The following is a 115343-nucleotide window of genomic DNA, read 5'->3' as shown; positions in this document are numbered from 1 at the left end:
GGTAACGGTTCTGGCGTAGCTCATTATACTTTAAGTAACACCTGGGGATACCTTGGTATCGGCTTAGTAGCGGCTGCGGGGCCAATGGGTCCACCTATTGCCGGTGCCAGCTTAATTCTCGCTTCTGGGAGTTGGAAAACAACTTCTTTGAGTTTAAAAATTTTAGGTGGATTTTTACTGCTGTCTACATTAATTTGGGTGCGTTCTTGGTTTGGCTTTGTGGCTATTCCCCTGTTAGGTTTGATGATATTGGGAATTGCGTTAAAAACACCTCTTTGGGTACAAGGGTTTGCAATTCAATTTTTAGGTGTGCAGGCTTGTGTAAGTACCTATCACCAACTTGATTATTTATTTAGTTATACTGCAGGTCCATTAGGATTATCGGATACAGGACAAATGCAGCGATATTTGTTTTTACCTTATTGGTTTTGGGGGCTATTAATGGCGATCGCATCTCTCATCATTTTAGTCCAAAGTTTGCGCGTTGTCTATTCAACAAATCAGCAATAAATGATACTTTTCTCAAATAGGCTGCGTAAATATTGTGAGGGTGATTTTAGCTGTTTCATCTACCCTGAGAAATAAAATAAAAATCAGTATTTCATAAAACTTCTTACTTTAACTGTTTTCTAGATTTCATCTTTGTCGAGGCTTCAAGAATTTTTCCACTATAGTTGAATTTTTGATACAGTATTAATGCTGAATGTAATATAATCCAATTATTTTCCATGCAAACGCAACAATTATCTGTGAGTCTGATTCGGGCTAAATCTTACGAACAGGAAGCTTTAAAAGAATCCTTGGAAACACTCCTAGATCCTTTAGGGGGTATGGCTGCTTTTGTGAAACCGGGAAACCGCGTTTTACTCAAACCCAACTTACTCACCGGTTCTCGTCCGACAAAAGAATGTACCACCCGTCCCGAATTAGTCCGTGCCGTTGCTGAAATGGTAATTGCCGTTGGTGGCAACCCATTTTTAGGCGATAGTCCCGCTTTTGGTAGTGCTAAAGGTGTGGCTATAGCCAATGGGTTATTACCAATTTTGGAAGAACTGAAGTTACCACTTGTGGAATTTCATGGTAAACGTTATCAAACGGTAAACGATAATTTTAATCACTTGCTTTTATCTAAAGAAGCAATGGAAGCAGATGTGATTATTAATCTTCCTAAAGTGAAATCTCATATGCAATTAACCTTAACTTTAGGAGTAAAAAATCTCTTTGGCTGTGTTCCTGGGAAAATGAAAGCTTGGTGGCACATGGAGGCTGGCAAAGATGCTGAAAAATTTGGAGAAATGTTAGTAGAAACTGCTAGAGCAATTAATCCAACTTTAACAATTTTAGATGGAATTATTGGTCATGAAGGTAATGGACCAAGTGGCGGAGAACCTCGGAATTTACAAATTTTAGCAGCATCAAGTAATGTATTTGCCTTAGATAGAGCAATGTTAGAAGTTCTGCAAGTTGCACCTGCACAAGTTCCCACGGTTGCAGCTTCACAACGATTGGGAATATGTCCAGAATTAAGTGATATTCACTTTCCGAATTTATCCCCCGATTTATTACAAATTACAGATTGGCAATTACCGGACAAGTTAATGCCCATAGATTTTGCCATGCCCCGTGTGATTAAATCTACCTTTAGGCATCTTTACATCCGCTTTATTAAAGAACCTATGAGCGCTTATATAAAACCCCCTATAAGATAGACAGTAAATTCCTTGCCTAAATACATTGATTCTACTAACTAGGTATGATACCATGTCAATGCAGGTTATTTATATGTGAGTATGAATCCACTTAACCAAATACTGAAAAATAATTCTTCTATTTTTTCAGTTGCGGTGACAATGTTTGTATTTATTGCCGCATTAACGCCCGCAAATGCGGGAAAAATTGAGGACACTGCCGAACAAACTACAGTACAAATTAATAATAATATTATCCCGCCCGGAGGTTCAGGTGTAATTATTAATAAGCAAGGAAAAATTTACACGGTTTTAACAGCTAATCATGTTGTCTGTGATGCGATACAGGGACGCAAAACAGTTATTTGTTCCACAGATATTACCTACACAATTCGTACTCACAATGGCAAAGATTATCCCATTAAAGACCGTCAAATATTACAGAAAAATGAGAATGACCCAGATTTAGCCATAGTTACTTTTGAATCCCCGGAAAATTATCCCGTCGCGGCTTTAGGGAATTCCGAAGAGGTAAAAATTGGGGCAGAGATTACAGTAACCGGATTTCCCAGTATTTTTCGTAATAAAGGCAGGAATAGAACATATACTGTCACACCAGGTAAGGTAGTCACTTTCAATCCTGGAGCGGATAACGGTTACAGATTGGTATACAATGCCACTACCTTTATTGGTAATAGTGGGGGACCTGTATTTGATATTTATGGTAGAGTTATCGGTATTCACGGACTGGCAGATGCAGATGGCGGAGATGACAATGATTCTGGTCAGTCAGAAACAAGAGTCAGACGAAAACCAATCACACCCGTGAAAAAGCCAGGAATTGGACAACAGGAAACAAGAGAAGGAGTAAAACCAGCAGTCACACCTGCGAAAAAGCCAGGAATTGGACAACAGGAAACCGGAACATCCACGCAGCAAAAAACAGGATTTAATGCGGCAATTCCTATTAACATCTTTTACTCTCTAACCGGGCGGAAACCGCCTACAGGGGGTGTAAATCCACCTATACTGCCGCCTAAACCAGTATCACCAACTAATAGTGTTCCCGTAAGACCTCCTAAATATATAGCACCAACCCAGCCAGTAAATGTTTGCCCCGGTTATAGCTGTTAAAAAAATTGATGAGGGAATTATCATGTGGAAAAAGTATTTAAGTATTTTTTCGACTGCATTAGTAATCACAGGATTCTTAAATGGATGGCAAGGAAGAGGGATCGCTCAAACTACTATTGAGGAAGATAAACTTAATACAGATAAGGGCATTTATTGGGCTGGCAGTGGGTTTCCATTTAGCCAAGTAGCCAATATCAAAGATACACTTGTTGATGCCACACTAGGGAAAGTTGTCATAGATCGGCACGGTGAAGGGACAAGTGACTTTAGCAGCTTTATTACTGGGACTGGTCCATTTTCTAGTCCTTTTCCCGGTAGATTTGTAGTTGTTTCTTTCTGGGGTAGTAAAATAGAGGGGTGTTTTGTGAAAATGGTTATCCAATCATCACCTAACAACGGTCAAGCGGAATTTGAAGAATTAGTTCCTAAAACTATACAACTAGGACTTAATAATCAGATTCTGGAACTATCTCGCAGCGAAAGCACCAAAGTCAGAGGATTTAAGGGTGATTATACGTATACTGGGACTCAAAACTCTAAACGTTCCAGCACTTGGTATATGACAGATACAAGCTTTGCTATTGATAGCACGGCTGCTAATTTGTTGAAAAATGCACCCCAAAAAGAAATACGTATGCGTTTAACCTTTGCTAATGGTGATACTAAAATTATCCCTATTGGTAAGGGTACAGTTGAAAAGTGGTCAGAAGCCTACGGGTTTAATTCGGCTTGTCTTCCCCCCAACTAAACATCAGGGTCAAGCGCAATGCTATACTCTTTGGCAAAATTATGAGATTTCATGAAAATTAAAAAATTAAATATGTTTGATCCATGCATCCTTGTAGAGACGTTCCATGGAATGTCTCTATATTTTTTTGCAGATATGTATAATGATTTATCTAGCCGTTCTCAGTTGTAAATTTATCAGTGCTAGAGAAAAGAGAAGCAATTTTTTCACAAGTTATTGGGGACTGCTATAATTTCCGAACTATAATGAGGTTTAATTTTAAGAGTTTAATTAATGATCCCCATAAGGTTACTCTAGGATGAGCGATCGCATAGAATGACAAAACAAAACCCTAAAACTCAGAACTGCTGTTGAATACAACGCCCATGAATCAACTGAACAATGGTTTTACAATATTTCTCAGTCTACTAGTGGAGGCGATGCCATTTTTACTGCTGGGTGTGTTCTTATCCAGTCTATTACTATTATTTGTTGATGAAAGTAAATTGGTGGAGAAAATGCCCAAAAATCCCCTATTGGGGGCTTTATTTGGCAGTATGATTGGCTTTTTGTTTCCAGTTTGTGAGTGTGGTAATGTGCCTGTGGCACGACGGTTATTGATGCAGGGAGTACCCACACCAGTAGCAATTGGCTTTTTATTAGCAGCGCCAACAATTAACCCCATTGTAATTTGGTCAACTTGGACGGCATTCCGTGATCAACCGGAAATAGTAGTGTTAAGAGTGGTATTTTCCCTGGCTATTGCGACTATTATTGGTTTTATCTTCAGTTTTCAACCAGATTTAGTTCCTTTTCTCCAGCCAGCGATCGCCCGCTATCTCAAATTTAACCCCCCAGCACCACCAAAAACAAACCGTAGGGGACAAAAATCTCAATTACAACCCCAAACTAATACACCGAGTTTATTGCAATCGGGAACATATATCCTCGGCGGCAGAACAGGAGCATCACAACGCATAGACAATAATTACAGTGAAGTTGCGGCAATTTCTAACCTCAGTAAACCCTTATCAGAGAAACTCCGCTCCCTCTTAGATAATATTGTCCAAGAACTCCGGGAATTAGGGGGAGTCATGGTATTAGGAAGTGCGATCGCTGCCGCTACCCAAGTTTTAGCCCCCCGTGACTTGATTCTTAGTCTTGGGGCTGGACCAATTAGCTCGATTTTAGCCATGCTAGTATTAGCAGCAGTTGTATCAATATGCTCTACAGTTGATGCCTTTTTTGCCCTGTCTTTTGCTTCCACTTTTACTAGCGGGTCATTGTTAGCATTTTTAGTATTTGGACCGATGATTGATATTAAAGGTATTGGTTTGATGCTATCAATTTTTAAGCCCAAAGCTCTGATCTATCTATTTTTCTTAGCTGGACAATTGACGCTCTTATTCACCTTATTTCTGAATCTACACGTGATCTAATTGAGATTCAGTCCCATTTTTATCAGAATTTTCCCCTTTATCTCGGAAATGTGGGGTGTGAGGTATAGGGTTTAAACCCGAGGAAAGTGGGAATATAGTAACTGAAGATTAAGAAAAAGGTAGTCAGTAATTTCTATTCATCTACTCCCTGTCCCCTGCCTCTATCATCTGTGATACCCAAAAATGCTGAATTCCCAAACTAAAGCCCCAAATAAACTCACCCCTTGGTTAGATGTATTAGCCATTACAGCTTGGGGTATTCTCATGTTGAAATATTGGCTAACAGGCAAACTCTACTTATTAATTCACCCGGACTTCTTTTGGTTAGTAGTTGTAGCTGGAATAGCTTTATTAATCATTGGTTTCTTTAAGGGATTGCAACTGTGGAAAAGCCGTCACCGTCCCCAAATAGCTAATGCTGGGCATATTAATTTATTTCCCCCTGGTTGGGGCAGTTTTTTACTACTAACAACGGCAATTTTAGGGTTAATGATTACACCCCGTGTCTTTGCCAGTCAAACAGCCCTAGATCGGGGTGTCACTGAACTAACCGGTGCTAGTCGCGCTCAACCCCAAGCATTTCGGGCTACAGTTCGCCCAGAAGAGCGATCGCTTGTAGACTGGGTACGCACACTGAACGTCTATCCTGAACCGGACGCATACACAGGGCAAAAGGCAAAAGTCCAGGGATTTGTGATTCATCAACCTAACGTCAGTGAAGAATATATCTTTTTAGCCAGATTTGTTCTCAGTTGTTGTGCCGCCGATGCTTATCCCGTGGGATTACCAGTGCAAATATCTGGGACACGGCAACAGTATCCGCCTGATACATGGTTAGAAGTAGAAGGACAAATGACCACACAAACAATCACTGAAAAACGTCAATTAACGATCAAAGCCAACTCTCTTAAAAAAATTCCTCAACCTAAAAATCCTTACAGTTATTAGTCAGGATCAAGCTAAAATCCAAAATCCAAAATTTTAGATGAGTAAATCCTATAAACTTATACAACCATTAGATCGGATTGCGATCGCAGTCATGCTCCTACTGAGTATGCTCATCGGATTGATCATTTGGAAAGGCGATGTAGTCAAACCTAGCGTCCGCAACTTCACCTGGGAAAACCAACAAATCGGCGCAGAGGATCTATCCTTCTCCCTCACCTTTAGTCGGCCAATGGACTTCAAAAGCATTGAAGAGAACTTAAAAATAGATCCACCCCTAGCCGGTAAAACTAGTTGGGCTGGCAGAAGAATGGTCTACACCCTCCTCACCCCAGCCCCCTACGGCACAACTTACCAAGTCAAACTAGAAAAAGGCAAAGATAAATACTCCCAAGCCGAAGGGAAAAACCGCCTCATGCAGCCCTTCACAGGCAGTTTCACCACCCGCAATCGCGCCATCCTTTACATTGGCTCTGCGCCAGAAATCCAAGGGCAATTGGTACTTTATAACTTAACCCAAGAACAAAAAAAAGTCCTTACCCCCAAAGACTTAATTGTTATGGATTTTGAGCCATTCCCCAACGGTGAAAAAATCCTCTTCTCCGCCCGTTCCTCTAAAAATCCCGATTTACTGTCCGCCCAACTTTATACAGTAACCACAGGCATACCTAATCAAATTGGTCAAGAAACAGCAGCCCCAGGTAAAGTTGACCTAATTTTAGACAACAAAGAATATCAAAACCTCAAATTTGACCTCTCCGCAGATGGACAAATCATCGTTATTCAAAGAGGTAAACGAGATAACCCCGGTGACTTTGCCCTCTGGTACTTATCCACCCAAAATGACAATTCCGGCGAAAAACCCACCCCCAAAAGATTACAAGGACAACCAGGTGGAGATTTTCTCATTACACCCGACAGCAAAGCCGTAGCCGTTTCTCAAGGACAGGGAACAGCAATTGTATCCTTAGAAGGTAACAGCAGTAAACCCCTGGATTTTCTACCTCAATTTGGCTTAGTACAAGCCTTCTCTAAAGACGGTTCACAGGCAGCAATGGTCAAATTTAACACCGACTATACAAAAGATTTGTTTTTAGTCACCAACCAAGGCGTGCAAAAACAACTATTAAAAACAACAGGCTCAATTCTTAGCTGTCAGTTTGACCCAGCCTCCCCTAACCTTTACTGCTTAGTTACACAACTGGTTTCTAAAGAACAATACATAGAACAGCCTTACTTGGTATCCATTGACCTGAAAACAGGAGTCCAAAAACCACTGTTACTTTTACCCCCTGCTCAACGCAATGTGCAAACCAATTTAGCCCCCGACGGTTTAGGCTTCTTATTTGACCAAGTAGTTCCCGTGACCAATAACACAGCCCAACTACCCGCCAATACCTTGAAAACAGATGACGGCGAACCCATTGCTAGTAGTAGTCTTTGGTTAATGCCTTTACTACCCATCGCCGATAATACCAACATAGATATCAAACCAGAACAACTGCCTCTAGCGGGCTTTCATCCCCATTGGCTACCTTAGGTAATTGACAATTGCCAACTGATAATTAACAATTGTCAAATATCAACTGTCAATTTTTCTTTGTGTAAATAACTGATAACGGCTACGTATTTGTGAATCATCACAATACGACCGTGACAAATTTATCTCTGATAAAGCTAAAGCCACGCTATCGGCCAACTACAGATTGTTAATGTAAAACCGTAGTTATGGAAAAATTGGAAGACAGCAACCAACAAGACTGGATTGCAGAACCTAATCTTGATCAACAAGCACAGATCAACTTAGAATTTCAGCAATTACTGAAGTTAAATACAGAATTAACTACAGCTAATAATCATCTATATGCCCAAGTGGAGCAGTTAAAAACCGAATTAGCTGAAGCAGAAAAGATTTTGCAGTGGCACAAAACTCGGTCTAGCGTAACCGAATCTATGTTTATCCAACAAAATCAAGAACTTTCTGCTGGTCAAGAACAAATTCATTCCCTGTATCAGCAGTTAGAAACCTCTGTCCAAACAGTTCAACAACAAGAAATTTGTATTGAAAATTATAAAGCTAATTTGCAAATTAGCCAACAGCGATTAGCGCATTTGGAAAGAGAATGTTCTCTACTGCAAGCTAACTACAGTCAAGAGTCCCAGTTGCTATTACACTCGGAAAATACCTGTCGTGAATTGCGGGCTAGACTAATGCGTCAACAACGACAGACTATGCAGTTTAAATCGGCTCTGGAAAAATGTCTAGATACTCCCATTCCTAGCCCTGAGAACCTGGAGGATCATATCCATCATCCCCATGATGTCATCCACAAACAAACCAGATTCTCCAGAAAAGCCCGGTCTTTGTTTCCCAACGCGCAACCTATTCGACCTTGGACAGGGGAAACAGATTCTGTGAATGAGTCTGTCAATAGTTCCTGGGTTAAGTCTACAGTGACAACTTCGGAAAACTATACCCATCATCCAGAACCAGTCATTTCCGATCTTATACAGGTTAATGAAGCAACTATGCCCTCAACAACTGGAGATGATTCTGAACTATTATCTTTAGACCAACAACTGGAAGGGATAATTCATCGGTTTTTTATTACACCATTATCTGAAGAAACAGACCAGGGAACAGAGACAGATGCAAATATTCATCAAGGTGATACATCTGTTTTAGAGGCTTTAGTATCTACTCCAGAAAATCATTCAGAACCAGAAATAATTATTCAACAGGATTTGCAGATGGAAATTGATCCTTATGCTAATACTGAAAGTTCGGGAAAGGAAGATTTTACCATATCACTAGTACAGGAATTACCAGTGGTTTCTCATTTCCGCAGCCATCAGATCCATACTGAGGAAATGGAAGATTATTGGTTAGACAATTCCCCAGCAACAGCATCAAATTTACCCACTAATGATATTTTGCCGGATTTATTGGATGATCATACATCTAATAATAAATCTGACAATAAGTCGCCTTCACCATTGATTTATCCCCGACGACCACCCAAGGGACGCAAATCTTTAGCATCTGTAGAACTACCGAATTTTCAACCCAAGCATAAGTAGCTTTTTTTGGTGATAACCCACCTTTCGCACCCTAAACTGTCACACAAGGAAAATTGGTCGTTGGGAAATTCGGGACTAGCGAAATGCTTGCAGCAGCACTTCGCTATAGCTATTTGAAATTTTCACATTTTTGTATAAAAATCATCCTTTTAAGTATTGAAAAATCCGGCGTTGCTGAATTGAGGTATGAAATTCCCAAATTGAACCTTTAAAACTCTTATACTGCAAACGGTTCATAGTTTAACCAAATATGAAACCCCTCTGGTAAACCTCTCCCCGCAACGGGGAGAGGCTTTGAACCTTGTTCTTTGTATGATAAAAAAGTCCAGCTTCTAGCCGTTTTGAGTATACCTTTGCGTCTTTGCGTCTTTGCGTGAGACTAAAATTCATACCCTTAATCAGCAACGCCAAAAATCCGAAATTACCGATTGTGATACCATTGTGATACCAAGGGTGCGGAAGGTGGGTTCTAAATCAAACCTTTTATCCGAGGATTGTTCAAAAACTCCTGACTATCTTTTATCAACTTATCACCCCAATTATTCTCTTTTAGAAACTCAATCTTTCCATAACGTTTATCTAATTTTAATGCCGTTTCTCCCGATTTCAAACCCGCTTCTTTATCGCCTTTAGCATACAAAGCTACACCTAAAGCTAGATGTGCTTCTGCAACATTGCTATTGATTTTGATCGCATTTCGCCAATAATTAATTGCTGTTTCTACTTCTCCCATTTCATAGTGGACTATGCCTAAGTTCGTGTAAGCTTCGGTAAAGTCAGGTTTGAATTTAATGGCTTGATTCCAATCATCAATCGCTTGTTTGTAGTCTTTGAATTTGTAGTTTGCGAAACCTCGACTGTAGTAGTAATCAGCATTTTTTGGGTCAAGTTTAATAGCTTGAGTGTAATCATTAATCGCTTGTTTGTAGTCCTTCAATTGAAGGTAAGCATCACCCCTACTACCATAGTGTATTCCATTTTTATGGTCAATTTTAATGGCTTGAGTGTAATCATTAATTGCTTGTTTGTAGTCTTTTAATTGAAGGTAAGTAAGACCCCTAGCACCATAGTATACTGCATTTTTAGGATCAAGTTTAATGGCTTGAGTCCAATCATTAATTGCTTGTTTGTAGTCTTTTAATTGAAGGTAAGTAAGACCCCGACGGGCATAGTATGTTGCATTTTTAGGATCAAGTTGAATGGCTTGAGTATAATTAGCTATGGCTTGTTTGTAGTCTTTTAATTGTAAATAAGCAAGACCCCTCATACTATAGTGTATTGCCTCTTTAGGGTCAAGTTGAATGGCTTGGGTGTAATCATTAATCGCCAGTTTGTATTCTTTTAATTTATAGTAAGTACCACCCCTCATACCATAGTATGTTGCATTTTTAGGATCAAGTTTAATGGCTTGAGTCCAATCATTAATTGCTTGTTTGTAGTCTTTTAATTGAAGGTAAGTAAGACCCCTCATACTATAGTGTATTGCCTCTTTAGGGTCAAGTTGAATGGCTTGGGTGTAATCATTAATCGCCAGTTTGTATTCTTTTAATTTATAGTAAGTACCACCCCTCATACCATAGTATGTTGCATTTTTAGGATCAAGTTTAATGGCTTGAGTCCAATCATTAATTGCTTGTTTGTAGTCTTTTAATTGAAGGTAAGTAAGACCCCTCATACTATAGTGTATTGCCTCTTTAGGGTCAAGTTGAATGGCCTGAGTAGAATCATCAATTGCCCGTTGATGCTTATTTAAGAAACTGTAAGCCATACCCCTGAAGTAGTAATAGTCGGCATTTTTAGGGTCAAGTTGAATGGCCTGATTAAAATCATCTATGGCTTGTTGATATTTTTGTAAATTCACATAGGATAAACCACGTGAATTATAAATGAGTTTATAGTCGGGATAAAATTTAATGGCTTGATTATAAGCCTCAATTGCTTCAGGAAACCGCTTTAATTGAGCAAGGGATAAACCTCGCCAATAGTAAAGATCAAATTGATTAGGACTCAGAGCAATGGCTTGATTAAAAGATGTTAAGGCCTCGGAATATTTATCTAATAACCCAAGCACTCTACCCCGCAATTTCCAAGCTTGAGCAAAGTCGGGATTAATTTTAAGAGCTTTATCAAAAGCAGTAATAGCTTCTGTATCTTTTTTTTCACTAAAAAATATCACCCCCTTGAAATACCAAGCTTGATAAAAATTCGGTTTTTTGCTAATCGCTTTATCAACGGCTTTTATTGCTTCTGCATATTTCTGAGAACGCAATAGTTGATTGGCATAATTTAGCCATGATATTTCATTATCGCTGTTTTTAGGAACTTGATCCAATGGTAATAAATATTCACTAATTACATCCTCTTCCGATTTTTTTAGTGTAGCTGGTACAGCAGTTTGGATTTTTAAATCTGAATCTATTCCTCCTTGTTCAACCAAATTTAAAAATGTCCTAATGGGAACACCAGAACTACTACCTAAATTGATTTCACCATCAAAATCGAGTGATATTTCACCTTCCACTCTGCCATGAATACCAATTAATCTTCCTTGGGTATCTAAAACTGCACCGCCACTCATTCCGCCTTTAGTAATATTACTATAAAGTAGATCATAACCATCACTTAAAACAGTTTGTATTTGCACGGGTATCAGAGAACTTTGATTATTGAAACTTAGATAAGTATTTAACTTAATGAATTGCTGTTGCCTCAAAATTCCCGCTGTTAAAATCCGGTGAGGTTTGTTTTTATTTTGTTGTTTATTACCAGGAAAACCAGAAACAAACACTTTTTGATCTTTAGTATTTAAACTATAATTTGCTAAAGTTGCAACTTGATATTTTTGATTACTGGTAAATTGAACAACGGCTAAATCAACTCCAGGCATTCTTTTCGCATTGCTGACATTTATAGCATATCGTTGATTATCTGGTGCGACTATTTCTAACTTATCTTTTAATTTTTTTTCATCACGATTCCAGATAACATGATCCGCAGTCAACACATAATAAATATTACCTTTCTGGGCAATAATTACCCCAGAACCCATATCTGTGGGGTTAGCATTAGGAATTAAAACCGTAATTTCTTGGGCAATTTTATCAATATCATTAATCAAACCTTTTTTCGCTATCAAAGCAGAATCATCAATCTTTTTAGGCGATTTAGCAATAACTTCATTGACTACTTTAGCGACACTATAAATCGGTAAACCCCAACTATATTGACGCATTTGCTGACGTTCGGCTGTACTGGGTTTACTATTGTCAATATAAGTATATATTTTATCAGAAATAGGATAAGCATGAACGGCATTAATACCAATAACTTCACCTTGATAATTTAATATGGGTCCGCCACTCATTCCTGGTTGAACTTTATTGCTGTAACCTATGCGATAACCTCTTTGAAAACTTTTATCTGGTAATAGAGAAATTTGTCCTTCTGTGAAAATTAACTTAGCATTATCATCAACAAATCCAGCCGCGACAATTTTTTGTTCTACTGCTATAGGTGAAGATGTTCCTAAAGTAGCTATGGTATATTCTGCTGTTGATTGAAACTGGAATAAAGCCACATCTTGATTTTTTAAAGATGGTGGTTTTTCTTTAATTACATTAGCTGAATAAATTTTACCATCAGGTGTTTGAATACGATAAGATGCACCTAAACTTACAACATGATCATTAGTTAAAACCGTGTAATTATTACCATTTTTAGCAATTAAAGTTCCTGAACTACTGCCATTTTTGGTTAATATTTTCACGGTGATTGATTTAGCTAAATCTTGTAATTGTTCTGTGGTTAATAATTGTGATGTGGGTTGTTGTGCGGTGACAGGTTGGGGAGAAATCAATAACAATTGTTGGGGAATAGTTAATAAAGCAGTTGTGCAAATGAGGGTGAAAAATAGGCGTTTCATGTTATTTTTTTTCGTTTGGGTGGATAGAGAGATTTTAGAGAGTTTCAGATCCCCGACTTCTTGAAGAAGTCGGGGATCTAGTAGTCTAGTTATTTCATCTTATTTGATGGTGGTGTATTGAGGAATTGGCGAATATCAATGTAATATTTGGATTCTCCACCAGAACTTTGTTGAATAGGTCCTGTAGTAGCAGCACCTAACCAAAGTTGATTTAATTGTTTGAGAACGTTTTGAGAACTGTCTTGAGATCGCAATGTAAACAATACAGTATCACAAGCACCATCAGTTGAACGCACAGAACAAATTACTTTGCTCCCATTTTGAACAGCATTTGTAATGTAATTGAGACTACCATTATTTAAAGCGACTTGGAAATTATCAGAAACTTTTTGACAACGTTCTTGTGGTCCATATCCAGCTAAAATAGATGTCCATGTTACCATTGCTTTTTTGAAGTTTGGTGTCCAAAGAACAGTAGCAGGAACACGCTTTTGATTTTGGGAATTCAAGGTTTCTGCACAGAGGAAGCGAACTTGATTATTTGACTCTTCTTGAGCAAAAACAGGAGCAGATGCTAATGTTGTGGTTAAGAATAGTGTCGCTAATAATGCTAATTTCATGGTTGGTTTTTTGTCTCCTAAGTTGGTTGATTTTTGTGAATTAGTGCAAATTTAAGTCCTAACGAATAGAATTCGTGGCTACACAAGCAAAGTCCACCTTCGTGGACTAATTTAATTTATTAACCTGCGAAGGCAGGTTTTGCCTGTCTAGACGCGGTTTTTAACCGCCCATTTTGCTGTAAATGTGTTGGTTTTACTAAGGATCAGAAATAGCTGTAATAGTATAATTCCCTGTTTCTGATCTACCTGAGATGCCTAATTTAGATGCGCCAGCAATGACAATGTAGGTATCATCTTCTGGTAACTTGCCAGCAATTCTGGCATTCAAATTATTAGGTGTTATATCATCATTTTGAGCGAACACTCTTCCCTGGGAATCGAGAATTTGCAAAATTGGATCAATTTCACTGCTATTCATTTCAATTGATATTTGTTGACCTTTTCTACCCTCAAAGATGTAGCTTTTAAAGTAGCTTTTATCAGACAAACGATTATCATCTTGGCTGAGATTGTCGTTGATTATTTGACCATTCAGAGTTAATGGTTGAGACCGATGTTTGATTTCTACTTTTGGTAATGTACTCACAGGAGAAATCTTACCTTGACTAATTGCAGTTAAAAAGCCTTGGATCTTCTCTACAGAAATGGCCATACTAATGCCACTATTGCCTCCTTGTCTATCAAGTCGAATAGCAGTGTTCACACCAATAACTTGTGCTTGGGAGTTGAGTAATGGTCCACCAGAATTACCCGAATTGATACGGGCATCGTGTTTAATTATTCCTGTTAATGTGTCAATATTACTAAGAACACCTGCGGTAAAATTATTGTGATTTTCATAACCAAAAGGACTACCAATGGCGTACACAGATTGTCCAATCTTGACTGATTTAGCTAAGGATAATGTGGGCAGATTATTCTGATTGCGAATTTTAATTGCTGCTAAATCTAGACCATTTTTAGCAAAGCCAATTACGTCAGCAGGAAGCCGTTTATTATTAGCCAAAACTACGGTAACAGTTGCAGGTGCATCTTGCAAAACGTGAGCATTGGTAATAATTAACCCGTCTGGACTAAAAATAAAGCCACTACCGCTTGATTCACCTGTATTGATGTAAACTACAGCCGGACTGGCTTTTTGATTCACTCGAATTCGCGTTTGTTCTTCCGAGTTTTGGGCTATGACAGAGTTAGAATGGTGATTAGGTTGGGGAAAAGCCAAGCCATTCGGTGATGCTAGAACCTGTATGGATAACATTGCACACCCTGTAATGATTGCTTTCAGATATGGTTTTCTGTTCATTCGTGAACGGGGGGACGGTTTAAGGTAGGTATCGCACTGTATTTACAAGATTATCTAGGATAAATGACAAAATTCAACTGTTGTTACCATTTTTGTAACAGTCTCTCATTGTGGGTATATTTTAGAAAAAATATATTTATTTGTTAGACAGTGATATTAAATATGATTAAAATAGCTGGAAAGGGCGCAGTTCTTCGGAAAGGGCGCAGGCCCTGCGCCCCTACGGGATGATTTTAATTAATATTTTCGCTCTTTTGGTGCAAACATTGTGATTGTGACGGGACGATATTGAATATTAATTCCTGTTGGTGAATAATAAGCCATGGTGTGTTGTAAAAACTTATTATCGTCTCTTTCGGAAAAGTCTTCTCTAAAGTGTGCGCCGCGACTTTCTTGACGGTTGATAGCTGAAGTTAAAATGGTTTGTCCAACTACCATTAAACTTTGTAGTTCTAAGGCTTCAACTAATTCTGTATTCCAGCTTTTTCCTTTGTCATCTAAATATATTTGTGAATATTTTTGTTGTAGTTGGGCGATTTTTTCTAATCCCTGACTCATTACTTCGTCGGTGCGGAAAACGCCACAATTTTCAGTCATATTATCTTGAAAAGCTTGACGGATTTGATTAATTCTGTACTGTCCTGGTTGGTCTATTAAAAGTTGTATTTGTTGTTTGGCTTCGTTGATGTAGCGTGTTTCATCTATGGATGGTAATTGCCGATTTTGGACATAATTAGCGATCGCCGCCCCAGTTCTTTTACCATAAACTACACATTCCAATAAGGAGTTACTACCTAGACGATTTGCTCCGTGAATCGACACGCAAGCAGTTTCCCCAGCGGCAAAAAAGCCTTCGACAAAACTATCATTATTACTTCTAACTTGTCCGTCAGTGTTAACAGGAATACCACCCATACAATAATGATTGGTAGGACGCACAGGCATAGGTTGAGTCACAGCATCTACACCGACCAAACGATGGGCTTCTTCCCAGCAAAAGGGAACGCGACTCATGATTTTTTCCTTACCCAAATGGCGTAAATCCAGATAGACAAAGGGACCACCCGCACTCCCATTAGTATTTACACCACGACCAGCCCGGATTTCATAAGCGATCGCCCGTGAGGTAATATCACGAGGGGCTAACTCCATGCGACTGGGGGCGTAATTAGCCATAAAGCGATCGCCATCGGCATTAATCAAATATGCCCCTTCACCGCGCACAGCCTCGGAAATCAGCACCCCCACAGGATACAAACCCGTAGGATGAAACTGGACAAACTCCATATCTGCCAAAGGTAAACCAGCCAAAGCCGTCATCGCTAAACCATCACCAGTAGAAGCATAATCATTAGAAGTCGTGTTATAAACCCGACCATAGCCCCCTGTCGCAAACATCACAGCCTTCGCTCGTAACACCTCAATATGCCCATCCAACAGGTGAAACATCACCACACCCTTCGCCTGACCATCCTCCAAAATCAGGCGCATTACATACCATTCTTCGTAAATTTGCACACCATAACGGCGCAAATTATTCACTAACTCATGTAAGATTGCATGACCAGTTTTATCAGCCGCATAACAAGTGCGGTTGTGAGAATGTCCACCAAAAGCCCGTTGAGCAATCCGACCATCAGGTAAACGAGAAAACAATACCCCCAGATGTTCCAAATCAATCACCACATCCGGTGCTTCCTGAGTCAAAATTGCCACCGCATCTTGATCCGCCAAATAATCGGAACCCTTGACAGTATCAAAAGCGTGAGCTTCCCAAGAATCCGTACCATCCACATTTTTTAAAGAAGCCGCCATACCACCTTGAGCAGCCACCGAATGAGAGCGAATTGGGTGAGTTTTGGCAACTACCGCTACCTTTAAACTAGGGTCAGTCCGAGCAATTTCCAGAGCAGCCCGACATCCAGCCAAACCACCACCAACAATAATTACATCATGTTCGAGCATCATCAACCACCAATTAAAAAAATTCCCCGTCTACAAGACAGGGTAATAGAAAAATCGTAAATTGATAAAATTCCCTTTAGCTAGTTGCTTGGATGGGATTTTGTTGGGGAATATTATTTGGGACTGATTCTGTCTTTGTTTGTGGCTCTACAGCATTGAGTTCAATATTATTTAATAATGTCGTCACAAAGGCAAAAAGTAAAAAAGGTAGAGATAAGAGAACCACAAGACCAACCGTAGCCAAAGCATATACAGGTCTTTTTGCGCCCATCAGTGCTAAAGCTGATGCCAAGCTAATGGTAATCGTAATTAACCAAACGATAATTTGACCGTAAATATCACCAAAAGTTAAGGTACAGACAAACCGATAGTTTTGAATATTATTTTTGTTCATTTTAAACCGGGTCTCGATTTTATTCTATATCTTCTACCTTAAATCTATGTTTGCCTTAAGAACAATTTCTCAATATATTTCCAAGGTTTGTAATATTACTTTACAAAAAACTCATGTTCAGTCACATCTTCTGGGAAATTATCAATTTATGTATTTTATGTATAACTATTTATACGGGGAACACGGTTAACAAGAAATTCGTCTTTCTAGTATAACAAATTTATCATTACCAACTCAGCAAAATTGATTATGGGATTATTAATACCTATATCATATTCTACATTTTTTGTGACAAAACTTTATTTTATTTCTAAAAAATCACAAACTTTCCGTACCCAATTTTAAAATATTAAAGTCAACAGCAATAGGAATAGATGCAAATATTGATTTGCGAATTGATAGCGAATTACAAGTAGAAGCCAAGGGAATAAAACACCCAATTAATCTTTATGAAGTTGGTGGTATTGGTGGGAAATATCAGTTATTTTTACCCACAGAAGCGGAAAGTATGGTGAGTTTGAGTGAGGAATTATTAATTGAATATATGATTTTGCAAGGTAAGCACCATTCCACGTTAAATCAGAATTGCAGTATATTAAATTTGCGTTTCTTAGTATGTGGTGCTAAGTTGTGTAATATAAAACCTATTCCCTAGGTTTATATCCCCAAATTCTTAAAGAATTTGGGGATTTTATTTACAGTTGTTTCAAAATGATTGGCAATCAACTATGATATAAAAGTACATGAAAATTTAAGAATCTTTATCTAAATGCTAAATGACTCCCCTCCCTTACCGAAGTTCAAAGATTTACTAACCCAAAAAATTCTCTTAGGTAACGAACCTAGTGCTGAGTTAATAGCAATTCTTACCATCTATTTTGTTCAAGGTATACTGACATTATCGCGTTTAGCTGTCAGCTTTTTTCTCAAAGACGAATTACTATTAGGTCCAGTGCAGATGTCAACAATTATGGGAATCTGTACCATACCTTGGATGATTAAGCCATTATATGGGTTTATTTCCGATAGTTTACCATTATTTGGTTATCATAGAAAACCTTACATAGTAATCTCAGGAATTTTGGGCTGTGCAGCTTGGTTATGTTTAGGAACATTCGTTCATACTAGCACAATAGCCACAATTATGATTGTATTTTCTTCTCTCTCTGTTGCTATTAGTGATGTGATAGTTGATTCCATAGTAGTTGAAAGAGCCAGAAACGAATCAGAAGCCAAAATAGGTTCTTTACAATCTCTTTGTTGGGGTAGTTCAGCTATTGGTGCCTTATGTACAGCTTACCTTAGCGGGTTACTTTTAGAATTTTTTACCACCCGTATAGTATTTTTGATAACAGCATTATTTCCTTTAATTATTTCATCTGTAGCTTGGTTAATTACTGAAAAACCTATTAATAAAGATCACAAAAAAGGCAATAACACAAAAGATCAACTATTGAAAATCCGCCAAGCAATTACTCAAAAAACAATTTGGTTGCCCACATTATTTATATTTATTTGGCACGCTACACCAAAAACCGAATCAGCATTCTTCTATTTCACAATTAATGAACTCCACTTTCAACCAGAATTTTTAGGACGAATTCGGTTAGTGACGAGTTTTGCTTCCCTAATTGGAGTTTGGGCTTTTCAACGTTACTTTAAACACATTCCCTTTAGAACTATGATTACTGCGGGTATTTTCCTATCCACAGCTTTAGGAATGACGAATTTATTATTAGTAACTCACACCAACAGAATGTTAGGCATAGATGATCATTGGTTTAGCTTAGGTGATAGTTTGATTATTACTGTGATTGGGCAAATTGTATTCATGCCCATATTAGTATTATCAACAAAGCTTTGCCCTCCCGGTATAGAAGCCACATTTTTTGCTTTAATCATGTCTGTATTTAATGTAGCAGGAACAGTTTCCTACGCATTAGGATCAATAATGATGAAATGGTTAGGAATCACAGAATATCAATTTGACTCCCTGTGGTTATTAATCATTCTCACTAACTGTGCTTCTCTGATACCAATATTTTTTGTTAAATTGCTACCAGATGCTAGAATTGATAATGATGTAATTAGTTAATAGATAAAAATCTCGAAGACAATTAGATTTATCTCTATATTTACATCCCTGATTTTTTGAAAAACTTTACCATAGCCAACAAAAAATGCAAATATTAGAACCTCAAGATCAGCAAAACCTCCAAAAATCCTACACTCTCAAAGATTGGCAAGGAGGATATGAATCTCTTCACCAGGAATTTGATTACTGGATTGATGATATAGAAGGGGAAATACCGCCAGAATTGCAAGGAACATTATTTAGAAATGGACCTGGTTTACTAGATATTAATGGCGAAAAATTACATCATCCCTTTGACGGTGATGGCATGATTAGCCGCATTACATTTACCAATGGCCGCGCCCATTTTCGTAACCGCTTTGTTACCACAGCAGGTTATTTAGCAGAAAAAAAAGCGGGTAAAATTCTTTATCGTGGTGTTTTTGGTACACAAAAACCGGGCGGTTGGTTAGCTAATATCTTTGATTTCAAAATCAAACATATTGCTAATACTAATGTAATTTATTGGGGTAAAAAACTATTAGCACTATGGGAAGCATCCGAACCCTATTTACTTAATCCGCACACTCTAGAAACATTAGGAAATGAATACTTTAACGGTGTTTTATCTACAGGGGAAGCCTTTAGCGCCCACCCGCGAATTGATGCAAATGGTACATTAGTTAATTTCGCTATTACTCCAGGACTATCAACTACAATTAACATATTTGAGTTAAATACCGACGGAGAAATCACCAATAAACAAAATCATAGCGTTGCTGGTTTTTGCTTCATTCATGATTTTGTGATTACAGAAAATTACTGTATTTTCTTCCAAAATCCTGTTAGTTTTAACCCCATACCTTTTGCTTTGGGAATATCTAGCGCCGCCCAATGTATTAAAGTCCAAAAAAATCAACCTACAAAAATCATCATTATTCCTCGCCAAAACCCAACTAAAAAAATCAAAATTTTAGAAACTCAGGCAGGTTTTATTTTCCATCATGTTAATGCTTTTGAAGTGGGTAATGAAATTATCATTGATTCTATTTGCTATGAATCATTGCCAGAAGTTGAACCCAATAGCGATTATCGAGAAACAGATTTTGATGCTAATTCTCCTGGCAAACTTTGGCGATTTAATCTCAATTTACAAACCAATACCGTAGAAAATCATTTAATAGATGATCGATCTTGTGAATTTCCCACAATTCACCCTAATCATGTCGGTAAATCCTATCGTTATCTATACACGGCTGCGGCTCATAAATCAACGGGAAATGCACCCCTACAAGCAATTTTCAAACTTGATTTAGAGTCACAACAAAGACAATTATGGAGTGCTGCACCAGGAGGTTTCATCGGTGAACCAATTTTTATTCCTCGTCCAAATTCCCAAACAGAAGATGATGGGTGGTTAATAGCTTTAGTTTATGATGCAGAACATCATCGTTCAGATGTGGTAATTTTAGATGCTGTAAATTTGGAAAAAGGTGAAATTGCAAGACTACACCTCAAACATCATATTCCCTACGGATTACACGGGAGTTTTACACCTGAAACATTCATTTAATTAATATAGGTTGGGGAAAAGCTTCTGCGTCACCCAACCAAGTCATCGAAATTTCAGGTGTTGCTGATAGCCTGCGTGGCGTATCAGCCATATTGAGGTATAAAATTACCAAATCAAACCTTTGAAACTCTTACTCTTTGCGCCTCTGCGCCTCTGCGTGAGACTAAAATTCATATCCTTAATCAGCAACGCCAAAATTTAGATATTTTTATAGTTTATCTGCCCAAGCGTCTTACAGCATACAAATCAAAATAAAATTGTAACAGAAACTACAAAATTGACATCTTTTTCAAAAAAGAGGGTAAGCTAACCATATCAGTTCGGTTCACAAACATACGGTGATGAGGAGTAGGTATTATGGTGACAACGTCTCTTCCACTTATAGAAAATCATTCTCCAGCGCATATTTGCCCTTATGATCAAGCCTGTAGCTATTTAGAATGGGCTGCTAAAGAATTAAAATTAGATCAAGGTATCGTAGAAATACTCAGTCACCCTCGAAAAGTTGTCACAGTTTCCATTCCCATAAGAATGGATAGTGGGGAAGTGCGGGTTTTTGCTGGACATCGGGTACAACATTCCGATATTTTAGGACCCTATAAAGGTGGTATTCGCTACCATGAAGCAGTGACATTACGAGAAGTATCCGCCTTAGCCATGCTCATGACTTGGAAATGTGCATTGTTAGGCATTCCCTACGGTGGTGGCAAAGGCGGAATTCCCATAGACCCCAAAGAGTTCAGTGTGGGGGAATTAGAACGCATTAGTCGTCGTTATATTAGTGAATTAATTAAAGACATTGGACCATCCGTAGATATACCCGCACCAGACATGGGAACATCAGCGCGGGAAATGGCATGGATGATGGATACTTACTCTGTCAATGTTGGTCATTCTGTCCCCGGAGTAGTTACAGGTAAACCCTTATCTATTGGTGGTTCCCTGGGACGAGAAATGGCGACTGGACGCGGTGTGATGATTATTGTTCGTGAAGCGATCGCCGATCACGGTAAATCCCTGGTAGGAGTCAGGGTAGCAATTCAAGGCTTCGGTAATGTAGGTGGGGCAGCCGCCGAATTACTACACCAACAAGGAGCAAAAATTATCGCTGTTTCCAGTGCTAGTGGGGGTATCTTTGCCGAAAATGGTCTTGATATTTCTGCTGTCAAAGCCTACGCTGCGGCCAACCATCGCAGTGTGGTGGGATTTCCCCAAGGAACACCCATTAGTAATGCAGACTTATTAACTTTACCTTGTGATGTCCTGATTCCTGCCGCTTTGGAAAACCAAATTACCGCAGAAAATGTCCATCAAATCAAAGCCCAATTTGTCGCAGAAGCGGCTAATGGTCCAGTGACTTTGGAAGCTAACCGCGTTCTAGAAGCCCAAGGTGTCACCGTGTTACCGGATATTTTAGCCAATGCTGGGGGTGTGGTGGTCAGTTATTTAGAATGGGTACAAGGTCTTTCCTATCTATTCTGGGACGAAGAACGAGTCAACCGGGAAATGGAACATTTGATGGTTCAGGCTTACCGCAAGGTGATTCATGAGTCGCAAGCACGGGGGGTAAATCTGCGGTTAGCTGCTTATACTTTGGGTGTAGGTAGAGTCGCGCAAGCTTTGAATGATCGGGGCTTGTATCCTTAGTTTTATTTGTGATCTAGTTTAATTGGGGTGTGTTATGGCTTTAGCCTAACGCACCTTTTTTCAATCCTTGTACGTCGTCTACATATATAATTATTTTGTATAAAAACTAATTGTTGATCATGCTACAACGAGTAATTATCAAGGGATTCAAGTCCATTAAGACAATGGATCTTGAGTTGCGTCCTTTAAACATATTGATTGGAGCTAATGGAGCAGGTAAAAGTAATCTCATTTCCTTTTTTAAGATGCTGAATGAGATGATGGCCGGACGACTTCAACAATATATCGGCATATCCGGTTACGCTCAATCCTTATTGCACTTTGGACCTAAGATAACACCGCAAATCGAGGCACAACTAGAGTTCAAGATTGACAATGGGAGTTTGGATATTATCTATACCATATGTCTAAGTCATGCGGCAGGTGATACTTTGATATTTGCTGAAGAAACAGCGACGCGAAACGGCTTACACCTACCTCAACCTTCAACCACTTACTCGTTAGGTGCAGGACATCAGGAAACAAAAATCAACAAAGCAGCACAAGAAGGTACGCCAACAATTGCCAACACTATCAAACATTTGCTCAATGGCTGTTGTGTTTACCACTTTCACGATACGTCATCTACCGCGCGAGTTCGTCAATCCTGTTACATTGATGACAACCGCTCGCTGGTGTCTGATGCTGGAAATTTAGCCGCACTACTTCTGAGATTCCGCAAAGACCATAATACAGCCTATCACCGCATTGTCAAAACTATCCGTTTAATTGCCCCATTTTTCGATGATTTTGTTCTTGAGCCTAGAGCGAATAATGTTATTCTCAACTGGCAGGGAAAAGACTCAGATCAAGTATTTGGTCCACACCAATTTTCGGACGGTACATTACGTGCTATTTGCCTTACTACTTTGCTCTTGCAGCCAGAATATGAGCTTCCACAACTCATTATTGTTGATGAACCGGAACTGGGTCTTCATCCCTACGCGCTCAATGTTGTAGCTGCGATGTTTGGTAAGGCCTCCTATCATACACAAATTCTCATCAGCACCCAATCTACTTCTTTTTTAGATAACTTTAATCCTGAAGATGTAATTACAGTAGATAGAGTAGGTAAGGAATCGCAATTTAAGCGGTTAAATCCTGAAGAATTAGAAACTTGGTTAGAAGAATATAGTTTAGGAGAAATTTGGGAAAAAAATATCATTGGTGGAGGTCCACACTAATGATACGACTCTATTTATTTGCAGAAGGACCAACTGAACAAACATTTGCTGATAACATCTTGAAGCCACACCTTGCTCAATACGGTGTTTTTTTGGACAAGATTATACTGATTGCTCACTCAATAAAAAAGGGTAAAGCTCATCGTGGTGGTAGTGGTTATGGTGACTATCAGCCCATGAGGGACGACATTTTGCGTTTTCTCAAGCAGGAGAAGGGAGCTAATGTATTTTTTACCACCATGATTGATTTGTATGCAATTCATTATAATTTTCCGGGATTAGCTGAAGCTGAAATTATGCGCCAAAATCCCATCAAACGAGTCGAGTTTTTGGAGAAAAGCTTTGCTGATGACATTAATGATCGGCGATTCGTCCCGTACATTCAATTGCATGAATACGAGGCTTATCTTTTTTCTGATCCTACTTGTTTTGAGTCCTTTTATGATAAATGCTCAAACGAAGTTGAAGAACTCAAGCGTATTACCGATAAATATGAAACTCCTGAGTTGATTAATGATAGCAAGGAAACAGCCCCCAGTAAACGTATTATTGCCCAATTTCCTGATTATGAAAGAGCAAAATCTACTTATGGACCACTATTAGCTGAATCAATTGGACTAGAAGTAATTCGGAATAAATGCCCTCATTTTAATTCATGGCTATTACGACTCGAATTATTGGGTAAATAAGGCATTGATACCCCCAACGTTAATGGGGGTACATTTTTGTGTTCACGAAATGCGATCGCCGGACAAATTCTCATAAAATTCATTGAATCGTATAAAAGATAAAAGTAATGAATCAGAAGTATTACTGGCTGAATTTTGGATTTTTGATTACAACCTTTTTTCATCAGAACTTTACCTAAACAAAGACAAAAACTCTCAAAAATATCAGCGTAATCAAGTAATCATTTAAATTCATATTTAGCCAGTTATGAAACTTCCTTAACTACTTGCTGAAGAAGTCGCAAACTTTAATGGCAAAGATACTATATAACGGTATCCTGACTCCACTGAACCTTGAATGGAAATTTGTCCATGATGTAATCCAGCTAAATGACAACTTAACAAAAGTCCTAATTTCTCACGAGAAATATTAGCAGATAACTTTCCAGTTTTTTGGAATAACGCATTACTGAAAATATCTGAACAAAAATCAGGTAAATTTAGGTAATTTTCTGGCTTAACATAATCATTTGTCTGCTCATCTGCCGCAGCCTGTATTGGCGAAGAATTTAGGTAAAAACAAGAATCATAATCAGTAACATGAGCTCTTAAGTAAGAGTGAGATACCCACACAGTTAGATTTAGCGTATCTGCTTTATAAGCAACGTGAATTCTGATCATACTACCCAGAGCGTAAATTTGAATCACGCTGAAAATTAAACTGTACAAAATTTGTCGCACCTTATCCTTATCTAAAGATAAAAGGCGATTGCGTCCTGGTTCTATGGATAAACGAATATTTTGCTCACGACGGACAGCTAATTCCTCTAAGGAATTAATAGCCTGTTGACAGAGCATTTCAATATCTACAGGAACTAAATTTAGCAGGTGATAATTCTTATTAGTTGGGTCTAATTCAGTAATTTCATTAACTAAAGAAAGTAAATACTTGCCACTATGTTGAACAATTGCTAGATATTCTTTCTGCTTGGTTGTCAAAGGACCATAAATTTCTCTTCCTAAGACACCCGCCATACCTAATATAGATGTTAATGGTGTGCGTAACTCTTGAGTTAGCTGGTTTAACAGTTCTAATTTAATTTGTTGAGTGAAATCAAAGTCTGTTTCTACAGTGGGAGGAACAATTTTCAAGTCAATTATTGGCTCTTCTAAAAGTGGAGATGGGCGGTTAGACTGAGTATTCTGTGCTGCTAGATTGTTTTGTAATAATCGGTTGCGCTCAAATTCACTCATGCTCCAACGCGCAATTATTTGTAAAAATTCAATATCACGGGTTGTAAAATTATGAGGCTGACGATCCATAACTGCTAATGTACCTAAGCAGTTACCACTGGCATCAATTAAAGGCACTCCCAAATATGCACTAATACCATAATTCTTGACTAAAATACTATCTTTAAGCCCAGAATTTGTTTCTTGTCTGACATCATTAATAATTACTACTTGCGAAGTTTCTACTACCTGAGAACAAAATGACTCCCGACGTAAAAGTTGGCGTTTAGAAGCTAAATCATTCATTAATCCTAACCGAGATAAGCCCACCGCTGATTTGAACCAATGAAATTTTTGATCAATAAATCCTAAAATAGAAATTTCCACTTCTAAAAAGTGAGCAGCAGTTTGAGCAGCTTCTTCAAATACTGGAATCATTTCTGATTGTTGCAAACCCAGATTCAATAATGCTTGTAGGCGTTGTTGTTCTTTTGTATTTACAGAATTTCCATCATTTCGGGGAGTAAATAATTTATTTTTTGAATTTACCATTGTGATTATTAGCTTGATAACTACTTGATATGTGAATTTGCACAACCCCTAGAGGTTATTTCATCCCTATTTCTAAGCATTCCCAAATTTTTGACTACAATCAATAATGGAGAACAAAAAATTAACTAATAGTTGTTTTGCTCATCAATTCTACTCAACACAATACTTTTAGCCTAAGGAAATGTAGGTTGGGTTTACAAAGTAAACCAAACATTATTAAACGTAATTATTCAAATCTTTGTTGGGTTGTGCTGTCGCTTAACCCAACCTACCATCTAACTAGGGGTCGCTGAAAAATTCTTTTCGTGATAGGGCAGCGTGACGTAAGTCATGGGCTAGGAGTCAGGAGAAAGAATTAGAAGGAGATAAGAATAGTCTCGAATTTGAAACATGATAGGTAAATCAAAAGTTCAATGCTAATTCCTTGCACCTGATTCACTTTTTTAACCCACCAACTCTTAATATATCTAGGTTTTCAGTTTATTCAGCAAGCCCTAACTAATAGAAATCATAATAAAAAAATTACAACCCTTTCACAAGGATTGCATCAATATTTGTGAATGAATTTAATCAGGGTGGGGAAACCCCACCCCTACAGATATTAGCGTTTCACCAATTTCTTAGACATCTTGCGAAGACGAATAGATTCAGGTGTAACTTCCACCAATTCATCTTGAGCAATGTATTCCAAAGCCCGTTCCAAATTCATGTCTACGGGTGTTTGTAACTGAGTCAGTTCTTCACCACCAGATGACCGGTGGTTGGTTAACTGCTTAGTTTTACAAACGTTCAATTCCAAATCTTGGGGGCGATTATGTTCACCAATAATCATGCCTTTGTAAACTTTTGTTCCTTCACTGATGAAGAATACGCCTCTATCTTCACAGTTTTTCATGGCGTAGGATGTAGAAACACCTTCTTCAAAGGAGATGAGAACACCTTTGTTGCGGGCTTCAATGTCACCGCACAGGGGACGATAATCAAGGAAACTGTGGTTCATGATGCCTTCACCGCGAGTCATTCGCATGAATTCACCCCGGAAACCGATTAAACCACGTGCAGCAACGATAAACTCTAGTTGAGTGCGATCGCCTCCACCTGGCTGCATATCTTGCATTTCCGCTTTCCGTTGTCCTAAGCGTTCGATACAGCTACCAACTGCATCGGCGGGAACGTCTAATGCTAGAAGTTCAAAAGGTTCGCAAGGTTGACCGTTAACTGTGCGGTAAATTACTTGAGGTTGGGATACTTGGAACTCAAAACCTTCACGACGCATGGTTTCGATTAAGATACCCAGGTGTAATTCACCCCGACCAGAAACCAGGAATTTATCGGGAGAGTCGGTGTCTTCAACGCGCAAAGCTACGTTGGTTTCTAATTCGCGGTATAGGCGATCGCGGATTTGGCGAGATGTTACCAATTTACCTTCTTGACCAGCAAAAGGCGAATCATTCACCCAGAAGGTCATTTGTAAAGTTGGTTCATCCACCTTAATTAATGGTAGAGCCAGAGGTTCATTAGGATCTGTAATAGTTTCACCAATATAAGCATCAGCAAAACCAGCTACAGCCACAATATAACCTGCAGTAGCCTCTTCCATCTCTATCCGCTTCAGACCTTCAAATCCCATCAACTTGGTAATTTTGCCCTTAACAATGCTGCCATCTTCTACTACCAAAGCAGCTTGTTGTCCAGCGCGGATAGTTCCATTATGGATTTTACCAATGATAATCCGTCCTAAATACTCAGAATAATCTAGGGTAGTCACTTGCAATTGCAGAGGCTTGTTAGGATCTCCCACAGGTGCGGGGACGTGACGGAGAATAGCATTAAATAGGGGCTGCATATCTACCCCTTCCTCTTCCAAAGTTTCTTTAGCGAAACCAGCCATACCGGAAGCGAATAGATATTTAAAGTCGCATTGGTCTTCATCTGCACCTAATTCTAAGAACAGATCCAAAACCTTATCAACAGCAACGTGGGGGTCAGCTTGTCCCCGGTCAATCTTGTTAATAACAACGATAGGACGCAAACCTTTTTCCAAAGCCTTTTTCAACACAAAGCGGGTTTGGGGCATTGGACCTTCGTTGGCATCAACAATCAGAATACAACCGTCCACCATGCCGAGTACCCGTTCCACTTCTCCACCGAAGTCAGCGTGTCCAGGGGTATCAACAATATTAATCAGAGTGTCTTTGTAACGAACCGCTGTATTTTTAGAAAGAATTGTAATGCCTCGTTCCCTCTCCAAATCATTGGAGTCCATAACACAATCCGGAACGTCTTCGCCTTCGCGGAAAATGCCGGACTGTTTGAGGAGAGCGTCAACAAGGGTGGTTTTACCATGGTCAACGTGGGCGATAATGGCGACGTTACGAATTGGGAGCGTCATAGAGGGTTTCGGTAAACTTTAAGGTTTTTAGATTAAGAAGCTAATTTTCGGTTGTTTTAACAGAAGTGTACATGATTTGCCAAATCTGTAACGAACCTTTAATAATTCTAGCGTAATTGTCACAAATATTGTTATTTTGATAATAAATATCAAGAACATGGTTTAGGTTGAAGAGTCTATTAATGGGACTTTTTAGTAAAAATGTACTAAAAAGTCTAGTTTAAACTATAATTTAAGACGTGTGTGGTGTTGTTAAAAATTATTTGGATATACTTGAGAAGGTCATAACTTGCGTTTTCACATCCATATATTCCCTTTAGGCAAAAGCTCAAATTGTGACCTTGCAAAGTATAGCTAGTTTATTGTAGTCAGTTTATTTGGATTTGCGAGTTTGATTATGATTGATTGTCTAACTGTAGCTCGCTACTTTATTATGAAAGCTTATACAGATGGTATAGAAGCAGAAATGACAAACATGAAATCTCAAAAGCTTTTATAGTATGCTCAAAGTTTGCATTTAGTAATGTATGATGAGCCATTATTTGCAGAAGAGATACATGCATGGCGGTATAGTCCTGTATGTCCACCTGCTTATAGCCCACATTCCGCACCCCCCGGTGTCACAATCGGTTTTTTCTGATTTTTATCCCCATTTAATGTTGTATTTTGTACCAAAACCAAGAAATATTGGTAGGCGATAGCGAAGCGCTGCTGCAAGCAGTTCGCTAAAACCAAATCTCCAAACGACCAATTTTCGTTGTGTGACAGTTTAGGGTGCGGAAGGTAGGTTATAGATTTTATAGCGAATTTGAAGCCAAACAATTACCTATACTTAGTCAAAAATCATTATCAGAAATATCTGAAGATAACAAACAACTACTAGAAGCAGTATGGGAATATTTTGGGGGCTATCATGCTTATCGTTTAAGTGATATGACTCATTTAGAATTTCCTTGGAAGAAAGCACGTAAGGGGTTACTTCCTGAAGCTGCTTCAACTACAGTAATTTTACTGGAAGATTTAAAAGTATTAGGATATGAAAAATTAGAACAGATAGAACGTGATCATCCAGGCTATCAAATTGTCATGCGACAAGTTTTAAAGGACGCAATTAGATTAATGTATTTAGTTACAGCAAATTGTCATCAAACCTGGAACAAGAACCCCACCCCCAACCCCCTCCCCGCAAGCGATGAGGGGGCTAAGATGTAGCTTATATGATTGGAAATCGCTGTAATACAAATGATTTTGTAATTAAGCTTGTGTGGATTTATAGTCACGAACAATTTGCAAAACGGCCTGCTGAATCAGATTTAAAGGGCATTCCTAAAGAAATTTTAGATTGTTATTAGCAGTCATCGGATAATTTTTATCTAAGCATGAGATTGTCAATTACGGCAAATATTGTGCCAAAATGAACTTATAGATTTATAAGTTTACAGATTATGGCTTGGTTGTCAGGACAGCAATTAAAAAATGGTAAATATACCATAGAAAAAGAATTAGGTGAAGGTGGTTTTGGTATCACTTATCGCGCTAGAGATAATCATGGAAATTTCGTTGTTATCAAAACTTTAAATGATGTAATCCAAAAACGTGCTGATTTTGCTAAATTTCAACAAGACTTTCTCAATGAAGCCATTAAATTAGCAAAATGTAGTCATCCTCATATTGTCCAAATTTACGAAGTCATTCATGAAAATGATCTTTGGTGTATGGTAATGGAATATATTGATAGGGAAGATTTAGGAACTGTAGTAGAAAATCAAGGTATTTTATCTGAATCTGAAGCATTAGGATATATTCAGCAAATTGGATCAGCATTGACTGTAGTTCATGATAATGGATTATTACATCGAGATATTAAACCACAAAATATCATGTTGCGTTCTGGTAAATCAGAAGCCGTGTTAATTGATTTTGGGATTGCGCGAGAATTTACACCGAATTTAACTAAAACCCATACCAAAATATTGTCTGATGGTTTTGCACCAATTGAACAATATGATGCTAGAGCAAAACGGGGAGAATTTACAGATGTTTATGCTTTAGCTGCAACGTTGTATTCTGTGTTAACTGGAGAATTACCAACTATAGCACCAATGAGAGCTATTGGTACAGAATTGGCAGAAGCAAAAAAGATAAATTCTAGTATTGGCGATCGCGTTAATCATGCAATAATTAAAGGAATGGAAATAAAGCCGGAAAATCGTCCGCAGTCAATAAATGAGTGGTTATCTCTTTTGAATATCCAAAAAACCAGCAATATTACTATTCTTTCAGCCACGCAAATTATTGAAGATAAGATTATTCGCGAGTTTAAAACTCATGTTGATTATAAAAGTCCTAAAGCAGGATTGCTAATTCATCATAAAGAAAGTAGCTCCGATCTTGCATTGCACTACCATATAACTATCTCTGATACCCATGCTTTTAACTTTGGTGGAAATGGATTTGCTGTATTCCGAATTCCGACAGTATCATATAGAGTGGAATCGGTGACATTATTGCCTAAAAAAGAAGTCCTTGATAGATGTTTAATTGCTTATGAATTGTTCAAAAATTGGGATTATGGGTTATTAGGTTGGAACTGTGAACATTTTGCTAGATTAGTCACAACAGGAGAAGCAATTAGTTATCAAGTAAAAGAGTCAATTTTAGCATTTTTAAATAATAATGGTTATCATCCATTAGCAAAAGAAATGATGGACAAAGCTTGTCAAACTGCAAAATATTAATTTAGTTAAAAACACTAACCTCTTCCTTCTCTTCCTCTTCCTTCGTGTCCTTCGCTCCTTCGTGGTTCATTTCCTCTTAAAAAAATGCTATCAGAAAGATTTACCCAAGCACTTACCTACGCCCATGAACTCCACGCCACGCAAAAACGCAAAGCTGGGGATATTCCCTATATTACCCATTTACTAGGAGTAGCCAGCATAGCCTTAGAATATGGTGCTAATGAAGATGAAGCGATCGCTGCCCTACTACATGATGCCATAGAAGACCAAGGTGGAGCAGCCACCAGAGAAGAAATTCGCCGGCGATTTGGGGATCATGTCACCGCCATAGTTGATGGTTGTACAGACGCAGACACCACACCCAAACCCCCTTGGAAAAGCCGGAAAGAAGCCTATATTGCCCATATTGCCACCGCTTCCCCAGAAGTATTGCTAGTTTCCGCTGCTGACAAACTCCATAATGTCCGGTCAATTATCAAAGATTATCGGATGATTGGTGATGCTCTTTGGGAACGGTTTCAAGGTGGCAAAGAAGGCACACTTTGGTATTATCGTTCCCTCGCAGATGCTTTCTGGAAACATCAAATTACGCCCTTAGTTGAAGAATTAGAAAGAGTAGTTTCTGAATTAGAAATTTTAGCTGCATACAAAAAATGAAGAACGAAAACTTTCATCCTTCATTATTCACAGTAAATTGCAGGTTGCAGGAGGTACAAAGTTATCATACTTTTACTCCTTCTTTCTTCTTTCTTCCTCCTGACTCCTGACTCCTTTTTTCTTCCTTTGGGATGATATTTATTTGTTGATTAACGGAATAAACTACTAAGTGAGCTATCCTCATGAATCCGCCAAATTGCTTCTCCCAGTAGATTAGCGACAGAAAGCGTCACCAATTGCGGAAACTGATTAGCCTCTGGGATAGGAATAGTATTAGTGACTATAACCTCCTCAAAGACCCCACTAGACAATCGCTCAATTGCCGGTGGGGAAAATACAGCATGAGTAGCACAGGCATATACCTGACTCGCCCCTTCTTGACGCAGTAACTTAGCCCCCGCCGCAATCGTACCGCCAGTATCAATCATGTCATCCACCAATATGGCAATTTTGCCTCTCACATCACCAATCACATTTAAGACTTCGGCAACATTATGAGCCTGACGGCGTTTGTCAATAATTGCTAGAGGTGCATCATTCAATTTTTTCGCAAATGCCCTAGCCCGTGCGACCCCACCCACGTCAGGGGAAACCACCACAATATCCTGTAATCCTTTACTAATGAGATAATCCAGGATAACTGGTGAACCATATACATGATCAAAGGGAATATCGAAATAGCCCTGAATTTGGGCTGCGTGCAAATCCATTGCTAAAACTCGATTAGCGCCTGCTTCAGTAATCAAATTAGCAACTAATTTCGCAGTAATTGACTCTCTACCGGCTGTTTTTCTGTCAGCACGAGCATAACCATAGTAAGGAATTACTGCTGTAATCTGGCGTGCAGATGCTCGACGACAAGCATCAATCATAATTAGTAATTCCATCAAATGATCATTGACGGGTTGACAACTGGGCTGGATTAAATAGACATCACAACCCCGAATTGATTCTTGGATTTGAACATAAAGTTCTCCGTCCGCAAATCTTTTGCGAATCATTGGTCCCAAGTCCATACCTAGATAACGAGCAACTTCTTGCGAGAGTGCTATATTGGCAGAACCGGAAAAAAGCCGCAGACGATTATTGTCAGTTAGTCCCGTTGCTATTGACTGAATTGGTAAAGTGGCAGAACTTAGCACAGCAGATCCTCGAAGTGCATTCATAGAAATATCATCAGAGATTGAGCAAATTTCGCCGAAATTGAGTGAACAAATAATATTGATCTTCCAGTTAGCTCTGGGGTGTTACAACACCTATGATTAAATAGCACCAAACGTGCAAACAGTTATTTTATGATACTTGTTACCAATTAATAACCCAGTTAACTGAAGATTAAATATTAATTTTAATAAATCCCCAGACCTGGAAAAATTTGCCGTGAACCAAACCGCTTGGTTTACCTATTCTGGATTATACCTGCTACCATATTGGACACATCCTGACTCAAGGCAGAATGTAAGAATAGAATAATGCAAGACTTATTTCTAGTATACACTTCCTTGTAGGCGGGGTGACTGAGGAAAATTACGGAAGCTACAATTGAGACATTTTGTGTCACGTTGTGGATGGATGATGCTTTGACTAAGTTCTAGCTCAGTTGCTATTATATTCAATTAATAGATCATGCAATCACCGATTACAGTTGGTACTATCCTACAAAATCGTTACCACATAATTCACATTATTGGACAGGGGGGATTTGGTAGAACCTATCTAGCAGAAGACCAAAGACGCTTTAATGAACTTTGTGTTCTGAAAGAATTAATTGCCCCAATCACAGAAACGTCTTATGGGCAAAAAGCACAGGAGTTATTTGAACGAGAAGCTGCTATCTTGTATCAAATTGAACATTCACAAATTCCTAGATTTCGAGAAAAGTTTGCCCAAAACGAAAAGTTATTTTTGGTACAGGATTTCGTGGCTGGTAAGACTTACCGCAATTTACTCAAAGAACGTCAGGAACTAGGAAAAACCTTCACTGAAGCAGATGTACTGCATTTACTAAGAACTTTATTACCTGTTCTTAGTTATATTCACGGACAGGGAATTATTCATCGAGATATATCTCCAGAAAATATAATTTTACGGGAAAATGATTTTTTGCCTGTGTTAATTGATTTTGGCGTGGTGAAGGAGTTAGCTACAAAATTACAATCATCAAGTGCTACACCAGTAACAACTGTAGGTAAGTTAGGTTATGCGCCTAGTGAACAAATGCAGACAGGCAGGGTATATCCTAGCAGTGATTTGTATGCGTTGGCTGTGACTGCTATAGTTTTATTGACTGGGAAAGAACCCGCAGATTTATTTGATGAGCAGCAACTAACCTGGAATTGGCAACAATGGGCAACGGTGAAACCAGAATTTGCTCAGGTGTTACAGCGAATGTTGAGTTATCTACCGGCGGAACGCTATCAAAGTGCGGCTGATGTGACTCAAGCACTGCTGAACACAGGCTATGGTAGTCAACCTCTAGCTAATTTATCTTCTTTACAAACTATTGCTATTGGTCATCGTCCTGAACCTATATCAAAAGCATCGGAAAAGCCCCAACCTTCAGGAGATTCTGGGCAAAGTAGCTCTATTTTGGATAATGGTTGGGCGTTGGGGGGTATTGGCTGTATTGTGATTATTTTAGCAGGTTTTGGTTCTTGGAGTTTGGTGAATTCACTCAAAGGTAAGCCGCGTTCATCGGCAGAAACGATGACAACTCCACAATCTTTTCCTTCTCCAGTTATTCCTAGTGGGATCATCACATTAACACCAACTCCAACACCGACTAATAGCGAACCTGTAATTAATCGCCAACGGCTGAAATTAAACAGGTCTAATATGGCGAAAGTTGAGGGAACACTGCGAGAAGATGAATTAGTTCAATATAGTTTGCAAGGTAAGGGTGGGGAAAAGTTAGTTGTATCTGTAAATGAGAACAGTGGGATTGTTCTGACGATTTTAACTGCTGATGGTGAAGTCGTGAATGCTCAAGATCAACAATATACATCTTATGAGGGAATATTAGCGAATGATGGCAAATATATTATTCAATTAGGTTTGTCCGGGGGTGTGGCAGATGTTAATTATAGTTTGGATGTGGCTTTAGAAACCCCAACGCCAACGGAAACACCAACGCCAACGGAAACCCCAACGCCAACGGAAACCCCAACGCCAACGGAAACACCAACGCCAACGGAAACACCAACCCCAACGGAAACACCAACCCCAACGGAAACACCAACCCCAACGGAAACACCAACGCCAACGGAAACACCAACGCCAACGGAAACCCCAACCCCAGGTTTTAATGGGACTAATTAGGGCTAAATTAGGAAAGGAAGCAAATTAAGTTGTCATTTTTAACGGAAAACGTTGTTGAATACTTTATTGATTACGGGAACTGATACGGATGCTGGTAAAACTGTGGTGACGGCAGCTTTAGCGGCTTATTGGCAAAAATATTATCCTCAGCGCACTTTGGGGATTATGAAGCCAATCCAATCGGGGGTGGGTGATAGGGAATTGTACCAAAGTCTGTTTAATTTGGAACAATCGCTGGAGGCAATTACTCCCTTGTATTTTCAAGCGCCTTTAGCGCCTCCGATTGCGGCTGCTAAGGAAAATCGTCAAGTTGATTTGGCGATCGCTTGGCGAACTTTGTTATCTTTACAAAAACAGCGTGATTTTCTGTTGGTGGAATCTTTGGGGGGTTTAGGTTCACCAGTTACCAATGAGTTGACTGTGGCTGATTTGGCGGGTGAATGGCGATTGAAAACGATTTTGGTTGTGCCGGTCAGATTGGGGGCGATCGCTAGTGCTGTGGCTAATGTAGCATTAGCTAGGCAAACTAAAATCAATCTGCGGGGGATTATTCTCAATTGTACCCAACCTCGCACCGAGGAAGAAATTGCTGATTTAACGCCACCAGATTTAATTCGATCATTAACAAATATTCCCGTTTTAGGTTGTGTTCCTTACCTAGAAAATCCTAGAGATTTGGAAAAACTTGCCGAAGTGGCTGCGGCTTTGGATTGGGAAATATATTGTAGGGAATAGGGAACAGGGAAGAAATATAAATCTAATCACTAATTTTTCATTGATAATATGGTTTCTATATTTCCTCAAACTTCGACGGTAAATCTCAAAAATGTCCGGTTAGAAATTCGGGCTTTACAACCGCAATTAGTGGAGTGGAGAAGACAGATTCACCAAAAACCAGAATTAGGTTTTCGGGAAAAAATTACCGCCGAATTTATTGCCCAGAAATTGCAAAATTGGGGAATTGTCCATCAAACTGAAATTGCTCAAACGGGAATTGTCGCTATTATTAAAGGTGAAAAACCTGGCAATGGTAAAGTATTAGCAATTCGGGCGGATATGGATGCTTTACCTATTCAAGAACAGAATCAAGTTCCCTATTGTTCTCAACATGATGGAGTCATGCACGCTTGTGGACATGATGGACATACAGCGATCGCTCTCGGTACAACCTATTACCTCAATCAACATCGGCAAGACTTTAGCGGTACTGTCAAAATTATCTTCCAACCCGCAGAAGAAGGGCCAGGTGGAGCAAAACCGATGATCGCAGCAGGTGTACTTAAAAACCCTGATGTTGATGCCATTATCGGTTTACACTTATGGAATAATCTGCCATTGGGAACTGTAGGAGTCCGTCCTGGGGCATTAATGGCTGCTGTCGAATTGTTCCGTTGCACCATTTTCGGTAAAGGTGGACATGGGGCAATTCCGCATCAAACAGTGGATTCTGTAGTGGTAGCAGCGCAAATAGTCAATGCTTTACAAACAATAGTTTCCCGTAATGTGAACCCCATTGATTCGGCTGTAGTCACAGTGGGAGAACTCCACGCCGGCACAGCAGTTAATGTGATTGCTGATACCGCGAGCATGGGGGGAACAGTGAGATATTTTAATCCTGATTTAGCAGGTTTTTTTAAAGAACGCATTCAACAAATTATTGCGGGAATTTGCCAAAGTCACGGTGCAAATTATGACTTAGATTATATTCATCTTTATCCACCAGTTATCAATGATCTAGAAATTGCTGCCTTGGTGCGTTCAGTAGCAGAAGAAGTCATAGAAACCCCTATTGGTATCGTTCCCGAATGTCAAACAATGGGTGGGGAAGATATGTCATTTTTTCTGCAAGAAGTTCCCGGTTGTTACTTTTTTCTGGGTTCTGCAAATCCAGAGAAAAAATTAGATTACCCCCATCATCATCCCCAATTTGATTTTGATGAAACAGCTTTACCAATGGGTGTAGAAATGTTTGTCCGCTGTCTGGAAAAGTTCTTTGTTGAATAGTTATATTATGAGGTACAAGAACCCCACCCCCAACCCCCTCCAGTATCAAAAGCTTATCCTTTTCTTCCCCCCGCTGCGGGGGGGTTGAGGGGGGTGCGATGAGGGGGCTACAATGCACCTCATATAATTGTAAAACCTATTTAGTAGGGATTTACGGCGTAAACCCCCGCCGGTGAAAAACTAAGCAATTTTGGGTTTTTGTAAATGCCAATTAGTTGATTGTTCATAGGCATAAGCTACTTGGAAAAGTTGCTCTTCTCCTAGCACTTTACCAACCATTTGTAGTCCAATTGGTAGACCTTTACTATCAAAACCGCAAGGTAAACTAATTCCTGGTAAACCGGCTAAATTAGCAGGAATAGTCATTAAATCATTTAAATACATACTCAAAGGATCGGTAGTTTTTTCTCCGGCTCGAAATGCGGTAGTTGGTGCAGTTGGAGAAATTAACACATCTACTGATTGAAAAGCTTTTTCAAAATCTTTTTTAATCAGAGTGCGGACTTTTTGCGCTTTCAAATAGTAAGCATCATAATAACCAGCGGAAAGGGCATAAGTACCAATCATAATCCGACGTTTGACTTCCGCTCCAAATCCTTGAGAACGAGTTCTGGTGTACATTGACAAAAGATTATCTGCATCAGGGGAACGCAAACCATATTTCACGCCATCGTAACGGGCTAGGTTAGCGGATGCTTCCGAGGGGGCGATAATGTAGTAAGTTGGTAAACCGTAGCGGAAACTGGGACAGGAAATAGGATGAATTTCTGCACCTAATTCTTGCAATTGATCAATGGCTTTGGTGACTGCGGCTTCTACTTCTGGATCTAACCCTTCACCTAAGGTTTCTGTAATGATACCAATTCTGAGTTTTTTTCTAACTTTGAGATCCGGTTTTAAAGTAGCTGCATAGTCAGGAACTTTGACTTTGAGACTGGTAGAGTCTTGTGGATCATAGCCGGCGATCGCACTTAACAATATAGCCGCATCTTCGACACTCCGTCCAAATGGTCCAATTTGATCTAGAGAGGAAGCATAAGCCACCAAACCATAACGAGAAACTAACCCATAAGTCGGTTTCATTCCCACAACACCGCAGAAGGAAGCCGGTTGCCGAATTGAACCCCCCGTATCCGAACCCAGGGAAACCACACATTCATCGGCTGCTACGGCTGCTGCTGAACCACCGGAAGAACCACCAGGAACACGGGATAAATCCCAAGGATTAGCGGTAACTTGATAAGCGGAGTTTTCTGTAGAACTCCCCATAGCAAACTCATCTAAGTTGGTTTTACCTACCATGACACCCCCAGCGTCAGCTAGTTTTTGGGTGACAGTTGATTCGTAAGGTGGGACAAAATTTTCCAAAATCCGCGAAGCGCAGGTGGTGACAATACCTTTGGTACACAAATTGTCTTTAATGCCGATGGGAATCCCCGCTAAGATGCCAATTTCTTCTCCAGCAGCGATTTTTGCATCCACAGCTTGAGCTTGTTTTAAGGCTTGTTCTGTCGTGACAGTGAGGAAACTGTGCAATTTTGGTTCTAACTCTTGAATCCGATTTAATGCTTCTTGGGTAATTTCAACGGCAGAACGTTCTTTACTAATTATCTGTTCGTGCAACTCGCGGATGGATGCCATAATTGTTCTCTTTATGATTCAAGTCATTGATTTTAGCATTTACAGGGCTGGGGTTTGGGGAATTTGCGTCTGAAGTTACAGGAGATTTTTTTTCTCACCAGATTTACTCAGTCTATATAATCAATAGAATCTAGAACTGATAACCGTTAACCTCAAGTAAGTCAAAAAAACAAATTTTTATGTTCTACAAAATTCCATTACTGCTTACACCTCAACCAGAAGGAGGGTTCACCGTAACTTCTCCACTATTGCCAGAATTGATAACGGAGGGCGATTCTATGGATGAGGTTTTAGCCAACGTTAGAGATGCTTTTGAAGCGGTTCTGGAAACATATCAAGATTTAGGTAAAGAGCTTCCGCTTAACCTACAATCTGTAGACCAAAACTCACCAGCTTTAATAGAAACAATTATCTCCATCAGATGAACTATAGAGAAGTTGCGAAGAAATTATCTAGACTTGGATGTGAAGAAATCCCCAGACGTAGTGGAGGTTCACATAGAAAGTGGTTTAATCCAATTACTCAGAAAGCAACTGTAATTCCTGACTGGAGTGGCCGCGATCTAAAATTAGGAACGTTACGCGCAGCCATAAAACAACTAGAAATTGAGTGGTCTGACTTTGAAGAGGTATAACAAATTATAGCGAAAAATTCTCTATTCCTATGAATGACAAACTCCAGACAAAAAAAGATAAGCTTCAGTGCGATGCCGTTATTTAGGGCTGCAAGGCAACCGGGTCAAAGAGGGTATTCGGGATACTTTAAATAGCGATGAAAAAAACAATTTCTATTTTTATAATAATGGCATCACTTTAACTTGCGACAGTTTTTCCCATAACGCGCTGCAAAATGGTGATTATCAGATACGAGTTGAGAACTTGCAAATTATTAATGGTGGTCAAACTTGTATGACCATTTTTAAAACTCTTCAGGATGCAAATTTCTGCCAACAAAATACCCAAGCTTATGTTTTAGTTCGGCTTTATCAATTACCAAGTGATAATGAGGATCTAGTCCAAAAAATTACTTATGCTACTAATAGTCAGAACCCAGTTGATCTAAGGGATCTCCGAGCTAATGATAATCTACAGCAGCGGCTGGAAATGGATATCCAACAGTTGGGATTTAATTATCGCCGTAAACGCTTTGATACAGGTGCTAGATCCACTACGGAGATTACTTCGGGTGTAGCGGCTGAGGCGATACTGGCGGTTTGGCGACAAAAGCCTCATCAAGCTAAGTTTTTCACTCGTGAGCATTTTGGTAAACTGTATAATGTAATTTTTACTGAGCAGCTTAATGCCGCACAAGTCATAATCGCTGTACAGTTGTATAGAATTGCCGAAAACCGACGTAAACGCCCGCATCCTAGTGATCCTGCTTGTGTCCGTTATGGTTCATGCTTTATTGCCATGCAAATGGGGAAAGGACTTCTCAAGAAAATGAATCTGCAAATGAAGGAAATTAACCACCGTAATTTTGAGGATGCAAATCATTTGATTAATCAAAATGGGGATAATTATTTCGATGATTCAGTCCGAGATGTTCAAAAGGCACTTCAAGCACTTTACGGAAACCAGGAAATTTCTTTACAACAACTTTCTGCTACTTTCCGACGCGGTGATTTAATAGAGAAACTTCAGCAGGTGGAAATTCATTAAATATATTTCTATGAATGAAAAACTCCAGACCGAAAAAGATAAGCTCCAGGTAAGCACTAATATGGAGATAAATCAAGAAACAGAGAAGGAAGAGGTTCTCTGTCCCCATTGTCTACGCACTGCAACAAATGGTATTAAATGTAAGGGTATCTGTGTGTCTGATAATGATTATTAAGCTGTAAATAAACAAAATTTTGCAAAAATAAGTAATATGGTTAAAATAGTTTCTCGTACTTATGTCGGTCAAGCCAATGTTTATGATATTGGTGTGGAAAATGACCATAATTTTGTGATTAAAAATGGTTTTATCGCTTCCAATTGTTTTAATAAATCCCACTCTACAGCTTACGCTTATGTAACTTATCAAACGTCATATTTAAAGGCAAATTACCCATTGGAATATATGGCGGCATTGTTAACCGCTAACAGTGGCGATACTGACAAGGTGCGGAAGTATCTTGATAATTGCTCTAACATGGGGATTGTGATTGATGCCCCAGATGTTAATCGTTCTGGTTTAGATTTTACGCCGGTGGATGGAAAGATTTTATTTGGATTTTCTGCGGTGCGGAATGTGGGACAAAATGCGATCGCCTCAATTTTAGAAGCGAGGGAAGAATCAGGAGAATTAGTCCCATTCAAATCTTTGGCGGATTTTTGCGATCGCGTGGACTTACGGGCCATGAACCGCCGCACTTTAGAATCACTAATTAACTGCGGTGCTTTTGACAAAATTCAAGCTAATCGCAACCAATTAATTCATGATTTAGAATTAGTTTATGAGTGGGCGCAATCCCGCGCTAGAGACAAAGCTAGTGGACAGGGTAATATATTTGATTTGTTAGGAGGGGGATTAGCAGGAAATAATCATCAACCTCAAAAAAATGCCTATGAATCTGCACCAAAAGCTCCTCCTGTCAATGATTTACCACCTCAAGAAAAATTGAGAATGGAAAAAGAATTATTAGGATTTTATCTCTCCGATCATCCTCTTAAATCTATCAGACAATCATCCTCAGTCCTTGCACCTATTAACTTAGCGCAATTGGGGGAACAAAAAGATGATGCTATCCTTTGTGCGGTAGTAATGTTGAATAATGTCAAAAAGGTTGTCACCAAAAAAGGTGATTCTATGGCAATTCTGCAAGTTGAAGATTTATCTGCTGCTTCGGAAGCGGTGGTTTTTCCTAAAACCTATGAACGCATTAGTTCTCTACTCGAAGTTGATGCCAGATTGATTATTTGGGGTAAGATAGATCGCCGTGATGATCAAGTTCAATTTATTCTTGAAGATGCGGAAACTGTTGAAACTGTAAAAATGATTTTAGTGGAATTGAGTCCACAACAAGCAGGAACAATTGAAGAACAACATCGTTTGAATACAATTCTCAAAGCACAAGCAGGGGATAAGGACAAATCCAGAATACCTGTCATTGGTGTTGTTCAGGCTGGAGATCACCGAGAAATTGTCCGCTTTGGAAGACAGTTTTGGGTACAAGATTCAGGAACAGCAGTCCAAGCTTTACAAAATGGCAAATTTCCGGCTCATATTAAACAACTAACCAGCGGTTAAACCATAATACCCGGAAATGCAACTAAATCTAATTACCTAACTATTTGCAAAATTCGATGATTTATTTGCAGATTTAAGAGTTATTATTTTTAACAAAGATAAAATAAAAACTTTCATAAACCAAATTAATGTGGTGTATTATCCCCAAGTTTGTATTTCTGAACCTAGCTGTCCGATTCATTTAGTTGGCAAAACAGGACAAGCTGTAGAGATTTCTATTCATACTCCCAGTCCATATATCTGTGCCAACTGCGAACAGATATTACCCGATTGGAAACAGCAACAGTTTTTGTGGGTGGTGGTGGTTTTGCAGCAATCACAATATCCGTTAGAAGAAATGACTATAGAAACAGAACAAGAAAAAGAGAAACTGCGGGAAAAATTTATGCGTTTTGGTTGCGATGTGGCATTTAATTTGCGCGATCGCGGATATTTAACAGACCTCATAGATCCCCGTACAGGTTATCCATTACTATCTCATTCTGGCCTAGTTCCCCATGATGATACAGCAGTGGCACAAGCTTTACTCAAGTATCCCGCCATTCAAAATAAATGCCATGTTCTTGTCCATCCTCAATGGGGAACTGCTGTTTATCCCAGTGTCATGCTTTCAGAAGCACCTCCAGAGATAATTGAGTCAGTCACGAAAGCGATCGCACCAATGCACGGATGGATACAGGTGTAAAGAGGCAGAGGGGTAGGGAGCAGGGAGCAGGGAGAAGATATTTCCAACTGACAACTGACAACTGACAACTGACTAAATAAATGTGTAGGCTAGAATTACTAAGCTTTTAGTTAGCAACAAGTCAGAGGAAGGGAGTATGGATAGTAACAATTGGTTGCAACAGCTAATGATGTTGGGTATTGGCACAACCTCTTTAGTTGCAGACAAACTCAAGGAAGTGAGTGATGAACTGGTAAAAGACGGTAAACTCAATCCTGAGCAAGCAAAGGCAGTCATGGATGATCTTGTACATCAGTTACAGTCAGAACAAGGCAACTGGGACGAGCAAATGCAGCGACAAATGCGAAACATGATGCAGGATTTGGGAGTTGCGCGTCAGTCAGAAGTAGACGAATTACGCGGGAGAATAGACCGTTTAGAACGTCAAGTCCGGGATTTAGAAAATAAGCTATGGCGCTAAAAGGTCATTTCTGATTTAAACTAATTTGTGTTCTGTCAGTAATCTTATCACCAGTAATTAAAACAGAGAGGGTTGATTTTGAAAGGAATTTTCCTCAGCGTGGTGTTAATGCTGGTATGTGTTGGCATTTTAGTATTTACCCAAATTAGCGGTCAAAAAGATGCTGCGATTGGTAATTCGCCCCAAACACAACCCACCACCACTGTCACTCAAGAAAAAAATACGCCAACAAAGAGCAATACTATGTCTGAAGCAAATGCTGTTACTACCGCCTCTGGATTAAAATATATTGAACTACAGGAAGGAGACGGTGCAACTCCCCAAACTGGACAAACCGTTGAGGTTCACTACACTGGTACATTAGAAAATGGGACTAAATTTGATAGTTCGCGCGATCGCAATCAAACCTTCAAGTTTAAAATTGGCACAGGACAAGTAATTAAAGGTTGGGACGAAGGAGTAATCTCCATGAAAGTAGGTGGCCGTCGTCAACTAATTATTCCCTCAGAATTAGGTTATGGTGCGCGTGGTGCTGGTGGCGTTATTCCTCCCAACTCTACTTTAATTTTTGACGTAGAACTGATCAGCGCTCAATAGTAATGGGGAATTGGGGTGAGGTTATTGGGAAAATCAGAAATTTTCAGTTATTGCAATTGTCAAAAAATATCACCAAGGAAAATTAATTCTCAAAAGAAAAAAGATGAATACTTCTTATTCGAGCGAATCGTATTCCTTTAACTTTGACTTTCTTGCACCTCACCCCAATCAAGATGCTGATTTACTTCAACAGTTATCTTTTATCCCTGGGTTGAAAGAAATTCTCATGTTACGTCAAGTCCACGCCCTAGAACACGCCACCGTCTGGTTACTAGGGGAAAATAAACATTCCTCTTTATCACCACGAACAACCACCAATATCCAATTAGATGATGAATTATTAGGTGGTTTGTCTACTGAACAGGGATTTTTTCTCTATGGTGATGTGAATATTCATGATTTGCGTCGGGCGGTAACATTAGCTAAACATCGTCTTACCGCTGGAGAATGGGATTTAGCTGTACATCCCCGCTGTGGCACAAATGTATCTGTAGCTATGTTATTAACAGCAGGACTAGCAGCAACAATTCCTTTTGTACTACCATTTCGACCAATTGAACAACTCATCGGTTTTGGTTTAGCCGCAACAGCCGCAGCGGAAATTGCACCAGATTTAGGAATGCTCACCCAGCGTTATCTTACCACCTCTATCCCCTTTAATTTAGCTATTGAAAATATTACCATCGCCCGTGATTTTTGGGGCAAAGAAAGTCATTTTGTCAAAGTATATTGGGAAAATTAGGAATCCGTAGGGGCGCAGGGCCTGCGCCCTGATTTATAAACTTCAAATTAGATATTTAGGATGATGAGAAAACTTTATTTTTTAGTACCAGGAACCAATGGTAAATTTGCTTGTGGTGGTCTTTGGGCAGAATTGAAAACAGTTGCTTTAGCTCAACAGATTTGTGATGCTGAAGTAGTTACCTATCGTCAGCGGGAATCAGATAAATTATTTTTAGATGATTTATTAAAAGAGAATAATTTAGATATAGATAACATAATTTTCGTAATTAGCTGGGGATTCAATGTTGGTAAACTAGCAACTAAATTGCAAAAATATCATGTAATTTATCACGCTCACAGTGCAGGTTATAAAATTAATTTACCAGCTAATATTCCTATAATTACAGTTAGCAGAAATACTTTAGGTTATTGGGGACAAAAAGCTCCAAATTCTCTCATTTATTATTTACCCAATCAAATTAGTGATGACTTTACTAATTTACGTCAAAAGCGAGATATTGATGTTTTAGTGCAAACCCGGAAATCTTCAGAATATTTAATTAAAACCTTAATTCCAGCTTTAGAAAAAAAATGTAAAGTATTGGTTATTGATAGTTATGTGGAAAATTTACCAGCTTTATTTAATCGGACTCAAGTTTATCTTTATGATTCGGCAGAATATTGGAAATTACAAGGAGTTAGTGAAGGATTTGGCTTACAACCAATGGAAGCATTAGCTTGTGGTTGTCAAGTCTTTTCTAGTGTCAATGGGGGATTATCGGATTATTTAGATCCGGAATTTAACTCTTATAAAATCGCTGGTTATGCTTTAGAATATGACGTTGCCAAGATTTTACAGGTTTTAGAATCCCCAGCAGCATTGACTTTATCAGAAACTGTGTTAGCAGAATACAGAACTGAGCATATTATTCACCGTTTAGGAGTAATTTTAGCAGAAATAAATAACTTCTTTGATCATAAACATAACTATGCAACTAAAATTCCCGATTTTACAAAAATCCGGTTAGCACAATTGTTTACACAGAGAATCTTTGCTAAAATCAAGAAGAAATATTTACAGGATAATTAGGGAATCTCATGAATAGACGATTATTGGTGACTGGAGGCGCTGGGTTTATTGGTGCGAATTTCGTCCATCATTGGTGTCAGGCTTATCCAAATGATAGAATCGTGGTATTGGATGCTCTTACCTACGCTGGAAATCGCCATAATTTAGCCTCTGTTGAAGCCAAAGAGAATTTCCGATTTGTGCAAGGAGACATAAGCGATCGCTCTCTAATTGATCAACTACTTTTAGCAGAAAATATAGATACTATAGCCCATTTTGCCGCCGAATCTCACGTTGATCGTTCCATCACCGGACCCGCTGCATTTGTCCAAACTAACGTAGTCGGAACTTTTACTTTATTAGAAGGTTTTCGTCAATATTGGCAAGCAAAAAACCAACCTAGTAATTACCTATTTCTTCACGTTTCTACCGATGAAGTTTATGGTAGTCTCACCTCAGATGAACCCGCATTCTCAGAAACTACAGCCTATAGTCCCAATAGTCCTTATTCAGCCTCAAAAGCTGGAAGTGATCATCTAGTTCGGGCTTATTATCATACTTATAAATTACCGACAATTATTACTAATTGCTCTAATAATTATGGTGCTTTTCAATTTCCTGAAAAGCTAATTCCTTTGATGTGTATTAACATTTTAACCGGTAAAGAATTACCTGTTTATGGTGATGGCAAAAATGTCCGCGATTGGTTATATGTAGTTGATCACTGTCGGGCGTTAGATGTGGTCATCCATCAAGGAAAACCGGGAGAAAATTACAACATTGGTGGCAATAACGAAGTTGAAAATATCAGTCTGGTACAAAATTTATGTGCAATCATGAACGAATTAGCACCAAATTTACCAGTATATCCAGCGGAAAAATTAATTACTTTTGTGAAGGATAGACCTGGACATGATCGAAGATATGCTATTAATGCCAATAAGCTAAAAACAGAATTTGGTTGGACTCCATCTGTAACAATCACTGAAGGTTTACGTTTAACCGTAGAATGGTATCTCAGTCATAGTGATTGGTGGAAACCCTTACTATAATCAATTCGTAACTATCAGTTATTACCCAATCTTTAATCCTTCTGCATAATGAATAGGAAATTTAGATTGCAGTAAAGTTCTGACAGCTACTTCCAAATCATTTTCTTTGAGCAAAGATTCTCCGATGATCACAGTTTGTACACCACATTCAGCCACAAATGATAAATCATCGGGGGTTTCTATCCCTGATTCACTCATGACTAAAATTCCTAGCTTTTGAAGTTGCGATCGCCTAGCTGCCAATAATTCCTGAGTAGTGTTAATATTAATGCTAAAATCACCTAAACTCTGGTTATTAATAGAAACTATCCTCACATCTTCTAAAGCTAAAACTCTATCCAAATCATTTAAGTTATGAACCTGGATAACAGCATTCATACCTAAGTAATGAATCACTCGTAAAAAGCTTTGTAATTGCTTATCTGTAAGAATAGACGCAATTAATGATATGGCATCTGCACCAGCCGAACGGGCTAAATAAATTTGGCAAGGATCAATGATAAAATCTTTGCAAAGTAGAGGTATTCCTACCCGATATCTGATAGCACGTAGATGATCAAAACCACCATGAAAAAACTTTTGATCGGTAAAAACAGATACACAAGATGCTCCTCCTCTTTTATAGGCTTGAGCAATAGTAACCGGGTCAAAATCTGGTCTAATTACACTATGATAAAGTGATGCTTTTTGCACTTCTGCAATTAAACTAGGTTTATAAATACTCAACTGCAAAGCCGTAAAAAAGTCCCGCACAGTAGGAGCAGCACTTAATTGACGTTGCAAGGAAGCCCAGGTCATATCTTGTTGCATTTGTGCAACTTCTAGTTTTTTCTGCCACACAATTTCTGTAATAATTGTTTGCATTTGAGGATTATAAATTGTGGTTGGGTAGCTCATAAATTCTGCATAATAATCATATTTTTTTGATGAATCTTCACCTTACCTTTTTATTTTTCAGAAAAAATTTCCACAAATTCAGATTCAAAAACGCGACTACTTTAATTTTCCATCAAATCTGTCAACTTTTCTCACAGGTAGTTAATTTTGCTGAGAATTACCCAGTAAGCAGTTAGTTTTAAGTAATCTGATATAAGTACGATAGGGTATATAGTCCATAGGATTATAACCAGCAAATTGTAAAACTAGAACACAAGCCCAAGAATATTTACCCGCAATAATTGCTTTGATTATTTGTTCTATTTGTTCAGTCTTGATTTTTTTGTTAACCGACGAATGATAATCGCTAAAATTTTGACTCATAATATGCACTCCTGTTGAAAATCAGAATTATCTAATGGTTTTGAGATTTTTTCATGCCTCTTTTTTAAGACTACCCAAAGTTACCCTTTCAATACATGAATTATTCTTTGATTAACTTGATAATTTTTTCGCTCTTATTTTTTTACCCTTAATTAACTGTTCAGAATATTAGATTTTTAAGTGTAAATTTATCAGCCATAATTATATAGTATTTTTTTGTTTTTTAGATTAATTTTTTTGTGTAATCAAGTTAAAAATCGTTTCGTTCAGTTTAGTAATTGGTAACTGATTGTCAGGAAAATTATCACTCCTTTCATGTTCTTTCTTAACTTGTATCTATTCCAGATTTCCTAATTTTGCTGTTCAGATATTCTTTCTGATAGTTATATATAAGTTTAATCAATCATTTATCTATCCTGGGGAGGATGTTAAATTATTCGCAGCCAATTTAAGGCAAAAAGATATTCCTGGCGACAGATGACTTTGTATCTTCTTTCATAGTTGAATGCAAAAGAGACTAAATTTCGTGAAATCAGGTAAATAACTCACAATTTACCTATTTATCAAATCTCACCATCCCAAAGTTTATACAGATATTAATTGACAATATAGCAATTTTATGTTAGTAGGCTCAATTTTCAGGGTGAATCAAGTGAAAAGTAATAAAAACAACCATTACTTTTTTCATGCAACTAAGTTGAAAGTATTTACTTTTTATTGATAAAATCAGATATATTCAAGCTTAAATATGAATCTGCTAAAGATCAACTACTAATTGAGATAATAGAAAATATCAAGATTTCATTAACTCTTTACTCGAATTTTGTGTTTCCTATTGCTCAGTTTATATCTAGATTTGTCCGTAAATCAGGACAAAGTTTAGTAATGGCTAAAAATACCAAAATCTAGTGATTGGAATAATTATGTACGAAACAGAAAGAATTATCGTCATTGATAATGATATTGTCAACCGCAATTTTGTTTTAGATTGTCTTCACTCTCAAGGATATAATGCTATAGGTGCAGAAAATAGTATTGTTGGACTGCAATTAATCAAGAAACATTTACCTGATTTGGTAATTTGTGATCTAGTAATGCCAGACATGGATGGTTATACCGTATTAAGTAATCTACGGGAAGATTCATTGACAGCAATTACTCCTTTTATTTTTTTGACTGATATTAATACCAAGGCATCTTTGCGAAAATCAATGGAATTGGGAGCAGACGATTATTTAACCAAACCAGCAACGACGGATGAGTTATTGCGAGCCGTTGCGATTAGATTACAAAAACAAGCTCTTTTTAGATACTGGTATACTACTAATTCTCCTCAAGTCACATTAGCCGAATCACCCGATACATCAGTAAATTCTCAGTCAATTTTTCCGGATATTCCCCATCTAAAAAAGGTTTTTGATTATATTGAAGCTAATTATCAAAAAGGAATTACTTCATCTAAAGTCGCTGAAGCTGTGGGTTATTCTTCTGCCTATTTAACTAACCAAGTTGCTAAACAGACAGGAAAGCCAATAAATGTTTGGATTGTGAAACGGAGAATGGTAGCAGCCTTGCCTTTATTGGAAAATACTCATCAGACAATTGAGGAAATTTCTATCAATCTTGGTTATCAAAGTTCTTGTCATTTCTCCCGACAGTTTCGCCAATATCATGGTTTATCTCCTAGAGATTGGCGAAAAAAACATCAGTTAACTGAAAATTCCACAAGTACCAAATTGCAATTAATCAAAAATCACTCACAATTAGTCAAATATGTAGCTGTAGGGAGGAATTAAATCAGAATGTAGGGGCGTAAATCAAAAGTCAGAAAAATTACCCCTTATTCCCTATTAGATAAAACTAACTACTTTTAGGATTGCTTAATTGCTGGATAAAAATTTGGATTGATAAGGCAAATAAACCTAATGCCACTAACCCAAAAATTCCCGCTCCTAAGGCTACTATACCTACAACTAGAGTCCGCACAGCAGAAGCAATATTGATCACGGTTTGGTTATCAGAATGGGTGGGTTTATTGGCAAAAGTAGTGGCGATCGCTATCATTAAAGAATAAGTAGCAAATGCAAATCCTCCCGATATCACAGACCCAGTTATACAGCGTAAAGGAGTTGCTTGGACTTGATTAGAACCATCTACTGATGGCGTTTTTGGCGGTTGATTCATAGTAAAATAATAAATTAGGCAATTTTATTGAGCGATTTTAATTCCATGTTTAATGGTATGGGTGACAAACAATTCCAAATCCTCATCAGGAATCGCCTCACGTATCCGTTCCTTAACTATTTGCCCTTGATTTTGAGATTCAACAATAGCAAACACAGAAGGACCAGAACCCGACATCATTGTCCCTAAAACCCCAGGTTGACTAGCGAATAATTCCCGTAGTTGCCATACTTGAGGATAAGCTGGTAAAACAACTTTCTCCAAATCATTATGTAGTTTTTGGGCAATGTTTTCTGTATTCTTATTCAAGATAGCTTTCACCATATCTTCTGAATGAAAAGCACTAGCACGAGCCGCCAAACCTTCCGAATCTTGAATATAATTAACCCCAAATTGTTGCCGATAGGTTTTATATGCCCAAGGTGTAGAAACTTCCAAACTGCGATATTTAGCCAACACTATATGTAAATTATCCAAACTTTGCAAAGGAGAAAGTTGTTCACCCCTACCCGTAGCAATTGCCGTTCCCCCACCAATACAAAATGGCACATCTGAACCAAGACTAGCCCCTAATTCTTCTAATTCTGATTGAGTTAATCCCAAATTCCAAAGTAAATCCATTCCTACTAACACCGCTGCGGCATTACTAGAACCTCCCGCTAAACCAGCAGCCACAGGAATATGTTTTTTGATAGTAATATCCACACCACCAAAATTACTAAAAGCTTTGGGAAATTCCCTAGCCATTAATGCCGCCGCTTTATAAACTAAATTACTTTGATCTATAGGTACTTGGGGATGATCACAATAAACGCGAATATTTTCAGTGCTAGACGCATGGATATCAATTTGATCGGATAAATCTATACTTTGGAGTATCATTGCTAATTCATGATATCCGTCAGGACGACTGCCGATAATTTCCAAATACAAATTGATTTTAGCAGGTGCAATTAAACTGTAAGAACGCATAACGTTTATTTAGCAGAGAACAGGGAATAGGGAACAGGGAATAGGGAACAGGGAATAGGGAATAGGCAATAGGGGAGAAATTTCATTCTCTATTCTTCAATTTCTTCCTCCTGACTCCTGACTCCTGACTCCTGACTCCCGACTCCTGCTATAATATTTACCAGTGATACCCATTGGGCAACACCGAGGTCTTCAGCACGAACTTGAGGATTTATTCCTAATTGTTCCAGTAATTGAGTCAAGTTGTCTCGTTCAATTACCGATTGTAAATTATTTCTTAACATTTTTCGCTTTGACCCAAATCCCAATTTCACCAGAGTTTCTAACTTTTTGGGGTCATGAGCCGGAATTTCTATCTGTTTAGGACTCAACCGCACCACAGCCGAATCTACCTTGGGTGGAGGCACAAATGCCGCAGCCGGAACTGTACAAATTAACTCACAATCTGCCAAATATTGCACCCGCACCGACAACGCCCCAAAAGTTCTCGAACCGGGTTTAGCATATAATCTTTCCGCTACTTCTTTCTGTATTAACAAAACAATCGTATCATAAGGCTCTGGATTAGGATGAGAAATCGTCCCCAGTAACTTTTCAATAATTGGTCCAGTAATATTATAAGGAATATTAGCAACAACTTTATTCTGCTTCTGAAAATTAGTAAATGTTGTTAATTGCGATGGTAAATCAAGAGTTAAAAAATCTCCCTGTAGCAAGAGAAAATTTTCTTTTTCCCCCAATTGTTTAGCCAGTAACTTACACAAATCTCGGTCAATTTCTACGGCTAATAGAGATTTCACCAGCGGTAATAACCGACGAGTGAGAATTCCTGTACCCGGACCAATTTCTAAAACCTTATCAGTTTCTTGACAATTAGCCGCTTGGACAATTGCGTTCAGAGCCTTATCACTTTTTAACCAATGTTGAGCAAACTGTTTACGGGGTTGAATCATTTTGTTGCCATTAAAAATTAGACTAGATAAATAAGTAACTCTATTTTGCGGATACAAACAGTTAGTACAAAAACTCATCACATAGTAGTTATTTTTCAGAACTACTTGTATATTAAGTCTTCATTTGACCTCCGCCGATTTATTTTTCCTCAGCATTATAAGTATAAAATTGATTTAATGCCCCTACCGTTTCAAACTTGTACCCTGGTATCCAAGAATCCAGTTTGATTTGAGTCCGGTAAATACTAAAGATCATATAGTCTTGTCGGTTAGTAGTAGTAGTAATCAGTTCCTTAATATGTGGCGTAGCGGAATTAAGCAGCTGTTCACAATTAACTTTAATTAACTTTTCCAAAAAACTTGGTGTTTTTTTACATACATCAGTTTCCAAATATGTTGTCAGCTTTTGGACTGCATACCTTTCGTATTCCTCCTGATTAGGGTTAGTTTTCGCCATAATTGCCCCTAGAACAGTAACGCCCACTGCTCCTACGCATATAATCATAGTTAAAGGTTTCATTTCTAGCCTGACCTAGTGTAGTGGTTAATCTTTTAAAGACTACCAAAAAAATTATCTAATTTCTGGCAAAAAAACTTGATCATTTTTATCAGGTCATGCTAAACTTACAGAAGTAAATTGAATGGCGAGCGTAGCCAAGTGGTTAAGGCAGTGGTTTGTGGTACCACCACGCGCGGGTTCGAATCCCGTCGTTCGCCCTATTTTGTTGCTTATTGATACTCCCATCCGCTAATATTGGTGCTAAAAACACCATGAGGGCAAACACAGCGGGGTTGCCCATAGTATTAATGAATCAATTTTCTAGAGTTAATGCATAGTATCTGGAGAAATATTTTCTGAAAAATATTCTCACTCTAGTCAGCTTTTAACTTGTAACCGCCAGTGGATTCTTTGTAGCCGTAACCAACGCATCCAAATTTTCGCAGGTTGGTCAAAAAACGTGAAAATATCGCCAAAACCAAAGTTAGTTTTTTGATGGTGTAACCAGTGCTGTTCTGGCGTAGTAATAAAGAGAAATTTACACAAAACAGTTACGGGTTTAGATGTTTGCCACCCCAGAGCCATCACGTGTCTCCACCATACATGAAACTGACCAAACAATAAACCGCAAATTACGCCAATAGGAGATAAACTCCATAACCAAACTGCTATCAGTAGATAAGGTAATGCACCCAAAATACCATCTAAAAGCACCTGAGGATTAAATGTGAGAATTGCATAGTGACGAAAACTCTTTTTCCAGGAGTGGTGAGTTGTCAAATGAAGGCTACCAAAAACGTGTTCAGGGACGTGATAGAAAAAGGTAGAAAGAAAATCGCCAAGAATCAATAATAGCCAAGCAACAGCGATAGCTTCAAGCATTTGGAATCCTGTATACATCTATAAGGCAATAGATATACTGTGTGTTGTTTATTTGATCTAGAACCTACGCAAGTGTCACCCCAAAAATCTATTGTAGGGTGTATCAGATATCAACAATCAGTTTATTTGCAAGATTCTTGCTATCTGATGCACCTTACAAATGTGTCAGTTGCCTAAGTTCTGTGATCATCACAATCTTCTAACTAAGACATCCCCTATGAGTAAAGATTGAGTTAATATAAGTACAAATTTAGGTTAAATTGCATATTTAGGGTTTGTTGAAAAAATTGCCAAATTTAAACCTGCTGATGGGAATTTAAATATGGCAAAATAGATCGTAATAACACAACCAATGTTCATGTAAAGAACTCAAATAGTAGGAAATACTAAATGCAAATATTGCAAAAAGTACAGGAACTACCGTAGTAAATTCTAACTTGCCTTTTTTTAATATTTCTAAACAAGAGATAACAATAACTACAGGCCATAAAATAGTGGTAATAATGACCATGACAAAAGATAGAAATTTATCCTCTGGAGAAGATGTAGGGTTACGGAGAGAAAAGATTAACCAATTGGTAAGAAAATAGCTAGTCATTAAGACATAGCTAATAACTAAAGTTGACTGGATTTGATTCACTACACCTACTCCTTCAATGATATAATTTATCAAAAAAATATCTATTTCAGATACATTTTAAGTGAATGCTAAAAATAAATTAACAAGCAATCATACTTGATTCAAAGCTGAATTTTGAAGTATGGTAACTACAGCATAATTCAGGAGTCACTGAGTCAGGAGTAAAATCGGCTTACTGTCTGGCTTTGAATTTAGATCCTGTACCTCATTAATCTGTAATATGCTGTATATTTATTAATATTAATTAGCTATTTCCACACTGGTATAGCATAGATATGGAAAAAGTGCCAAATAGAATGCAGCATTTAATACTCTCAAATTTAAAATAATTTGAAGTTGGCATAGTATGTTGGGAGTCAGGAGAAACAAGGAAGAATCATGTAGAACTGCAAAAAGCGCTTAATTTTTGATGGTGTCAACATTGAATATTCCGAAAACCATTGATTTATAAAGTGTTGATGTTTATTAAACAACGACTAATTACTTCTGCTCATGTCCTCAGCACCTTAGTGATTACTATAGACAGCATAAAAGTGAGAAAAATTTATATATTGGGAATTTGAAGATGGTAATTTGCAGAAGTCCGATAACTATAACCGATAGTAGCATCTTTTTGAATGTGTTGTTTAATACTGTCAAAATCTATAAATTCATCAGCTACATCAATAAGATGATTTCTAGACCGCGCTTCACTGTCGCTAGTAGTTGTTTGCAAACCAATTACTTCTACTCTAGCACCTACATTACTAACTGCATGAACAGCATAGGATAGATCTCCATCTCCACTAACTAAGACAGCGGTATCATAATATGGTGCTAAAGTAATCATATCAACCGCAATTTCGACATTCAGATTTGGTTTTTTGTAATTATCTACAACTACACTCATATCTTTAGTAACTACACGATAGCCGTTACGACGCATCCATAAGAGAAATCCCTGTTGTTTTTCATTGCCACTGTCCATTCCTGTGTAAAAGAAGGCACGTAGTAATCGAGAAGTTTTCGTTAAACGACAAAGCAATTTGACGTAATCAATTTCAATTCCCAGTTGTAATGCAGCATGAAATAGATTTAACCCATCAATAAAAATTGCTACCCGACCACGATTGTCATCCTCAGTAAAGCCAGTATTATTCGCTGGATTAGGTTCTTTAGGCTTAATATTGTCTTTGGTTGCGGGACTTTGCCAATGAGGTTTTTCTTTAAGTTCTTTATATTCGTTTGTTTTTTTGCTAAAATTGTCAAACTGCATTGATACCTCTATATATTAAAGTGGGGATGTTGTTGTAGGTAAATTGACAATAGCTAAATTCTAACTAATTTCTTAATCCTGCCTTGGTTGAATTAATACCTATAAGGTAGATTTTAGCTAATTTATTCCAGGTGAATATGATATTTTGCCGTTTACCTGCATATACTTTACACAATATGTACGCCTTTAGGCGAAATTCACTGTTTATATCCAGAACTTGTCTTTGAGTTTTGTTGGTAAAATCTACTCTGTGCGCCCAAAAGCAAGGATTGTTAAATCAAACTTAATTATTATTGGGGAATGGAGAGAGAGGGATTCGAACCCTCGTATACATTTCTGCATAACAGACTTTCCAGGTCTGCGCCTTCAACCACTCGGCCATCTCTCCAGGTGTCTCGCTTTGCCATAGTACAATAGAATTTAAAAAAATGCAACCTTTTTAGAAAAGAGATTTTTAATGGCTAGGGCTAGACTGTGCTATCACCACTTCCTGACCTGAAAGTGCGGAGTTTTCCACCAATCTTCTTATAATTAGGGGTGAAACTCCAAATCCGCAAATCTAAAAATCAAGATGGTTCAAACCCACAAAATTAAAGTTTACAATCGCCAAGCTGGGACATCACATACTCTCGAAGTTCCTGAAGACCGTTATATTTTACACACCGCTGAACAGAACGGGACGGAACTTCCCTTTTCTTGTCGGAATGGCGCTTGTACAACCTGTGCTGTCAGAGTTATATCAGGAGAAATTCACCAACCGGAAGCCATTGGGCTGTCTCCAGATTTACGTCGTCAAGGTTACGCTTTATTATGTGTAAGTTATGCTCGTTCTGATTTGGAAGTGGAAACACAAGATGAAGATGAAGTTTATGAACTTCAATTTGGGCGTTTTTTTGGTAAGGGCAAAGTTAAAGTGGGTTTACCCTTAGATGAGGACTAAGATTTTTTGTGTGTTTAGGTTAATGAATTTGATAGTGAGGATGGCTGCTGTCGTAGTCCATCTTCGCGTTTTTGTGCCGAAAATAATTATATTAGCTAGTTTTTTACTTTTGGTGAGTTGTCAAAGCCAAAACAACTCTTCAATAACTCCCGCTAGTGTCAAGGTAGCACGGGTTGTGAGTGGACAAAGTTTGGAAGTATTGGGAATGGAGTCACAACCGAATTTAATTTCCCAGGTGCGATTAATTGGTTTAGATGCACCTGATATCCGCCAAATGCCTTGGGGTGAGGATGCTAAACAATTTGTTGAAAGTTTGATTGGGGGTGCAAATCAAGCTGTGAATATGGAATTTGACTTAGAAGCCAAGGATAAATTTAACCGAACCTTGGCTTATGTATGGAAAGATAAACTGTTGTTAAATGAAGAAGTTGTCAAACAAGGATATGCTTTATTTGTAGCGCGATCGCCTAATCACAAATACGACCAACGACTAGAACACGCTCAACAATGGGCGAAAATCATGGGAAAAGGCATCTGGAATCCCGATGAACCCATGCGCGTGACTCCTGGAGAATTTCGCCGCCTCTCTCGTTAAATGTAGGTAATAAGTAGTCGGACAAAATCAAATTAACTCCTTACTTATATCATCTGTTGAAGAACGACAACTGACCACTGACCACTGACCACTGACCACTGACCACTGACAACTGACAACTGACAACTGACAAATATGCAAATTTTTCTAGATATTGCTACAGAAGCAGCTTTAGCCGCAGGTGTAGTTTTACAAGATTATTTAGGTAAATTAGAAAACGTAATCACCGAAAAAGGCCGTCCTGGTGATTTAGTTACCGCTGCCGATAAAGCGTCTGAACAGGTAATTTTACAAGTATTGCGTCGCCATTTTCCCCAGCATTCTATTCTCGCTGAGGAGTCGGGAAAACTGGGAAATCAAGACAATGAATTTCTCTGGGCGATTGACCCTCTCGATGGTACAACTAATTACGCCCATCAATACCCCTGTTTCGCTGTCTCCATTGGGTTGCTGATTCACGGTGTCCCCAAAGTAGGGGTAATTTATGACCCTTTTCGTGATGAATTATTTCGGGCTGCTGCCAGCTTAGGTGCAACTCGTAACCGTCGCCCTATTCAAGTGTCCCAAACATCGGAATTAGGTAAAAGCTTGTTAGTTAGTGGATTTGCTTATGACCGCCGGGAAACTCCTGACAACAACTATGCAGAGTTTTGTCATCTTACCCATCTTACCCAGGGTGTTAGACGTGATGGTGCAGCAGCCTTGGATTTAGCTTATGTAGCCTGTGGCAGAGTTGATGGTTATTGGGAAAGGGGAATTTCTCCTTGGGATGTTGTAGCTGGGATCATATTGGTTCAGGAAGCGGGAGGCAACGTCACCGCCTATGATGGGACTCCGATAAACATTGATTCAGGGAGAATTCTGGCTACTAACGGTCATATTCACAAAAAACTCAGTCACGAATTGATGCAAGTTCCCCGTTTATCTAGTTGGACATAAGTTTTGTATCTATACTAAACACGGGTGGGATATAAACTTTTGCAAAATGACAAATAGCTTAGATGTGTAGGGGTTTAGCAGTGCTAAACCCCTACCTTGAGAATCAAACAATCAAGCCGTTTTGAGTATACATCTGGCGAAATTAAATATGCGTTCCTTGTAAATCTTCTCCATAAGTAATGGGACAGAATTAATTACACAATTAATTTTTCTGTTCCCTGTTCCCTGTTCCCTGTTCCCTCTCTCAACGAGTGAATTTAATTTGGTCTGACTACTTGTTTTACATAGAACGTCTCTACAATCATCCCCAAATAAAATTTTCTTTTTAGTCCACTAGCAAAATTAGAGATTTTCACCTATTATGATAGAAAGCGTAAAAAATTGTAAACTAGATTGACAATCTGGTTAAATTTATGTAGGTGAATGATATTCGCCTGCCATAAACGCATAAAATCCGTACTTATAAAACATTTTGGAGATTTGCTCTCATGACCATCGCAGTTGGACGCGCTCCCAGTAGAGGGTGGTTTGACGTATTAGACGACTGGCTAAAGCGCGATCGCTTTGTATTCGTAGGTTGGTCAGGAATATTATTATTCCCCTGTGCCTTCCTCGCATTAGGCGGTTGGCTAACTGGTACAACCTTCGTCACCTCCTGGTACACCCACGGACTAGCATCTTCTTACTTAGAAGGAGCTAACTTTTTAACAGTAGCAGTATCCACACCAGCCAACAGCATGGGACATTCCCTGTTGTTTCTGTGGGGACCTGAAGCTCAAGGTGACTTCACCCGTTGGATTCAACTCGGTGGTTTGTGGCCTTTCGTAGCCCTACATGGCGCATTCGGTTTGATTGGCTTCATGTTACGCCAATTTGAAGTCGCTCGTCTCGTCGGTCTTCGTCCTTATAACGCCCTTGCTTTCTCCGGTCCTATCGCCGTATTCGTCAGCGTGTTCCTGATGTATCCTCTAGGACAATCTAGCTGGTTCTTTGCACCTAGCTTTGGAGTAGCCGCAATTTTCCGTTTCCTCCTATTCCTACAAGGTTTCCACAACTGGACACTCAACCCCTTCCACATGATGGGTGTAGCGGGAATCTTAGGTGGAGCTTTACTTTGTGCCATCCACGGTGCCACAGTAGAAAACACCCTATTTGAAGACGGTGAAGGTGCAAACACTTTCCGCGCTTTCAACCCCACCCAAGCTGAAGAAACCTACTCTATGGTGACAGCAAACCGTTTCTGGTCACAGATTTTCGGTGTTGCTTTCTCCAACAAACGTTGGTTGCACTTCTTCATGTTGTTTGTCCCTGTGACAGGCTTGTGGATGAGTTCCATTGGGATCGTTGGTTTAGCATTAAACCTGCGGGCTTATGACTTCGTTTCCCAAGAATTACGGGCAGCAGAAGACCCAGAGTTTGAAACTTTCTATACCAAAAACATTTTACTGAACGAGGGTATCCGCGCTTGGATGGCTCCTCAAGATCAACCCCACGAACAGTTCGTATTCCCAGAAGAAGTATTACCACGCGGTAACGCTCTCTAACTCTGGAATTTACCCTGAATTTATCTTTGTTAGGTAGCCCTCACCTCAATGGTGGGGGTTTTTTTATGGCAGAAATTGAAATTAGGGTATTGCAAATTTTTGTAGTTGTGCTATAGTAATTTTAGGTTACAACCCAAAGCATTTTGCTTTGCCCCTTTTGAAACTAAGACCATTTAGGCAACAAGGAGGTGATGCCCATGATAGAAAGTAGTATACGCATGGGTCATCAAGTTGCAGTTAGCCGGCTGAGCGCCGGGGCTGTTCTCTAAAAGTTAGCTTTAGTTCTCTTGAGATACTAAGTTAGCTCAACTAACTAGGCTTAACATCGGAGTTCCTTCCGGCAGTCTGGTTGCAACTTGAAGACCCGCTAGACCGCCCTGACTTAGATTATCTGGTCTAAATCAGGGCGGATAGTTTTTAAAGGTGTTTTTTAGGTTAAACCAGCACACAACCGAGTCTGTGAATTAACTACGAGAAAATCCTACACAGGTTGTTTAGCAAGGTTTTTTAATTTTTCTCTGCTGTACTAAGTGGTAGTTTTTAATCAGCAGTATGAGACAATATTTAGATATTTGCTAACAACAATTAGCAACATGAATTATTGTCGGGGAACATTTATCAGCGATCGCCCATCATTTATATCTGTCAGGTTTTTGGAGTGAAAACAAAACACCCATCAAAAGCAAGCCCTAATTAATGTAGAAAGGGTTTGATTGCAAGTACATTGCAAAACTTGTCTAAATTATTCGATGCTGAAGCTCATCCGCCAATCTTCTACATAGGAATAGCTTGATGCAAGTGTAAGGAAGTCAAATTTACCAACCGTAAACGAAAGTATTATACCAGATAAATTGACATCTACTTGATCAAAAAATCTTATGTTGATTATTAGAAAAAGTGATAGTATAATCGCAGGATATGGTGGAAAGTTTTTGCATAAGTTAATTGCATTGAAGTTTAACGATGAGTTAATCAATTGTTAGCCTTGTGAAAGTTATGATCGTGGTATTGGTGGCAACCATGCCTATTACACAGGTTTCAACAAGATTTCGCGTTTATCAACAGTTAGCTACAGCGAACTCAAGTTATCCATATAAAGGTGTGAGGAGAAAAGGAAAAATGTCTAATATTTTGTGGAAATCCTTGGTGGTTAGCCCAACAATTTTGGGAGCAGCACTGTTAGTATCTTCAACAGCAATCGCCGCACCCAGTACCAGCAAGGACGCATCGGCAATAGAAACTTCCTCTACAACAGAAGTTTCTCAAAAGCCAACAACATTGGCAACAGAAACCAAAGAAGCCCAAGTTTTGGCTCAGGTTAACCGCTACAGCAACGAAAACAATACTTCTTTAAATCAGGTAACATCAGTTTCCCAATTCTCTGACGTGCAACCTACAGATTGGGCATTCCAAGCATTGCAATCTTTGGTAGAGCGCTATGGCTGTATTGCGGGTTATCCCAATGGCACATATCGCGGTAATCGGGCTTTAAGCCGTTACGAATTTGCCGCTGGTTTAAATTCTTGTTTAGATCGTGTAAATGAATTGATTGCCACAGCAACCGCTGATATGGTAACAAAACAGGATTTAGCAACATTGCAGCGTTTGCAAGAAGAGTTTTCTGCGGAATTGGCAACTTTACGTGGTCGAGTAGATGCTTTAGAAGGGCGGACTGCTGAATTAGAAGCCAATCAATTCTCCACCACAACTAAATTAAAAGGTGAAGCCATTTTTGCTGTCACCGACGTTTTTGGTGGTGAAACAGGCAAAGCTAACCGGGCGGTTTTCCAAGACAGAGTGCGTTTAGGCTTGGAAACCAGCTTTACGGGTAGAGATATATTAACAACCCGGTTGGCTGCTGGTAATGCCACAGCCTTTAATATTCGAGATGATGGGAATAATCCTATTGCTGCTGGTGGAGTCGGCAAACAAACAGTTGAAGTTGGTGCAACTAGCCCAGCTAACAGCGTTAAGATTGACAAATTAACTTATGAAGCTCCTGTAGGACCTGCAAGAGTTTATCTTTCAGCTAGTGGTGGGCAACATAGTGATTATGCCGCTGTTAACAATCCTTACTTCTTTGATAAAACAGATGGTGGTAAAGGGGCTTTAAGTACCTTCGCATCTGAAAACCCCATCTACCGGATTGGTGGTGGTTCTGGTATTGCCTTGAATGTACCCTTTGGGAAAGCTGGTGATAGTTCTTTGAAACCAAGTTCTCTCACATTAGGTTACTTAGCTTCAAGCGCTAATGATCCTAGCCCCAGCAATGGCTTGTTTGATGGCAATTATGCGGCTTTAGGTCAGTTGAATTTTAACGTTGGTAATCGAGTTGCTTTGGCTGCCACCTATGTGCATGGTTATCAAAAAGCAGGTACTACCTTATTTGATTCAGGACTTGGTACAGGTGCTTTAGTAGGCACTGCACAAGCGAATACTTTAGGCGTTAATTCAGTAACAGGTGCTACTAGTGCCTCTTCCAGTAACTCCTACGGTATTTCCGCAGCTATCAAGCCTAGCAATAAACTGTCTTTGAGTGGCTTTGTTTCCTACCATGATGTTACAGGCTTTGGAGCTAATGATGATAAAGAAGCTTGGAGCTATGGTGCAGGTTTAGCTTTACCTGATTTTGGTAAGAAAGGTAACGTCTTGGGTATCTTCGGTGGCGCTCAACCTTACTCACTAGGTGCGACTGGTAGAGAGACTCCATACCAAGTAGAAGGCTTCTATAAGTATCGCGTTTCCGAAAATGTCTCCGTAACTCCTGGAGTTATTTGGATGACCTCTCCTGGACAAGCTAATAACACTAATGATACCGTGATCGGTACACTCAGAACAACTTTCAGCTTCTAGACTGTTAAAAATCGGTTCATAAGTTGAAACGTTATTTGACCCTGCCTCATGGCGGGGTTTTTTGTGGGGAGTAAAAACCCCAGTGGAGAACCGGAGTATACTGTAAAAGAACGTGAGTTCGACGAAAATAATTTGACCCCCCTGGTCAACCTCTCCCCGCACCTCTCCCTAACGGTGTACACACAAGTTGGAAATTGCCTGTTGGTTGCCATAAAACCCCACCCCTTAACCCCTCCCTCACAAGGGTAGGTATTTAATATTGTCTGTGAAGGCAAGACTGGGAAGACTTGGAGGGAACGTAGACAAGGAAGATTTTATCCGCACAATAGTCTTTTAACGGTGTGTTATTGTTGCCAAAAAACATCATCCTGTAGGGTTTTCCTCATTTTCATACTTCAATTTTGATCTTGGACTACTGCTTGTGGAACTATCATGTAAATCTGAATACGCAATTTTGGCGTTATTAGAGATGGCTACTCATTACGAAAATGGTGAACCGATGCAAATTCGGCAAATCGCTTTGCAACAAAAGATACCTGATCGCTATTTAGAACAACTGTTAGCAACTTTGCGGCGTGGGGGTATAGTTAAAAGTCAACGGGGTTCAAAAGGCGGCTATTTATTGGCGCGAGAACCTCGGAAAATTAGTGTCTTTGATATTTTAGAATGTTTAGAAGGTTTAGATGTGCAGACTGGTGAGCAAAATACTAACCCCACGAGTTTAGATAATTCTGTGGTGTCAGAAATTTGGCAAGAAGCACGTCAGGCGGCAAATTCAGTGTTACAAAATTATTCGCTTCAGGATCTTTGTGAAAAGCGGGATTCTCGGAAGCAGTTGGATATCATGTACTACATTTGAAGGCATAAAAACTTATCATGCAGATTGTTGAAAATATTACGGAATTGGTGGGACGGACACCTTTAGTTAAGTTAAACCGGATTCCTCAAGAATTAGGTTGTGTGGCGAAAATTTTGGTGAAATTGGAAAGTATGAACCCCTCGTCATCGGTAAAAGACCGGATTGGGGTAAGTATGATTATGTCGGCGGAAAAGGAAGGATTAATTGCCCCTGGGAAGACGATTTTGGTAGAACCAACATCGGGAAATACTGGGATTGCTTTGGCTATGGCAGCAGCGGCTAAGGGGTATCAATTAATTTTAACTATGCCGGAAACGATGAGTGCGGAACGGCGGGCGATGTTAAGGGCTTATGGGGCCCAGTTGGAACTCACGCCGGGAATTGAGGGGATGAGTGGGGCGATTCGACGGGCGCAGGAGATTGTGGACAGAACACCATACTCCTATATGTTGCAACAGTTCCGCAATCCGGCTAATGCCCAAATTCACCGGGAAACTACGGCGGAGGAAATTTGGGCAGATACGGATGGATTGGTGGATATGATTGTGGCGGGAGTGGGGACTGGGGGGACGATTACGGGGGTGGCGGAAGTTTTGAAGGCACGGAAACCGAGTTTTCAGGCGATCGCTGTCGAACCAGCTAATAGCCCGATATTATCGGGGGGTAAACCAGGTCCACACAAAATTCAGGGGATTGGGGCAGGTTTCATTCCCCAAGTCTTAAAGGTAGAATTGATTGATGAGGTAATTACGGTGACTGATGAGGAGGCGATCGCCTTTAGCCGCAGATTGGCCAGGGAGGAAGGGCTACTATCGGGGATTTCCAGTGGTGCAGCCCTTTGTGCAGCGGTGCGTGTCGCCCAACGTCCAGAGAATCAAGGACGCTTAATTGTGATGATTCAGCCTAGTTTCGGTGAGAGATATTTAAGTACACCTTTATTCCAAGACCTAGAAGCGAAAACAGCAACTAGTGCCAATTAACAATCTGTTGGATTCATGTCCGATTTTAACCACTACGACACCCTAAAAGTTAGTAACAATGCAAGTCTTGCGGAGATTAAACAAGCTTATCGCCGCTTGGTGAAAATTTTTCATCCTGATAGCAATCAACAGATAACAGATAATGAGCAAATTATTCGTGTTAATGCTGCCTATGAGGTTTTAAGTGACAGTAAAAGTCGTTTCAATTATGATGAAAAACTCCGTCACAGTCAGCAAAAATTTCATCAAGTTCGCCAAAAACGTGCAGAATCTGCCCAACAGCACCACAAAGCAACTAGGAAAATAAGAAAAGATGTTGATGAAAACGTTGAGGAATGGTTACGTTTAGTTTATAAACCAGTAAATCGCATACTTTCGACCATTCTCAATTCTTTAGAATCACAAATTGATGAATTAGCCGCCGATCCTTTTGATGATGATCTTTTAGACGAATTTCAAGATTATTTAGAATCCTGTCGGGAAGATTTGCGAGACGCACAAATTAAGTTTCGTTCTTTACCAAATCCTACTAGTTTTGCAGCCGCAGCAGCCCATATTTACTATTGTATGAGTCAAGTGGCAGATGGAATAGAGGAGTTAGCCTACTTTCCATTAAGCTATGATGATCGTTATTTGCACACAGGACAAGAATTATTTCGGATAGCGAAAAGATTGTATCGGGAAGCGCAAGAATCGGTTACTTGATGAGATTGTATAGCAATTCCTATTTACTTGACCACTGGGAAAAGCATAATCAAATTCAGGTGCTTTTGATACCCATAAATGGGGATGTACTCGGTGCATAAATTCTTTTGCTGTGCGGTTAATAAGCACATTTCCCAAAGCTGTAGTCAGTAAGCAAGAGTTCTCCACCTTCTTCGCTTCCATAATATTAGAGCGATCGCACTTAATACAGGTAACACCGTCCAAAATGATCCCCATTTAGTCAGCAATACGGCAAAAATATCCAGTTGGGGATTAGCTGTAGAGTGAATTGTCAACAAAATTGGCATATCCCAGGGAAAGTTACCTTTATTTTGCCAAATCTTCACCGTCAGGATTTCTACAACCTGCAAAGGCAAATACACACCCATAAACATCCCAAACAAAGAACGCCAATGGGAAACTAACAGGTTTTTCAGAAAATCAAGCCGTGAATTGCTCTCACCCCTACTTTTTGTGAGTTTATTCATAATTCTATCCCAGTAGATAAGTATCATTTTTATCAAAATACTGATGATAAATCAACTGTCGTAGTCCAGATAGAAGAAAATATTTGCTGCGGAATCCTAAACATCAGGAAATTCTCATTCAGACAACTTTATAGATACTGGTACTAGACATTTTATTATTGATAAGTTTATAATACAGTAAGTTGATAGAGATACCGTAGTTTAGCAAAAAATTGCCAAAACTCAGGTCACATCAAGACTTAGTATAAACAATCACTCTTCATGAATAACAAAAGTCTACTGACAAGATTTATAAATAGTCATTCTGAACAAACTTAGACAGCGATTTTTTGTATTCATAAAATTGAGTCTATTCAACTTTATCTTCTTCATTTCTTAACCACCTTACACTCAATACCAGTATGGACTATTTATTACTACCAGCGTTTAGCTTTTTTATTGGCATCATTGTGGGTTTAACAGGTATAGGTGGAGCATCTTTGATCACTCCTATGTTGATTTTTGTTTTTCAAGTACCACCTTCTATTGCTATTAGTTCTGATGTGGTTGCGGCTACATTAATGAAAGTAGTAGGGGGAGTAAAACACTGGCAACAGAAAACCCTTGATTTAGAAGTAGTTAAATGGCTATCAATGGGTAGTGTTTCTGGTTCGCTGTTGGGGGTAGGAGTTTTACACCAACTCAGACAAAGTGGAGAACATAACCTAGATAACCTCTTACTGCGGTTACTAGGAGTCATGATTTTGATAGTTACATTGACAGCATTAATCCAAATGTTGTTGATGACTTTTTTCCCAAAAGTCAACTTACCTGAATTACCAAAATTAAATTTAAAAACCAATCAGGGACGTTTTCTTACTTTACTTATTGGTGCAATTTTAGGCTTTTGTGTAGGAATGACAAGTGTTTCATCAGGCTCTATGTTTGCCTTAGCTATCATAGCATTTTTCCGATTAGATGCCCGAAAATTAGTCGGTACAGATATTACCCAAGCCGCCATTTTACTAATATTTACATCCCTGGGACATCTGACTTTAGGAACTGTTGATTGGAGTTTAGTCATACCTATTTGGATAGGTTCTGTTCCCGGAGTTCTTATTGGTGCGAAACTTTGCGAAATTACTCCTCAACGTCCGCTCAGATTTATTATCTATAGCATCTTAATGATGGTAAGTTGGAAATTAGTTGGACAAGCATAATTAACTTCTCATCTGTGTTTTAACTTACTTGCCCAAATAATAGATTAAAAGTCCCTCGTTCGTACATAATAAATAACCCTAGACCAATTAATACAAAAGGAACAAGAGCCTGACCATAGCGACTTAAAATATAACTAATGTTAGCTTGACGAGTTAATAAATCAGCGATACCGCACCAAACCCCTACCATAACAAAAAATACCGTCAAAATTATTCCTAAACCCACAATATTTTGACCTGCAAATAGGGGTATGTAAATACTAATATTATCACCACTATTAGCAACTGTCACAGCCGCAACTTTATAAGTATTGGGATGTAAAATGCTTAATAAAAAAGAAGATGGAGGGCTATTCTGTTCAGTATTCACTGTCTGAACTTCTCCACTTTCTTCTTCCCGATTTACTAGTTGTTTAATCCCAATAGCTATTGGTAATAGTCCTAATAATCCAATCCATTCTCGCTGGATAACTAAGCCACCAAAAAAACCTGGTAAGCTGAGGATAATAATAGCTGTAAAGCCAAGATATTGACCGATAAAAATATGTCTACGCCGAAAATTTCTATCTATTTGCGAAGAAAATAGCAATAGAATAATAATGTCGTCAATATTAGTGGCAGCAAAAGCAATTATGCCTTCTATAAAGGCAGCAGCAAACTTATTCATGGCAAAATTCAAAAATATACTATTTATCAAGATAGCAATATTTGGAACACTAAATTCAATCTCATAAGTTTCAGGTTCAATTAAAAAAATGTAGCTTAGGTTAAGCGACAGCGCAAACCAACAAAATACTGGAAATGTTAGAAATATTGGAAATGTTGGGTTTCTTTGCGTCAACCTAACCTACATAATTTAAGTAATGACTATTAAAATTATCCAAAATGAATGAATAATTTATTGACAGCAATTATTACCGGAGTAGTTGCCTTCATAGCCACTAATATTGATGATATTGTAATTTTGTTAGTGTTTTTTGCTCAAGTAGATGAAAATTTTCGTCCTTGGCAAATTGTTGTTTGTCAATATTTAGGTTTTACCATTCTCGTCATCTTCAGTTTACCTGGATTATTTGGTGGATTGATTCTGCCTCAATCATGGATTGGTTTACTAGGCTTAATTCCTATTGCTATTGGTATTAGTAGTTTAGTGAATAGGGAATGTTCCCCCGAGGAATCTTGTTTAACTGTACTAAGGGCGTTTTACCCACTAACTCGGTGATATTTTTCGCTATTCGCATTGCTATACCTCTTGGTAACTAAATGTAATACATGGGATTATTTTGGGCGCGAGTCTCTCTTTCCTGACACAAATCTTGGAGTGTATAACTACGCAAAACCTCAATTGCAGCCGCGTTAGCTTGTTCCCAGATTTCTACAACCAAAGTTTTTTCTAGCGTCGGAGTCTCAGTGCTTTCTTTTTCTTTTCGTTCACCTTCCACCAAGGTGACAATTTCTAGCAAGGTGATTTGCCAAGGCTCGCGCGTTAATACGAAACCGCCTTTTGAGCCACGTTGACTCTGTACCAAACCCGCACGTCGCACTTGAGTGAGAATCTGTTCGAGATAGCGTTCTGGTATGGGTTGTTTGCCCGCAATCTCGCTCATTGTCAGAGGCACTTTTTTGCCATGATGGCTGGCTAGTTCTAACAGTGCTAGGAGTGCGTATTCCACTTTTGCAGAAAGATCCAGAAGAGCGTAGTTTTGACTATTCAAATCTGTATTCAGAATACTACTGTACATTGATAGATTTGTCGGCTGTTAACCGCAATTATTTTACTTTTGGGTGTTAGATGTGATAGTACCACACCTACAATAAGTAAAATATCATAACTCTATCGGATTTATGGTGTTTGTGTACAAGATTCTCAAATTTGCTGAATATTTTCGGTAAATTGCTTGAACACAATACTTTTTAGATCAATAATAATGTATACTACGGTTACTATATTGAAGGTTAGTAGCATACACGCAAATACAGAGTTACACAGGTTTAACCCAATTATTTTTGTATTAACCGATAGGATAACATCCCGGATTGACGGCATGAATAAATTCACTACCGGCTAATGGTCTTCCCCGTTTATAGGCTGCTTCTTGTGGTTGTCCCCAACCTAGTTGTAAAATAATTTCGAGAAAGTTCGGATTTTCCCACTTTAATAAAGTTGCCCATTCTGTTCTTTGGACAATTCTTTCTACATCTACTATGTTCACTTTTTGATGTTGTTTACCATTACTAAAACTTAAATATAAATCCATTTCTTCTGTCACCAGATACCAAAATTCTAAAAGAGAATTTTTGGCGGGTTTCAAGATTTCTAAATCACTTTCTAATGCTATCAATTCTGGATCAATTTCTGGATAATGGAGATTTTTACCTTTAACCTGAATATCTTTCCAGATAATTCCAGAAACTTGATTTTCTCGTTGATATTCATGAATAGAGGCTTTAAAATCTTGGTAAGCTGTGAATCTTTGTACTCCTTCGGTTCTGATAAACGGATCTATAACAGGATTACTAGCAACAGTTATATCTAACTTTAACCTTTCTCCTTTTAAGCAAGCTTGGCGTTCGATTGCCAAAATCTGAATTAACTCTTGGGTATTGTAAATATTTGACATCAGAACAAGACCTAATTAGTTATTAGTTATTAGTTATGAAACTAATTGTGAATTTTGTGTCAGATGGTCATCAAGATTGAGTGAAGATTCAATTATTATCTCTTAATATAAATATAAATGCCGTATCAGAATCAACTATTTGTTGTATTGTTTATCCCAGGGAATAAAAATTGATACAGATACTTTAAATACCTTCTGTGAGGGGAGGGAACTCTTAACTCTTAACTGGGAACAGTTTCAACTATCTGGATATCCTCCATTTTCCATATCCGACAAGGAAAAATGCAACTGTTTTGAGGCACACACTATAAGCCAAAACCTTGTACTTTCTTGTTCTTAAAAGCAAGCAAGTTTTACTCGGTGACTCCTGAATTTTGCTGTAAGTTTACACAGGTTTAAATAAATTTATAATTCTACCACTAGTGAGGTAAAGAGTATGACTCTTGTTAAGGTAAATCAAAGACACTACCCCAAAGGGAATCTTACTCGTCGAGGAATGGCTTTAGCTATGGACTTTTTCGGTGCATGGTTACTGAGTTCTATGGTTAGAAGTAATGAAATTGGTATTCAATTTGCCCAAATTTTTGTGTTTATTTTTGCTTGGTTAATTTTTCGCGTAGTCGTAGTTTACAACAATCAGGGACAAAGTTTAGGACGTTGGGCATTTGATTTAAAGATTCTAGAAGTCGTAAATGGGGAAATAGTCAACAGAATCCCTCAATTTCAGACATTGTTGCTGCGAGAAGGGATTATTTGCTTTTCTGGCTTATTATTATCCATTTTTTTGGGGAATATCATCCTCAATCCCGCTGCTGTCGTCTTATTACTTCCCTTAATCATTGACGGGGGTGCGGCTTTATCTGATACTCAGATGCGTCAGGCTTTCCATGACCGCTTTTTTCGGACGGTTATAGTTTCTTCCCGTCGGGGTTATTCATTAGATATAAAAATTAAACGGTTAGTTGAAAAATTTCCCCGAAATATGAGATAATAACCATTTGTGTTAATTATCCTCCAGGCTTTACAGTTTGTAAGATTATGGCTAAAAGTAAAGGTGCGCGCATAATAGTGACACTAGAATGCACCGAGTGTCGGACAAATCCAGATAAACGTTCCCCTGGTGTATCTCGTTATACCAGCACTAAGAACCGTCGGAACACAACCAACCGTTTAGAACTGAAAAAGTTCTGTACCCACTGCAATAAACATACAGTTCACAAGGAAATTAAGTAAGAATGAGTTACTATCGTCGTCGCCTTTCTCCAATTAAGCCCGGAGATGCCATTGATTACAAAGATGTAGATTTGTTGCGGAAGTTTCTTACCGAACGTGGTAAAATTTTGCCTCGGAGAATCACTGGTTTAACCTGTCAGCAACAACGCGCTCTGACTTTAGCCATTAAACGCGCCCGGATTGTGGCTTTGTTACCCTTCATTAACGCCGAAGGTTAAGAATATTTTGGATTTTGGATTTTGGATTATCCAAAAAAAGTAGCAGTTGCATGGATATTGCCTGGTTACTTTGGGTCCAAAATCTAAAATTTAATATTTGATGTTAGGAAATTGCCAAAAACATTTAATTAATTCATTCTCAAAAATGGTACGATATCGCTAAATTTGAGAATGAAATTGTCAAAGGTGATAGCATTCTTCATAGCAAATTATTAAATAAAGGATTAAATAACAGGTATTTAATCCGAAATTTCCAGTCTAAAAATCTAAAAATATTAAAGTGCGACAGTTGTGGATAAGGGGACGTTAGTTGAATTTAGGGTTCAAAGCGATCGCCGTCTAGGAGTGGTAGATCGTCCAGACGGTAAAACTCGTTGGTTTGTAGTAGATGAACGGGGTCAATCCCACAGCCTCGCACCTCGCCAATTTACCTACACAGTGAATGGACAAACCTATAAACCAGGGGAAATCGCTGACTTCTTAAGTCAAGTCCAAACTTATCTAGACCCATCAAGTCTAGAAATAGCGTGGGAATTACTCATTGAAGATGGAGAAACTGTCACTCCCAGCCAATTGGCAAATATATTATTTTCGGAATCCACGCTACCCCAGTGTTATGCAGCCCATTGTTTGTTATCGGAGGATAAACTCTATTTCAAACAAAAAGGAGATGCTTATGAACCCCGCAGCATGGCACAAGTAGCAGAACGCAAACACCAGATTGAAGTAGAATCCCAAAAAGCCAAGGGACAGCAGGAATTTTTAGCCCGTGTAGAACAGGCACTTCAGGGACAAGTGGTAGAATGGCAAAGACTGGATCGCCAACGCTTAGAAGCCATAGAAAAGTATGCGACTTTGTTGGCTGATGTTGTCATGCTCAAGGTAAATTACGACTCTTTAGCTCGTGCTTGTCCGCCTTCAGCCCCAGTATTAGAAACTATGAATATGCTGGGACGTTCTGCTACGCCCCAGGCGGCATTTCAACTTTTGATAGATTTGGGTTGGTGGACTTCCCATGAGAATCTGTTTCTGCGCCGTTCATCAATCTCCGTTCAATTTCCGCAAAAGGTATTAGAAGTGGCGCAAAAACGTTTGGATTTTCCTCCTACAGATTTGGACACAAACCGTCTTGATCTTACACATCTCAAGGTGTACACCATTGATGATGAAAGCACGACGGAAATAGACGATGGTTTGAGTTGGGAGATATTACCAGATGGTAAGGAACGGTTATGGGTACATATTGCTGACCCGACCCGGTTATTAATGCCAGATGATGAGTTGGATTTGGAAGCCAGAAAACGGGGGAGTACGGTTTATTTACCGACGGGGATGATTCCTATGTTTCCAGAGGTGTTGGCTACAGGTCCCATGAGTTTGGTACAGGGGAAGGTCTGTTGCGCCCTCAGCTTTGGGGTGATTTTGGATGAAGTTGGGGCGGTTGAAGATTATTGTATCCACGCTGGTTTAATCAAGCCTACCTATCGTCTCACCTATGAGGATGTTGACGAGATGTTGGAGTTGGGAGTACAGGCTGAACCAGAAATTGAGGCGATCGCTAATTGGGCAAAAATCCGCAAAAATTGGCGTTATGGTCAAGGCGCTATCAGTATCAATATGCCCGAAGCCATGATCAAAGTCAAAGACGATAATATTAATATTGATGTTTTAGATGATTCCTCATCCCGCCAATTAGTAGCAGAAATGATGATTCTTGCTGGAGAAGTAGCCGCGCGTTATGGTCAAACCCATAATATCCCTCTCCCCTTTCGCGGTCAACCTCAACCAGAATTACCACCAGACGAAGAATTACTGCAACTTCCCGCTGGTTTTGTCCGTTCCTGTGCCATGCGTCGCTGTATGCCTAAGAGCGAAATGAGCATTACACCGGTGCGTCATGCTGGGTTAGGTTTAGATACCTACACTCAAGCTACCTCTCCCATTCGTCGTTACAGCGACTTACTCACCCACTTCCAACTGAAAGCACATTTACGCGGTGAAGGTTTACCTTTCTCTGCTGAACAACTCAAAGAAGTGATGATGACAGTCATGAGTACTACCCAGGAAGCAACAATGGTGGAACGACAAACAAATAGATATTACGCCTTAGAATATTTACGTCGTCATCCTGAACAAGTTTGGCAGGTGACTGTATTAATGTGGTTACGAGAAGATAGCAATTTAGCATTAATTTTATTAGAAGATTTAGGTTTACAGTTGCCTATGTCTTTCCGCCGTTCTGTTAATTTAGGAGAAAATTTATTAGTCAAAGTTAGTTTGGCTGACCCCCAAAAAGATATGATTCACTTCCAAGAAATTATGTATCAGGAAGCCCAATCAATTACAAATTAGGGCGTTGCTGATTAAGGCGTTCGCCTTTGGCGTGGCGCAGTCATATTATATTCGCCAAAAACCTTTCAAATAATATCTCACGCAGAGGCGCAGAGTCGCAGAGAGTAAGAGTTTGAATTTCATCCTTCTATCAAGCAATAATTATTAGGGACTTTGGGAATGAATAAATTTACTTTATCTCTCATTTTTTTAAATAGTCTATTTGTGTCTATAGGAACTGCTAACGCTCAATCATTAATAAATAATCATCGTAATTCAGATATAGAAATAGAAAGAAAAACCCCTAATGTGGATGAAATTTTACAACAATTAAAACTACCACATTCAAAAATAGCAGTTATTGATGAGAATCAACAGGTCAAACAACAAAATTTTGTTTGGGTATTTAAAGATTTAAAGGAAGTTGGAAAACAACCTTTTCTCCAAGTTAATAAGGAAACAGAGAAACCAAAAACTAAACCTGAATCTAAATCACCGAAGGAAGATGAATTAGAAGATTTTGCGGAAGTTACTAAGGATACCCAAAAATTAGAGGGAATCTTTACTATTTATCGTCATAAGCATAAAAATAAAATCTATCTAGAAATTAGACCGGAACAACTCAAGAAAAATTTTTTAGCAAACTCAACTTTGGAATCTGGAATTGGTGAAAAGGGTATTTATAGTGGAATGCCATTACAAGACTTTTTATTCTATTTTCAAAAGATAGATAACCAAATCCAGTTTGTGGTTCGTAATGTCAATTTTCGGACTCGTGAGGGAGATCCCCAAGCCAAATCAGTAGCTAGATCATTTAGTGATTCTGTGCTTTATACTATTCCTATTAAAAGTATTCATTCAGAAAGAAAAACCATCATTATTGATTTAGGTGATTTATTACTTACAGATTTAGCCGGATTAGCTACTAATTTAGAATTAGCTGCTAGTCCTGAACAAGCTTATCTTGGTAATGCAAAAGTATTTCCCAGTAATTTAGAACTTGAAGCGATTTTCAATTTTGCTAATGCGGGTAAGAATTCGGATGTCTTACCTGATAGTCGCGGCTTTACCTTAAAGGTACATTATAGTCTATCGGAATTACCAAAAAGTAAATATCAACCTCGGTTAGCTGATGAACGGGTAGGTTATTTCCTCACAGCTTATCAAGATTTATCTAAAGATGAACGAAGAGATCCCTTTGTTCGTTATATTAATCGCTGGAATTTAGAAAAACAAGATCCTACAGCCGCAATTTCTCCACCAAAAAAACCGATTGTTTTTTGGATTGATAATGCTGTGCCTCTAGAATATCGTGATGCTATCAAAGAGGGAGTTTTGATGTGGAATCAAGCCTTTTTGAAAGCGGGATTTCAGGATGCTATTCAAGTTCAACAAATGCCTGATAATGCTACCTGGGACTCAGCCGATATTCGCTATAATACCATCCGTTGGATTAATACTGTAGATGGTTTTTTTGCAATGGGTCCATCCCGTGTTAATCCCTTAACTGGTGAAATTTTGGATGCAGATATTCTGATTGATGGTAGTTTTGTCCGGTTGTTAAAAAACGATTATCGGCAAATGATTCAACCTCAAAATTTACAAACTCGCACTTCTTTATCCGCATTGGTTAACAATGGGCGTTTGTGTGGTAAAGGTAATCAAAAATCTCCCAAATCCTTGGGTAATTTGTCTAAACTAGCGACAGATTATGATTTATGTTATGGAATAGAAGCATCTAATCAGTTGGCTTTTGGTTCTTTGGCAATGTCAATGTTAGGAAATAGTCCACCAAATCCAGCGCAGTTAAAAGATTATATTCATCAATATTTACGTTTAATTATTACCCATGAAGTTGGTCATACTTTGGGTTTGCGTCATAATTTTCGTGGGAGTAATCTAGTCTCTCCAGAGGAAATGAATAATCCAGAAATTACTCGTACTAAGGGTTTGACAGCATCGGTTATGGATTATATTCCTCCCAATATTGCTCCTGATGGTGTCAAGCAGGGAGATTATTTTCCCAATAAGGTGGGACCTTATGATGAATGGGCAATTCAATATGGTTATACTCCTAGTCAAGCGACAACTACCCTGGGGGAAAAGTCATTTTTAGCGACAATTGCGGGACAATCTCATCAACGGGAATTGAGTTACTCTCCTGATGAGGATTTATCTAATAGTGATCCCACTGTGAATCCTTGGGATCATAGTGGTAATGTATTGGTTTATTCTCAGTCACAATTGGCTAATGCGCGGCGGATGTGGGAACGACTAAATGAGGGATATACTATAGATGAAGAGAGTTCCAGCGATGTAGAAGAGCGTTTCAATACTATCCTTGGAAATTATTTACAGAATTTATACTATACCAGCAAATATATTGGTGGTCAGTCTTTTTATCGAGTTAAACCAAATGATACTAAAGGACAAATCCCATTTGTGCAGGTGCCGGTAGAACAACAGCGACAAGCATTGATGACAATGCAAAAGTATGTTTTTGCGGAAGATGCTTTGAAATTTCCCCCGGAATTACTGAATAAGTTAGTACCTTCGCGGTGGTTACACTGGGGGACAGAAATTCAAGTAGGACGGTTGGATTATCCGATTCATGATTTAGTGTTGTTAGTGCAGACTGCGGTGTTGCGGGATTTATTGGCAAACGATCGCTTAACTCGGATTAAGGATTTAGAATTAAAAAGTGAGTCAGGAAAATCTCTCACATTGCCAGAGTTATTTGATACTTTACAATCTGAGATTTGGTCGGAAGTTCTGCAACCCCAAGGTAAATTACAAATTTCTAGTTTGCGGAGAGGTTTACAACGGGAATACCTAAATGTACTGATGGAAATGGTGTTGCGAAAAGAATCTGTTCCTGAAGATGCCCGAACTTTAGCTTGGTATAAACTCAAGCAGTTAAATAGTAAATTAAAACGGGTAAATTCTGAAGATGAATATACTCAGGCTTTTTTATTAGAAACACGCGATCGCATTGAGAAAACCTTAAATGCACCATTGGTAGGGAATTGATGTGGTCGTAGCGTTATAATTGAGGAAATTGGGGTAATTGATGGATGACTCTGATTGTTAATTTATGTAAGAAACACAGGTTAAAAAATTCAGTTAAAATCTAGATACTTGAGTTAAAAGAGATGTAACTTATGTTATGATTATTTTCTTGCTGTAAGCATTGAAACTAAAGCTTTTGAGTTAATAATTCAGTGCTTGGGGTTAATAATAAGGAGACTTTGACGCTCAAAATTAACATTCATGACAGATAAAACTAATCCAACTTATACATTAATTGATATCCTCAAATCTACTGATTATGCTCTCGATATCTTTGATAAAGATAAAGAAATTCCGGCACTTCAAATTTTTGACAAAAAAGGGAAACCGTATCTGCGCGATTTCGTAGATGGTAAGGAACGTCCAGCTAAACCAGAGGAAATTGTCCGCCAACTGTTTCTATATCGCTTAATTCATACCTATGGTTATCCTACCGCTAGAATTGCCGTAGAAAAGGGTGTATATTTTGGCTCTAGCGTGGGGGATAAGCGAGCAGATATCGTCATTTCTGAAAAGGATCATCCGAATACAGCATATATTATTATTGAAGTTAAGAAGCCAAAGCGTCGAGATGGTCTAGAACAACTAAAATCTTACTGTAATGCTGAAGGTGCGCCTATTGCAGTTTGGACAAATGGCAGTGAAATTGTTATTTTACATCGGGAAGATCCAAATATTTACCGCAGTATTTCTGATTTACCTCATGCAAACCAAACACTAGCTGAAGTCATCAACGAGCGTGTCACCCTCCAAGAGCTTGAGAAACGTAACAAACTGGTTGTAGAACGCCTATCTTTACGTGATGTAATTTTAGATTTGGAAAACCTAGTTTTAGCAAACGCTGGAGTTGACCAATTTGAAGAAGTATTTAAATTAATTTATGCCAAGCTTTACGACGAAGCACAAGCAAAAAGACGACCAGGTAAAGTTGTAGAATTTCGCGCTGCTGGTGAAACTCGTCAAGAATTATATGACAAAATTAATAACCTATTTCATGCAGCTAGGGAAAAATGGCAAGGTGTTTTTCTACCAGGAGAAAACATTGATTTAACACCCGATCATTTAGCTGTGTGTGTTTCGTTTTTGCAAGACATTAAACTGTTTAATTCCAACTTACAAGTCATTGATGAAGCCTTTGAATATTTGGTAACGCAAGTTTACAAGGGAGCAAAAGGGCAATATTTTACTCCCCGTCATGTGATTGATATGTGTGTGAAAATGCTCAATCCTAAATGGGAAGAGTATATGATTGATACGGCTGCTGGCAGTTGTGGGTTTACAGTTCATACTATTTTTCACGTTTGGGGTGGGGAAATGACATCAGATAGACCCACTAAAGATCAAGCAGAATATGCGAGTGAAATGGTATATGGTATTGATTTTGATGCTCGGAGTGTAAAGGTTACTAAAGCACTCAATTTGATTGCTGGTGATGGCAAAACTAATGTTTATCGAGCTAATACCCTTGATCCGAGAAATTGGAGTGACGAAATACGAGTTGCCCTCCGTCGCCGTTTACTACAATTTGAGAATCGTACAGATGATGATTGGAATCAGAAAAATTTCCGCAACTTCAATTTTGATGTGCTGATGATTAATCCACCATTTGCAGGAGATATTGTAGATAGTAAAATTTTGTATCAATATCAACTTGCTAAAAAGTGGAAAGCGATTGATGTTGATGCTTTAGCTGATCCAGAAGAACGGCAAAAACAAGCTGGTGCTATTGAGAGTAAACGCTATGAAGATTCAGGAAATTGGCAAACGAAACAAAGTCGAGATGTTTTATTTATTGAGCGTAATTTAGAATTTTTATGTCCAGGGGGACGAATGGCAATTGTTCTTCCTCAAGGACGGTTTAATAATATTACTGATGCTCATTTGCGGACTTGGATTAGTGAGCGAGCCAGAATTTTAGCAGTGGTAGGACTGCACGTAAATACTTTTAAGCCACATACTGGCACAAAAACCAGTGTTTTATTTCTCCAAAAGTGGGATGATGATCCTAATTCTAAACATTACTGTCCTAAAATTAAGGACTATCCTATATTTTTTGCCACCAGCGAAAATAGTGGTAAAGATAACTCTGGGGAGTATATTTACAAGCCAGGGGAGGACGGCAGACCAAAGATTGATGATCATGGACACATGATTATTGATCATGATTTAGATGAGATTGGAAGTGCATTTATAGATTTTGCAAAGAAACAAAAATTTTCGTTTTGGCGGGAGGGTTAGAAAATGATTGAGTTACAAACCCAGTTACCCACAGATACATGGATTTACACTTCTTGGGCAGATTATGAGCAGATAATTATCAATTTGCTCAACGAAAAAGCGAAAAGTTACTACTACAAAGGGTATATGAGGCTGGAAATGGCACCAGTTAGTTTTGATCATGGTAAAGACCATGTTGTAATTATTTTTGCGGTAACTCTATTTGCAACAATTAGAGGGATTCTAGCTACAGGTTTAGATACTACTACTTTTCGTAAAACTGGTATTCAGGACTGTCAGCCTGATGTGGCGTATTACTTGCGAGAACGCGCCCAATCTATCCCCACTGGTACAGGTATTGTCAAACTTGATCTGTATCCTGCACCAGATTTAGTGATTGAGATTGCGAAAACATCTCTCCTTGATGACTTGGGGACAAAGCGAACTCTATATGAAGATTTAGGTGTTGCTGAATATTGGGTGGTAGATGTCCAAAATGCCCAAATCATCGCTTATGCTATGGCATATCAAGGTAGTAAACGTATTCGAGAATCACAGGTATTTCCTGGTTTAGTAATTGCAATTTTAGAGGAAGCTTTACGCCGTAGTCGTGAAATGAGTCAATCTGAAGTTGGCGCTTGGTTATTGAACCAGTTTCAGCAAAAGGAAGGTTAAATTTTGGCAGTTTGGAGTGTGGTTCTCAAATCAAAACTGGAAGGTTGTACTCGGCTAGATCCAGAATATTATCAACCTTTCTATCTACAGATTTCTTCATCTTTAGAGAAGCAAAACTATGTTGAGCTAGGTTCTGTTGCAGGGGAAACGCATCTAAATTATCTTGACAGAATACTATATTAGTGCATCAATATGGGAAAATATCTAACTTCATTCAAAATCTCATAAATTCCTTTATTAAAATTATAAAAATTTCATAAATTTAGAGTAATTATTTATTTTTAATGATGGATTTATTTTGTTCAGTTCTATATATTAATATCTATATTTTTTGGCATCAAAAATATAGATTCTATTGTAGAATCAACAGAAAAATAAATTGGTTATATTTATATTTGTCTATATTTTCTGATTTTTATCAGATACATTCTAAAATCTTCTCTAAATATTCATCATCCCATCCTGCACAAAACTGCTTACTTTTAGTTCCTAGTTTTTGGCTTTTTTCTTTTCCTAAAAGATTAACTGCTATATGACGAATAACTGCAAAGTTTTGTGGTGCATTATCCTTTCTTATCCGACAATCATCTTCTCTAAAAGCTACATCTAAAACCCAGTGTAATGAATTCTCTATACCCCAATGAGTGCGGACTGATTCTCCTAGTAATTTCGCATTATTTGTCAAACTACTTATATAATAACCTGTCTCAACCTTCGTTTTTCCATTAACTTTTCGTATATATTCTACCATTCCTACACTTTGAAGATTTACCCATTTCTTATCAGTATCTATTCTTTCTTCTATGTCTGATAACATGAGATAATGACGAATCTCTTCTCTTCCATGTTCGTCTTCTTTTGTATAAAATTCACTATATTTGAATCCCTCAAACCCTTTAGATATAGCTTCTTTGAAGATTCTTCTACATTCTTATATAAATTACCTTGATTCTTTTTGAGTGCGATAATATATTCGCCTGATTTTTCTGCAATTGATTTTACTATCTCTTTTTGACACCCCATCGCATCAATCGTTACTAAACATCCGGCTATATCTAATACTTTAATTAATTCCGGTATGGCTGTTATTTCATTTGACTTTTCTTCTACTTTACATTGTCCTAATACTAATTTATTACTAGTTGCCCATGCACTTACCATGTGAATCGCACCTTTATCCTTTCCTTTATCATATGAATGCCTTAATGTTTTCCCATCTATTGCTATGACTTCTCCTTCTGTAATTTTATTGATAGATTTTATCCAACTCAAAAAACAATTCTGAAATTGTTGCGGATCTATTCTCGCAAATACTCTGGCGAATGTATCATGAGATGGAATCCCGTTTGGAAGTTCTAAAAATTGTTTTAGCCATTTTTCTTTCTTTTTTCCATAAGCCTCCATCAATACCCAACTATCTACTCCACAGATCACTGCACAAATCGCAATGGTCACTATATCTATTAATTTATGCCTTTTTGTTCTCTCAACTCTTTTATCTTCTAAATCTTTAAAGTTATCTACTATTGTGATTTTTGGTGGTAGCTTCATTTTGTGAATTTTGTCTCTTTAGTTTTATTGAGAATACCACTTCAACTCATTTTATTGATTCTTATAGAAACGAATTTACCATCAAATTTTCTTCATACTCATTTATTGGCTTGATATTAACATTGTAATACTGCCCTTTTTATCTATTCATATAAGTTACATTTTGTCAAAAAAAATTAGATGCGTTTCCCCTGAAGGTTGATGCTATTGCCTTAGAAGATTTAAACATCTCCGGTATGTTGAGGCGTTGCAAAGTTAAAACCGATGAAAAAACAGGGAGATTTTTAAAGAATGGCCAGTCTAAAAAAAAAGGATTAAACCGTTCTATTTCTGATGCAAGTTGGAGTGATTTGATTTTAAAAATTGAGTATCTCGCTGTGAAGGAAGGAAAAGTTGTAATTAAAATTAATCCTAAATACTCCAGTCAAGAATGCAGAAATTGTGGGCATACTGATAAGTCAAACCGTGATGGTGAGAAATTCATTTGTACGGAATGCGGATATCACGAACACGCCGATATTGGTGCTGCAAAGACTATCAGAGATAGAGGTTTCAAAATAGTACCTGGGGACTCCGCGAAACTTGCTGTTTAACAGCTAAACGCCCAGAAGATGAGCCAGTGCGGTCTTGGGGTTTCCCCAAGTAGAGCAACTGGCGGTATCAGCACGCACTTTTGTGCAAACGTACTGAGTCTGGGAACTTGTGCAAACAAGATATTAAGATTGTGAAATCTTAAGAATCCCCGTGTCTTTAGACCGGGGAGTGTCAATCTTTCGATGGAGACGTTTCTAAAAGAGAACCTTTTGAAAATAGAATGAGAGAAAAGCGTTGGCGTACTCAGGATGAAAAGGTTCGGGTTAATGGAAGACAAATACAACCTGGACTTAGGGACTACTGGTATATTGCTATTCGGATGCAAACTCCTTTAGTTGATGAATGCTTGAATGATGTGGGAATTCCATAAAACTAAAAGGTATTATCGTCTTCTTACTCTATGATTCCCAACTGACATAACCCAACTAAAACCCACGCCAAAGTCTGACATTGCTACACTACAAAAAAAGTCCACCGAAATGGACTAATAAAAAATTAAATATTTTCAACCCACGCAGGTGGGTTTTGCCTGTGTAGACGCGGTTTCTAACCGCCCTAATTACCTAATGATGGTGATGGTGGTGAGTAATAGCTGATTGGGAATTAACAGCCATACCTTCAGTTTCCATCAACTCTGCAATATGTGAATTTGCCCATTCAGCAACCATCGCTAAAAATTGTGGATCATCATTAACACAAGCCATTTGTAAATAATCTACATCTGGATGTTGTTTTTCCAAATCATGAATAATGTGATGTACATCTAACAAAGTTTCATGATTTTCTGTAGCAAAACCAATAGGCATAAATAGCAATGCCTTTGCACCCAATTGAATCAAATTTTGAGCAGCTTGGGTAGCATTGGGTTGAGTCCATTCAATTAATGGGGTGTCATGGTTCAACCAACCCACAGAAATTAACGGGTAATTGTTAATTAACTTATTTCTGACTAACTCATACATGGCTTGACTTTCATCAATCCCAGAAGTAAAGCCTTTCGCTTTGTGGGGACAACCATGATTCATCAAGATAATCCCAATTTGCGAAGGTAAATAACCTGTAGCTAAATCAGTATGAATTTTTTCTTCTACCAAATGCGCCATTAAATCAATATATTTTGGCTCATTGTAGAACGAGGGAATATATTTTTGGGCTTTAATCCAATGTTCATCACCATCGGCTAATTCTACCAGAGCATTATTTACTTGTTCAATAGCAATACCACTGGTAAAAATGGAATCAACAACCAATAATGGATAAATCAGCAGTTTGCTAAAGCCTTGATCTTTAATTTCGGCTAAAACTTGGTTTGGTAAAAAAGGAGCGCAGAAGTTAAAAGCTTTGAAAACTTGAACACCATTACCCCATTTATGTTGTAATTCGTGTTCAATACCCGCTCTTTGTCTTTCAAAAATGGCATTATGAGGGGAAATAAAATCATGATGTGTGTGTCCCCATTCATGACGATCAAATAATGCCAAAAGCTTTGCTAAAGGGGGATAAATCCAAGTGGGAACAGGAGCGAATTTAGCCGTCAGTAAATTTAAAGCTTGTTCGTTATAGTTAGCAAAATCTTCATAGCTTTCGACTTCGCCATAGCCCATAAGTAGTACGGCTACACGGTCTTTACTGGGTAGATGATCGTGGCTATGGGTAGCGTGCAGTTTTTCCGGGGTTGCAACCACAATGAGTTCCTCAAGATAACTGAAACAGAGAGACAGGCCTAGATAATTACTAGATTATCTCTATCAATTTGTAGCATAATATCCTATCCAGGGGGATGGGATAAAAATAAAAATAAAAATACACATCTAACTCAATACATTAAATTACATTAAGGTTTAATACAAGATTGTAATCATTAATGTGCTAGTATTACTTGATTCTATGTGTCCTCTACATTTTTTCTGTCTGCCCTTAAACGTGCTAAACTATCAATGGCATCACCTAAAGCTGTCGTGAGACTTTTCCGAGTTTGAGCGTGATTTTCTTGCTCAAGTTTCAAAGCTTGTAACAGACAATCACGTTCCTGTATGACTTCTAACAATTGAGTTTGTAACTCTTCTATAGAATTAAACTGGGAAATTTCTTGCTGAATAGCTGTAGTCATATCAGTTCCGGTTTCCCCATTAACACCCGAAAATTTTTGGACTTCAGCCTTTATAGATGCGATTGCTTCTTGGTGCATTCTGGTATCTGCACGTCTTTGCTCTGCTTCTGTATTATAAAGCTGTCGCCATTTTTGCGAACTTTCCCAAGCTTCATCTCGTTCGCGCTGAAATTGCTTCATCTGTTGTGTCAGAAACTGAATTTCAGTTAACCACTTTTGGGTTAAATGGGTAGATTTATCAATATTTTCGGTCATTATTTTAGCTAGGAGTAGTTAATAGTTAGTGAATAGAGCAGTTTGACATTATCCTTTCTTGGTAACAAGATAAACATCATTTAGAAGTGTATTTAATCGATCAGACATTTTGACTGTTACAAAACTATCTGAATCAATTATAAAATACTTACCATTAAAATTGCAAATAAGTGATAATACGATAAATACCCAAACAGATACAAAACTCCAACTTACACTAAGACTCTAAATATTTATAAGTAAGTAAAAATAAATCATGAATCAACGTCCTCCAGGTCTAATAGCAATCGTAATTTATAAAGGCTTCGTTGCTGTATTACGTACAGCTATGACAGCATTAGATAGAATTCAGCAAATTCCCAGCAAAAAAATCCGTCCTTTTTTGTTTTAATGTTATGGTTATGGATGAGTGCTTTCGTTCTTCTCGTCGGACACCAATTAAATGTAACTGTTGGTAAAGACATGAACAATTCAAAATTAAGAATTAAGAATTAAAAAAGAAGACAATCTTTGTAATTACAGTAAAATAACAGTCAACCTAGCTACAAATTTTCTAGATGACTATGAAAAGATTTTGGTTGGAGAAATGAAGTAATAGTAGATTTGATCACCAATAAAGTGGAAATAATTAATAATGCCTAATTCGTCTGAACCATTTGTAATTACACTCGATGGTTATGCACCGAGACTAAAGCGTCTACGTCAACTTAGTGGACTATTAGATAATATAATTACCATTCCTGGAACACCAATAGGAGTCGGGTTAGATCCAATTATTGGATTACTACCCATAGGTGGTGATGCTTTAGGATTAATATTCTCATTTTATATTATCATTGAATCTGCACAATTAGGCGTACCCACAGCCACATTAGGACGGATGGTAATGAATGTGATTGTAGATTCCTTAGTTGGGGCTATTCCCATGTTAGGAGATTTGTTTGATTTTGCTTGGAGAGCGAATAATTACAATATCATTTTATTGGAAGAAGCGTTAAAATCTCCGTATCAAAATCAAAAGGGAGATAAATCATTTATCCTCATTTTTAGTATCGGATTATTTGTACTGGCTATTGTTTTAATATCCATACCCGTGATATTAATAAGAATATTATGGCAAATTTTTACTGGTAGTTAAATGACTTATCTATAAAATCATGAAAGATTGGTGGCAAGATAATTTTCCTCAAGGGCGGCAATATCTCATTATTCACGATTCTCAAGGTTATCCAATTCAAATAGCCTATGGTGAAAAAGGTAACGGGACACCGCTGATTTTATTACATGGTTTAGGCAGTTGGAGTTATAATTGGCGGCATAGTATTGAACCATTATCTCAACATTTTCGGGTAATTTGTTGTGATTTTAAAGGGTTTGGTTTTTCTGAAAAGCCTGTATTCCGTCGAGAAGAAAATGGACATCAAATTATTGAATTAAAACGCATTATTCAAGCTTTATGTGATGAACCACCCATCATTGTGGCAGAATCTATAGGCGCATTAATTTCTCTGGGATTAGCTGGTAAAAGTCCTGATTTAATCGGACGCTTAGTAGTAATTAACGCTCCTATTTTTACAGAAACTTTACCTCATTGGTCTATGGGTTTACTGGCACAAACACCAATAGAGATTATCCATGCAATTGATTATTTACGTCTTGCATATTGGTTTGCACCGATAGTCAGAGAAGTCATGGGAACAGAAAGACGTAAGGTATTATATGATCCTTCATTATTAACAGAGGAAGATATTTACTGGATTACTTATCCATTTATTGAAATTCCAGGAACTTTGGTAAAAGTTGCCGAAGATTTACAAATTGCTGCTCAAGAAATTGAGAATTTGCGAACAAAACAGCCAAGTATGTTGAGTGATATTCAAAAAAATCTCAAAAATATTGAATGTCCAACTTTAGTTTTATGGGGTGATCAAGATAGTTGGTTTCCTGTTAGTCATGGAGAAAAATTACATCAACATCTGCCTAATTCTCGCTTACAAATTTTACAAAACTGTTATCATGATGCGTCAACTGGTTCTGCTGATGTGGTGAATGCAGCAATTTTGGAGTTTTTAAAAGAGACCAATTTCTGTTGAATTTTGAAAATTGACTAATGATAGAAATTCAGGTAATTTTCCGTACCTGCGCCAAAACCCTCTCAGGGCAACCACTGGGGGTTTGCCCCTACGATGTTAGAAATTTTGAAAACACAGCCCTTCCCAATACTGCTCGGTTAAGGAAATCAAGTAGGCTAAAACTCTTGAAATATCGTTGTTTATAATGCCCAAAAAAGGCTTAACCGAGTAGTATTGCAGCCCTTCCTTCTGTTATGACGTACACATAGCGGGCAAGATGCCCGCACCACAAGAGTTTTATCATTAATATTTGTACCCCGTAACACCGGGAACTGCTGTATTAGTAGAGTGTTGCTCCAGAGTTGTAAGCATTTTTGAAACTGTTGTAGTCATACTCGACTTGAGTTGCATAATCTACTGCAAAATTGACTATTAAAATATTCATATAAATAAAAAGAGAGTGGGAGAAGGCATACCAAAAGCCTAAAATCTCCCACTCTACATTTACTGCTGTAGCGTTTGGGAACATATATAAATACTGCCAGTTATTTAGGGGGGTTGATTTAACAACGACAGTATTGATATGCGGTTAATATTCCCTTTGCAGCAAATGTCAAATCTGATTATTGTGATTATTTTTGATTCAATTAATGGTCAATCAAGTGTTTATAAATCATTGTTATTTATGCTCAAAAATGTGAGCATAAATTAAGGGATTATCTGAAATAATCAATATTTAGTAAACGTTAATAACCACAGAATTGAAGTTGTTTATCTTGCATTAATGTAACTTAGGTAATTAACACTTGGTTGCCAAGTTGGCATTTTCTTGAAAGTCTTGTATTGCCAAATTTTTAGAGAAATCGTGAATCTTGTCGGTCTCTGATAAATGCTGTATTGGTATTGAGGGGATAAATTTTCTCTGGAGGCGAAATTATGAGCAAATTTTTGCTATTAGTGGATTGATAACGCTTCCGGGAGGGCATTTTTTGACTATGGTGATGGCGTTGACTAGTTCTTGTGCTTTCTTTGGAATTTTGTAATAGGTAGAAAATTACAAACGAACCGCTGGAACAGCAGAAGATGACTGCAATGATCAACCATAGAGGTAGGGGGTTACTAGGATCGGAAAATGTAGAAATGGTTGATTGTACAGGGATGTATGGAGTTTCTGCCTTTTCTACCTGTGGCACATAGCCAATATAAATCAGTTGATTATAGGCAATAATTACAACTCCTATCGGAATTAGTAACAAACTCAAAAACCAGATTACAGGATATTTTTTCAGTAGATTTACTATAATTTTTCCACTGTTTCGCTTTTTTTTTAACTCTTGTTCATTATTCATCACATTAATCACATAAATCATATTTATGACAAGAGGAAAAAGAAATATTTTCCCCTTTTAGAGTTCTCCAATTAAAAAAATATCCCAAAATTTCTTGTGGTGCGGGACGAAAAGCCCGCTAATAATACAAGGACGGGCAAGATGCCCATCCCACAAGATTGGATCATCTTTTTTGTGGAGTTCTCTTAACTAATCCGCTATCTCCTAGCCCTAATCCACCTAATTAATGGGAGAATGTCTGGCGATCGCTAGTTGAATTAACTGATGTACTAATTGGGCAAAGGGTATACCAGTATTAGCCCAGAGTTGGGGATACATACTTGTGGAGGTAAACCCTGGGAAAGTGTTAATTTCATTAATAAAAAGTTCTCCGGTAGTTTCTACATAGAAAAAGTCTACCCTGGATAAACCAGCCGCATCTACAGCCGCAAAGGCTTGTAAAGCCGTGTCTTGAATTTGCTGTGCCACCCTATCTGGTAAATTGGCGGGAATGAATAAATCCGCTTTCCCAGGGGTATATTTGGTTTCGTAATCGTAAAAATCACTATTAAAGGTAATTTCACCAACAACGGAGGCTTTGGGGTTGTCGTTACCTAAAACGGCACATTCGACTTCTCTGGCTACAACTCCGGCTTCGACAATAATTCGTCTATCATGGCTGGCAGCATTATCTAAAGCTGTTTCTAATTCTTGACGTGATCGCACTTTGGCAATTCCCACCGATGAACCCAGATTAGCAGGTTTGACAAAACAAGGATAGCCCAATGTGGCTTCAATTTCATCACACAGCTTGGGAAATACGCAAGCATTTGACCAAACTTGCGCCCTCGTCACAGCAATATATTTTACTTGAGGTAATCCCGCTTGGGCAAAAGCCATTTTCATGGCAATTTTATCCATTCCCACTGCTGAACCCAAGACTCCAGAACCCACAAAGGGAACTTGCATCAAAGTTAGTAACCCTTGAATTGTGCCATCTTCGCCATTAGGACCGTGAAGCACGGGAAACCAGAGATCAACTTCTTGAGTTTCTGGGGGAAATTGCCATAAATTAGGGGTTATGGAGGAGATTTCGAGGGGAACACCAGATGCTAAAACCTGTTGTGCAGTAACTCCTGCTTGCCAACTGCCATTCTTTTGAATGTAGAAAGGTAAAACTTCGTATTTATGAGCATTTTCTTCTAAACTGAGGGCATGAGCGATCGCCCGCGCCGAAATTATTGAAACCTCATGTTCTCCAGAACGTCCACCAAACAGCAAACCCACCCGTAGCTTAGTCATTTTCTTCTCTATCTCCACAAATCCGCAATTTCCATTATCACTAAAAAAAGGGAACAGGTAATTGGTAATTGGTGAAAACGATTTCTTCTTTCTTCCTCCTGATAGCGCAGCGTGGCGTTAGCCATACTCCTGACTCCTACCTTTTACAAAAAATCCATGTTCACCAAAAAATGTGTTACCCTAGTACAGTTGTCTAAAATCCGCACATCTGGGAATTCGGGTGTTTCTTAAAACTGAGAAATACACCTAGATGGAGGTTTAACCCGAATAGGAGTAAAAAAATATGCCAGTAGTTTCCTTGGCTCAAATGATGGAGTCAGGAGTTCACTTTGGTCACCAGACCAGACGTTGGAACCCCAAAATGGCCCCTTATATCTACACCTCACGAAATGGTGTACATATTATTGACTTGGTGCAAACAGCCCAGTTAATGGATAACGCGTATAACTATATGCGAACTCAATCAGAGCAAGGTAAAAAATTCCTGTTTGTTGGCACTAAGCGCCAAGCAGCCGGAATTATTGCCCAAGAAGCCCTCCGTTGCGGTTCTCACTACATTAACCAACGTTGGTTGGGTGGAATGCTCACCAACTGGGCAACCATTAAAACCAGAGCCGAGCGTCTCAAAGATTTAGAACGGAGAGAAGAAAGCGGCGCACTGGATTTATTACCAAAGAAAGAAGCCTCCATGCTGCGTCGGGAAATGACGAAGCTACAAAAATATTTGGGCGGCATTAAAAACATGAGGAAAGTTCCCGATATCGTGGTTATTGTTGACCAGAAGCGGGAATATAACGCAGTTCAAGAATGCGAAAAATTGGGGATTCCCATTGTATCCATGTTGGATACCAACTGTGACCCAGACGTTGTAGATATTCCGATCCCAGCCAACGACGACGCAATCAGATCCATTAAGCTAATTGTCGGTAAATTAGCAGATGCTATCTATGAAGGTCGTCACGGTCAGCTAGAAGCGGAAGAAGACTACGATGATTACGCTGACGAAGACTACGAATATGATGAAAGTGATAGCACTGAGTCAGAAGAAGAAGCATAAGCATCTATGATCGGGATTAAGGCATACCAAAGAATAAATTAGCCAATTTTTTAGTAGCAAATAAGTAGGGGTTTAGCATTGCGCTTTACCCCTAAATCTATACTAAAGATTGGGGTTTTTTTTGATTGGAAGTCCCTTAAATGATTTTCAAATGAGTCCTGATCGTCTGATAATCTTGAATAATATTTGTATCTGTCAAGTTAAGAATTGAGGCAATATGGCGGAAATATCTGCAAAACTCGTCCAAGAGCTACGCCAAAAAACCGGTGCTGGCATGATGGACTGCAAAAAGGCACTGAAGGAAAATGAAGGTAATGTCGAGGCAGCCACAACTTGGCTGCGGCAAAAAGGTATTGCTAAAGCTGATAAAGGAAGCGCTCGCATTGCCGCAGAAGGTCTAGTAGAGACTTACATTCAGCCCGGTGGTCAGGTAGGTGTACTCATAGAGGTAAACTGCCAAACAGACTTTGTTGCCCGCAATGAAGCTTTCAAATCCTTAGTTAAGAACCTGGCAAAACAAGCTGCAAATGCTGATAGTGTTGAGTCTTTATTGTCTCAACCCTATATTGAAAAGTCCGGCGTTACTGTTGATGAATTTATCAAGGAAACTATTGCTACCCTTGGTGAAAATATTCAAGTTCGGCGCTTTGTGAATTTCTCTCTTACCACTGACACACCAGGAATAGCAGATAGCTACATTCATACTGGTGGTCGAGTTGGTGTATTATTGGAATTAAATTCTCAAACTGCTGCACCTGCTACCCAGGAAGAGTTCCAAAACTTGGCACGGAACGCCGCCATGCAAGTGGCCGCTTGTCCTAATGTCGAGTACGTTAGTATAGATAAAATTCCAGCCGAAGTTGTCACCAAAGAAAAAGACATCGAAATGGGTAAGGACGACTTGGGTAATAAGCCAGAGAACATCAAAGAAAAGATTGTTCAAGGCAGAATTGAGAAACGTCTCAAAGAAATGACTTTACTAGATCAACCTTTTATCCGTGATCAAAGTATTTCGGTGGAAGACTTGGTGAAGCAAGTAAAATCCATTGTTGGCGAAGAAATTAAAGTTAGTCGCTTTGTGCGTTATGTACTCGGTGAAGGTATCGAAAAGAAAGAAATGAGCTTTGCTGATGAAGTTGCTGCCCAAATTGGTGCTAAGTAATTTTGTTTTTAGTCAGTGGTTAGTGGTCAGTGGTCAGTTGTTAAGAATATGTATTTAATAATTGGCTGCTGATTATGGACTTTTACCTTTGACTAATAACTCTATGTATTTACAGGTCACGTACAACACGCTGGCCTGTATTTTATTTAAATGATGATGATTTATTGAAAATTCCGTATATTTGGACTATAGAAGCCAACTGACAACTAACAAACTTAAACTTATGGCTAGAGCAATTGAACGGATAGAAAAAGATATTACTGACTTAAAAGAGGCGATTAGTGGGATCGCTCACGAACTCAATTTAGCTTATGCTAGATATATAAATATACTCGGATCAGCCTTACAAAAGCAATTGATTTTAGCTAGTTATTACCTGTGTACCCAGGGATATCCTGATGAATTTTTGAACTTATCACTAAATCAAAGGCAAAAATTACAACAAGGCATTCGTAAATTCAGTCAACAAGCTGCTAAAGAATTAATTAGTTATATTCAACCCCCAGAAGTTACCCAAACAGAAGCAGTTATAGAAACTGAAGAACAAGAGAACATTGAAGCAGAAAATGAAGAGAACGAAGAAAATGAAGAAAACGAACAACAACCTAAAGCCTTAGATCCTTCTAATCCCATAGAACTAGTTGAATGGCAACAAGATTTAGAAGAAGTAATTCAAGAAACTTTGAAAAAAGTCTCACAAGCAGCTAATATTTTAATCCAAAAAACCGGAGTTCTCCCCAAAAAACTACCAGAACCAATTTTAGTCGCAGCCACCGCTGCTGCTGCTTCCTCAGAGGGTTCTAGTAATATGATACCTAGCCCTCCTAATCTATTAAACTTAGTGATAGAAATTAGTGATGAGGAAGATTCAGAAGATTCTAGTCTGACTCAGATTATGGCTATTCACTTACGACTAGGAGAAATAGAATTTGCTGAAGCGACACTATTGGCAGAGCGCAAAGGAATTCGTAATATTTTAATGCAATTGAATAAACTAGGACGAGAATATCAAAAAAGGCAACGAGAACTTAAAATTGCTGAAGCCGAAGCCGCCTGGCGTGCCAGTTGGTTTGAGGATTAGTAACCAATGACTAATAACTAATAACCAATGACTAATGACCAATGACTAATGAAATACCCGATTGGATAAGATTACATAAAGCCTTAGCATTTGAAGCCGAAAAAGGCTTTATAGATTTAGTAGGTAAGCAATATCGCTTTAGTGAATTTCTGTGTTTGACTTTTGGTAACTTCCCAACTGCCTTACCACCAAAAGAAAGACTCCCCTGGCATCAAGTAGGAATGCAATTTGCTAATTATCCAAATTTAACATTACCCGAAAGACAACATTTGATAGCAGAAGTCAGAAGATATCTTAATCAACTTCAGCAAGAACTAGAAACAGAAGAAGCCAAAACAAATTACGAATCTAAAAATCAACATCCCACCACGCCAATTGTTGCCGAAATTAGTAAAAAATTAGCACCAACACTGGATAAAAAACTTAGAGATTTACCAGAAATTGGCATTAGAAAATCTGATAGTTTAGCGCGGTTGGATTTACATACTGTTCGTGATTTACTGTTTTATTATCCTCGTGATCATATTGATTATGCCCGTCAGGTGAATATTAGTGAATTAGAAGGAGGGGAAACAGTAACTATCATAGCGACAGTCAAAAGATTTAATTTTTTTACCAGTCCTAAAAATAAAAAATTATCAATTTTAGAATTAATTTTAAAAGACAATACCGGACAAATTAAAGTTACCCGTTTTTACGCAGGGGCGCGTTTTAGTAGTCGTGGTTGGCAAGAAAGTTTAAAACGCAACTATCCTGTAGGTAGTATGTTGGCAGCTTGTGGATTAGTCAAAGGTGGTAAATATGGTTTAACTTTGGATAATCCAGAATTAGAAGTTTTGGCAAATCCAGGAGATCCTATTGATTCTGTAACTATTGGGCGAGTTGTCCCTATTTATGCCTTAACTGAAGGAGTAATGGCTAATACAGTCAGACAGGCTGTAATGACAGCTTTAACAGCAGCAGTGAATTTAAAAGATCCTTTACCTAAAGGTTTGCGAGAAAAATATGCTTTGATGGAATTGAAAGAGGCAATTCCGAATATTCATTTTCCTAAAGATAGTGACTCTTTAAAAATTGCCCGTCGTCGGTTAGTATTTGATGAATTTTTCTACTTACAACTTGGCTTACTGCAACGACAAAAAAAAGCGCGAGAAATTCAAACCAGTGCCATACTTGCACCCACAGGCAAATTATTAGAACAATTTGACGAAATTCTCCCTTTTCAACTGACCGGCGCACAACAGAGAGTTGTAAATGAAATTCTCACCGATTTACAAAAACCTGTTGCTATGAATCGCTTAGTTCAAGGTGATGTTGGTTCAGGGAAAACTGTTGTTGCTGTTATTGCTATTTTGGCAGCAATTCAATCAGGTTATCAAGCGGCATTAATGGCACCTACTGAAGTATTAGCAGAACAACATTATCGTAAATTAGTAAGTTGGTTTAATCTCCTGCATTTACCAGTTGAATTATTAACAGGTTCGACAAAAGTAGCCAAAAGGCGAGAAATTCATGCTCAGTTAGAAACAGGTGAATTACCTTTATTAGTAGGAACACACGCCTTAATTCAAGATAAAGTTAATTTTCAACGTTTGGGTTTAGTAGTAATAGATGAACAGCATCGGTTTGGGGTAGAACAAAGGGCAAAGTTACAGCAAAAAGGCGAACAACCTCATGTTTTAACGATGACAGCAACTCCTATTCCCCGCACTTTAGCATTAACTGTACATGGGGATTTAGATGTTAGTCAAATTGATGAATTACCACCGGGAAGACAACAAATTAAAACGACGATGTTAAGTGGACAACAACGTCCCCAAGCTTACGATTTAATCCGGCGAGAAGTTGTCCAAGGTAGACAAGTTTATATAGTTTTACCATTGGTAGAAGAATCGGAAAAACTAGATTTGCGTTCGGCTGTAGATGAACATCAGAAGTTACAAGAAAGTGTGTTTCCTGATTTTCAAGTTGGGTTATTGCATGGACGCATGACTTCAGCAGAAAAAGAAGAAGCAATTAATAAATTTCGTGATAATGAAACTCAAATTATTGTTTCTACCACTGTAATTGAGGTGGGTGTGGATGTGCCTAATGCCACAGTTATGCTAATTGAACACGCGGAAAGATTCGGTTTATCACAATTGCACCAATTGCGGGGACGAGTGGGACGGGGTGCAGCACAATCTTATTGTTTACTGATGAGTAGTACCCGAAATCCTGATGCACAAAAACGGTTGAAGGTGTTAGAACAGTCCCAAGATGGTTTTTTCATCTCAGAAATGGATATGCGGTTTCGCGGTCCTGGGGAGGTGATGGGAACTCGTCAATCTGGTGTAGCAGATTTTACTTTAGCTAGTTTGGTGGAAGATGAGGACATTTTGCTGTTAGCGCGACAAGCAGCAGAAAAAGTGATTGATATGGATGCAAGTTTAGCGCGTTGGCCATTAATGCAGGATGAGTTAAGGTATAGGTATGAGCGGTTAATGGGTGGCGCGATTTTGACGTAATTGTCTTAGAGGATGTTTTATAAATCCTTGATCATTATTTTCCTATTGATTAATACAGTAAGTAATTGGACAAAAATATTTACAGTCATTGCGAGGGAAGGGAAGCAATCACAACCCTGGCGATTGCTTCATTTCACTTCGTTTCATTCCCAATGACATTGTGTAATTAATTCTGTCTCACTACTTATTAATTATATTTGGGGAATGTCAACTTGTGTCCTTTCGGCTATTTTATAAGCTAATTTTTGAAAATCTTCATGAACATTTCTCACTACCTTAGTATGAGCGCCAATAGCACCATCAGCAGGTTTTAAGTAAAACATCGGTTTATGAGCTTCTTGAGCCATTGGCATCAAACTTTGGTAGTTTTTAAGTAAGGCTAAACAATTGGGATCATTTTCGATAGAAATTATATTTTCACCAGGCTGATCTAAAACATCTTCTCTATAAACTGTGGGGATACGAGCAATCCAACGTTCATAAGCTTTAACTGGACGATCTAATCTAACTGAGTGCTGTAAAACAATATAACCAACAGGTTGCATTGTTCCTTGGGGAAGTTGTAAATCCTTTGCTAAACTTTTTTTACCTGAAGAATTTGTTTTGGATAACCTTTCTTGCCACTCTGCACGCCAAGTTCTTAATGTGGGTCCAAGGTTACGCAAGCCTTGGAGAGAAAATAAATCTGGTGCAAGGGGAACAACAACATAGTCAGCAGCAATTAAGGCTGCACGATTTATTGCTCCTAAATTGGGTCCCAAATCCATCAATATTACATTTGCTTGGTGTTTAACGGCTGTTTGTTGGAGAATCCTCCAGAAAGCAGAAATTACGCGGAAAGCCCTTTCTTGCCCACCTCCACCAAGACAATTAGGCCACTGTGCTGAAAGCTCATCTTCAAAACCAGAAAGAGCTAAATCTCCAACTAAAAGAGCTAAGTTTTCAGATTCTGGGATATATTCTAAATGTGGATTATCAATATCACCAATACCTTTTAATAATGGTTGTACACAATCAAAGACAGTTGTTGGTTCACTATTTCCTAACCAAATTTGTTCCAAGCGTTCCTCATCTAAAAAAGCAGTAGTAAGGTTAGCTTGGGGGTCTAGATCAGCAGCAACTACTCGCAATCCTAAGTCTTGATACATCCAGGCCAAGTGATAGACTAAGGAAGTTTTACCAACTCCTCCCTTGTTATTAAAGAAAGCAATAATCTTTGCATTCATGATTTTTTCTTCAGTGTTACCAAAACATGGGCATCTTCCACAGTAAATTCCAGAGGGGGATTACCATTTTTTAGAAGTTGCTGACGAGCAAGTTCAATTCCTAAACCAAATCTCTGCACATAACCAAGATTTTTCATTGCTTCAGCCAGGTGAGGATTGCGATAGTCAGTTATCCCTGGTTGACCAAAATTTTGCCGATTTACCTGACCAAAAGGTCCACCAGGATTTTGAATTTCGATGCGATCATTAAACCAGGTAATTCTGACTGGTGCATTTGTCCCTTCATAGGTACGGTGCATCACTGCATTTCTTCCTAATTGTTGTAAGGCAACTATGGGATAATCAGGTTGTTGTAACTCAATTGGTTGGGCTGTAATATCAGTAGCAACAGATATATTAACTTGAAAAATTTCGTCGAGCATCCGCAACAAATCTGGAAGCGCACCACCAATTTCTTTTTGATCTTTAATTGGATCAGTTAACTCAGTACCACCAATACGAAGAAATTGAATATAGGCACAGGGAACGAATTGTCTAGGGTCATTACCAATAACTAATACACCCAAAATAGTTGGTTTAGATAACGCATCAATTGTGGCAAACCGCATTGATTTGAGTTGTTGTTCAACTGAACGTTGATTTTCTTGCAAAACATCATTTGCTAAAGATGAGGGTAAATAAACTCGACGAAAAATTTCTAAATCGAGATCATTTAAACTTGCTGATGTTAAAGGTCTTAAATCAAAAGGTAAATCTTTGGAACGTCTTTTTTCAGCTAAACGACGTTCTTCTTCTGCTGTTGCAGTAGCTCTGCGGGGGCCTACTCTAATCCAAACTCGTCCCTTAAAACGTACAGGAGGAGCATCCGATGGTTCGACAATTACAACTGCCAGTTCACATCCGCCAATATTGCGTTTTTGGACAATCGTTGATGGAAAAGGTAAAATGTTGCCATCATCCCGCATACCTGAAACTGTCAGCAGAAGTTTATCATCTATGGTCAGGTTTGCACAAGTTCCATTATCATTAACCCCAATAAATAAAACTCCTGATTTTTGATGATTGGGTAAATCGTTAGCAAATGCACAAATTGCTTCACAAAGTTTACCTCTATCGGATATTGAAGCCTTACGTTCCACTCGATCTGATTCCATATTATTTAGGAGAATTTCTAACTCCTGATCATTCATTGAGTTTCTCCTTATTCATAACTCGTTACTTTTTTATTGTGCATTAATATTCTAGCCTCACGTCTTATTTTTTTCTTTTTTTGGGTCTTTGCATGAGAAAAAATCACCCCACCGCTGGATATTGTGCCAATACCTGCTGTAAATATTGACCAGTATAAGAACGGGGATTTTTCGCCACTTCTTCTGGTGTTCCTGCCGCAATCATTTCTCCACCTTTATCTCCACCTTCTGGTCCTAAATCTATGACCCAATCGGAACAACGAATCACATCTAAATTATGTTCAATGACTAAAATGGAATTGCCTTTATCTACTAATCTTTGGAGAACATCTAATAATTTATGAACATCATAAAAAGATAATCCTGTGGTTGGTTCATCTATTAAATAAAGTGTTTTTCCTGTGGCACGTCGAGATAATTCTGTGGCTAATTTCACCCGTTGGGCTTCTCCACCGGATAAGGTTGTGGCTGGTTGTCCTAATTGCACATAACCCAAACCAACATCAAATAATGTTTGTAATCTCGTTACGGCTTTGGGAATGTTTTGACAAAAATCTAATGCTTCTTCAACTGTCATATTCAAAACATCGGAAATTGATTTATCTTTATATTTAACTTGGAGAGTTTCGCGGTTATATCTCGCACCTTTGCAAATTTCACATTGCACATAAACATCAGGTAAAAAGTTCATTTCGATGACATTTACACCTTGTCCACTACAAGCTTCGCATCGTCCACCTTTGACATTAAAAGAAAATTGTCCAGGTTTGTATCCTCTGGTTTTGGCTTCTGTGGTTTGGGAAAAAACATCACGAATAATATCGAAAACTCCTGTATAGGTTGCGGGGTTGGAACGGGGAGTTCTACCTATGGGTGATTGGTCAATGACAATGGCTTTATCAACACAGTTTAAACCTTTGATTTCATCTATATCTTTGGGCAAAGGAGCTTTTTTGAGGAGATGATGTTGTAGGGATGGATAAAGTAATTCGTTAATTAAGGTAGATTTTCCTGAACCGGAAACTCCTGTAACGGAAACAAGTTTTCCCAAGGGAATTTCTACATCTATATTTTGTAGGTTGTTGCGATGGGCATTTTTAATAGTTAAGGCGCGACCATTTCCTTCTCTTCTTTTGACTGGAGTATTGATGACTCTTCTTCCTGATAGGTAAGCACCAGTTAAAGACTCTTCTGCATTTAATAAATTCTCTAAACTGCCTTCGGAAATAATATTTCCGCCATGAATGCCGGCACCAGGACCAATATCAACTATATAGTTAGCGGCGCGGATAGTTTCTTCGTCATGTTCGACGACGATTAAGGTATTTCCTAAGTCGCGTAATTTGGTTAAGGTTTTGAGTAATCGTCCGTTATCTCGTTGATGTAAACCGATGCTGGGTTCGTCTAAAACGTAAAGAACTCCTGTTAGTCCTGAACCGATTTGTGTGGCTAATCGAATGCGTTGGGCTTCTCCACCTGATAATGTCATGGCGGGACGATCTAAGGTGAGGTAATCTAAGCCTACATCTAATAAAAATTGTAATCTGGCTTTAACTTCTCGGAGAACTAAATCGGCGATTTGGGTTTGGCGATCGCTCAATTTTAATTTTTCGATCCTCTCCCGACATTCTCGAATAGAAACACTGGTAAAATCTAAAATTCCATATTGTCCTAACTTCACAGCTAAGGCTTCGGGTTTTAATCTTTTCCCACCACAAACTTCGCAGGGTTGGTCAATTAAATATTCTTCCAACTTCTGTTTGACTAATTCTGTTCCCCCTTCATACTGTCTTTGTAAAATGGGAATAACACCTTTGAAACCCTGCTTTTTCTCTTCTGTATTTTTCTTGTTTTCTTCTCCATACAAAACAACTTTTTGCTGTTCGGGTGTTAACTTCCCCCATTGAGTTTGTAATTCAAAGCCATAATTTAAGCCGACAGCATACAGCAATTCCAAATAATATGAGTTTTCTTTTTCTGACCAAGGTGCGATCGCTGCATACATTGGCGAATCTGGATTAGGTACAACCAATTCCGGGGAAAATCTTCTTAAAGTCCCAATCCCATGACAATGAGGACAAGCACCATAAGGGGAATTAAAAGAAAACAATCGGGGGGATAATTCTTCCATTACCGCACCATGTTCGGGACAAGCAAAGTTTTCCGAAAATACCATTTCTTTGGGTAATTCTTGTTCTGAAATACCTTGATTTTCTGCCTCAGTTGCTATATACTTACTATCAGGTCGCTCCAGCGCTATTTTATCAAATGTATCTTTTAATACTTCAATTGTGACGATTCCGTTAGATTGCTTAAGACAAGTTGCCAGAGAATCTACCAAACGCTCTTGAATACCATCTTTTTTAACTAATCTATCAATAACCAGTTCTATAGTATGTGTGTTATTTTTATCTAACTCAATGGAATCAGATAGCTCTCGCACCTCTCCATTTACCCGAATGCGGACAAATCCTTGGGCGGCTAAACCAGAAATTAATTTGCGGTGAGTTCCCTTTTTTCCCCGGACTACAGGGGCTAAAATTTGGAAGCGGGTACGGTCGGGAAGTTCCATGATCCGATCGCACATCTGGTCAATGGTCTGAGGGGCAATAGAGCGATCGCAGATGGGACAATGGGGTTCACCAGCGCGACCGTATAACAACCGCAAATAATCATAAATTTCCGTCACCGTCCCCACCGTCGAACGGGGATTATGGGAAGTTGATTTTTGGTCAATGGAAATTGCCGGACTTAAACCTTCGATGGCTTCCACATCAGGTTTATCCAACTGTCCCAAAAATTGCCGAGCATAGGCACTGAGGGATTCTACGTAACGGCGTTGACCTTCGGCAAAAATGGTATCAAACGCCAAAGAAGACTTACCCGAACCGGAAACGCCAGTAAAGACAATTAAGCGATCGCGGGGCAATTCCAAATCAATATTTTTCAGATTATGCTGCCTAGCGCCCCGAATGCGGATAGTATTCTGGCTATTGTGAGCGTTTGGAAGCACATCGTTTAAAGAAGCAGCTAGATTTTCTGACATATTGACAGGCTAAGGAAAGGTTACACAGTGAAACAATCCTTAATAATACTATCTTTACTCAGGTTATAGTAAAGTATCAATCATCTTAATTTTCTAACCAGGATATCACTTTATATTTTCTTGATTTAGTAGATAATTAGAAAAAATCTTGCTGAGGATAGGGTTATGGTTTCACAAATCGCCGCACCAGCCCAGCTAGAGGTCATTTACCCAGATTGTGACGGACGACTGGTGGCAAATAACACAATTCAGTTTCCTATTCTTGTAGAAATTCAGCAAAACTGAGATTATCTGTTTGCTAATGCTCCAAATATATTTGTAGATGGAGATTTATTTTGGTATCCCGTCGAGGGCAAAATACATTAGTAGAGGAAGTACAAGCAATAATTTAAGAATATAATTATGACAGAAACAAACTATTTGCAACAAAATAATATTAATTCAGAATATGAGGAAGATATAGATATTGAAGAGGAAGAGGAAGAAGAAGAACCAACTCTTTCTCAAGGATTTGATCCGACTTGCATTAGTATGGGAACTAATATCATGACCGTACAGCAAATTCTGGACAGATTAAATAATCATCGAATGATCACACCTGAATTTCAACGAAAAGAAGGTATTTGGACTAGAACTGCAAAAAGTCGGTTAATTGAATCTCTTTTATTGCAAATTCCTTTACCTGCTTTTTATATTGATGCAACTAATGATGATCAATGGTTAGTCATAGATGGAATCCAAAGAATAACAACATTTAAGGAATTTGTCACTGATCAAAGTTTTAATCTGAATGGATTAGATTTTTTCACTGATTTACATGGTAAAAAATATCAGGAACTTACACCTCGTTGGAAAAGAAGAATTAAAGAAACAAAACTAACAGTATATTTACTTTTAAGAGGAACATCACCCGAAATTACTTTTAATATATTTAAACGGATTAATCAAGGAGGAACTGCACTTTCTGCTCAGGAAATGCGTTATGCTAAAAACTCTTCAAATAAAATCACAAATTTATTAAAAGAACTTGCTGAATCTCCAGAATTTAAAAAAACAACAGATAAGGGAATTAAAGATAAAAGGATGATTGACCAAGAATGTATTTTAAAAGTTTTATCTTTAATGACGAGTAATATAGATAACCTGGATTTTAAAGATTATGATTATTTTTTAGATAAAAAAATGACTGAAATGAATCAAATGGATGATTCTGAAATAGAGAACATTAAACAAAGATTTTTGTTAATCATGAATCTTGCTTATGATTTATTTGATAAACAAGCATTTAGAAAACCAAAACTATCTACCATAAAAAGATATCCTATTAATAAAGCATTATTGGAAGCATGGTCAATCAATCTTGCTAAATTAGATGATCAGGAAATCAATATTGTTAAACAAAGAAAAGAAGATTTATATGAAGTTTTATTAAAAGAGCAAGAAGATGGTAAATTTGATGGTATTTTATATAAAAGTGCTGGAGATGCTAACAGCGTCAAAGAACGATTTAAACATATTCAAGAAATTATTCAAAGTATATTATCATGATCAAAAAATTACATTTAAAAAACTTCAAAGCATTTGCAGATGAAAATTTTGATTTTAAACCTCTTACCTTAATTTCTGGTTTAAATAGTACAGGTAAATCTTCTATAATTCAATCATTAGTTTTATTACGCTATGCTTATATAACAGATTATTTACCTAATAATGGGATAAAACTTGATAATAAGATAGCTTATATAGGTACTGCTGAAGATGCTCTATATGAAAATGCGGAAGAAGAATTAATTAGCTTTGGAATTGCTTGGGAAAATGATCAGCAAACAATCTGGAATTTTGATTATGATTCTCCTAGTAGTAATGTGCTACCGATTGCATTAATAATTAATGATGCTCAAGTTAATCAATTTAATTTATTTAATGATGATTTTCACTATTTAGGTGCTGAAAGAATTACACCAGAGGAATCTTATCCTTTATCTGAAAATGATGTTGTTAAACATAGACAAATAGGTAAAAAAGGAGAATATACGGCACATTTTTTATATGAATTTGGTAATCAAGATATTCCCATTAGTGAATTAAGTCATCCTCGCAGCAAATCTCAAAGTTTAAAAGATCAAGTTGATGCTTGGATGGGAGAAATTAGTCCCAATATTAATATTAACATAAGACAAGTTGCCAATGCAATGACAATAAAATATTCTTTTGGAGTTAGTAAAGTTGGAGTTAGTAAAGAATATTCTCCTTTTAATGTAGGTTTTGGTGTCACTTATTCTTTACCCATTCTAACAGCAATTCTTTCCTCTAAACCAGGAACAATGATAATTATTGAGAATCCTGAATCTCATCTTCACCCTCAAGGACAATCACCAGAAATGTTGAATAGCGTAATAAAACTTTACATATTGAAATAAACTTAGCCTATAAGTGCTATTTTTCATCTTATCCAAATAAGTTTTCTAAACCAATGAACATAACTTATTTCCTGACACATATAGGACTGAAGATAACGGAGTTTATCTAATAAAGTTTTGCCAAATTCTTGCGGTATTTCTATTAGTTGCAATATCAAATAAGCGATTAAACAGCACATTATCTGAATTCTAATTCCATTCTCATTCTTTGTCATAAGTCTGTCTAACTTGAGGTGCATTTTTAAGAATTTCCATAACAATTCAATTTGCCATCTTTGTATGTAAATTTCCATAATCTCTTGATTACTAACTTGCTCTTCTCCTTCATTTAATAAGTTTGTTGCTAAACGAAATTCACTCTTAGTTTCTATATCACAAAATGCTACTACTCTAATTTCCACTTCTCTTTCATCTTTGCCAACTTTACAATTACCATTTTCTAGCATTTCTAAAGTGACATTATTTTTAATTCTTAAGACAAAAGCTTTATTTTTTTGTTGTTTTAATTCAGATATTCTTTCGGAGGATGCAAATCCTCTATCCATTATCCCTACTCCTTTTGACGGAATTGCTTCTACTGTTTCTTGTCCATATTTATGGTCATGTCCTTGCCCAAAATGAATCACCATTCCACCAACTTCTGATGTCAAACTATCTAACCCACAAAATAGTTTTACTTGATGATATCCTTGACTCCATAATAATTTACTTGTTAATGTAATAATTGTTGAATCTATAGGAAATAATGCTTGGGTTTCTTCCTTTCCTTTTTTCTTTCTCAGTTGATTGTTTAATTCAGTTATTATCTCCAAAAATACTTGAGTATCTCTCTTTTTACTTGCCTTGGAAAAATTTGATATTTTTAAATCTATCCCTTGATTATTTAGTCTTTGAAATAAATCTCTCATACTCACTATACTTTTATCCATGACATACTGTAACCACACTGATACAAATGAAAATGTGTCCAGAACTGGATAATCTTTTTTGGGCAATGGTTTCAATATTGTTTTGACCACTTCTGGGAAATTCTTTAAGCGCATAATTTGATAATTCTTTATCTATATTTTTTTAGATTGTATCAAATTATGGTACTTTTTTTTAATCTTTTCCTAACATTCAACACTTCTGGACAATCACAACTAGGTCAATTATTAGCTTTAGCTGCAAATCATGGTATTCAACTAATCATTGAAAGTCACAGTGATCATATTCTAAATGGTATAAGAATTGCTGTTCATGATGGCAAAATTAAGCCAGAAGATGTACAATTACACTTTTTTGAAATACAAAGTCAAATGAATGAAATTAAAATTATTTCTCCTAAATTAGACAAAAAAGGACGTATTAATATAATTCCTAAAAATTTCTTTGATGAATGGAATAAAAGTTCAAGAGCATTATTAGCACCAGTGGGAGATTAAATAATGGATATTCAACTGGTATTTAATGAATTATGTCTTTTGACTTTAAAAAATGACGAATATAAAGCTAGAGAATTAATGTCTAACTTTATTCAAACTTTAAGAGAAGCATTAGAACAAGGAATACAACAACAATTACTAAGTTATAATAGTTTTCATAATATTAATCTTGCCTCTAATTATCCTATATCTAAATGGCTTAATGATCAAAATGTTGATCAAGTTGAACAGGATTTTATTTTAAGTATACAATTTTTTGAGTTTGATGAGTTTGATGAATTTTTTGATCAATCTCAGTCGAATGAAGTCTTATATGCTTGTGAAGATTATAATGAAACCCCTCAAGGATTTATTTATGCTTGTACTCATACATCAAAGGTATTATCTGTTAGTTTCAAAACCCATGAATTATGGAATAATAATGTTATATCTCTCCTGCAAATTACAAATAACGAAGATGGAGAATTACTGGAAGAAATTATAGAAGTTAAACACGCAAGTAGTAAAAATCATGTTATTGAACATGAAGAATGGATTAAAAATCGTCTTTATGATAATATTAATTCTGGTTTAGATTTATGGAATAACAGAAAAGAGATATTTCCTCATTTAGAATTTTGTGATTCCGTAGAGAAACAATTAGAAAATATTAATAATGGTTATCCTATATTCCAACAAATTATGAAAAAATTATCTGAACTTGAAGAATATTCTAAAAAATGGATATCAGGTACTTTTAATAAAGATGTTTTTGCTAGTAAAGTAACACCAGAAAGTAAATCAAGATTAGATAATTTTGAAAAAGAGTTAACTTTTGAATGTCTTGATGGAGAAAAAAGATTATTTAGTTGGCATATTCGGATGACTCCAGGTGCATGGAGACTTCATTTTCATCCTTTAAAACCAACTAAAATTATTATCGGTTATATTCGTGTTAAAATTCAGTAAATTAATAATTACCCATTACCCGTTACTTCTCCTAACCAATCAATAATTTCACTATTAACAATATCTGGAACTTCATCATGGGGACAATGTCCAGCGCCGGGAATAGGAACAACTTTAATATTTTGACCATTTTCTCGCGCTGCTTCATAGATATTCGCTCCCGTGATTGGTGTCCAAGGATCTTCTGCACCCCAAATTACTAATAACGGAAATTTCAACTTCGGTAATAATTCCTCTGGACTAGGACCGGGAGGTGCGGTGAGAATAGAAGCAAAAACTTCTTGCGCTCCTGGGTCACAAGATGGGCTATAAAGTAAATCTACAAGTTCATCTGTCACAGCAGTGCGATCGCTATATACTTGATATAAAGTCCGGCGAATTTGCGATTTTTGACGAATACGGTTAAAAACGAATTTACCTGTAACTGGGTTAGCCACTAATTTGTTAAAAGTTGCCATTACAACTCGCAAAACTGGATTTAATTCATGGGGACGGTGACTCAAACCACCAGCAGAGTTAATTAAGACCCCTCCAGCCGCAATTTCTGGATATTCTGTTAAAACAATTAAACTTAAAAGAGCGCCAATAGAATTACCAATAAATATTGCTGGTGTTTGAATATGTGCATTGCAAAAATCTTTTAATAATTCTGCCCACACATTCATGCTATAATCTATAACAGCTTTATCAGAACCACCAAATCCCAACAAATCTAATGCAAACACCTGATAACCAGCATTAGCCAAAACCGGGATATTTTTGCGCCAATGACCAATGGATGCACCAAAACCGTGAATTAGTACCAAAGGCTGTCCTGTACCCATCACAGTATATTGAATTTGGTAATCTCTCCAAATCCAAACCCGTTTTTCTAAAATTTGTAAATGCTCAGTTGTAGTTGTCATTTTTCTATCAAATTTCAATTAATAAAAATATACAGCATATTGCCAGAGTTTATCTATTATTGACGGAATTTCAAAAATTAATTGATGCGGAATTACAGCAAAAGCAATAATATTATCTTCCCTGATTTCTTCATGATAGAAGAAATCAGGGATTTATCATCTGCTTAACTAAACTTAATATATATAGGCGATCGCCTATATATAAAATAAAGTATCATCAGGATAGATACCTAATGCTCTTAAATAAACCACTAACTTCTCCTATTACCACTCACAATTTAATAGTATCGGGTTTTCATGCCCTATCAGATCCCATTAGAATCAGTGTTATAGAACTTCTGCGTCAGCGTGAACTATGTGTATGTGATTTATGTGATGCTTTAGAAATAAATCAATCAAAACTTTCTTTTCATCTCAAAACCCTCAAAGAAGCAAGTCTAGTAAATTCCCGTCAAGAAGGACGCTGGATTTATTACAGCTTGAATATTTCCCAATTTCAAGTTTTAGAAACATATCTAGCAGAATTTCGCCTCAATTCTGGACTTTTATCCCCTCGTTCCTGTGGTGAATAAGTACGAGATGAATTTGGACTATTTCCTGGGCGTAGGCCCTGCGTCCCTGCGTTCATAAAACAAATCCCTGTAACCTTGGAGGATTACAGGGATTTATTTTTTAATTTGGTGGCGGGAAGTGGATTTGAACCACTGACCTTCGGGTTATGAGCCCGACGAGCTACCAGGCTGCTCTATCCCGCGTCGCCTTCGTCGCGTTTCTCTCTACTCCTTCAATATAGCGCGAAGTCAAAAGTTTGTCAACTACAAAAGCGATAATTCTCCAATTACTTCCAAACGCTTGTATTTCCCCAGGTTCATAAATTTCTCAGAGAGGCTTTGGGCAACGCTGGGAGTAATCCAACCCATTTGTTGGAGGATGTGAATAGCTACAGCATATTTAGCGCGTTTTGAGCCATCCATGACTTTAATAGCTAATCCCATACCTTCACCAAGTCTGCCTATACACTGTACTCCTTCTGCCCCAGATTTACTAACCAGTTCACCAGGAGTGAGACGCATCAATTCTGTATCAAATTCCCCTTCACCTGCTACCATTGTGGGGTGATGGTTCATGGCGCGGACAATGCGTTCCATATCTACGCTATTGCTGGAAGATAAAACAGCATATAGTGATGCCATTTGACTGAGTTGCATGAGATATGTTGGTGCGCCGCAGTCATCATGGGCGGTGAGAAATTCTTCCGCTGGCATTCGCAGCAATTCGGCTATTTTGGTGATAATCAACTGTTGGACTGGGTGTTTACGATCCAAGTAGTTAGTTAATGGCCAATGGCGTTGCTGACAAACAGCTAACATTCCTGCATGTTTACCAGAGCAGTTATATTCTAGAGAACTACGTTTATCTTTAGGGATTGGGCAATGCAGGGAATTGATGTCAATATCTGCCCGCCACAGAATGTTAAATACCTGCCTCACCTGTTCCATGCTGCCTTTGTGGGAACTGGTGATGATTGCTAAGTCTCGATCGCTCAAACCATAACGTTCCATTGTACCTGTACTGGTGACAGCCAGAGCTTGAAATGGTTTGAGGGCAGAACGGACAAATGCGGCGGTTTCAGCGTTACCAGCAACGGAAAGTACCCGTCCCCGGTCATCACTAACTACAGCCTGGACTATATGCCGAGATTCGATAATACCTTCACGCAGCAACCGGACTTCCAGTGCTGCGGCTTGAGTGCGTTTTCCCATTGTCATGGGTTTATATCTATTTTGTGAATTGTCAGTTGTCGGTTGTCGGTTGTCGGTTGTCAGTTGTCGGTTGTTTTACCAATGACTAATGACTAATAAGTATTTACAAGAAATGCCAAACTATAGTACCAATAAGATACATTAGAGCCAAGGCTGCAAAGGTAATTTGCAAGCGTTGGAAAATGGGTTTGATTTCGTAGGTAACAATTAGGCGATCGCGGCTCATGACTTCTGGGGGTTTTGTCCAGGTTTGTCCGTCGTACCAACCAGATTCTTCATAAAATACGGTGGGACTGTAAAGGCGATCGCGCACATAGAACCAACCTAAATATAACCGTACCAATACTAGCACTACAGTTACACTAGCAGCGCCAGATCCACAAAGAAGAAAATTAAAAATCTGCTTTTGGGGAGGAAAGCTGGCTGCTGCCACAGGTCCGGCTATTAACCAAGACCAAGCCCAAATCCAAAACATTTTTTGGGTGTAGTTACCCCAACTTAGGGTACTATCTCGAAATAGCCAAGCATTTTTTAGCTCTTCGTACTCATTCAGCGGTTGTTGTTCCGTAGGAACTGGGCAATTCTCTAGAGAGGATCGCATCATATTGGTTAACCCCCAACATTATCGGAGTTTGGTATGGGAATACGTTCCGCGTGTCCCCAGAACGCTTCTAAATTATAAAACTCCCGTTCCCTTGGCATCATGATATGGACGATAACATCACCATAATCTTGGAGTACCCAAGTTCCCTCGGCTTTTCCTTCGGTTCTGAGGGGTCGTCGTTGCCAGTCAATTTCCACTTGTCCGGCAATTGCGTCAGCGATCGCTCTCACTTGTACTTTAGAGTAACCAGTCATCATCACAAAGTAATCGGACAGGTAAGAGATTTCTGCCACATCAAGCAGGACAATTTCGACAGCTTTGCGGTCTAAAGCCGCCTCAGCAATGGTTAAAGCTAAATTTTTGCTTGTGGCTTCTGTGTCAGTTTTAGGTTTGCTCACAGCGTTTTTTGTCAATGGGAAATTCCCTCTTAAAGATTCAGTCATTAAACCTCATGTATGTTTTCATGGAAGCAAATACTTATTCAACTTGCTTACAAATATCTGAACTGCAATTGTATGAATAGGTTTTCTCTAAATAGTAACATATTCTACAGTTGATTACTTTCTGAACAAGGGGAACGGGGAAGGCGGAAAAAAAGAGACAAATTAGCTGCAAAGCCATATTTTTCTGGATTGGTGCCAACACTGCCCCTTGGAAGCGGCTGAGTTTTCCTTTTCTCTGTTGCTTCCTGTTCCCTTTCATAAAAATAAGCCCAAGCCGATTGATGACTTGGGTAAATTGCATAGATAAATTTGCAAATTTAGTTTAGGAGTAGATAATTTAAACAGCCCCACTGTTTTTATTAAACAAAATGGCGATGGTTTTGAAAATTAACTTTAAATCGTAAACTAAAGTCCAATTTTGCTGATACTGTAAATCTAACCGAATCACATCTTCAAAACTCCGAACTTTAGAGCGACCGTTAACTTGCCATTCACCAGTCATGCCTGGTTTAACGTCCAAACGTTGCCATTCTGGGACTTCGTAGCGTTCTACTTCATCAGGTGTAGGTGGTCGAGTCCCGACTAAACTCATTTCCCCTTTGAGAACATTCCAAAATTGAGGTAGTTCATCGAGACTGGTACGGCGTAAAAATTTACCTACTTTAGTGATTCGGGGATCATTGTCATTTTTAAAGAAAGCACCTTCGGCTTGGTTTTTGATTTGGGATTTTCTGGCTTCGGCGTCTACACACATAGAGCGAAATTTCCAAATTGCAAACCGCTTACCCATCCAGCCACAACGGGTTTGCTGAAATAAAATCGGACCGGGATCATCAATTTGAATGGCGATCGCTATGGGAATAAATAAAATAGATGTAATTACTAATCCCACCAATGATCCCACAATATCAATGGCCCGTTTCATCCAAGATGCTACGGAGTTATGAGTTTGAGGAAGTGGATCTACTTTGCGAGCATTATTTTTTCCGGCATCTGTTAAATTATCTGTTGCTATTAATGTGAGGTTGTGAAGAGATTCAATAGGAAATACCTGATCTAATCCCGTCAGATTTAAAACTGCCATGACTTGGGGTGTAACCTGACGCAATGTGACTTTAATTCCCTTTTCTTGAGAACTTTTAAAGTTACTGACTAAAGAACCTAAACCACTACTATCCATAAAAGTAGTATTTTGAAAATCAATGAAAATTTGTCCAGGTGGTATATCCGCTTGAATTAAGTTTTGGCAAGTTTGTTTAAAATTGACAGCTTCAAGTACAGTTAACCTCACTGGAACTTGCAAGATGGCTGCGCCTTCTAAATAAGTCACTGAAAAATCTACTGATATGGGTTGGCTACTCATAAAACTCTGGACTTTAGTTGCCATATATAATCTAATTTGCTCAACGTTATTTTTCTTTAGAAAAACAATTAACCTTACCTTTAATCTGTCTGATGAATCACAAGTTGGTAGATTTTCAAAGATTAGAGAAAATATCACCAATAAAGCTTCACAATAGCAGCGATTTACAACGTTTTTACTGTTGTGAATATGTCAGTCAATATTTCCGCCAATTTATGGATCTATTTAGACTCGGTAGGTATGGATTTCAAATTTCCCCGGAGGAGGAGGAAGAAGTCGGATGCTATACAATCGAGAGCAAGGAAACCCTGCCCCTACAGGTTTTTGATTTACTGAATGTATTTTACAAAAAGTGCATACCGCTATATAACTTGTCTCTAACACTAAGTTAGAGGTATTTGTAAAAATAATTGTCTTCCAAAGTACAGTTGTTAAGAAGTGAGAATGGGAAGTTTTATTAGTTGCGAAGGTGAATGATGGGATTCCGGTATTTTTGTAATCTATGACTTTCCAAAATTATAAAATATTGCAGCGATTGAATTATTTAAAAATTTTTGATGAGCGAAATAATAAAGTTTGATAAAGTTTTAATATGGCGTGAAGGAGTCAGGAGCAAGAAAGAGGACAATAGAAGACAGAGGATGAATCTATATCCTTGTGGGGTGGGCAACACCCAACCCACTAGCTATGAAGATTTTACAGACCAGAATCCTCGTTCCTCGATTTAGTTTTAGCCTTGTTGGCGCTCCGTTTGAGAGCAGAAAGTCTGGCTTCATATCGAGAACGCTGACGTTTGCTAGGAGTGGTTTCCACCAAAGTTTTTAAGGCACTACCAAGACTTTTATAGGCGTTAGGTAAACTATAGCCAAAGCGGGTTGCTAGAGCGATCGCTTTTTCGTCCGCATCCAGCAATTCTTTAATTTGTTTACCACCATTATTTTTTTGATACAATCTCCAACCGGACACACCACAAAGTGCTAAAGCCAATACTAGCAATAATCCATCTTGTACCCATAACTCACCTACAGCACCACCCAAACCAATAGCTAGTGCTGCCATTTCCCAACCATCCTTGGGAATTGTGTCATTTTGAATGCGAGCAACTTCGTGCCAAAACAGCAAATTACGCTGATCCATTGCCAGAGCATCCCATTTTACCAAGTCAATTTGAATTTCTACTTGGTCCTTGCCAATCTCTTCGCAACGAATCAGGGATGGATTAACCTCTATTGTGCCTTCAACTGTTACCCAACTTTGCAATTCTGGGGGTAACAAGCTTTTTAACCGCCGGAGTTCACTCATTTCTGCTTTAGCAGAGGAGGTTGCATAGGATGTCATAAAAATCCAGCCTTACAAAATTTCAGTATATGATCAGGTTATCACTTTGCAGTCTAGGGATTTCAGTAGTTATCCACCTTAATCATCGGCAAAACTACCGCGCTTTTTCCGCGCTTCCATAGCTTTTTCTAGGAGTTCTAATAATCCAGGAGCTTGTTCTTGAATACTCAACAATAATCTTTCTCCTAAGTCCAGATTGCCCGGATCTGCTCCTGTTTCCATTACCTCTTGCAAACGCGGTAGGGCAATGGTATCCACAATTTGGATTAATCCGCTCAGACAACGGTTAAATTGTCTCTCGGTGAGCATGGAGTCTTCCAGAGGAAATTCGATGATAGCGCGGATTTCACCATCGGATGGATCATATTCCCATTGCAGCATTTTGGTTTCCCAGGAAATAGCCAACATCGTCTGGAGGATAGCATCTTTGTGGGGATGGTCTTTTACTTCAGCCAAAACTTGGGGTGCAAACAGCCGAAAAAATTTTCCTTCCTCGTCCAGTTGGACAACTATCAGAAAATCTTCGATGTTTTCCGCTTCAACACCTGTAATAATCCGGTCTTCTTTTTCATCAATACGGTAGTCCCAACCAAGATTATCTAGATACTTGGCTATTTGTTTGAGATTTGCTGCCATAAAAGCCTCGTAAGGAACAGTACAAGAGGCTGTCACCAAAACTATTCTAACTCGCTAGGCGCATTTACTCAATTATTGCTGTAATTTCTGCCTCAACTACATTAATACTTTTGTATTAATACAGTTGGGGTTGCCTTGGTTGCAAAACTTAACATAGTTGCTATTCCAGACTTTTTTCTAATATGTATCCGCACTTTGGTAAACTTAAAAACTGAAATAGCTAAGAAAGCGACGCTAAGACAAGTAATTTAAAGGGGATATTCGTGGAAAATACACTTGGGTTAGAGATTATAGAAGTAGTTGAGCAAGCGGCGATCGCTTCCTCGAAGTGGATGGGTAAGGGCGAAAAGAACATTGCTGACCAAGTAGCAGTGGAAGCGATGCGCGAACGGATGAACAAAATCCATATGCGTGGTCGCATCGTTATCGGTGAAGGCGAACGGGACGAAGCTCCCATGCTTTACATTGGCGAAGAAGTTGGTATTTGCACCAGACCTGATGCGGCAAATTTCTGTAATGTTAATGAGCTTGTAGAAATTGATATTGCTGTTGACCCTTGCGAAGGTACTAACCTAGTTGCTTATGGTCAAAATGGCTCAATGGCAGTTTTGGCAATTTCTGAAAAGGGCGGTTTATTTGCTGCTCCTGACTTCTACATGAAGAAACTCGCAGCACCAGCGGCCGCTAGAGGTCATGTTGATATCAATAAGTCTGCTACAGAAAACCTGAAAATTCTTTCTGAGTGCTTAAACCGGGCTGTGGAAGAGTTGGTAGTAGTAGTCATGGATCGTCCCCGTCACAAAGAACTCATTCAAGAAATCCGCACCGCTGGCGCAAGAGTTAGACTGATCAGTGATGGTGACGTTTCTGCTGCTATCTGTTGCGCTTTCTCTGGTACTAATATTCATGCTTTGATGGGTATTGGTGCTGCACCCGAAGGTGTAATTTCTGCTGCGGCTTTACGCTGCTTAGGTGGACACTTCCAAGGACAATTAATCTATGATCCAGAAGTTGTCCAAACTGGCTTGATTGGCGAAAGCAGAGAAGGTAATCTAGCCCGTTTAAATGAAATGGGTATTACTGACGGAGACAGAGTTTATAACGCTAATGAATTAGCTTCTGGTGAAACAGTGCTATTTGCTGGTTGCGGTATTACCCCCGGAACTCTCATGGATGGTGTGCGCTTCTTCCACGGTGGTGCTAGAACCCAAAGCTTGGTTATTTCTAGCCAATCTAAAACCGCTCGGTTTGTGGATACAGTTCACTTGTGGGACGAACCCAAGACTATCCAACTGCGTTAGTAATTAGTCAGTAGTCAGTGGTCATTAGTCCCTTGTTATTAGTGGTCTGTCAAAGTAAATTTGACCGAAAAATCTCAGATTTTGGATTTTAGATTTTGGATTGGGAATTTTCGGTACAGGTTACCCGCCCCTCCAGGGCGGAATTAATCAAAAATACTCGCTGCGCTGCGTACGCTTCGCTAACGCCAATCTAAAATCCTCAATCTCCACACTTGTTTGGTGGAGTTAATCCAAAATCTGTTGACAGGTTGTAAAAATCTAAAAACTTTGTGTTTTATAGTTTTTGGTCAATTTATATCCGTCAATCAGTTCTTGATAGTCTACTAACAACTGACAATTGACAACTGACAACTGACAACGAACAACTGACACCTAACCAATTATCTATTTAAGAAATGAATATTGCAGTGGTGGGGTTAAGCCATAAAACAGCCCCAGTCGAAGTTAGAGAAAAATTAAGTATTCCTGAACCTCAAATCGAAAGAGCGATCGCCCAACTTCTCAGTTATCCTCATGTTGATGAAGTTGCTATTCTCAGCACTTGTAACCGCTTAGAAATTTATATTGTTAGTCAGGAAACTACCCAGGGTATTCATGAAGTAACTCAGTTCCTCTCTGAACATAGCAAGCTGCCGATTATGTCTTTACGGCATCATCTGTTTATGTTACTCCATGTTGATGCTGTCACCCATATTTTACGGGTTGCGGGTGGGTTGGATAGTCTAGTTTTAGGTGAAGGTCAAATTCTCGCTCAAGTTAAAAATACCCACAAACTAGGACAACAATTTAATGGCATCAAAACCATTTTAAATCGCTTATTTAAACAAGCTTTAACAGCGGGTAAACGGGTTCGCACCGAAACCAGTATTGGGACTGGTGCGGTTTCTATCAGTTCGGCTGCTGTGGAATTGGCACAGATGAAAGTAGAAAATTTATCTACAAATCGTGTATCTATCCTTGGCGCTGGGAAAATGTCCCGGTTACTTGTACAACACCTGATTTCTAAAGGTGCAACTCAAATTAGTATTGTTAATCGTTCCCGCAGCAGGGCGGAAGAGTTGGCGAAGTTGTTCCCAGAACAACCTATTCAAATCCATTTGCTACCAGAAATGATGTCAGTTATTGCCGCTAGTGACATCGTATTTACTAGCACGTCTTCAACTGAACCCATTTTAGATCGGGTGAAGTTAGAAACAGTGTTAGAACCCAGTCACAAATTGATGATATTTGATATTTCTGTCCCCCGAAATGTGGATGTAGATGTCAATGATTTGGCGAATGTTAAGGCTTTTAATGTTGATGATTTGAAAGCAGTTGTCGCTCAAAATTATGAAAGCCGTCGGCAAATGGCACAGGAAGCTGAGAAAATTTTAGATGAGGAAGTTGAAGCTTTTGATATTTGGTGGCGAAGTTTAGAAACTGTATCTACTATCAGTTCTTTACGCAATAAAATAGAAACTATCCGCGAACAAGAATTAGAAAAGGCTTTATCTCGTTTGGGGTCAGAATTTGGCGAAAAGCATCAAGAGGTAATTGAGGCTTTGACAAGAGGAATAGTCAATAAGATTTTGCATGATCCGATGGTGCAATTACGCGCCCAGCAAGATGTGGAAGCTAGAAGACGATGTATGCAAACTCTGCAAATGTTATTTAATTTGGACGCTGAGGAACAGTTTAGCTGAAATTATCAAGAAACAGGGAAATGTTATGCCATTCCTGGGATTGTTCCCTGTTTTACTGGGTTGTTAATTTTAAGTTGTCCTTATTGAGCAAGCTTTTTGACGATTGAAAAAGCTACTTATCAAGTATATAAAACTTTACAAAAAAAATACTCAAATAAGGCAGTATTATCTGGTCTTGGTGATATCATCTGTGATGTAATGATCATCAAAGAAAAATGGACGAAAATCAGCGTCGTGCCTATTGGCGTGCTAACACAAACCTAATTACAAATCTTTTAATTGTTTGGGCTTTAGTCTCCGTGGTTTTTAGTATATTGCTGGTTCAACAGTTAAATGTAATTCGGTTTTTTGGTGTTCCCTTTGGTTTTTGGATGGCGCAACAAGGATCAATTTTGGTTTTTGTGGTATTAATTTTTATTTATGCTTTCCAAATGGATAAATTAGACCAGAAGTATAATAAGAAGTGAGGATAAACAATGTCGGTTGAACTTTGGACGATTATATTAGTTAGCCTTTCTTTTTTACTTTACATTTACATTGGTTGGCAATCACGAGTAGAAAATACTAAAGACTTTTTTATTGCGGGTCAGGGAATACCCGCAATTGCTAATGGTGCTGCCACTGCGGCTGATTGGATGTCTGCGGCTTCCTTTATTTCTATGGCCGGGTTGATTTCGTTTTTGGGATATGACGGTTCTATTTATTTGATGGGTTGGACTGGTGGATATGTTTTACTAGCATTATTATTAGCACCCTATTTACGGAAATTTGGTAAATATACAGTCCCTGATTTTGTAGGCGATCGCTATTATTCCAATATAGCTCGTTTGGTGGCGGTAGTTGCAGCTATTTTCATTTCTCTCACCTACGTCGCTGGACAAATGCGGGGTGTGGGAATCGTCTTCAGTCGCTTTTTACAAGTAGACGTGAATACTGGTGTCATCATTGGCATGATCATTGTTGGCTTTTTCGCGGTTTTGGGAGGAATGAAAGGCATTACCTGGACACAAGTAGCCCAGTATTGTGTATTGATTTTCGCATATTTAATTCCAGCAATTGCGATCGCCTACCAACTCACAGGTAATCCTATTCCCCAATTAGCCTTTACCGCCAGCGATATTGCTGATAAACTCAACCTCATTCAACTTGACTTAGGCTTTAAAGAA

104 protein-coding genes, 3 tRNA genes and 3 pseudogenes (2 of these 110 only partly in view) are annotated in these 115343 nt (G+C 38.3%); 69 read left to right on the top strand and 41 right to left on the bottom strand.

The features are described from left to right. From CA730_RS11335 to CA730_RS11300, 8 genes are all read left to right on the top strand, one after another. Positions 1-510 carry the 3' portion of a M50 family metallopeptidase gene (locus tag CA730_RS11335; protein WP_096667335.1) on the top strand. 240 nt of this gene lie to the left of the window's left edge, so only the last 510 of its 750 coding nucleotides appear in the window; the start codon falls outside the window, past its left edge; the stop codon is at positions 508-510. A gap of 218 nt (positions 511-728) precedes the next feature. Next, a complete protein-coding gene (locus tag CA730_RS11330; RefSeq protein WP_096667333.1) occupies positions 729-1709 on the top strand; it encodes a DUF362 domain-containing protein in 981 nt (326 codons plus the stop codon). Positions 1710-1790: 81 nt separating this feature from the next. Continuing rightward, on the top strand, positions 1791-2822 hold the full coding sequence (locus CA730_RS11325; protein ID WP_172891177.1) for a S1 family peptidase: 1032 nt from the start codon (positions 1791-1793) through the stop codon (positions 2820-2822). A gap of 22 nt (positions 2823-2844) precedes the next feature. Beyond that, positions 2845-3570 carry a hypothetical protein gene (locus CA730_RS11320; RefSeq protein WP_096671456.1) on the top strand — a complete coding sequence of 242 codons (726 nt, stop codon included), beginning with the start codon at positions 2845-2847 and terminating at the stop codon, positions 3568-3570. A gap of 365 nt (positions 3571-3935) precedes the next feature. Beyond that, positions 3936-4988, top strand: coding sequence for a permease (locus tag CA730_RS11315; protein WP_096667330.1), 1053 nt, complete (start codon positions 3936-3938; stop codon positions 4986-4988). Between the two features lie 183 nt (positions 4989-5171). Continuing rightward, the gene (locus CA730_RS11310) at positions 5172-5936 is read left to right on the top strand and encodes a TIGR03943 family putative permease subunit (protein ID WP_096667328.1); all 765 of its coding nucleotides are present in this window, start codon (positions 5172-5174) and stop codon (positions 5934-5936) included. Positions 5937-5973: 37 nt separating this feature from the next. Next, positions 5974-7473, top strand: a complete 1500-nt coding sequence (locus CA730_RS11305) for an Ig-like domain-containing protein (RefSeq protein WP_096667325.1) — start codon at positions 5974-5976, stop codon at positions 7471-7473. A 188-nt stretch (positions 7474-7661) separates the two neighbouring features. Further along, the gene (locus CA730_RS11300) at positions 7662-9014 is read left to right on the top strand and encodes a hypothetical protein (protein ID WP_096667323.1); all 1353 of its coding nucleotides are present in this window, start codon (positions 7662-7664) and stop codon (positions 9012-9014) included. A 469-nt stretch (positions 9015-9483) separates the two neighbouring features. Here CA730_RS11300 and CA730_RS11295 read toward each other — a convergent pair whose 3' ends face one another. The 5 genes from CA730_RS11295 to CA730_RS11275 form a co-directional block, all read right to left on the bottom strand. After that, the gene (locus tag CA730_RS11295) at positions 9484-12936 is read right to left on the bottom strand and encodes a serine protease (protein WP_096667321.1); all 3453 of its coding nucleotides are present in this window, start codon (positions 12934-12936) and stop codon (positions 9484-9486) included. Between the two features lie 89 nt (positions 12937-13025). Continuing rightward, positions 13026-13556 carry a COP23 domain-containing protein gene (locus CA730_RS11290; RefSeq protein ID WP_096667319.1) on the bottom strand — a complete coding sequence of 177 codons (531 nt, stop codon included), beginning with the start codon at positions 13554-13556 and terminating at the stop codon, positions 13026-13028. 196 nt (positions 13557-13752) lie between these two features. Continuing rightward, positions 13753-14814, bottom strand: coding sequence for a S1C family serine protease (locus tag CA730_RS11285; RefSeq protein WP_231940083.1), 1062 nt, complete (start codon positions 14812-14814; stop codon positions 13753-13755). Between the two features lie 282 nt (positions 14815-15096). Then, positions 15097-16824, bottom strand: coding sequence for a succinate dehydrogenase/fumarate reductase flavoprotein subunit (locus tag CA730_RS11280; RefSeq protein ID WP_096667315.1), 1728 nt, complete (start codon positions 16822-16824; stop codon positions 15097-15099). A 76-nt stretch (positions 16825-16900) separates the two neighbouring features. Next, positions 16901-17218, bottom strand: a complete 318-nt coding sequence (locus CA730_RS11275; protein WP_096667313.1) for a hypothetical protein — start codon at positions 17216-17218, stop codon at positions 16901-16903. Positions 17219-17606: 388 nt separating this feature from the next. Here CA730_RS11275 and CA730_RS11270 point away from each other — a divergent pair, with 388 nt between their 5' ends. The 6 genes from CA730_RS11270 (at position 17607) to CA730_RS11245 (ending at position 24424) form a co-directional block, all read left to right on the top strand. Then, positions 17607-17873, top strand: a complete 267-nt coding sequence (locus CA730_RS11270) for a hypothetical protein (protein WP_096667311.1) — start codon at positions 17607-17609, stop codon at positions 17871-17873. Between the two features lie 114 nt (positions 17874-17987). Continuing rightward, the gene (locus tag CA730_RS11265) at positions 17988-19313 is read left to right on the top strand and encodes a folate/biopterin family MFS transporter (RefSeq protein ID WP_096667309.1); all 1326 of its coding nucleotides are present in this window, start codon (positions 17988-17990) and stop codon (positions 19311-19313) included. Between the two features lie 85 nt (positions 19314-19398). Next, positions 19399-20865, top strand: coding sequence for a carotenoid oxygenase family protein (locus CA730_RS11260; protein WP_096667307.1), 1467 nt, complete (start codon positions 19399-19401; stop codon positions 20863-20865). Between the two features lie 357 nt (positions 20866-21222). Continuing rightward, on the top strand, positions 21223-22512 hold the full coding sequence (locus CA730_RS11255) for a Glu/Leu/Phe/Val family dehydrogenase (RefSeq protein ID WP_096667305.1): 1290 nt from the start codon (positions 21223-21225) through the stop codon (positions 22510-22512). 119 nt (positions 22513-22631) lie between these two features. Then, positions 22632-23735, top strand: coding sequence for an AAA family ATPase (locus tag CA730_RS11250; protein ID WP_096667302.1), 1104 nt, complete (start codon positions 22632-22634; stop codon positions 23733-23735). After that, positions 23735-24424, top strand: a complete 690-nt coding sequence (locus CA730_RS11245; protein ID WP_096667300.1) for a DUF4276 family protein — start codon at positions 23735-23737, stop codon at positions 24422-24424. The genes CA730_RS11250 and CA730_RS11245 overlap by 1 nt, the downstream gene beginning before the upstream one ends. A gap of 258 nt (positions 24425-24682) precedes the next feature. On the opposite strand, the gene CA730_RS11240 is transcribed toward CA730_RS11245, so the two are convergent. From CA730_RS11240 to CA730_RS26040, 3 genes are all read right to left on the bottom strand, one after another. Next, positions 24683-26188: a GAF domain-containing sensor histidine kinase gene (locus CA730_RS11240; RefSeq protein ID WP_096667298.1), complete on the bottom strand. Its 1506-nt coding sequence runs from the start codon at positions 26186-26188 to the stop codon at positions 24683-24685. Between the two features lie 601 nt (positions 26189-26789). Beyond that, on the bottom strand, positions 26790-28580 hold the full coding sequence (gene typA, locus CA730_RS11235; RefSeq protein ID WP_096667296.1) for a translational GTPase TypA: 1791 nt from the start codon (positions 28578-28580) through the stop codon (positions 26790-26792). Between the two features lie 591 nt (positions 28581-29171). Then, positions 29172-29297, bottom strand: coding sequence for a hypothetical protein (locus tag CA730_RS26040; protein WP_269076511.1), 126 nt, complete (start codon positions 29295-29297; stop codon positions 29172-29174). A gap of 57 nt (positions 29298-29354) precedes the next feature. Between CA730_RS26040 and CA730_RS11225 the strand changes: the two genes are divergently transcribed. The 3 genes from CA730_RS11225 to CA730_RS11215 all read left to right on the top strand — a co-directional run bounded on the left by CA730_RS11225 (position 29355) and on the right by CA730_RS11215 (position 31975). Next, on the top strand, positions 29355-29792 hold the full coding sequence (locus tag CA730_RS11225; RefSeq protein ID WP_096667295.1) for a Panacea domain-containing protein: 438 nt from the start codon (positions 29355-29357) through the stop codon (positions 29790-29792). Between the two features lie 233 nt (positions 29793-30025). After that, the gene (locus CA730_RS25585) at positions 30026-31318 is read left to right on the top strand and encodes a serine/threonine protein kinase (protein WP_231940082.1); all 1293 of its coding nucleotides are present in this window, start codon (positions 30026-30028) and stop codon (positions 31316-31318) included. An 84-nt stretch (positions 31319-31402) separates the two neighbouring features. Then, on the top strand, positions 31403-31975 hold the full coding sequence (locus CA730_RS11215) for an HD domain-containing protein (protein WP_096667293.1): 573 nt from the start codon (positions 31403-31405) through the stop codon (positions 31973-31975). 149 nt (positions 31976-32124) lie between these two features. On the opposite strand, the gene CA730_RS11210 is transcribed toward CA730_RS11215, so the two are convergent. Continuing rightward, positions 32125-33141 carry a ribose-phosphate pyrophosphokinase gene (locus CA730_RS11210; RefSeq protein ID WP_096667291.1) on the bottom strand — a complete coding sequence of 339 codons (1017 nt, stop codon included), beginning with the start codon at positions 33139-33141 and terminating at the stop codon, positions 32125-32127. Positions 33142-33601: 460 nt separating this feature from the next. Between CA730_RS11210 and CA730_RS11205 the strand changes: the two genes are divergently transcribed. Genes CA730_RS11205 through CA730_RS11195 form a run of 3 tightly spaced genes read left to right on the top strand, consistent with a single transcriptional unit; the run spans position 33602 to position 37297 of the window. Then, a complete protein-coding gene (locus tag CA730_RS11205) occupies positions 33602-35293 on the top strand; it encodes a serine/threonine-protein kinase (RefSeq protein ID WP_096667288.1) in 1692 nt (563 codons plus the stop codon). A 51-nt stretch (positions 35294-35344) separates the two neighbouring features. Then, positions 35345-36028 carry a dethiobiotin synthase gene (gene bioD, locus CA730_RS11200; protein ID WP_172891176.1) on the top strand — a complete coding sequence of 228 codons (684 nt, stop codon included), beginning with the start codon at positions 35345-35347 and terminating at the stop codon, positions 36026-36028. A gap of 48 nt (positions 36029-36076) precedes the next feature. After that, the gene (locus CA730_RS11195; RefSeq protein WP_096667284.1) at positions 36077-37297 is read left to right on the top strand and encodes a M20 metallopeptidase family protein; all 1221 of its coding nucleotides are present in this window, start codon (positions 36077-36079) and stop codon (positions 37295-37297) included. Positions 37298-37477: 180 nt separating this feature from the next. On the opposite strand, the gene gatA is transcribed toward CA730_RS11195, so the two are convergent. Further along, positions 37478-38938, bottom strand: coding sequence for an Asp-tRNA(Asn)/Glu-tRNA(Gln) amidotransferase subunit GatA (gatA, locus tag CA730_RS11190; RefSeq protein WP_096667281.1), 1461 nt, complete (start codon positions 38936-38938; stop codon positions 37478-37480). Positions 38939-39117: 179 nt separating this feature from the next. Between gatA and CA730_RS11185 the strand changes: the two genes are divergently transcribed. From CA730_RS11185 to rfbB, 10 genes are all read left to right on the top strand, one after another. After that, positions 39118-39363, top strand: a complete 246-nt coding sequence (locus tag CA730_RS11185) for a type II toxin-antitoxin system HicB family antitoxin (RefSeq protein ID WP_015078469.1) — start codon at positions 39118-39120, stop codon at positions 39361-39363. Continuing rightward, positions 39360-39572 carry a type II toxin-antitoxin system HicA family toxin gene (locus tag CA730_RS11180; protein ID WP_096667279.1) on the top strand — a complete coding sequence of 71 codons (213 nt, stop codon included), beginning with the start codon at positions 39360-39362 and terminating at the stop codon, positions 39570-39572. The genes CA730_RS11185 and CA730_RS11180 overlap by 4 nt, the downstream gene beginning before the upstream one ends. Before the next feature lie 67 nt (positions 39573-39639). Next, positions 39640-40599: an AIPR family protein gene (locus CA730_RS11175; RefSeq protein ID WP_096667277.1), complete on the top strand. Its 960-nt coding sequence runs from the start codon at positions 39640-39642 to the stop codon at positions 40597-40599. Positions 40600-40810: 211 nt separating this feature from the next. Continuing rightward, positions 40811-42172: a helix-hairpin-helix domain-containing protein gene (locus CA730_RS11170; protein ID WP_096667275.1), complete on the top strand. Its 1362-nt coding sequence runs from the start codon at positions 40811-40813 to the stop codon at positions 42170-42172. A 130-nt stretch (positions 42173-42302) separates the two neighbouring features. Then, positions 42303-42857 carry a methylmalonic aciduria and homocystinuria type D protein gene (locus CA730_RS11165; RefSeq protein ID WP_096667273.1) on the top strand — a complete coding sequence of 185 codons (555 nt, stop codon included), beginning with the start codon at positions 42303-42305 and terminating at the stop codon, positions 42855-42857. Positions 42858-42993: 136 nt separating this feature from the next. Next, positions 42994-43317 (top strand): phasin family protein, encoded by a 324-nt coding sequence (locus tag CA730_RS11160; RefSeq protein ID WP_027403831.1) that lies wholly within the window; start codon positions 42994-42996, stop codon positions 43315-43317. A 78-nt stretch (positions 43318-43395) separates the two neighbouring features. Continuing rightward, a complete protein-coding gene (locus tag CA730_RS11155; RefSeq protein WP_096671454.1) occupies positions 43396-43914 on the top strand; it encodes an FKBP-type peptidyl-prolyl cis-trans isomerase in 519 nt (172 codons plus the stop codon). Positions 43915-44017: 103 nt separating this feature from the next. Then, entirely contained in the window at positions 44018-44656 is a 639-nt protein-coding gene (locus CA730_RS11150) for a DUF6391 domain-containing protein (RefSeq protein WP_096667271.1), read from the top strand. A gap of 63 nt (positions 44657-44719) precedes the next feature. Beyond that, positions 44720-45727 carry a glycosyltransferase gene (locus CA730_RS11145; RefSeq protein ID WP_096667268.1) on the top strand — a complete coding sequence of 336 codons (1008 nt, stop codon included), beginning with the start codon at positions 44720-44722 and terminating at the stop codon, positions 45725-45727. An 8-nt stretch (positions 45728-45735) separates the two neighbouring features. Then, positions 45736-46758 carry a dTDP-glucose 4,6-dehydratase gene (gene rfbB, locus CA730_RS11140; RefSeq protein WP_096667266.1) on the top strand — a complete coding sequence of 341 codons (1023 nt, stop codon included), beginning with the start codon at positions 45736-45738 and terminating at the stop codon, positions 46756-46758. Between the two features lie 21 nt (positions 46759-46779). Here rfbB and CA730_RS11135 read toward each other — a convergent pair whose 3' ends face one another. Continuing rightward, on the bottom strand, positions 46780-47655 hold the full coding sequence (locus CA730_RS11135) for an indole-3-glycerol phosphate synthase TrpC (protein WP_096667264.1): 876 nt from the start codon (positions 47653-47655) through the stop codon (positions 46780-46782). Positions 47656-47796: 141 nt separating this feature from the next. Beyond that, positions 47797-48018: a HetP family heterocyst commitment protein gene (locus CA730_RS11130; protein WP_027403825.1), complete on the bottom strand. Its 222-nt coding sequence runs from the start codon at positions 48016-48018 to the stop codon at positions 47797-47799. A 923-nt stretch (positions 48019-48941) separates the two neighbouring features. On the opposite strand from CA730_RS11130, the gene CA730_RS11120 reads away from it, so the two are divergent. Further along, complete coding sequence (locus CA730_RS11120) at positions 48942-49814, top strand: response regulator (protein WP_096667260.1); 873 nt, start codon at positions 48942-48944, stop codon at positions 49812-49814. Positions 49815-49878: 64 nt separating this feature from the next. On the opposite strand, the gene CA730_RS11115 is transcribed toward CA730_RS11120, so the two are convergent. The 4 genes from CA730_RS11115 to CA730_RS11100 all read right to left on the bottom strand — a co-directional run bounded on the left by CA730_RS11115 (position 49879) and on the right by CA730_RS11100 (position 52647). Next, positions 49879-50202 carry a DUF3082 domain-containing protein gene (locus CA730_RS11115; protein WP_096667257.1) on the bottom strand — a complete coding sequence of 108 codons (324 nt, stop codon included), beginning with the start codon at positions 50200-50202 and terminating at the stop codon, positions 49879-49881. 24 nt (positions 50203-50226) lie between these two features. Next, the gene (ispE, locus tag CA730_RS11110; RefSeq protein ID WP_096667255.1) at positions 50227-51174 is read right to left on the bottom strand and encodes a 4-(cytidine 5'-diphospho)-2-C-methyl-D-erythritol kinase; all 948 of its coding nucleotides are present in this window, start codon (positions 51172-51174) and stop codon (positions 50227-50229) included. Positions 51175-51263: 89 nt separating this feature from the next. Then, complete coding sequence (gene rsmA, locus CA730_RS11105; protein WP_096671452.1) at positions 51264-52127, bottom strand: 16S rRNA (adenine(1518)-N(6)/adenine(1519)-N(6))-dimethyltransferase RsmA; 864 nt, start codon at positions 52125-52127, stop codon at positions 51264-51266. Positions 52128-52266: 139 nt separating this feature from the next. Beyond that, positions 52267-52647: a DUF4359 domain-containing protein gene (locus tag CA730_RS11100; RefSeq protein WP_096667253.1), complete on the bottom strand. Its 381-nt coding sequence runs from the start codon at positions 52645-52647 to the stop codon at positions 52267-52269. A gap of 124 nt (positions 52648-52771) precedes the next feature. Here CA730_RS11100 and CA730_RS11095 point away from each other — a divergent pair. After that, positions 52772-52844: transfer RNA gene (locus CA730_RS11095), tRNA-His, on the top strand. 160 nt (positions 52845-53004) lie between these two features. On the opposite strand, the gene CA730_RS11090 is transcribed toward CA730_RS11095, so the two are convergent. The 4 genes from CA730_RS11090 to CA730_RS11075 all read right to left on the bottom strand — a co-directional run bounded on the left by CA730_RS11090 (position 53005) and on the right by CA730_RS11075 (position 55791). Further along, the gene (locus tag CA730_RS11090) at positions 53005-53508 is read right to left on the bottom strand and encodes a fatty acid hydroxylase (protein WP_096671450.1); all 504 of its coding nucleotides are present in this window, start codon (positions 53506-53508) and stop codon (positions 53005-53007) included. Positions 53509-53824: 316 nt separating this feature from the next. Continuing rightward, entirely contained in the window at positions 53825-54148 is a 324-nt protein-coding gene (locus CA730_RS11085) for a hypothetical protein (protein ID WP_096671448.1), read from the bottom strand. 544 nt (positions 54149-54692) lie between these two features. Continuing rightward, positions 54693-55403 (bottom strand): LabA-like NYN domain-containing protein, encoded by a 711-nt coding sequence (locus CA730_RS11080; RefSeq protein WP_096667252.1) that lies wholly within the window; start codon positions 55401-55403, stop codon positions 54693-54695. A gap of 301 nt (positions 55404-55704) precedes the next feature. Beyond that, positions 55705-55791: transfer RNA gene (locus CA730_RS11075), tRNA-Ser, on the bottom strand. A 183-nt stretch (positions 55792-55974) separates the two neighbouring features. On the opposite strand from CA730_RS11075, the gene CA730_RS11070 reads away from it, so the two are divergent. The 8 genes from CA730_RS11070 (at position 55975) to CA730_RS11035 (ending at position 64818) form a co-directional block, all read left to right on the top strand. Further along, positions 55975-56343 carry a 2Fe-2S iron-sulfur cluster-binding protein gene (locus CA730_RS11070; RefSeq protein ID WP_096667250.1) on the top strand — a complete coding sequence of 123 codons (369 nt, stop codon included), beginning with the start codon at positions 55975-55977 and terminating at the stop codon, positions 56341-56343. 40 nt (positions 56344-56383) lie between these two features. Beyond that, positions 56384-56938, top strand: a complete 555-nt coding sequence (locus CA730_RS11065) for a thermonuclease family protein (protein WP_096667248.1) — start codon at positions 56384-56386, stop codon at positions 56936-56938. 126 nt (positions 56939-57064) lie between these two features. Continuing rightward, entirely contained in the window at positions 57065-57877 is an 813-nt protein-coding gene (locus CA730_RS11060; RefSeq protein WP_096667247.1) for an inositol monophosphatase family protein, read from the top strand. Positions 57878-58365: 488 nt separating this feature from the next. Next, complete coding sequence (psbD, locus tag CA730_RS11055; RefSeq protein ID WP_096667244.1) at positions 58366-59421, top strand: photosystem II D2 protein (photosystem q(a) protein); 1056 nt, start codon at positions 58366-58368, stop codon at positions 59419-59421. Positions 59422-60540: 1119 nt separating this feature from the next. Further along, positions 60541-62274, top strand: a complete 1734-nt coding sequence (locus CA730_RS11050; RefSeq protein ID WP_096671446.1) for an iron uptake porin — start codon at positions 60541-60543, stop codon at positions 62272-62274. A 421-nt stretch (positions 62275-62695) separates the two neighbouring features. Next, positions 62696-63133, top strand: a complete 438-nt coding sequence (locus CA730_RS11045) for an RrF2 family transcriptional regulator (protein ID WP_096667243.1) — start codon at positions 62696-62698, stop codon at positions 63131-63133. A 17-nt stretch (positions 63134-63150) separates the two neighbouring features. Beyond that, complete coding sequence (cysK, locus tag CA730_RS11040) at positions 63151-64113, top strand: cysteine synthase A (protein ID WP_096667241.1); 963 nt, start codon at positions 63151-63153, stop codon at positions 64111-64113. 15 nt (positions 64114-64128) lie between these two features. Next, the gene (locus CA730_RS11035) at positions 64129-64818 is read left to right on the top strand and encodes a J domain-containing protein (protein ID WP_096667238.1); all 690 of its coding nucleotides are present in this window, start codon (positions 64129-64131) and stop codon (positions 64816-64818) included. A 146-nt stretch (positions 64819-64964) separates the two neighbouring features. On the opposite strand, the gene CA730_RS11030 is transcribed toward CA730_RS11035, so the two are convergent. Then, positions 64965-65306 carry a hypothetical protein gene (locus CA730_RS11030; RefSeq protein ID WP_197705521.1) on the bottom strand — a complete coding sequence of 114 codons (342 nt, stop codon included), beginning with the start codon at positions 65304-65306 and terminating at the stop codon, positions 64965-64967. A gap of 401 nt (positions 65307-65707) precedes the next feature. Here CA730_RS11030 and CA730_RS11025 point away from each other — a divergent pair, with 401 nt between their 5' ends. Beyond that, positions 65708-66505 carry a sulfite exporter TauE/SafE family protein gene (locus CA730_RS11025; protein ID WP_096667236.1) on the top strand — a complete coding sequence of 266 codons (798 nt, stop codon included), beginning with the start codon at positions 65708-65710 and terminating at the stop codon, positions 66503-66505. Positions 66506-66524: 19 nt separating this feature from the next. Here CA730_RS11025 and CA730_RS11020 read toward each other — a convergent pair whose 3' ends face one another. Continuing rightward, positions 66525-67172 (bottom strand): cadmium resistance transporter, encoded by a 648-nt coding sequence (locus tag CA730_RS11020; RefSeq protein ID WP_096667234.1) that lies wholly within the window; start codon positions 67170-67172, stop codon positions 66525-66527. A gap of 222 nt (positions 67173-67394) precedes the next feature. Here CA730_RS11020 and CA730_RS11015 point away from each other — a divergent pair. Further along, a pseudogene (locus CA730_RS11015) lies at positions 67395-67667 on the top strand (cadmium resistance transporter); the annotation flags it as partial. A 97-nt stretch (positions 67668-67764) separates the two neighbouring features. Here the strand turns inward: CA730_RS11015 and CA730_RS11010 are convergent. Further along, positions 67765-68247 (bottom strand): RrF2 family transcriptional regulator, encoded by a 483-nt coding sequence (locus CA730_RS11010; RefSeq protein WP_096667232.1) that lies wholly within the window; start codon positions 68245-68247, stop codon positions 67765-67767. 270 nt (positions 68248-68517) lie between these two features. Continuing rightward, the gene (locus CA730_RS11005; RefSeq protein WP_096667230.1) at positions 68518-69126 is read right to left on the bottom strand and encodes a hypothetical protein; all 609 of its coding nucleotides are present in this window, start codon (positions 69124-69126) and stop codon (positions 68518-68520) included. A 436-nt stretch (positions 69127-69562) separates the two neighbouring features. Here CA730_RS11005 and CA730_RS11000 point away from each other — a divergent pair, with 436 nt between their 5' ends. The 8 genes from CA730_RS11000 (at position 69563) to CA730_RS24315 (ending at position 79052) form a co-directional block, all read left to right on the top strand. Continuing rightward, a complete protein-coding gene (locus tag CA730_RS11000; RefSeq protein ID WP_096667228.1) occupies positions 69563-70117 on the top strand; it encodes an RDD family protein in 555 nt (184 codons plus the stop codon). 47 nt (positions 70118-70164) lie between these two features. Next, positions 70165-70359 (top strand): 50S ribosomal protein L33, encoded by a 195-nt coding sequence (gene rpmG / locus CA730_RS10995; protein WP_010998585.1) that lies wholly within the window; start codon positions 70165-70167, stop codon positions 70357-70359. Positions 70360-70361: 2 nt separating this feature from the next. After that, a complete protein-coding gene (gene rpsR, locus CA730_RS10990; protein WP_027403663.1) occupies positions 70362-70577 on the top strand; it encodes a 30S ribosomal protein S18 in 216 nt (71 codons plus the stop codon). Between the two features lie 291 nt (positions 70578-70868). Beyond that, on the top strand, positions 70869-72929 hold the full coding sequence (locus CA730_RS10985) for a ribonuclease catalytic domain-containing protein (protein WP_096667226.1): 2061 nt from the start codon (positions 70869-70871) through the stop codon (positions 72927-72929). Between the two features lie 159 nt (positions 72930-73088). Continuing rightward, positions 73089-75938 (top strand): zinc-dependent metalloprotease, encoded by a 2850-nt coding sequence (locus CA730_RS10980; protein WP_096667223.1) that lies wholly within the window; start codon positions 73089-73091, stop codon positions 75936-75938. Positions 75939-76178: 240 nt separating this feature from the next. Continuing rightward, positions 76179-78215, top strand: a complete 2037-nt coding sequence (locus CA730_RS10975; RefSeq protein WP_096667221.1) for an N-6 DNA methylase — start codon at positions 76179-76181, stop codon at positions 78213-78215. A gap of 3 nt (positions 78216-78218) precedes the next feature. Continuing rightward, positions 78219-78869, top strand: coding sequence for a Uma2 family endonuclease (locus tag CA730_RS10970; RefSeq protein WP_096667219.1), 651 nt, complete (start codon positions 78219-78221; stop codon positions 78867-78869). A gap of 3 nt (positions 78870-78872) precedes the next feature. Further along, the gene (locus CA730_RS24315; protein ID WP_157749955.1) at positions 78873-79052 is read left to right on the top strand and encodes a hypothetical protein; all 180 of its coding nucleotides are present in this window, start codon (positions 78873-78875) and stop codon (positions 79050-79052) included. Positions 79053-79287: 235 nt separating this feature from the next. Here the strand turns inward: CA730_RS24315 and CA730_RS10965 are convergent. Beyond that, positions 79288-80420 (bottom strand): annotated as a pseudogene (locus CA730_RS10965) (ISAs1 family transposase). A gap of 236 nt (positions 80421-80656) precedes the next feature. Between CA730_RS10965 and CA730_RS10960 the strand changes: the two are divergent. Then, positions 80657-81013, top strand: coding sequence for a zinc ribbon domain-containing protein (locus CA730_RS10960; protein WP_197705520.1), 357 nt, complete (start codon positions 80657-80659; stop codon positions 81011-81013). A gap of 221 nt (positions 81014-81234) precedes the next feature. Next, positions 81235-81384: a hypothetical protein gene (locus tag CA730_RS24310; protein ID WP_157749954.1), complete on the top strand. Its 150-nt coding sequence runs from the start codon at positions 81235-81237 to the stop codon at positions 81382-81384. 193 nt (positions 81385-81577) lie between these two features. On the opposite strand, the gene CA730_RS10955 is transcribed toward CA730_RS24310, so the two are convergent. Further along, positions 81578-82699: a ferrochelatase gene (locus CA730_RS10955; protein ID WP_096667217.1), complete on the bottom strand. Its 1122-nt coding sequence runs from the start codon at positions 82697-82699 to the stop codon at positions 81578-81580. Between the two features lie 200 nt (positions 82700-82899). After that, positions 82900-83379 (bottom strand): hypothetical protein, encoded by a 480-nt coding sequence (locus tag CA730_RS10950; protein WP_096667215.1) that lies wholly within the window; start codon positions 83377-83379, stop codon positions 82900-82902. Between the two features lie 256 nt (positions 83380-83635). On the opposite strand from CA730_RS10950, the gene CA730_RS26030 reads away from it, so the two are divergent. From CA730_RS26030 to CA730_RS10935, 4 genes and pseudogenes are all read left to right on the top strand, one after another. Beyond that, a complete protein-coding gene (locus CA730_RS26030) occupies positions 83636-83770 on the top strand; it encodes a hypothetical protein (protein WP_269076509.1) in 135 nt (44 codons plus the stop codon). Then, a pseudogene (locus tag CA730_RS25580) lies at positions 83764-83874 on the top strand (ribonuclease BN); the annotation flags it as partial. The gene CA730_RS26030 and the pseudogene CA730_RS25580, both read left to right, overlap by 7 nt. 139 nt (positions 83875-84013) lie before the next feature. Beyond that, positions 84014-84517, top strand: coding sequence for a DUF4112 domain-containing protein (locus CA730_RS10940; protein ID WP_096667213.1), 504 nt, complete (start codon positions 84014-84016; stop codon positions 84515-84517). Positions 84518-84536: 19 nt separating this feature from the next. Continuing rightward, positions 84537-85472 carry an alpha/beta fold hydrolase gene (locus CA730_RS10935; protein WP_096667211.1) on the top strand — a complete coding sequence of 312 codons (936 nt, stop codon included), beginning with the start codon at positions 84537-84539 and terminating at the stop codon, positions 85470-85472. 833 nt (positions 85473-86305) lie between these two features. On the opposite strand, the gene CA730_RS10925 is transcribed toward CA730_RS10935, so the two are convergent. Both CA730_RS10925 and CA730_RS10920 read right to left on the bottom strand, forming a co-directional pair. Next, positions 86306-86800, bottom strand: coding sequence for a hypothetical protein (locus tag CA730_RS10925; RefSeq protein ID WP_157749953.1), 495 nt, complete (start codon positions 86798-86800; stop codon positions 86306-86308). A gap of 219 nt (positions 86801-87019) precedes the next feature. Beyond that, positions 87020-88081, bottom strand: a complete 1062-nt coding sequence (locus CA730_RS10920) for a D-alanine--D-alanine ligase family protein (RefSeq protein ID WP_096667204.1) — start codon at positions 88079-88081, stop codon at positions 87020-87022. Between the two features lie 283 nt (positions 88082-88364). Between CA730_RS10920 and rpsB the strand changes: the two genes are divergently transcribed. From rpsB to recG, 4 genes are all read left to right on the top strand, one after another. Then, on the top strand, positions 88365-89138 hold the full coding sequence (gene rpsB, locus CA730_RS10915; RefSeq protein WP_096667202.1) for a 30S ribosomal protein S2: 774 nt from the start codon (positions 88365-88367) through the stop codon (positions 89136-89138). A gap of 217 nt (positions 89139-89355) precedes the next feature. Then, entirely contained in the window at positions 89356-90300 is a 945-nt protein-coding gene (gene tsf / locus CA730_RS10910) for a translation elongation factor Ts (RefSeq protein WP_096667199.1), read from the top strand. Positions 90301-90523: 223 nt separating this feature from the next. After that, complete coding sequence (locus CA730_RS10905) at positions 90524-91381, top strand: hypothetical protein (RefSeq protein WP_096667197.1); 858 nt, start codon at positions 90524-90526, stop codon at positions 91379-91381. Between the two features lie 41 nt (positions 91382-91422). Next, complete coding sequence (gene recG / locus CA730_RS10900; RefSeq protein ID WP_096667195.1) at positions 91423-93888, top strand: ATP-dependent DNA helicase RecG; 2466 nt, start codon at positions 91423-91425, stop codon at positions 93886-93888. A gap of 191 nt (positions 93889-94079) precedes the next feature. On the opposite strand, the gene CA730_RS10890 is transcribed toward recG, so the two are convergent. From CA730_RS10890 to uvrA, 3 genes are all read right to left on the bottom strand, one after another. Beyond that, on the bottom strand, positions 94080-95114 hold the full coding sequence (locus CA730_RS10890) for a ParA family protein (protein WP_096667193.1): 1035 nt from the start codon (positions 95112-95114) through the stop codon (positions 94080-94082). Beyond that, positions 95111-96304: an ATP-binding protein gene (locus CA730_RS10885; RefSeq protein WP_096667191.1), complete on the bottom strand. Its 1194-nt coding sequence runs from the start codon at positions 96302-96304 to the stop codon at positions 95111-95113. Before CA730_RS10885 ends, CA730_RS10890 begins: the two co-directional genes overlap by 4 nt. Before the next feature lie 103 nt (positions 96305-96407). Next, the gene (uvrA, locus tag CA730_RS10880; RefSeq protein WP_096667189.1) at positions 96408-99350 is read right to left on the bottom strand and encodes an excinuclease ABC subunit UvrA; all 2943 of its coding nucleotides are present in this window, start codon (positions 99348-99350) and stop codon (positions 96408-96410) included. Between the two features lie 402 nt (positions 99351-99752). Between uvrA and CA730_RS10870 the strand changes: the two genes are divergently transcribed. Both CA730_RS10870 and CA730_RS10865 read left to right on the top strand, forming a co-directional pair. Continuing rightward, positions 99753-100898: a DUF262 domain-containing protein gene (locus CA730_RS10870; protein WP_096667187.1), complete on the top strand. Its 1146-nt coding sequence runs from the start codon at positions 99753-99755 to the stop codon at positions 100896-100898. Further along, positions 100895-101770, top strand: coding sequence for an AAA family ATPase (locus CA730_RS10865; protein ID WP_096667185.1), 876 nt, complete (start codon positions 100895-100897; stop codon positions 101768-101770). The genes CA730_RS10870 and CA730_RS10865 overlap by 4 nt, the downstream gene beginning before the upstream one ends. 23 nt (positions 101771-101793) lie before the next feature. On the opposite strand, the gene CA730_RS10860 is transcribed toward CA730_RS10865, so the two are convergent. Next, positions 101794-102813, bottom strand: a complete 1020-nt coding sequence (locus tag CA730_RS10860; protein WP_053537527.1) for a transposase — start codon at positions 102811-102813, stop codon at positions 101794-101796. A gap of 45 nt (positions 102814-102858) precedes the next feature. Between CA730_RS10860 and CA730_RS10855 the strand changes: the two genes are divergently transcribed. Both CA730_RS10855 and CA730_RS10850 read left to right on the top strand, forming a co-directional pair. Then, a complete protein-coding gene (locus CA730_RS10855; protein WP_096667183.1) occupies positions 102859-103194 on the top strand; it encodes a DUF3696 domain-containing protein in 336 nt (111 codons plus the stop codon). Between the two features lie 3 nt (positions 103195-103197). Continuing rightward, positions 103198-104142 carry a hypothetical protein gene (locus CA730_RS10850; RefSeq protein WP_096667181.1) on the top strand — a complete coding sequence of 315 codons (945 nt, stop codon included), beginning with the start codon at positions 103198-103200 and terminating at the stop codon, positions 104140-104142. 8 nt (positions 104143-104150) lie between these two features. Here the strand turns inward: CA730_RS10850 and CA730_RS10845 are convergent, their stop codons facing one another. Beyond that, the gene (locus tag CA730_RS10845; RefSeq protein ID WP_096667179.1) at positions 104151-105047 is read right to left on the bottom strand and encodes an alpha/beta fold hydrolase; all 897 of its coding nucleotides are present in this window, start codon (positions 105045-105047) and stop codon (positions 104151-104153) included. Positions 105048-105280: 233 nt separating this feature from the next. On the opposite strand from CA730_RS10845, the gene CA730_RS10840 reads away from it, so the two are divergent. Beyond that, positions 105281-105619 carry an ArsR/SmtB family transcription factor gene (locus CA730_RS10840; protein ID WP_096667177.1) on the top strand — a complete coding sequence of 113 codons (339 nt, stop codon included), beginning with the start codon at positions 105281-105283 and terminating at the stop codon, positions 105617-105619. Between the two features lie 106 nt (positions 105620-105725). Here CA730_RS10840 and CA730_RS10835 read toward each other — a convergent pair. The 7 genes from CA730_RS10835 to CA730_RS10800 form a co-directional block, all read right to left on the bottom strand. After that, a tRNA-Met gene (locus CA730_RS10835) sits at positions 105726-105802 on the bottom strand. 60 nt (positions 105803-105862) lie between these two features. Further along, positions 105863-106816, bottom strand: a complete 954-nt coding sequence (locus CA730_RS10830; RefSeq protein ID WP_096667175.1) for an asparaginase — start codon at positions 106814-106816, stop codon at positions 105863-105865. Between the two features lie 97 nt (positions 106817-106913). Continuing rightward, positions 106914-107414: a CGLD27 family protein gene (locus tag CA730_RS10825; RefSeq protein WP_096667173.1), complete on the bottom strand. Its 501-nt coding sequence runs from the start codon at positions 107412-107414 to the stop codon at positions 106914-106916. A 5-nt stretch (positions 107415-107419) separates the two neighbouring features. Further along, on the bottom strand, positions 107420-107857 hold the full coding sequence (gene rsfS / locus CA730_RS10820; protein ID WP_039200636.1) for a ribosome silencing factor: 438 nt from the start codon (positions 107855-107857) through the stop codon (positions 107420-107422). A 337-nt stretch (positions 107858-108194) separates the two neighbouring features. Then, positions 108195-109244, bottom strand: a complete 1050-nt coding sequence (locus CA730_RS10810; RefSeq protein ID WP_096667168.1) for a sugar transferase — start codon at positions 109242-109244, stop codon at positions 108195-108197. A 672-nt stretch (positions 109245-109916) separates the two neighbouring features. After that, the gene (locus CA730_RS10805; RefSeq protein WP_096667166.1) at positions 109917-110558 is read right to left on the bottom strand and encodes a DUF3318 domain-containing protein; all 642 of its coding nucleotides are present in this window, start codon (positions 110556-110558) and stop codon (positions 109917-109919) included. Between the two features lie 78 nt (positions 110559-110636). Further along, positions 110637-111194, bottom strand: a complete 558-nt coding sequence (locus CA730_RS10800; RefSeq protein ID WP_096667164.1) for a hypothetical protein — start codon at positions 111192-111194, stop codon at positions 110637-110639. Between the two features lie 263 nt (positions 111195-111457). Between CA730_RS10800 and glpX the strand changes: the two genes are divergently transcribed. The 4 genes from glpX to CA730_RS10780 all read left to right on the top strand — a co-directional run. After that, positions 111458-112495 (top strand): class II fructose-bisphosphatase, encoded by a 1038-nt coding sequence (gene glpX / locus CA730_RS10795; protein ID WP_096667162.1) that lies wholly within the window; start codon positions 111458-111460, stop codon positions 112493-112495. Positions 112496-112890: 395 nt separating this feature from the next. Beyond that, entirely contained in the window at positions 112891-114177 is a 1287-nt protein-coding gene (locus CA730_RS10790) for a glutamyl-tRNA reductase (RefSeq protein WP_096667160.1), read from the top strand. A gap of 215 nt (positions 114178-114392) precedes the next feature. Further along, positions 114393-114644, top strand: a complete 252-nt coding sequence (locus CA730_RS10785; RefSeq protein WP_096667158.1) for a DUF4212 domain-containing protein — start codon at positions 114393-114395, stop codon at positions 114642-114644. Positions 114645-114653: 9 nt separating this feature from the next. Further along, positions 114654-115343, top strand: the beginning of a protein-coding gene (locus CA730_RS10780) for a sodium:solute symporter family protein (RefSeq protein WP_096667156.1). 966 nt of this gene lie beyond the right edge of the window; only the first 690 of its 1656 coding nucleotides appear in the window; its start codon is at positions 114654-114656; the stop codon falls past the right edge of the window.

The organism is Dolichospermum compactum NIES-806 (genome assembly GCF_002368115.1).
GTDB lineage: Bacteria > Cyanobacteriota > Cyanobacteriia > Cyanobacteriales > Nostocaceae > Dolichospermum > Dolichospermum compactum.
The sequence above is the reverse complement of the archived record's forward strand: the minus strand, read 5'-3'. Positions and strand labels throughout refer to the sequence as shown.

Coding starts and splice junctions, on each gene's coding strand:
- CA730_RS10810 (WP_096667168.1), bottom strand. CDS start 109,244: ATGGCAACTAAAGTCCAGAGTTTTATGAGTAGCCAACCCATATCAGTA.
- CA730_RS11330 (WP_096667333.1), top strand. CDS start 729: ATGCAAACGCAACAATTATCTGTGAGTCTGATTCGGGCTAAATCTTAC.
- CA730_RS10870 (WP_096667187.1), top strand. CDS start 99,753: ATGACAGAAACAAACTATTTGCAACAAAATAATATTAATTCAGAATAT.
- CA730_RS11310 (WP_096667328.1), top strand. CDS start 5,172: ATGCTGAATTCCCAAACTAAAGCCCCAAATAAACTCACCCCTTGGTTA.
- psbD (WP_096667244.1), top strand. CDS start 58,366: ATGACCATCGCAGTTGGACGCGCTCCCAGTAGAGGGTGGTTTGACGTA.
- CA730_RS25585 (WP_231940082.1), top strand. CDS start 30,026: ATGGCTTGGTTGTCAGGACAGCAATTAAAAAATGGTAAATATACCATA.
- tsf (WP_096667199.1), top strand. CDS start 89,356: ATGGCGGAAATATCTGCAAAACTCGTCCAAGAGCTACGCCAAAAAACC.
- recG (WP_096667195.1), top strand. CDS start 91,423: ATGACTAATGAAATACCCGATTGGATAAGATTACATAAAGCCTTAGCA.
- rpsB (WP_096667202.1), top strand. CDS start 88,365: ATGCCAGTAGTTTCCTTGGCTCAAATGATGGAGTCAGGAGTTCACTTT.
- CA730_RS10800 (WP_096667164.1), bottom strand. CDS start 111,194: ATGGCAGCAAATCTCAAACAAATAGCCAAGTATCTAGATAATCTTGGT.
- CA730_RS11150 (WP_096667271.1), top strand. CDS start 44,018: ATGAATACTTCTTATTCGAGCGAATCGTATTCCTTTAACTTTGACTTT.
- CA730_RS11020 (WP_096667234.1), bottom strand. CDS start 67,172: ATGAATAAGTTTGCTGCTGCCTTTATAGAAGGCATAATTGCTTTTGCT.
- CA730_RS11280 (WP_096667315.1), bottom strand. CDS start 16,824: ATGCTCGAACATGATGTAATTATTGTTGGTGGTGGTTTGGCTGGATGT.
- CA730_RS10805 (WP_096667166.1), bottom strand. CDS start 110,558: ATGACATCCTATGCAACCTCCTCTGCTAAAGCAGAAATGAGTGAACTC.
- CA730_RS11295 (WP_096667321.1), bottom strand. CDS start 12,936: ATGAAACGCCTATTTTTCACCCTCATTTGCACAACTGCTTTATTAACT.
- CA730_RS10790 (WP_096667160.1), top strand. CDS start 112,891: ATGAATATTGCAGTGGTGGGGTTAAGCCATAAAACAGCCCCAGTCGAA.
- CA730_RS10920 (WP_096667204.1), bottom strand. CDS start 88,081: ATGACTAAGCTACGGGTGGGTTTGCTGTTTGGTGGACGTTCTGGAGAA.
- CA730_RS26030 (WP_269076509.1), top strand. CDS start 83,636: ATGAATCAACGTCCTCCAGGTCTAATAGCAATCGTAATTTATAAAGGC.
- rsfS (WP_039200636.1), bottom strand. CDS start 107,857: ATGACTGAATCTTTAAGAGGGAATTTCCCATTGACAAAAAACGCTGTG.
- CA730_RS10865 (WP_096667185.1), top strand. CDS start 100,895: ATGATCAAAAAATTACATTTAAAAAACTTCAAAGCATTTGCAGATGAA.
- CA730_RS11090 (WP_096671450.1), bottom strand. CDS start 53,508: ATGCTTGAAGCTATCGCTGTTGCTTGGCTATTATTGATTCTTGGCGAT.
- CA730_RS11080 (WP_096667252.1), bottom strand. CDS start 55,403: ATGCAGTTTGACAATTTTAGCAAAAAAACAAACGAATATAAAGAACTT.
- CA730_RS11290 (WP_096667319.1), bottom strand. CDS start 13,556: ATGAAATTAGCATTATTAGCGACACTATTCTTAACCACAACATTAGCA.
- CA730_RS10885 (WP_096667191.1), bottom strand. CDS start 96,304: ATGAATGATCAGGAGTTAGAAATTCTCCTAAATAATATGGAATCAGAT.
- CA730_RS10890 (WP_096667193.1), bottom strand. CDS start 95,114: ATGAATGCAAAGATTATTGCTTTCTTTAATAACAAGGGAGGAGTTGGT.
- typA (WP_096667296.1), bottom strand. CDS start 28,580: ATGACGCTCCCAATTCGTAACGTCGCCATTATCGCCCACGTTGACCAT.
- CA730_RS24310 (WP_157749954.1), top strand. CDS start 81,235: ATGAGAGAAAAGCGTTGGCGTACTCAGGATGAAAAGGTTCGGGTTAAT.
- CA730_RS11325 (WP_172891177.1), top strand. CDS start 1,791: ATGAATCCACTTAACCAAATACTGAAAAATAATTCTTCTATTTTTTCA.
- CA730_RS10905 (WP_096667197.1), top strand. CDS start 90,524: ATGGCTAGAGCAATTGAACGGATAGAAAAAGATATTACTGACTTAAAA.
- CA730_RS10980 (WP_096667223.1), top strand. CDS start 73,089: ATGAATAAATTTACTTTATCTCTCATTTTTTTAAATAGTCTATTTGTG.
- CA730_RS11185 (WP_015078469.1), top strand. CDS start 39,118: ATGTTCTACAAAATTCCATTACTGCTTACACCTCAACCAGAAGGAGGG.
- CA730_RS10850 (WP_096667181.1), top strand. CDS start 103,198: ATGGATATTCAACTGGTATTTAATGAATTATGTCTTTTGACTTTAAAA.
- CA730_RS10950 (WP_096667215.1), bottom strand. CDS start 83,379: ATGACCGAAAATATTGATAAATCTACCCATTTAACCCAAAAGTGGTTA.
- CA730_RS11145 (WP_096667268.1), top strand. CDS start 44,720: ATGAGAAAACTTTATTTTTTAGTACCAGGAACCAATGGTAAATTTGCT.
- CA730_RS11315 (WP_096667330.1), top strand. CDS start 3,936: ATGAATCAACTGAACAATGGTTTTACAATATTTCTCAGTCTACTAGTG.
- gatA (WP_096667281.1), bottom strand. CDS start 38,938: ATGGCATCCATCCGCGAGTTGCACGAACAGATAATTAGTAAAGAACGT.
- CA730_RS11245 (WP_096667300.1), top strand. CDS start 23,735: ATGATACGACTCTATTTATTTGCAGAAGGACCAACTGAACAAACATTT.
- CA730_RS11180 (WP_096667279.1), top strand. CDS start 39,360: ATGAACTATAGAGAAGTTGCGAAGAAATTATCTAGACTTGGATGTGAA.
- CA730_RS10830 (WP_096667175.1), bottom strand. CDS start 106,816: ATGACAATGGGAAAACGCACTCAAGCCGCAGCACTGGAAGTCCGGTTG.
- CA730_RS11070 (WP_096667250.1), top strand. CDS start 55,975: ATGGTTCAAACCCACAAAATTAAAGTTTACAATCGCCAAGCTGGGACA.
- CA730_RS11275 (WP_096667313.1), bottom strand. CDS start 17,218: ATGAACAAAAATAATATTCAAAACTATCGGTTTGTCTGTACCTTAACT.
- CA730_RS11195 (WP_096667284.1), top strand. CDS start 36,077: ATGGTTTCTATATTTCCTCAAACTTCGACGGTAAATCTCAAAAATGTC.
- CA730_RS10785 (WP_096667158.1), top strand. CDS start 114,393: ATGGACGAAAATCAGCGTCGTGCCTATTGGCGTGCTAACACAAACCTA.
- ispE (WP_096667255.1), bottom strand. CDS start 51,174: ATGCGTTCTTACAGTTTAATTGCACCTGCTAAAATCAATTTGTATTTG.
- CA730_RS11030 (WP_197705521.1), bottom strand. CDS start 65,306: ATGAATAAACTCACAAAAAGTAGGGGTGAGAGCAATTCACGGCTTGAT.
- CA730_RS11005 (WP_096667230.1), bottom strand. CDS start 69,126: ATGTCAAATATTTACAATACCCAAGAGTTAATTCAGATTTTGGCAATC.
- CA730_RS11305 (WP_096667325.1), top strand. CDS start 5,974: ATGAGTAAATCCTATAAACTTATACAACCATTAGATCGGATTGCGATC.
- CA730_RS11250 (WP_096667302.1), top strand. CDS start 22,632: ATGCTACAACGAGTAATTATCAAGGGATTCAAGTCCATTAAGACAATG.
- CA730_RS11100 (WP_096667253.1), bottom strand. CDS start 52,647: ATGAAACCTTTAACTATGATTATATGCGTAGGAGCAGTGGGCGTTACT.
- cysK (WP_096667241.1), top strand. CDS start 63,151: ATGCAGATTGTTGAAAATATTACGGAATTGGTGGGACGGACACCTTTA.
- CA730_RS11115 (WP_096667257.1), bottom strand. CDS start 50,202: ATGAATCAACCGCCAAAAACGCCATCAGTAGATGGTTCTAATCAAGTC.
- rsmA (WP_096671452.1), bottom strand. CDS start 52,127: ATGATTCAACCCCGTAAACAGTTTGCTCAACATTGGTTAAAAAGTGAT.
- CA730_RS11300 (WP_096667323.1), top strand. CDS start 7,662: ATGGAAAAATTGGAAGACAGCAACCAACAAGACTGGATTGCAGAACCT.
- CA730_RS11170 (WP_096667275.1), top strand. CDS start 40,811: ATGGTTAAAATAGTTTCTCGTACTTATGTCGGTCAAGCCAATGTTTAT.
- CA730_RS11215 (WP_096667293.1), top strand. CDS start 31,403: ATGCTATCAGAAAGATTTACCCAAGCACTTACCTACGCCCATGAACTC.
- rfbB (WP_096667266.1), top strand. CDS start 45,736: ATGAATAGACGATTATTGGTGACTGGAGGCGCTGGGTTTATTGGTGCG.
- CA730_RS11240 (WP_096667298.1), bottom strand. CDS start 26,188: ATGGTAAATTCAAAAAATAAATTATTTACTCCCCGAAATGATGGAAAT.
- CA730_RS10960 (WP_197705520.1), top strand. CDS start 80,657: ATGTTGAGGCGTTGCAAAGTTAAAACCGATGAAAAAACAGGGAGATTT.
- CA730_RS11120 (WP_096667260.1), top strand. CDS start 48,942: ATGTACGAAACAGAAAGAATTATCGTCATTGATAATGATATTGTCAAC.
- CA730_RS10925 (WP_157749953.1), bottom strand. CDS start 86,800: ATGAATAATGAACAAGAGTTAAAAAAAAAGCGAAACAGTGGAAAAATT.
- CA730_RS10860 (WP_053537527.1), bottom strand. CDS start 102,813: ATGCGCTTAAAGAATTTCCCAGAAGTGGTCAAAACAATATTGAAACCA.
- rpsR (WP_027403663.1), top strand. CDS start 70,362: ATGAGTTACTATCGTCGTCGCCTTTCTCCAATTAAGCCCGGAGATGCC.
- CA730_RS11130 (WP_027403825.1), bottom strand. CDS start 48,018: ATGAGTCAAAATTTTAGCGATTATCATTCGTCGGTTAACAAAAAAATC.
- CA730_RS11265 (WP_096667309.1), top strand. CDS start 17,988: ATGCTAAATGACTCCCCTCCCTTACCGAAGTTCAAAGATTTACTAACC.
- CA730_RS11210 (WP_096667291.1), bottom strand. CDS start 33,141: ATGAATGCACTTCGAGGATCTGCTGTGCTAAGTTCTGCCACTTTACCA.
- CA730_RS10975 (WP_096667221.1), top strand. CDS start 76,179: ATGACAGATAAAACTAATCCAACTTATACATTAATTGATATCCTCAAA.
- CA730_RS10935 (WP_096667211.1), top strand. CDS start 84,537: ATGAAAGATTGGTGGCAAGATAATTTTCCTCAAGGGCGGCAATATCTC.
- CA730_RS10940 (WP_096667213.1), top strand. CDS start 84,014: ATGCCTAATTCGTCTGAACCATTTGTAATTACACTCGATGGTTATGCA.
- rpmG (WP_010998585.1), top strand. CDS start 70,165: ATGGCTAAAAGTAAAGGTGCGCGCATAATAGTGACACTAGAATGCACC.
- CA730_RS11050 (WP_096671446.1), top strand. CDS start 60,541: ATGTCTAATATTTTGTGGAAATCCTTGGTGGTTAGCCCAACAATTTTG.
- CA730_RS11065 (WP_096667248.1), top strand. CDS start 56,384: ATGGCTGCTGTCGTAGTCCATCTTCGCGTTTTTGTGCCGAAAATAATT.
- CA730_RS11000 (WP_096667228.1), top strand. CDS start 69,563: ATGACTCTTGTTAAGGTAAATCAAAGACACTACCCCAAAGGGAATCTT.
- CA730_RS11320 (WP_096671456.1), top strand. CDS start 2,845: ATGTGGAAAAAGTATTTAAGTATTTTTTCGACTGCATTAGTAATCACA.
- CA730_RS11160 (WP_027403831.1), top strand. CDS start 42,994: ATGGATAGTAACAATTGGTTGCAACAGCTAATGATGTTGGGTATTGGC.
- CA730_RS10845 (WP_096667179.1), bottom strand. CDS start 105,047: ATGACAACTACAACTGAGCATTTACAAATTTTAGAAAAACGGGTTTGG.
- CA730_RS10825 (WP_096667173.1), bottom strand. CDS start 107,414: ATGATGCGATCCTCTCTAGAGAATTGCCCAGTTCCTACGGAACAACAA.
- uvrA (WP_096667189.1), bottom strand. CDS start 99,350: ATGTCAGAAAATCTAGCTGCTTCTTTAAACGATGTGCTTCCAAACGCT.
- CA730_RS11205 (WP_096667288.1), top strand. CDS start 33,602: ATGCAATCACCGATTACAGTTGGTACTATCCTACAAAATCGTTACCAC.
- CA730_RS11135 (WP_096667264.1), bottom strand. CDS start 47,655: ATGAGCTACCCAACCACAATTTATAATCCTCAAATGCAAACAATTATT.
- CA730_RS11255 (WP_096667305.1), top strand. CDS start 21,223: ATGGTGACAACGTCTCTTCCACTTATAGAAAATCATTCTCCAGCGCAT.
- CA730_RS10970 (WP_096667219.1), top strand. CDS start 78,219: ATGATTGAGTTACAAACCCAGTTACCCACAGATACATGGATTTACACT.
- CA730_RS10855 (WP_096667183.1), top strand. CDS start 102,859: ATGGTACTTTTTTTTAATCTTTTCCTAACATTCAACACTTCTGGACAA.
- CA730_RS11035 (WP_096667238.1), top strand. CDS start 64,129: ATGTCCGATTTTAACCACTACGACACCCTAAAAGTTAGTAACAATGCA.
- CA730_RS11260 (WP_096667307.1), top strand. CDS start 19,399: ATGCAAATATTAGAACCTCAAGATCAGCAAAACCTCCAAAAATCCTAC.
- CA730_RS11025 (WP_096667236.1), top strand. CDS start 65,708: ATGGACTATTTATTACTACCAGCGTTTAGCTTTTTTATTGGCATCATT.
- CA730_RS10840 (WP_096667177.1), top strand. CDS start 105,281: ATGCTCTTAAATAAACCACTAACTTCTCCTATTACCACTCACAATTTA.
- CA730_RS11285 (WP_231940083.1), bottom strand. CDS start 14,814: ATGTTATCCATACAGGTTCTAGCATCACCGAATGGCTTGGCTTTTCCC.
- CA730_RS11010 (WP_096667232.1), bottom strand. CDS start 68,247: ATGTACAGTAGTATTCTGAATACAGATTTGAATAGTCAAAACTACGCT.